This window comes from Pedobacter sp. R-06 (assembly GCF_049913135.1).
GTDB lineage: Bacteria > Bacteroidota > Bacteroidia > Sphingobacteriales > Sphingobacteriaceae > Pedobacter.
Genome location: NZ_CP183977.1, coordinates 5420917 through 5536259, shown reverse-complemented (window position 1 = coordinate 5536259; position 115343 = coordinate 5420917). Strand labels below are relative to the sequence as shown.

At 39.6% G+C, this 115343-nt stretch carries 94 protein-coding genes and 1 riboswitch (1 of these 95 running past the window's edge); of the genes, 51 read left to right on the top strand and 43 right to left on the bottom strand.

The features are described from left to right. Nucleotides 1-85 precede the first annotated feature (85 nt). From ACN9MR_RS22405 to thiS, 12 genes are all read right to left on the bottom strand, one after another. Nucleotides 86-2806 carry a hypothetical protein gene (locus ACN9MR_RS22405; protein ID WP_426326754.1) on the bottom strand — a complete coding sequence of 907 codons (2721 nt, stop codon included), beginning with the start codon at nucleotides 2804-2806 and terminating at the stop codon, nucleotides 86-88. A 1-nt stretch (nucleotide 2807) separates the two neighbouring features. Further along, nucleotides 2808-5180 carry a hypothetical protein gene (locus ACN9MR_RS22400; RefSeq protein WP_426326753.1) on the bottom strand — a complete coding sequence of 791 codons (2373 nt, stop codon included), beginning with the start codon at nucleotides 5178-5180 and terminating at the stop codon, nucleotides 2808-2810. 3 nt (nucleotides 5181-5183) lie between these two features. Further along, entirely contained in the window at nucleotides 5184-5888 is a 705-nt protein-coding gene (locus ACN9MR_RS22395) for a hypothetical protein (protein WP_426326752.1), read from the bottom strand. After that, on the bottom strand, nucleotides 5885-7036 hold the full coding sequence (locus ACN9MR_RS22390; RefSeq protein WP_426326751.1) for an AAA family ATPase: 1152 nt from the start codon (nucleotides 7034-7036) through the stop codon (nucleotides 5885-5887). The genes ACN9MR_RS22395 and ACN9MR_RS22390 overlap by 4 nt, the downstream gene beginning before the upstream one ends. Further along, complete coding sequence (locus tag ACN9MR_RS22385; RefSeq protein WP_426326750.1) at nucleotides 7033-7665, bottom strand: hypothetical protein; 633 nt, start codon at nucleotides 7663-7665, stop codon at nucleotides 7033-7035. The genes ACN9MR_RS22390 and ACN9MR_RS22385 overlap by 4 nt, the downstream gene beginning before the upstream one ends. Nucleotides 7666-8282: 617 nt before the next feature. Then, a complete protein-coding gene (moeB, locus tag ACN9MR_RS22380; RefSeq protein WP_426326749.1) occupies nucleotides 8283-9320 on the bottom strand; it encodes a molybdopterin-synthase adenylyltransferase MoeB in 1038 nt (345 codons plus the stop codon). After that, nucleotides 9314-10438, bottom strand: a complete 1125-nt coding sequence (gene thiH, locus ACN9MR_RS22375; protein ID WP_426326748.1) for a 2-iminoacetate synthase ThiH — start codon at nucleotides 10436-10438, stop codon at nucleotides 9314-9316. Before thiH ends, moeB begins: the two co-directional genes overlap by 7 nt. Continuing rightward, nucleotides 10425-11195, bottom strand: coding sequence for a thiazole synthase (locus ACN9MR_RS22370; RefSeq protein ID WP_426326747.1), 771 nt, complete (start codon nucleotides 11193-11195; stop codon nucleotides 10425-10427). Before ACN9MR_RS22370 ends, thiH begins: the two co-directional genes overlap by 14 nt. A gap of 11 nt (nucleotides 11196-11206) precedes the next feature. Beyond that, complete coding sequence (locus tag ACN9MR_RS22365; protein ID WP_426326746.1) at nucleotides 11207-11842, bottom strand: thiamine phosphate synthase; 636 nt, start codon at nucleotides 11840-11842, stop codon at nucleotides 11207-11209. Nucleotides 11843-11852: 10 nt separating this feature from the next. Beyond that, the gene (locus ACN9MR_RS22360; RefSeq protein WP_426326745.1) at nucleotides 11853-12455 is read right to left on the bottom strand and encodes a thiamine phosphate synthase; all 603 of its coding nucleotides are present in this window, start codon (nucleotides 12453-12455) and stop codon (nucleotides 11853-11855) included. A 6-nt stretch (nucleotides 12456-12461) separates the two neighbouring features. Next, the gene (gene thiC, locus ACN9MR_RS22355) at nucleotides 12462-14345 is read right to left on the bottom strand and encodes a phosphomethylpyrimidine synthase ThiC (RefSeq protein ID WP_426326744.1); all 1884 of its coding nucleotides are present in this window, start codon (nucleotides 14343-14345) and stop codon (nucleotides 12462-12464) included. Nucleotides 14346-14358: 13 nt separating this feature from the next. Next, nucleotides 14359-14562 carry a sulfur carrier protein ThiS gene (gene thiS / locus ACN9MR_RS22350; protein WP_426326743.1) on the bottom strand — a complete coding sequence of 68 codons (204 nt, stop codon included), beginning with the start codon at nucleotides 14560-14562 and terminating at the stop codon, nucleotides 14359-14361. A gap of 64 nt (nucleotides 14563-14626) precedes the next feature. Continuing rightward, a riboswitch (TPP riboswitch) is annotated at nucleotides 14627-14715 on the bottom strand. 716 nt (nucleotides 14716-15431) lie between these two features. On the opposite strand from thiS, the gene ACN9MR_RS22345 reads away from it, so the two are divergent. Further along, the gene (locus ACN9MR_RS22345; RefSeq protein ID WP_426326742.1) at nucleotides 15432-16739 is read left to right on the top strand and encodes a leucine-rich repeat-containing protein kinase family protein; all 1308 of its coding nucleotides are present in this window, start codon (nucleotides 15432-15434) and stop codon (nucleotides 16737-16739) included. Nucleotides 16740-16884: 145 nt separating this feature from the next. Here ACN9MR_RS22345 and ACN9MR_RS22340 read toward each other — a convergent pair whose 3' ends face one another. Further along, complete coding sequence (locus tag ACN9MR_RS22340) at nucleotides 16885-17547, bottom strand: DUF1349 domain-containing protein (protein ID WP_426326741.1); 663 nt, start codon at nucleotides 17545-17547, stop codon at nucleotides 16885-16887. 182 nt (nucleotides 17548-17729) lie between these two features. Here ACN9MR_RS22340 and ACN9MR_RS22335 point away from each other — a divergent pair, with 182 nt between their 5' ends. Then, nucleotides 17730-18296 carry a Crp/Fnr family transcriptional regulator gene (locus ACN9MR_RS22335; protein WP_426326740.1) on the top strand — a complete coding sequence of 189 codons (567 nt, stop codon included), beginning with the start codon at nucleotides 17730-17732 and terminating at the stop codon, nucleotides 18294-18296. 34 nt (nucleotides 18297-18330) lie between these two features. Here ACN9MR_RS22335 and ACN9MR_RS22330 read toward each other — a convergent pair whose 3' ends face one another. From ACN9MR_RS22330 to ACN9MR_RS22320, 3 genes are all read right to left on the bottom strand, one after another. After that, nucleotides 18331-18756, bottom strand: a complete 426-nt coding sequence (locus tag ACN9MR_RS22330; RefSeq protein WP_426326739.1) for a VOC family protein — start codon at nucleotides 18754-18756, stop codon at nucleotides 18331-18333. 560 nt (nucleotides 18757-19316) lie between these two features. After that, nucleotides 19317-19799 (bottom strand): DoxX family membrane protein, encoded by a 483-nt coding sequence (locus tag ACN9MR_RS22325; protein WP_426326738.1) that lies wholly within the window; start codon nucleotides 19797-19799, stop codon nucleotides 19317-19319. A 73-nt stretch (nucleotides 19800-19872) separates the two neighbouring features. Continuing rightward, nucleotides 19873-20739: an aldose 1-epimerase family protein gene (locus tag ACN9MR_RS22320; protein ID WP_426326737.1), complete on the bottom strand. Its 867-nt coding sequence runs from the start codon at nucleotides 20737-20739 to the stop codon at nucleotides 19873-19875. Between the two features lie 149 nt (nucleotides 20740-20888). On the opposite strand from ACN9MR_RS22320, the gene ACN9MR_RS22315 reads away from it, so the two are divergent. Beyond that, on the top strand, nucleotides 20889-21218 hold the full coding sequence (locus ACN9MR_RS22315; RefSeq protein ID WP_426326736.1) for a hypothetical protein: 330 nt from the start codon (nucleotides 20889-20891) through the stop codon (nucleotides 21216-21218). A gap of 86 nt (nucleotides 21219-21304) precedes the next feature. Here ACN9MR_RS22315 and pepT read toward each other — a convergent pair whose 3' ends face one another. Next, the gene (pepT, locus tag ACN9MR_RS22310; RefSeq protein WP_426326735.1) at nucleotides 21305-22558 is read right to left on the bottom strand and encodes a peptidase T; all 1254 of its coding nucleotides are present in this window, start codon (nucleotides 22556-22558) and stop codon (nucleotides 21305-21307) included. 59 nt (nucleotides 22559-22617) lie between these two features. On the opposite strand from pepT, the gene ACN9MR_RS22305 reads away from it, so the two are divergent. From ACN9MR_RS22305 to ACN9MR_RS22295, 3 genes are read left to right on the top strand one after another with little or no spacing between them, the layout of a single operon-like run. After that, nucleotides 22618-23349 carry a hypothetical protein gene (locus ACN9MR_RS22305; protein WP_426326734.1) on the top strand — a complete coding sequence of 244 codons (732 nt, stop codon included), beginning with the start codon at nucleotides 22618-22620 and terminating at the stop codon, nucleotides 23347-23349. 30 nt (nucleotides 23350-23379) lie between these two features. Continuing rightward, nucleotides 23380-25119, top strand: a complete 1740-nt coding sequence (locus ACN9MR_RS22300) for a M14 family metallopeptidase (protein WP_426326733.1) — start codon at nucleotides 23380-23382, stop codon at nucleotides 25117-25119. A gap of 5 nt (nucleotides 25120-25124) precedes the next feature. After that, nucleotides 25125-25739: a rhomboid family intramembrane serine protease gene (locus ACN9MR_RS22295; RefSeq protein WP_029277963.1), complete on the top strand. Its 615-nt coding sequence runs from the start codon at nucleotides 25125-25127 to the stop codon at nucleotides 25737-25739. Between the two features lie 316 nt (nucleotides 25740-26055). On the opposite strand, the gene ACN9MR_RS22290 is transcribed toward ACN9MR_RS22295, so the two are convergent. Continuing rightward, a complete protein-coding gene (locus ACN9MR_RS22290) occupies nucleotides 26056-27039 on the bottom strand; it encodes a hypothetical protein (RefSeq protein WP_426326732.1) in 984 nt (327 codons plus the stop codon). A gap of 158 nt (nucleotides 27040-27197) precedes the next feature. Next, nucleotides 27198-28334: a hypothetical protein gene (locus ACN9MR_RS22285; protein ID WP_426326731.1), complete on the bottom strand. Its 1137-nt coding sequence runs from the start codon at nucleotides 28332-28334 to the stop codon at nucleotides 27198-27200. 79 nt (nucleotides 28335-28413) lie between these two features. Between ACN9MR_RS22285 and ACN9MR_RS22280 the strand changes: the two genes are divergently transcribed. Beyond that, entirely contained in the window at nucleotides 28414-29445 is a 1032-nt protein-coding gene (locus ACN9MR_RS22280) for a dipeptide epimerase (protein ID WP_426326730.1), read from the top strand. On the opposite strand, the gene ACN9MR_RS22275 is transcribed toward ACN9MR_RS22280, so the two are convergent. Further along, nucleotides 29423-29620, bottom strand: a complete 198-nt coding sequence (locus ACN9MR_RS22275) for a DUF6358 family protein (RefSeq protein ID WP_029277955.1) — start codon at nucleotides 29618-29620, stop codon at nucleotides 29423-29425. The genes ACN9MR_RS22280 and ACN9MR_RS22275 overlap by 23 nt on opposite strands. A gap of 153 nt (nucleotides 29621-29773) precedes the next feature. Further along, the gene (locus ACN9MR_RS22270) at nucleotides 29774-30091 is read right to left on the bottom strand and encodes a rhodanese-like domain-containing protein (RefSeq protein ID WP_029277953.1); all 318 of its coding nucleotides are present in this window, start codon (nucleotides 30089-30091) and stop codon (nucleotides 29774-29776) included. Nucleotides 30092-30219: 128 nt separating this feature from the next. Here ACN9MR_RS22270 and ACN9MR_RS22265 point away from each other — a divergent pair, with 128 nt between their 5' ends. From ACN9MR_RS22265 to ACN9MR_RS22255, 3 genes are all read left to right on the top strand, one after another. Then, a complete protein-coding gene (locus ACN9MR_RS22265) occupies nucleotides 30220-31347 on the top strand; it encodes a DUF4407 domain-containing protein (RefSeq protein WP_426326729.1) in 1128 nt (375 codons plus the stop codon). 192 nt (nucleotides 31348-31539) lie between these two features. Then, the gene (locus ACN9MR_RS22260; protein WP_426326728.1) at nucleotides 31540-33372 is read left to right on the top strand and encodes a M61 family metallopeptidase; all 1833 of its coding nucleotides are present in this window, start codon (nucleotides 31540-31542) and stop codon (nucleotides 33370-33372) included. An 18-nt stretch (nucleotides 33373-33390) separates the two neighbouring features. Further along, nucleotides 33391-34698 carry a M20/M25/M40 family metallo-hydrolase gene (locus tag ACN9MR_RS22255; RefSeq protein ID WP_426326727.1) on the top strand — a complete coding sequence of 436 codons (1308 nt, stop codon included), beginning with the start codon at nucleotides 33391-33393 and terminating at the stop codon, nucleotides 34696-34698. 163 nt (nucleotides 34699-34861) lie between these two features. Here ACN9MR_RS22255 and carB read toward each other — a convergent pair whose 3' ends face one another. Together carB and ACN9MR_RS22245 are read right to left on the bottom strand one after the other, a co-directional pair. Next, entirely contained in the window at nucleotides 34862-37699 is a 2838-nt protein-coding gene (carB, locus tag ACN9MR_RS22250; protein ID WP_426326726.1) for a carbamoyl-phosphate synthase large subunit, read from the bottom strand. A 210-nt stretch (nucleotides 37700-37909) separates the two neighbouring features. After that, complete coding sequence (locus tag ACN9MR_RS22245) at nucleotides 37910-38227, bottom strand: carboxypeptidase regulatory-like domain-containing protein (RefSeq protein ID WP_057930814.1); 318 nt, start codon at nucleotides 38225-38227, stop codon at nucleotides 37910-37912. A gap of 434 nt (nucleotides 38228-38661) precedes the next feature. Between ACN9MR_RS22245 and ACN9MR_RS22240 the strand changes: the two genes are divergently transcribed. From ACN9MR_RS22240 to ACN9MR_RS22215, 6 genes are all read left to right on the top strand, one after another. Continuing rightward, entirely contained in the window at nucleotides 38662-39192 is a 531-nt protein-coding gene (locus tag ACN9MR_RS22240) for an AAA family ATPase (protein ID WP_426326725.1), read from the top strand. 678 nt (nucleotides 39193-39870) lie between these two features. Then, complete coding sequence (locus ACN9MR_RS22235) at nucleotides 39871-42318, top strand: TonB-dependent receptor (RefSeq protein ID WP_426326724.1); 2448 nt, start codon at nucleotides 39871-39873, stop codon at nucleotides 42316-42318. A 121-nt stretch (nucleotides 42319-42439) separates the two neighbouring features. After that, nucleotides 42440-43084 carry a thiamine phosphate synthase gene (locus ACN9MR_RS22230; RefSeq protein WP_426326723.1) on the top strand — a complete coding sequence of 215 codons (645 nt, stop codon included), beginning with the start codon at nucleotides 42440-42442 and terminating at the stop codon, nucleotides 43082-43084. 60 nt (nucleotides 43085-43144) lie between these two features. Then, on the top strand, nucleotides 43145-44431 hold the full coding sequence (locus tag ACN9MR_RS22225) for a hypothetical protein (protein ID WP_426326722.1): 1287 nt from the start codon (nucleotides 43145-43147) through the stop codon (nucleotides 44429-44431). 63 nt (nucleotides 44432-44494) lie between these two features. Further along, on the top strand, nucleotides 44495-45055 hold the full coding sequence (locus tag ACN9MR_RS22220; protein WP_426326721.1) for a thiamine pyrophosphokinase: 561 nt from the start codon (nucleotides 44495-44497) through the stop codon (nucleotides 45053-45055). Further along, nucleotides 45052-45546 (top strand): GNAT family N-acetyltransferase, encoded by a 495-nt coding sequence (locus ACN9MR_RS22215; protein ID WP_426326720.1) that lies wholly within the window; start codon nucleotides 45052-45054, stop codon nucleotides 45544-45546. Before ACN9MR_RS22220 ends, ACN9MR_RS22215 begins: the two co-directional genes overlap by 4 nt. Before the next feature lie 157 nt (nucleotides 45547-45703). On the opposite strand, the gene ACN9MR_RS22210 is transcribed toward ACN9MR_RS22215, so the two are convergent. Then, nucleotides 45704-48145 (bottom strand): outer membrane beta-barrel protein, encoded by a 2442-nt coding sequence (locus tag ACN9MR_RS22210; protein WP_426326718.1) that lies wholly within the window; start codon nucleotides 48143-48145, stop codon nucleotides 45704-45706. Between the two features lie 436 nt (nucleotides 48146-48581). After that, the gene (locus ACN9MR_RS22205; RefSeq protein ID WP_426326716.1) at nucleotides 48582-50261 is read right to left on the bottom strand and encodes a dipeptidyl-peptidase 3 family protein; all 1680 of its coding nucleotides are present in this window, start codon (nucleotides 50259-50261) and stop codon (nucleotides 48582-48584) included. A gap of 113 nt (nucleotides 50262-50374) precedes the next feature. On the opposite strand from ACN9MR_RS22205, the gene ACN9MR_RS22200 reads away from it, so the two are divergent. Then, the gene (locus ACN9MR_RS22200) at nucleotides 50375-51211 is read left to right on the top strand and encodes an N-acetylmuramoyl-L-alanine amidase (protein WP_426326714.1); all 837 of its coding nucleotides are present in this window, start codon (nucleotides 50375-50377) and stop codon (nucleotides 51209-51211) included. 213 nt (nucleotides 51212-51424) lie between these two features. Here ACN9MR_RS22200 and ACN9MR_RS22195 read toward each other — a convergent pair whose 3' ends face one another. After that, nucleotides 51425-53080 (bottom strand): glutamine--tRNA ligase/YqeY domain fusion protein, encoded by a 1656-nt coding sequence (locus tag ACN9MR_RS22195; RefSeq protein ID WP_426326712.1) that lies wholly within the window; start codon nucleotides 53078-53080, stop codon nucleotides 51425-51427. A gap of 304 nt (nucleotides 53081-53384) precedes the next feature. Here ACN9MR_RS22195 and ACN9MR_RS22190 point away from each other — a divergent pair, with 304 nt between their 5' ends. The 7 genes from ACN9MR_RS22190 to ACN9MR_RS22160 all read left to right on the top strand — a co-directional run bounded on the left by ACN9MR_RS22190 (nucleotide 53385) and on the right by ACN9MR_RS22160 (nucleotide 58472). After that, entirely contained in the window at nucleotides 53385-53807 is a 423-nt protein-coding gene (locus tag ACN9MR_RS22190; protein WP_426326710.1) for a cobalamin B12-binding domain-containing protein, read from the top strand. A 3-nt stretch (nucleotides 53808-53810) separates the two neighbouring features. Next, on the top strand, nucleotides 53811-54590 hold the full coding sequence (locus ACN9MR_RS22185) for an enoyl-CoA hydratase/isomerase family protein (RefSeq protein ID WP_426326708.1): 780 nt from the start codon (nucleotides 53811-53813) through the stop codon (nucleotides 54588-54590). A gap of 152 nt (nucleotides 54591-54742) precedes the next feature. After that, nucleotides 54743-56161 (top strand): sigma-54-dependent transcriptional regulator, encoded by a 1419-nt coding sequence (locus ACN9MR_RS22180; RefSeq protein ID WP_426326706.1) that lies wholly within the window; start codon nucleotides 54743-54745, stop codon nucleotides 56159-56161. A 65-nt stretch (nucleotides 56162-56226) separates the two neighbouring features. Then, nucleotides 56227-57276, top strand: coding sequence for an AI-2E family transporter (locus tag ACN9MR_RS22175; RefSeq protein WP_426326704.1), 1050 nt, complete (start codon nucleotides 56227-56229; stop codon nucleotides 57274-57276). Between the two features lie 73 nt (nucleotides 57277-57349). Continuing rightward, complete coding sequence (locus tag ACN9MR_RS22170; RefSeq protein ID WP_057930800.1) at nucleotides 57350-57616, top strand: YtxH domain-containing protein; 267 nt, start codon at nucleotides 57350-57352, stop codon at nucleotides 57614-57616. Between the two features lie 54 nt (nucleotides 57617-57670). Continuing rightward, nucleotides 57671-58048, top strand: a complete 378-nt coding sequence (locus tag ACN9MR_RS22165) for a phage holin family protein (protein WP_426326701.1) — start codon at nucleotides 57671-57673, stop codon at nucleotides 58046-58048. Then, the gene (locus ACN9MR_RS22160) at nucleotides 58035-58472 is read left to right on the top strand and encodes a hypothetical protein (protein ID WP_057930798.1); all 438 of its coding nucleotides are present in this window, start codon (nucleotides 58035-58037) and stop codon (nucleotides 58470-58472) included. The genes ACN9MR_RS22165 and ACN9MR_RS22160 overlap by 14 nt, the downstream gene beginning before the upstream one ends. A gap of 184 nt (nucleotides 58473-58656) precedes the next feature. On the opposite strand, the gene aspS is transcribed toward ACN9MR_RS22160, so the two are convergent. The 3 genes from aspS to ACN9MR_RS22145 form a co-directional block, all read right to left on the bottom strand. After that, nucleotides 58657-60402 carry an aspartate--tRNA ligase gene (gene aspS / locus ACN9MR_RS22155; protein ID WP_426326699.1) on the bottom strand — a complete coding sequence of 582 codons (1746 nt, stop codon included), beginning with the start codon at nucleotides 60400-60402 and terminating at the stop codon, nucleotides 58657-58659. Between the two features lie 101 nt (nucleotides 60403-60503). Next, nucleotides 60504-61079, bottom strand: coding sequence for a DUF6882 domain-containing protein (locus ACN9MR_RS22150; RefSeq protein WP_426326697.1), 576 nt, complete (start codon nucleotides 61077-61079; stop codon nucleotides 60504-60506). 12 nt (nucleotides 61080-61091) lie between these two features. Further along, the gene (locus ACN9MR_RS22145; RefSeq protein ID WP_426326695.1) at nucleotides 61092-61496 is read right to left on the bottom strand and encodes a hypothetical protein; all 405 of its coding nucleotides are present in this window, start codon (nucleotides 61494-61496) and stop codon (nucleotides 61092-61094) included. 1027 nt (nucleotides 61497-62523) lie between these two features. Here ACN9MR_RS22145 and ACN9MR_RS22140 point away from each other — a divergent pair. The 6 genes from ACN9MR_RS22140 (at nucleotide 62524) to ACN9MR_RS22115 (ending at nucleotide 68037) form a co-directional block, all read left to right on the top strand. Continuing rightward, entirely contained in the window at nucleotides 62524-63033 is a 510-nt protein-coding gene (locus ACN9MR_RS22140; RefSeq protein WP_426326693.1) for an RNA polymerase sigma factor, read from the top strand. Further along, entirely contained in the window at nucleotides 63026-63553 is a 528-nt protein-coding gene (locus ACN9MR_RS22135) for a hypothetical protein (protein WP_426326691.1), read from the top strand. The genes ACN9MR_RS22140 and ACN9MR_RS22135 overlap by 8 nt, the downstream gene beginning before the upstream one ends. A gap of 163 nt (nucleotides 63554-63716) precedes the next feature. Next, the gene (locus tag ACN9MR_RS22130; RefSeq protein WP_426326689.1) at nucleotides 63717-65006 is read left to right on the top strand and encodes a hypothetical protein; all 1290 of its coding nucleotides are present in this window, start codon (nucleotides 63717-63719) and stop codon (nucleotides 65004-65006) included. Nucleotides 65007-65202: 196 nt separating this feature from the next. After that, nucleotides 65203-66570 (top strand): S41 family peptidase, encoded by a 1368-nt coding sequence (locus ACN9MR_RS22125; protein ID WP_426326687.1) that lies wholly within the window; start codon nucleotides 65203-65205, stop codon nucleotides 66568-66570. 183 nt (nucleotides 66571-66753) lie between these two features. Next, on the top strand, nucleotides 66754-67299 hold the full coding sequence (locus ACN9MR_RS22120; RefSeq protein WP_426326685.1) for a TlpA family protein disulfide reductase: 546 nt from the start codon (nucleotides 66754-66756) through the stop codon (nucleotides 67297-67299). 108 nt (nucleotides 67300-67407) lie between these two features. Next, the gene (locus ACN9MR_RS22115; RefSeq protein WP_426326662.1) at nucleotides 67408-68037 is read left to right on the top strand and encodes a Pr6Pr family membrane protein; all 630 of its coding nucleotides are present in this window, start codon (nucleotides 67408-67410) and stop codon (nucleotides 68035-68037) included. On the opposite strand, the gene ACN9MR_RS22110 is transcribed toward ACN9MR_RS22115, so the two are convergent. Next, the gene (locus ACN9MR_RS22110; RefSeq protein ID WP_426326658.1) at nucleotides 68034-68924 is read right to left on the bottom strand and encodes a bestrophin family protein; all 891 of its coding nucleotides are present in this window, start codon (nucleotides 68922-68924) and stop codon (nucleotides 68034-68036) included. The two genes, ACN9MR_RS22115 and ACN9MR_RS22110, sit on opposite strands and share 4 nt — an antisense overlap. A 151-nt stretch (nucleotides 68925-69075) precedes the next feature. Between ACN9MR_RS22110 and ACN9MR_RS22105 the strand changes: the two genes are divergently transcribed. Both ACN9MR_RS22105 and ACN9MR_RS22100 read left to right on the top strand, forming a co-directional pair. Beyond that, the gene (locus tag ACN9MR_RS22105; RefSeq protein ID WP_426326657.1) at nucleotides 69076-70599 is read left to right on the top strand and encodes an MFS transporter; all 1524 of its coding nucleotides are present in this window, start codon (nucleotides 69076-69078) and stop codon (nucleotides 70597-70599) included. A gap of 11 nt (nucleotides 70600-70610) precedes the next feature. Continuing rightward, a complete protein-coding gene (locus ACN9MR_RS22100; protein ID WP_215165650.1) occupies nucleotides 70611-70862 on the top strand; it encodes a DUF6814 family protein in 252 nt (83 codons plus the stop codon). Nucleotides 70863-70892: 30 nt separating this feature from the next. On the opposite strand, the gene ACN9MR_RS22095 is transcribed toward ACN9MR_RS22100, so the two are convergent. After that, on the bottom strand, nucleotides 70893-71684 hold the full coding sequence (locus ACN9MR_RS22095; protein ID WP_426326656.1) for a rhamnogalacturonan acetylesterase: 792 nt from the start codon (nucleotides 71682-71684) through the stop codon (nucleotides 70893-70895). A gap of 4 nt (nucleotides 71685-71688) precedes the next feature. Continuing rightward, nucleotides 71689-73329 carry a glycoside hydrolase family 43 protein gene (locus ACN9MR_RS22090; RefSeq protein WP_426326655.1) on the bottom strand — a complete coding sequence of 547 codons (1641 nt, stop codon included), beginning with the start codon at nucleotides 73327-73329 and terminating at the stop codon, nucleotides 71689-71691. A 481-nt stretch (nucleotides 73330-73810) separates the two neighbouring features. On the opposite strand from ACN9MR_RS22090, the gene ACN9MR_RS22085 reads away from it, so the two are divergent. The 11 genes from ACN9MR_RS22085 (at nucleotide 73811) to ACN9MR_RS22035 (ending at nucleotide 89626) form a co-directional block, all read left to right on the top strand. Continuing rightward, a complete protein-coding gene (locus ACN9MR_RS22085; RefSeq protein ID WP_426326654.1) occupies nucleotides 73811-74767 on the top strand; it encodes a pectinesterase family protein in 957 nt (318 codons plus the stop codon). Between the two features lie 159 nt (nucleotides 74768-74926). Further along, on the top strand, nucleotides 74927-76600 hold the full coding sequence (locus ACN9MR_RS22080; protein WP_426326653.1) for a glycoside hydrolase family 28 protein: 1674 nt from the start codon (nucleotides 74927-74929) through the stop codon (nucleotides 76598-76600). A 5-nt stretch (nucleotides 76601-76605) separates the two neighbouring features. Then, on the top strand, nucleotides 76606-78537 hold the full coding sequence (locus tag ACN9MR_RS22075) for a glycoside hydrolase family 88 protein (RefSeq protein WP_426326652.1): 1932 nt from the start codon (nucleotides 76606-76608) through the stop codon (nucleotides 78535-78537). Between the two features lie 199 nt (nucleotides 78538-78736). Next, a complete protein-coding gene (gene pelA, locus ACN9MR_RS22070; RefSeq protein WP_426326651.1) occupies nucleotides 78737-79768 on the top strand; it encodes a pectate lyase in 1032 nt (343 codons plus the stop codon). Between the two features lie 111 nt (nucleotides 79769-79879). After that, nucleotides 79880-81391 (top strand): tagaturonate reductase, encoded by a 1512-nt coding sequence (locus ACN9MR_RS22065; protein WP_426326650.1) that lies wholly within the window; start codon nucleotides 79880-79882, stop codon nucleotides 81389-81391. A 1-nt stretch (nucleotide 81392) separates the two neighbouring features. Further along, a complete protein-coding gene (locus ACN9MR_RS22060; protein ID WP_426326649.1) occupies nucleotides 81393-83039 on the top strand; it encodes a UxaA family hydrolase in 1647 nt (548 codons plus the stop codon). 157 nt (nucleotides 83040-83196) lie between these two features. Continuing rightward, nucleotides 83197-84597, top strand: coding sequence for a glucuronate isomerase (gene uxaC / locus ACN9MR_RS22055; RefSeq protein WP_426326648.1), 1401 nt, complete (start codon nucleotides 83197-83199; stop codon nucleotides 84595-84597). Between the two features lie 114 nt (nucleotides 84598-84711). Then, a complete protein-coding gene (locus ACN9MR_RS22050) occupies nucleotides 84712-85767 on the top strand; it encodes a PfkB family carbohydrate kinase (RefSeq protein WP_426326647.1) in 1056 nt (351 codons plus the stop codon). Continuing rightward, complete coding sequence (locus ACN9MR_RS22045; RefSeq protein WP_193419254.1) at nucleotides 85760-86422, top strand: bifunctional 4-hydroxy-2-oxoglutarate aldolase/2-dehydro-3-deoxy-phosphogluconate aldolase; 663 nt, start codon at nucleotides 85760-85762, stop codon at nucleotides 86420-86422. The genes ACN9MR_RS22050 and ACN9MR_RS22045 overlap by 8 nt, the downstream gene beginning before the upstream one ends. Before the next feature lie 21 nt (nucleotides 86423-86443). After that, nucleotides 86444-87883 carry an MFS transporter gene (locus ACN9MR_RS22040; protein WP_426326646.1) on the top strand — a complete coding sequence of 480 codons (1440 nt, stop codon included), beginning with the start codon at nucleotides 86444-86446 and terminating at the stop codon, nucleotides 87881-87883. A gap of 117 nt (nucleotides 87884-88000) precedes the next feature. Then, nucleotides 88001-89626: an NADP-dependent glyceraldehyde-3-phosphate dehydrogenase gene (locus tag ACN9MR_RS22035; protein ID WP_426326645.1), complete on the top strand. Its 1626-nt coding sequence runs from the start codon at nucleotides 88001-88003 to the stop codon at nucleotides 89624-89626. Nucleotides 89627-89825: 199 nt separating this feature from the next. Here the strand turns inward: ACN9MR_RS22035 and ACN9MR_RS22030 are convergent, their stop codons facing one another. From ACN9MR_RS22030 to ACN9MR_RS22010, 5 genes are all read right to left on the bottom strand, one after another. Continuing rightward, nucleotides 89826-90566: a rhamnogalacturonan acetylesterase gene (locus ACN9MR_RS22030; RefSeq protein ID WP_426326644.1), complete on the bottom strand. Its 741-nt coding sequence runs from the start codon at nucleotides 90564-90566 to the stop codon at nucleotides 89826-89828. Nucleotides 90567-90582: 16 nt separating this feature from the next. Continuing rightward, nucleotides 90583-91602 carry a pectinesterase family protein gene (locus ACN9MR_RS22025; protein WP_426326643.1) on the bottom strand — a complete coding sequence of 340 codons (1020 nt, stop codon included), beginning with the start codon at nucleotides 91600-91602 and terminating at the stop codon, nucleotides 90583-90585. Between the two features lie 80 nt (nucleotides 91603-91682). Then, complete coding sequence (locus ACN9MR_RS22020) at nucleotides 91683-93248, bottom strand: DUF4957 domain-containing protein (protein ID WP_426326642.1); 1566 nt, start codon at nucleotides 93246-93248, stop codon at nucleotides 91683-91685. A gap of 10 nt (nucleotides 93249-93258) precedes the next feature. Further along, the gene (locus tag ACN9MR_RS22015; protein WP_426326641.1) at nucleotides 93259-95055 is read right to left on the bottom strand and encodes a RagB/SusD family nutrient uptake outer membrane protein; all 1797 of its coding nucleotides are present in this window, start codon (nucleotides 95053-95055) and stop codon (nucleotides 93259-93261) included. Between the two features lie 21 nt (nucleotides 95056-95076). Beyond that, complete coding sequence (locus tag ACN9MR_RS22010; protein WP_426326640.1) at nucleotides 95077-98259, bottom strand: SusC/RagA family TonB-linked outer membrane protein; 3183 nt, start codon at nucleotides 98257-98259, stop codon at nucleotides 95077-95079. A 265-nt stretch (nucleotides 98260-98524) separates the two neighbouring features. On the opposite strand from ACN9MR_RS22010, the gene ACN9MR_RS22005 reads away from it, so the two are divergent. Both ACN9MR_RS22005 and ACN9MR_RS22000 read left to right on the top strand, forming a co-directional pair. Beyond that, a complete protein-coding gene (locus ACN9MR_RS22005; protein WP_426326639.1) occupies nucleotides 98525-99535 on the top strand; it encodes a LacI family DNA-binding transcriptional regulator in 1011 nt (336 codons plus the stop codon). A gap of 154 nt (nucleotides 99536-99689) precedes the next feature. Further along, nucleotides 99690-100874: a class I SAM-dependent rRNA methyltransferase gene (locus tag ACN9MR_RS22000; protein WP_426326638.1), complete on the top strand. Its 1185-nt coding sequence runs from the start codon at nucleotides 99690-99692 to the stop codon at nucleotides 100872-100874. Nucleotides 100875-100985: 111 nt separating this feature from the next. Here ACN9MR_RS22000 and ACN9MR_RS21995 read toward each other — a convergent pair whose 3' ends face one another. The 4 genes from ACN9MR_RS21995 to ACN9MR_RS21980 form a co-directional block, all read right to left on the bottom strand. Beyond that, nucleotides 100986-101420 carry a carboxymuconolactone decarboxylase family protein gene (locus ACN9MR_RS21995; RefSeq protein WP_426326637.1) on the bottom strand — a complete coding sequence of 145 codons (435 nt, stop codon included), beginning with the start codon at nucleotides 101418-101420 and terminating at the stop codon, nucleotides 100986-100988. Between the two features lie 350 nt (nucleotides 101421-101770). Next, nucleotides 101771-102340 carry a Crp/Fnr family transcriptional regulator gene (locus tag ACN9MR_RS21990; RefSeq protein WP_426326636.1) on the bottom strand — a complete coding sequence of 190 codons (570 nt, stop codon included), beginning with the start codon at nucleotides 102338-102340 and terminating at the stop codon, nucleotides 101771-101773. 55 nt (nucleotides 102341-102395) lie between these two features. Continuing rightward, on the bottom strand, nucleotides 102396-103178 hold the full coding sequence (locus ACN9MR_RS21985) for a GLPGLI family protein (protein ID WP_426326635.1): 783 nt from the start codon (nucleotides 103176-103178) through the stop codon (nucleotides 102396-102398). A 5-nt stretch (nucleotides 103179-103183) separates the two neighbouring features. Next, entirely contained in the window at nucleotides 103184-105982 is a 2799-nt protein-coding gene (locus tag ACN9MR_RS21980) for an outer membrane beta-barrel protein (protein WP_426326634.1), read from the bottom strand. A gap of 296 nt (nucleotides 105983-106278) precedes the next feature. On the opposite strand from ACN9MR_RS21980, the gene ACN9MR_RS21975 reads away from it, so the two are divergent. Beyond that, nucleotides 106279-106920, top strand: coding sequence for a GIN domain-containing protein (locus tag ACN9MR_RS21975; protein ID WP_426326633.1), 642 nt, complete (start codon nucleotides 106279-106281; stop codon nucleotides 106918-106920). Between the two features lie 178 nt (nucleotides 106921-107098). Here ACN9MR_RS21975 and ACN9MR_RS21970 read toward each other — a convergent pair whose 3' ends face one another. Next, nucleotides 107099-108640 carry an aldehyde dehydrogenase family protein gene (locus tag ACN9MR_RS21970; protein WP_426326632.1) on the bottom strand — a complete coding sequence of 514 codons (1542 nt, stop codon included), beginning with the start codon at nucleotides 108638-108640 and terminating at the stop codon, nucleotides 107099-107101. Between the two features lie 214 nt (nucleotides 108641-108854). Here ACN9MR_RS21970 and ACN9MR_RS21965 point away from each other — a divergent pair, with 214 nt between their 5' ends. The 3 genes from ACN9MR_RS21965 to ACN9MR_RS21955 all read left to right on the top strand — a co-directional run bounded on the left by ACN9MR_RS21965 (nucleotide 108855) and on the right by ACN9MR_RS21955 (nucleotide 113102). Continuing rightward, nucleotides 108855-109733 (top strand): TraB/GumN family protein, encoded by an 879-nt coding sequence (locus ACN9MR_RS21965; protein WP_426326631.1) that lies wholly within the window; start codon nucleotides 108855-108857, stop codon nucleotides 109731-109733. A 107-nt stretch (nucleotides 109734-109840) separates the two neighbouring features. After that, the gene (locus ACN9MR_RS21960; protein WP_426326630.1) at nucleotides 109841-112351 is read left to right on the top strand and encodes a M1 family aminopeptidase; all 2511 of its coding nucleotides are present in this window, start codon (nucleotides 109841-109843) and stop codon (nucleotides 112349-112351) included. A 262-nt stretch (nucleotides 112352-112613) separates the two neighbouring features. Then, nucleotides 112614-113102: a hypothetical protein gene (locus tag ACN9MR_RS21955; protein WP_426326629.1), complete on the top strand. Its 489-nt coding sequence runs from the start codon at nucleotides 112614-112616 to the stop codon at nucleotides 113100-113102. A gap of 10 nt (nucleotides 113103-113112) precedes the next feature. Here ACN9MR_RS21955 and ACN9MR_RS21950 read toward each other — a convergent pair whose 3' ends face one another. After that, nucleotides 113113-113568 (bottom strand): nuclear transport factor 2 family protein, encoded by a 456-nt coding sequence (locus ACN9MR_RS21950; protein ID WP_426326628.1) that lies wholly within the window; start codon nucleotides 113566-113568, stop codon nucleotides 113113-113115. A 250-nt stretch (nucleotides 113569-113818) separates the two neighbouring features. On the opposite strand from ACN9MR_RS21950, the gene ACN9MR_RS21945 reads away from it, so the two are divergent. Together ACN9MR_RS21945 and ACN9MR_RS21940 are read left to right on the top strand one after the other, a co-directional pair. After that, nucleotides 113819-115222 carry a tetratricopeptide repeat protein gene (locus ACN9MR_RS21945; RefSeq protein WP_057930756.1) on the top strand — a complete coding sequence of 468 codons (1404 nt, stop codon included), beginning with the start codon at nucleotides 113819-113821 and terminating at the stop codon, nucleotides 115220-115222. Nucleotides 115223-115282: 60 nt separating this feature from the next. Further along, nucleotides 115283-115343, top strand: partial view of a phosphosulfolactate synthase gene (locus tag ACN9MR_RS21940; RefSeq protein WP_057930755.1) — the start only. 707 nt of this gene lie beyond the right edge of the window; 61 of the gene's 768 nt are visible here — the first part of the coding sequence; the start codon lies at nucleotides 115283-115285; the stop codon falls past the right edge of the window.

Genomic DNA, 115343 nt, shown 5'->3' with positions numbered 1-115343 from the left:
TTCTCTCTGTGTATTTTGTGGTTAAAAAGATGGGAAGTGATGATGGGGCCAGACAGGCGTTTGGCCTACAATTAACCTCATTCAATTATTCTTCTATATCGATAATGTGTACCGAAATCCGGTTATCGGCCTCGAGTAAACCGAAATGATGCCGTTTAGGAACATTAAAAATGCGTATAATATCATGATCGGTTATGACCTCAAAAAGTAGCTGTGCTTTTTTTCCGCTGATATCGTATACCCGTGCTTTTTCGCTGTTGGCTACAACAAGGTGATTGTCTGGAAGTATCTGTATACCATGCGCACTTAAGTCTGCCGCGAAAAGCGGGATACTGATGGGCATTTCTTTTAGCGTAGGGCTAACAACCAGGCAGCCATCGGTTGTTAATACGGCTATTTTTAGTGCAGTATGCACACTGCTTACCGAAAAGTTGATAATGGGCGATTCGAAAAATAACATTTCGAGTATTCCGGTATCAGCTGTACGCACCAACATATCGCTCCCGATAAAATACAGGTGGTCTTTTCGCCAGTACATTTTGTTCTTGTTCGAAAAAATCTGATAGGCATCAATCGACGATTTATCCCAGGTACAAACAACAGAAGTTAATGGCTGCCCTGTTACCGTGTACCTGTTTAACCGAATGTCTTCACCATGCGTTAGAAGAACAGAAAGCGTTTTTTGGTCGGTAGATTCGATTGCGGCAGCCATATTTTGGCCTAACCAACAGATTTGAGAAAGAACGATTTCCCTTTCGAAATTGTGGGTTTCAGGTAATTTGCGGTGTTCACTTGGAACGGCATCCCCACTGATTAAAATGCGGTTCGATATGCCTGCATCGGCTATTAAAGCATAATAATCGTCAACATTGGCTTTAAACAGGTATAAATAATCCATACAGTCTTCCCACTTCATGCGGAGCAGCTGCAGGGTTTCATTTTTGATGCCAATGCCGATCAGCTGATCGTGGAAACTACAGAAATCAACCCACTTTATTTCACGGTCCAGTTGAATATAACGATCAGCCTGCTGCTGTTTAATCTCTTTATAATGGTTAATGGCATAACGGTTTACATCCTGAACGATCATTGGATCTTGGCGCATGAACCGATCCATCATTTTTAACGCACTAAAATCGCCCGCCGTAGTTTGTTGGCTTACAATTTCGTAACAGATGTTTAAAGCTGTTTCGCGAAAGCTTTCATCTTCACTGTTTTCGGCAACATTGGCAAGTACCCTTAAAAAAACGGTGTTTTTGCCCTTGCTTAGCTGTTCTGTATAAAAGGCCTTAACTGTTTTATTTAAAGGTATTCCGTTTTGCACCCTAATTTCGAAATAATGTTTTAAACATTGTTCTGCCTGGTTGTTGTTGTGCCAGCCGCTAAGTAACACTGCTTCACTTCTTTTAGGGTCTCCAATTTTGAGTTCGATAATGCTTGCAGCCTTTAAATGATCTCTGGCGCCCAGCGATTGCAGCACTACATCTTCATAATATTTTAGTGCCTGCTGCTGTTGTCCCATTTGCACATACAGATCGCCAACTTTCTCGTAATTGGCCAGGTCTACATATAAATTTATGGCTTCGTTTAAAAGCCCGCCTTTTTCTAAACACTCGGCTGCCAGATTTTTATTGTTAAGGTGGTCTTTATAAATTGCCGCAGCTTCGCGATAATGTTTGCCTTCACGTAAGGTTCTTGCTGCTCTGTCAAGATCGCCCAGGAGGTGGGCATAAACATAGGCTGCCTTTTTAAAATCGCGATCTATTACGGCCTGTGTGGCCGTTTTTTCGTAACGTTGCTGAAGTTCCCATCTATAACTGCCCAGATCCCATACATCGGCAGCTAGTCCATTGCCAAAATTCTTAAAATTCAGGTTTAAACTTTGCCTGCTTAATTTGCCAGATGGTGCTGCGGTGCCACGATTCAGGTATGCACTATTTAATGGGATGGCATACTGTAAAGCAGCATCTTTATCTTTATCAAATAGCTCCACCAATCTATTGAGTTCACTGTCCCGCTGTTTTTCGATGGAGGCCATTTTTTGATTGATCCAGGCATCTAATTGTTGCAGAAAACTAGGGGTTTGTATATTGGCCATGGAAGCGGCCTGTTTAGGAGCCAGAAAGGCAATGATTTGGAGCAGAAATTTACCGATAAAAGCAAAGCCTAACAAAACCCAAAGCCCCAGGTTGCTTAGCGGTTTTAAAATGTTGCTCCATTTATTGCTATGCTTTTGATCTTCTTCTGTTTTTGGGATATCGGATAGTGGCTGTGTATTAATCAATGCCTTTAAATCATCAATGGCATCGGTGGTTTGTAGTGGTTCGATCATTACCGAGCGGAGCTGCGGAAGAACGGGTGCTAAAGGCAAATTGTGGAGCCAGGGCTTTGCCACTGTTTCTGGTATTTCAATCAGATCTGCCAACTGGTAACTATCCTGTTGTTCAAATCCAACGAGGCCTATATTGGGATGAAAAAACTGTACATCCCATAGTTTTGCTGCACTTAGTTCGCTATTGCGCAGTTCGGGGAAAAGTTTGGCATTTACAGGAATGAAAAAGCCCTCGGTTACCTGGGTATAGGGATATCGGATCTGATCGCTTTTTGGAATAGCGGCTCCAAAAACCACAAACAACCCGATACAATTGTTCTGTGCCACACTTTCGGGCACAAGATAGGCCTTGATGGATAAAAAATCTACAGACCAGTTGGCCATTTCTGCAAACCAATCGGCGGGGCTGCCTGGTAAATAAGCCCCCCAGGTGGCATGAGTAGATTTTGCCTGATAGCGGAGTTGAAGTTTCATATTATTTTAGTCCATCTATAAAAGCCTGAATATATTTTTTATAAAATACATGCGGTTCCAGGTACTGGCTGCCCCGAACTTTTGTGAAATAGAATGCACCACTTAAGTACCCGTCGGCACTCCAGCAAGCCGTTGGCTTGCCAACCACCATAATGATGCAAATCTCCGGAATATTAGGCTTACTGCTTTTAAGGTGTAATTTTCCCCTCGAATCCATAATGGCCGAACTTCCGTTTGACCAGCTAAATTTGGTAAACCTAATGTTTGATAAATGTTCTACTTTTAAAATTTGCTGTGATTTGGCGTTTAGCCACTCCACATCCGCCGCTTTATCTTTCCAATGGAACTCATTGTTGATGAGCAAAAATTCTTTCTTATCAGCAATAATCCTCCCTAAGGTATGGATGTAAATCTTTTTTACAGTATTAATGGTGCTATATCCATTATTCAGGTGCTTTTTTATCCGGAGCTGAAAAATCCGGGAGTCACTACCACGGCTTTTTACCCTTTCACTATCGCCCTCGTTGGAAGGGATAATGTTTCCGTTTCGGGGGTCTATCATGATGAGTTTATATTTGTGCTTAAGATAAAAATAGGGAGCGATAAACTGAATATCACTTATGCCTTTATGCGAAATGGATATTTCAGTTAAGCTATAATCATATGCCGCTGTATCGATCTTGTATAGCTGTAGTTCTTTGCTGTTATCAGGCAAAAGGAGCATAAAAAGGGTATCTTCCATCTCGCCAAAACAATATTTTCCACGGGTTAACTGCCCGGCCAGTTCTTTAGCACCAAAAGCTTTTTTTGGCCAATAAAGCAAACGTAAATCAATTGTAACAGCAATTATGCCATCGTTTTTTAACACATAAAGATCATTTTCGCTCATCCTGATCTTTGAAGTAGGGTAATAAAGTGGAAATTCAGGTTCGTTCAGTGCAGCAGGCAGATCAGCCTGGTTAATACGTTTAACCTTTTTCTGATAGCCGTGGCTTACAAGATCGGACAAATCGATATGTGCCTCTCTGATCAGTTTAGATTGATTTTTACTGATTTGGAACATCTGCAGGTGTCCGCTGGCAGATATGGTGATCAGGTAATTTAACTGATTTCTGATTTTTAAAAAATAAGGTGCAACAGTTGCATCTTTTAAAAAATGGGAAGAGGTGATGAATATATACCTGCCATTTTTTTCGGCATGTGTTGCGAAAGCCTTAACCAGCGGTTCGCCGCAGTGCAGTGCCGGATCCATTTTTTCGAGTAAGGCCTCCGTATCTTTTTTGGTTTCGAGCGCTGTTATACTGAGGTCTTTTCCGCCCAACAGCCATACTTTTAACTGTTGGTTTTTTTCTTTACTTTCCCTAAACGCCAAAGCGGCTGCAACAGCGAATACCCGTGCAGATCCCCACATTTTTAAGGTAGAATCGATAATTATGCCCAACTGCTGCACCTGATGGTTAGGTGCTGTTTCGCGTTTTAGAAAAAGGGCTTCATTACTGGCCAGCCGGGCGGTGAGCAGAAGATCGTCTTGAGCGAGTTCGCTCAGCAACAGTTTATCGTAAGTGCCTTTGTTGGCGATATCAGAAATCCCGCCCAAACTTTGTTCGTTATTGCTGTTCAGGTACATCGGGATACTTAAGGCAGCCATAATCCTTCTGGCCAGCTGGCTAACCGTATTCGTTTTTTTATCGTTTTCCAGTTCGGCCAAAAGGTCTTTGCCTACAGGTTCAGGCTGAGGAATATCAATGGGCTTAGGCAACGCTATAAGGCTGGTACGCTGTTTAAGTACTAAGCTTTCTACATCTTCGAAAATAGCGAGGGCGTCCGCCAATGGCGCGAGATCCTGAACCAAGTTTGTTTGTTTAAGCACTGCCTGTTCGCCAAAAATATCCTCGTCCATTTCGCCGCTGTTAAATTCCTTTAATATGGGCAAGAGTCCCATATGGTATCCCTTAACGTTTAATGCATCAAAAATAGACTGGAGCAGTAATACCCTGTTCATTTCTGAACGGTATTGATGCGGCAATTGGTTAACGATGCATAAAAACTGGTAGGCCTGTGTTTTTAGCCCCTGGTCTGGATCCTCAATAACGCTACTGGCATCCGTACTGCTGTAGCGGATATCGAACAACGTTTGTTTGGCCTTATAAAGGGTTTCCCAATCATCTTTACAAGCGCACAAAATCAAAAGAATAGTGCCTAAAGAAAGCGAGGTAGTTTTAGGAAGGTCTTTTAAAATATTGGATAAGTCTTCACGGTAGCAGATGGTTTTTTGGTTGGCAAATTCGATTACCTGTCCGCGCGCTGCCCACCTCCAAAAATAATTTTGATAGGCCCTAAAATAGTCGACGGTATTTTGTGAGGAGTAAGCCATATGTTAAAATGAAACCTGTCTTATCACTGCTCGGTCAGCGGGTTTAAAAAGATCAATTGCGATGGTATTTTGCCTGCCGCTTTCGTTAAAAAGAATATATGAGGGTATAATTGGTTTAAGTTTTTGGTTAAGCAGATTGCCTAAAAATGGTGGGTCAAAATTGTATCCGGCCGGGACAAGCAGATTTCCATTTAGCCAAAAAGTTTTGCCAGGTATTGGCGGAAGCGGATCGCCAATAATAAGTACTTCTTGCGCTGTTGATACCACAAATTTTAGCTTCTGCAAACGGATCTGTGGAGCGCCATCCACATACTTTTTCCATGCCGCAAAATTGGTTTGCAGGGCATATGCAGGGTAAGGGTTTTGGCTGCGCAGCAGGTTTACAGGCATTAGCGGTGCCTGTTGTGCCGGAATTGCCGATACAGGCATTTCTAAAGGCATAAATTCAGGCAATGTTTTCCATTCCACAACCTCGAGCAGGGCAACGGGGGTTAACTTTCCATCCGGGAAAAGACGGTTTTGCCCATCGAGTTTATAGCTGGCCAAAATAGGGAGAGAATCGATCAATACCTGGTTGTGTTTATTATCCAAAGGTCCCTTCAGCCAGATCAGCTCATCCTGCCTGCAGGCACTCCAGCCCTCAACCGCCCTGATATTACCAATCTGATCTTGGTATTTGCGTTCTAAAACCAGTACCTTCATGTTCATGCAGACTGCATAATCTGTTTCCAAAGCAGATCTATCGGCTCCTGTACATATTTGCGCTGCGCTTCGTTTCCAATCCACTCGCAGCGGTTGTTCAGGTGTACCAATCGGTCTTTAATTGATGATCTTTCTGCCATTGCAATTTCGGGCAATGCCCATTGCTCGGTTAAATGCTGTACCTCTTTATAAATTTCTTCTGCATCAGGTTTGGTGTTTTCTTTTACCCTGGGGTGCTGGTTTTCAGAAATATCGGTAGCGATGATAACATTAACAATATTGGCGATAATTTCGCGCTGTTCTTCTGTATCCCAAATGTGCTTTAATATCCAAAGATCAGAAGGGATGGCTTTATTTCGTTTGCAGATCAATGCGCTTGCGGCAATCATCCGCTGCAATTTTACAGCCCGGCGATCGGAAACCTGTAGTCCGGCATTACGCATTTTATGGATCAGTTCGATATAGGCAGGTCTGACTTCCTGAAGGTCTACTTTTGCAGTAAGCTCCTGTAAACTGGCAATTTCGGCTACCGAGATAGCAGGTTTATCACTTCCATTATGCTGTTCGAGCACCCAGCCTGCGTTTAATACTGCATCTAGTTCTTGTGGATCAACATTATCTGATTTTACACGGATGAGAAAGCGGTCGAAAAGCGCTTGCAGGGCTTCGTCTTCGGGCAGGTGATTACTGGCGCCTATTACCATTAGTGCAGGTAGCTTACGGGTTTCTCTTCCACGCCTGAAAATCCGCTCGTTCAACACCATTAACAAACTATTTAATATGGCGCTGTTTGCATTTAAAAGTTCGTCTAAAAAGATGAGCGATGCTTCCGGAAGCATACCCGCTGTGTTGGTTACCAGGTCTCCTTCTCTGAGCTTGCGGATATCAAAAGGGCCGAAAAGTTCGTTTGGCTCTGTAAAACGGGTAAGCAGGTACTCAAACGTCTGTCCATCTATCAATTTGGAAAGTTCGCGTACGGTTGCACTTTTTGCGGTTCCCGGAGGGCCTAAAATGAAAAGGTTCTCCCTGCCCACCAGGCAAATGCCCATAAGGTCGATAATTTCATCTTTGCCAACAAAAACCTTTTTTAAATGCTGTAGTACCTGCTTCAGCTTATCGATGGTTAAATGCGTGGCTAACTGGGTTTCGTTCATATTGTTTCTTCGTTAAGGATCAGGTTTAAACCAGGCCATAGTTTTGCCTGGTATGCACCCAAGGCTTCTTTCACTAATTTTAATTCATGTTTGCTATTGATCCTGCCCATATCCTTTTTCAATATGAGCCGATCAATATAGGCTACCCTAAGCGAAGGGTGATCGGGTATTTTGTCTCCTATAGTTACGTTTATATCAGCTATCCCTATGCTCGAAAAGGGCCAAAGCCGGGCTATTGCTTTTAATTTGTAAATTAATGGATCTTCTGGCGACAGGCCGCTTGCGAACCTGAAAATATCGGGCAGGAAACGCAGCATCAAATCTGCTGAATACACCGCTTCGGGTGTATATTGGCCATTGTAATCGACTAGTAATTGATTTAATTTTTCTTCGCCGATATCTCTGAGCAGAACCAATTGTATGGTGCTGAAAATATATTTCGCTGCCCATAACGCTGCTTCAGGGTCAAAACGTGGGGCAGTATATGGCATAGTTAAGGCATCTGCCCAGTAATACTCCTCTAATAATATAATTGCCCGATCTGAGGTATAAGCATCAAAATCTACAATCTGGTTAGGCACGGTTACCTGTCCGGTTTGGATAAGATCTGTTAAAAAAAGGTCAAGCATCACCCTCGAGTATTGGTTAATTTAGAAAAGCAAGATACAAATTACCGAGACAATTTTTGGCTTTGCAAAGGAAACGTAGAATTTTTAGTCTGGAGTGGGCAGTCTGGAGTAAGTCAATGCATTATTCCTGGCACAGCGCCATCCTGAGGTTCGGAGTGTCGTCATTTCGAGCGGAGTGCAACGCAGTCGAGAAATCTAACCCGCATAGATTTATCTCCTGGAAGGTTTTTTTGATTCGAACCATGTAAGAAATATAAGATCCATATAAGCTCAAGTGTCTTATATTTGCTTATATTCCTTAAATAGTATACTTTAAGATTAGCTTCGCTGAGCACTGCATGGTTCTGCCGGCGCGGGAATGACGGCTGCTTTTTCCATCCAACTCTGCAGTCTTTGTGCCTGCTCTCTGGGCCCTCTGTGGTTAAATGACGAGTGATGCTTTTCGGAATTTTTGCAGGTAACATGATAACTACTGACCACGTAGTAGCTACAAGACAATTGAAAATAATATTTCTACTTGTAAAACAAGTTCAGTATGACGGAATGCGCTCAATCAACTCACAGTTAACCGATTTAAACAATTAACCAGTTAACAAAATGAACCAATAACTAATGAACTAAATTCCTTCCTTCAAACTATATACCTCTCCTTCGTAAAGCCCTGCCAACAACTGCATCGCCATTTTGCTTCTTTGCCCGGTTTGGCAATAACATACTACTTTTTTGTGCTTTGGGATAAGGGTAAGTGACTCCGTTAGTTCGTACAGCGGAAGGTTGATTCCTCCAATATTGCCATCTTCATGTTCGTAACTTTCGCGTACATCAATTAAAAAAACTTCATCAGCATGGGTTTCCAGCCAGCTATCCAATGTGGTTTTATCAATTTCCGGTATGGCTTTACCAGTTTTGGCTGGCGCTGGTTTTGTGGTATCAGCTGGTTTTTTTGCGGCAATTTTAAATACCAATACGGTATTGTTCAATGCATCGATAGTCATTAGTTTTCCGGCTAAAGTTTCGCCAATGCCACAGATTAATTTTAAGGCTTCATTGGCCATGTACAGGCCTATTATGCCGGGTAAAATGCCAATTACCCCACCTTCTGCACAGTTTACATTTTCAGTTGGTGGAGCTGGATAAAGGTCTCTGTAGTTTGCTCCACCCTGGTGGTTAAATACGGCAACCTGGCCTTCGAACTGTAAAATTGAGCCAAAAATGAGTATTTTTCCTAAAGCCACACAGGTATCGTTCACTAAGTAACGGGTTGTAAAATTATCCGAGCAATCGATCACCAGGTCGTAATCCTGGCAAATGTTTGCCGCATTATCAGCCCTAAAACGTTCGTGATAGGTACTGAAAACCACATGTGGATTAAGTAATTGGAGTTTTGCAGCGGCAATTTTTGCCTTAGGTTGCCCAATATCAGTATGGTTATATAAAATCTGCCGGTGCAGGTTACTCAATTCTACCACATCATCATCTACAATCCCGATTGTTCCTACACCTGCTGCGGCCAGATACTGCAATACCGGGCAGCCCAAACCGCCTGCGCCGATAACCAATATTTTGGAGGCTTTTAGCTTTTCCTGCCCGGCGAGGCCCAGTTCGGGCAGGATCATTTGCCTGTTGTAACGGTTCAGTTCTTCTTTTACTAACATGATTTTTGGATCAAACTCATATCCCAATCTTTCCAAATAGGATCGTAACCCTGTTTTCTGATCATGGCCGCAATTTCCTGTGCTGAACGTTCGTCTGATATTTCGAACTGTTCCAGTGATTGAGGTTCTACCTGGTAACCACCGGGATTGGTTTTAGAACCTGCACTAATCGCGGTAATGCCCAACTTAATCACCTGGTTGCGGAAAGCCATGGTTTCGCGGGTAGAGATAGACAGTTCTACTTCACTGTTGAATAAGCGGTAAGCGCAGATCAGCTGTACCAATTCCTTATCGTTCATGACCACTTTAGGTTCTAAACCACCGCTAAAAGGCCGCAGCCTGGGGAAAGAAATACTGAATTTACTTTGCCAGTATTGTTTTTCGAGGTAAGAGAGGTGCAGGGCCGTAAAAAATGAATCTGTACGCCAGTCTTCCAGTCCGATTAATACGCCAAGCCCCATTTTATGGATCCCTGCCTGCCCCAGGCGGTCGGGCGTTTCTAAGCGGTACAGAAAGTTTGATTTTTTGCCTTTTGGATGGTGTTTGCGGTAATCATCCTGGTGGTAGGTTTCCTGGTAAACCAAAACCGTATTTAGCCCGTGTGGAATGAGGGTTTCATAGTCGGCTACATCCAAAGGCTGCACCTCCATGGATATATGGGCAAAATGTGGACTGATGAGGTCTAATACTTTTTTAAAATAATCGGTGTGTACACTTTGGTTGGCTTCGCCTGTTACCAGCAGCACATGATCGTAGCCCATACCCTTAATTACGGCCACTTCCTGCATAATTTCCATTGGGTTGAGTGTTCTCCGCCTTACCTTGTTATCATAACTGAAACCACAATAGGTACAGATGTTATTGCATTCGTTAGAGAGGTAAAGCGGTATATACATTTGTATTACCCGGCCGAAACGGTCTAAAGTTAATCGCTGACTGATCTGCGCCATATCTTCGAGGTAAGGTAACGCTGCGGGAGAAATAAGCGCTTTAAAATCTTCCAGTTCACGCTGTGTATTATTCAATGCCCGCTCTACATCTGCAGCCGTTTTATCGTAAATGCTGGCCTTGGTATCGTCCCAGTTGTAGGATTCGAATACCTCGTTAAAACTCTTCATCTAAAAATGCGGTTAGTGGGCTGCTTGCTGCAGCATAGTGTGTTTGCGCGGCTAATTTAGATTCGAAAGCCATTCTGCCGGCTTCTACAGCCATTTTAAAGGCAATGGCCATGTTGGTTGGATCTTTAGCTATGGCAATGGCGGTGTTCACTAAAACGGCATCAGCACCAATTTCCATGGCTTTTGCCGCATCAGATGGTGCACCTATCCCGGCATCGATAATGACCGGAACCCTGCTCTGACTGATGATAATCTCCAAAAAGTCGATGGTGCGTAACCCTTTGTTGCTACCAATGGGGGAGCCCAAAGGCATTACGGCCGCTGTGCCCACATCTTCCAAACGTTTACATAAAACCGGGTCGGCATGGATATAAGGCAAAACCACAAAACCAAGTTTAACCAGTTCTTCAGTGGCTTTTAAGGTTTCGATCGGATCTGGCATGAGGTATTTTGGATCCGGGTGGATCTCCAGTTTGATCCAGTTGGTTTCTAAGGCCTCGCGTGCCAGCTGAGCGGCAAAAACGGCTTCTTTTGCATTGCGCACACCAGAAGTATTAGGCAATAAATTAATGTGCGGATATTTAAGGTGATGGAGGATATCGTCGTCCTTGCCTTTTAAGTCTACACGTTTAAGCGCTACGGTAACCAGTTCGGAGGCCGAGGCAATTAAGGCACTTTCCATCTCTTTAGCGGAACTGAATTTTCCGGTACCGGTAAAGAGGCGGGAGCTAAAGGTTTGATCTGCTATGGTTAACATATCTGTAATTTTTAAATCGAATGAATACTGAACTTGCTGTTGATTTCTTCAAGAACCGCAGCTGTTTGTGTTTGGTTGGTGAGCGCTGCCGAGATGGCAATTCCGTAAATTCCGGTTTCGAGTATAGCCGGAATATCAGCTGCTTCAATGCCACCTATGGCAATAATCGGGATATTGATTCCGGCTGTTCTTACTTTTTCCATTAATTGGTAGTAACCTGCTAAACCCACAACCGGGCTCAGGTTTTCTTTGGTGCGGGTAAACCTGAATGGACCCAAACCGATATAATCAGCACCTTCGGATACCCTTTGCTGTATATGTTCGAAAGTATTCGCTGTACCTCCGATGATCTGGTGTTTGCCGATAATTCTCCTGGCTTCGAGAATGGGCATATCCTGCAGGCCCAGGTGTACACCATAACTGCCCACTGCTTTAGCCAGATGCGGAAAATCGTTTACGATGAGCTTGGCGCCATATTTTTCGCATAAGGCTTGTGCGGCTTTTGCAAAAGGCAGGATTTCGGCTTCGGCCTGGTTTTTAATGCGGAGCTGGATCCACTTTCCGCCAGCTTGGAGCACCTGCTCAATGGCATCGATATGGGTACCTGTTTTAGGTGCTTGCGAGATATATTGTAGGGACTGAATCATATTGATGTTTTTAAAGTGCTTGATGGTGCGCCAGGCAATGTTGCTGTGCTTTTTTAAAATTGATTAAAGCCTGAGCGGGATCGTTCCAGATACTGCCCAATAGTGCAACGCCATCGAAATTCATTTCTTTTACCTGATCGATCTGGTTGAGGCCAATGCCGCCCAAAGCGATTAATTTTGTATTGCTGTTATACTTGTTTAGCCGAAAACCCGGCGGGATAATCCCTAAATAACCAGGCTTGGAAAGGCTGTTGAACACTGGTCCGTAAAAACTGTAGTGATAGGTTGCAATAGCATCAATAGCCGATAATTGGTGGATGGATGTGCTTAATATCTGGTTTTTAGGCATTATGTTCGTCGATAAGTTTTTTCTGAAACTTTCGGTATGGTGGATTCTATTCATGTTATAATCGTTGGCCAGCGCATGGAAATGGTGTAAAGCAATGCGGGGATGATATTCAGGCAAAATCCCTTCCACAATTTTGCGGTACCCGGCCTCATCGGCATTTTCCTTACGCAAATGGAAAACCTGTAAACCGGCTTCGAAAAGCTGATTTACAAGATGACATTCTTCTTTAAAAATTGTCGGTTTGGCGATTACAATCAGTTCCATAGCGGTTTAAGAATAAATTTCGCTTCCTTTTTGGGTAAACTCTTTCGATTTTTCCTGCATGCCCTGCGCTAAAGCCTCTTCTGCTTCTACGCCCTGTTTTGCAGCATACTCCCGCACATCCTGCGTAATTTTCATTGAACAGAAATTTGGTCCGCACATGGAACAGAAATGTGCAATCTTGGCACCCTCTGCAGGTAAGGTTTCATCATGAAACTCTTTTGCCGTATCGGGATCGAGCGAGAGGTTAAACTGATCTTCCCATCTAAATTCGAACCTAGCCTTACTTAAAGCATTATCACGATATTGTGCACCTGGGTGGCCTTTGGCCAAATCGGCTGCATGGGCGGCAATTTTATAGGTAATTACACCGTCTTTAACATCTTTTTTATTTGGCAGGCCTAAATGTTCTTTCGGGGTTACATAACAGAGCATCGCTGTGCCAAACCAGCCGATCATGGCTGCACCAATGGCCGAGGTAATGTGGTCGTAACCTGGTGCAATATCGATCGTTAAAGGGCCTAAAGTATAAAATGGCGCCTCGCCGCAATGTTCGAGCTGTTTTTCCATATTGGCCTTGATCAGGTGCATGGGTACATGGCCAGGGCCTTCTATAATCGTTTGTACATCGTGTTTCCAGGCTATTTTGGTGAGTTCGCCAAGGGTTTCGAGCTCTGAAAACTGTGCGGCATCATTTGCATCGGCAATACAGCCAGGCCTTAAGCCATCGCCTAACGAAAAAGCCACATCATATGCCTTCATAATTTCGCAGATCTCCTCAAAATGGGTATACAGAAAGTTTTCTTTGTGGTGGGCCAGGCACCATTTGGCCATAATGGATCCGCCACGCGAAACAATGCCTGTAATCCTTTTAGCAGTTAAAGGCACATAACGGAGCAGTACACCAGCATGGATGGTAAAATAATCTACGCCCTGTTCGGCCTGCTCAATCAACGTATCGCGGAAGATTTCCCAGGTGAGGTCTTCGGCTTTTCCATTTACTTTTTCCAGAGCCTGATAAATAGGAACGGTACCAATGGGCACAGGCGAATTGCGGATAATCCATTCGCGGGTTTCGTGGATATTTTTCCCTGTTGATAAATCCATAATGGTATCGGCCCCCCAACGGCAGGCCCAAACGGCTTTTTCTACTTCTTCTTCGATGGTAGAGGTTACGGCCGAGTTACCGATATTGGCGTTAATTTTCACCAGAAAGTTTCGGCCAATAATCATGGGCTCTAGTTCGGGGTGATTGATATTGCAGGGGATTACCGCCCTGCCGGCTGCTACCTCTGCCCTTACAAATTCGGGTGTAATGTAGCCTTTTGGTGTATTTGCGCCAAAGCTATTGCCCTGGTGCTGGTGGTTCATTACATCGTACTGATCGCCCAATTGCGCATTTAACAGTTCGATCTGCTGGTTTTCCCTAATGGCGATATATTCCATTTCGGCCGTAATGATGCCTTTTTTTGCATAATGCATTTGAGATACATTGGCGCCGGCTTTTGCTTTGTAAGGTTTGTTGGTGAAGTTAAAGCGTAAGGCATCAAGCTTTTCATCAGCCAGGCGCTGTTGCCCGTAAGCAGAAGATAGTTGAGGGAGTTCTACCACATCCAGCCTGTCTTTAATCCACTGTTCCCTTAGCCGTGGCAAGCCTTTTTTTACATCAATAACAGCATTAGGATCGGTATATGGTCCGCTGGTATCGTAAACCGTTACAGGCGGATTAGGTTCGGTTAATCCAAAGCCGTTATGGATTTTGGTTTCCGATAAACTGATTTCGCGCATGGCCACCTGGATATCGTGGATTTTTCCAGGTACAAAGATCTTGCGTGAGGCCGGGAATGGACTGCGGCTGATCACCTCTTGATTCGGAGTTTTTTCTTGTTTCATATTGGTAGCTGTTTTATCCGCCTTGAGTGGCTTTGATGAGTATAATCTGATCGGCTGGATTTAATACATGGGTTGCCCAGTCTGATTTGGGAATAATGGTTTGGTTTACGGCAATGGCAAGGCCATTTGTTTCTGTTGAAATAACAGCAGCAAGCATCTGTTCGATGGAACAGGCCTCGTTGAGCAGATAGTTTTGATTGTTTATAGTTACTTCCATATGCTAAAAAATTGGAAAAACTATAGAGATTGCCCCAAAATGGAGATCGAAAAGACAGCAATGTAAGATTGCCTTCACTTTTCCCTTCGGCAGTACTAACTGCATCAGGTTCAAAGGGTATTTCTCAGCACGTAGGCACCCCTAAAGTTTTTTGTAAATATATGCGATTAAATTTCTAATGCAAATAAAAATTGATATAGATAAAATCTATAAAGCGCTATCGCTAATATAGAGGCAGGGGTAGAAGATCACAAAATTGCCATCCTGAGTGTAACGAAGGATCTTTACTAATTAGGTGTAACATCGGAAAAAGATCCTTCAATGCTTTCAGGATGACAATTGGGGAGATTAAAACACTAATTTTCACCACTCAATCTTTGATCCCCAGACTTCGGACTAAACTCCCTCATCTATCTTTTCTGTTTTTTAACCGCAAAGTGCACAAAGGTAAGGCGCAAAGGTCGCAGAGTTGGGTGTAAAAAGCAGTCGTCATTCCCGTGCAGGCGAGAGTTTTAAAGTATATTGCATTATCACCATATAAGAAATGTAAGAAAATATAAGACTCTTGAGCTTATATGAGCCACCTATGTCTTACATGGTTCAAATTAAAAAGATCCTTCACTACCGGCTTCGGACTAAAGGCTAATTAACCAATCCACGCCACCCACCTTTTGCAAAAAGTAAAAATTTCTTACCTTTGCAGCATCACCAAATCAACCCATACATGTAAGATTCATTTCTTTTCGGAAAATAGATAACAAGCAGCGCGGTTCCGCTCCTGCAATTATTTACAATAAAAAAAGAAATTTATGCTTATTCTACTAGGGGCCAGCTATATCTTCGTTCCAGATTATTAAACCAGTATACCTATGCAAAACCTGTTAGCACTACAAAGCGGCGAGCTTAAAGGAGCAGTATCGTTAAAACTTTCTGAAAACCTAACCGAGTTTCCAAATGAAATATTCGGGTTGGCCGATACTTTGGAAGTGCTGGATTTATCTTTTAATAAATTAAGTGCATTGCCGGCAGATTTTGGACGTTTAAAGAAACTGAAGATTTTCTTCTGTTCAGAAAACCTTTTCACGGTTATGCCCGAGCAGCTGGCCGACTGCCCTTTGTTGGATATTGCAGGTTTTAAATCTAACCAGATTAAAACGGTACCTGCAAAATCGCTGAATCCTAATCTCCGCTGGTTGATTTTAACAAACAATAACATTGCCGAATTACCAAAAGAGATTGGGCAGTGTGCGCGGATGCAAAAGCTGATGTTATCGGGTAACCGCTTGGTGCAATTACCCGAGGAATTAAGTCATTGCCAAAATTTATCGTTACTGCGGATTGCGGCTAATAAACTGCATGAGCTGCCACAATGGATGGCTAAGATGCCTAAACTTTCGTGGATTGCATTTTCGGGCAACAACTTTAGTAAAACACCTGCTGTAGAAACACTTTCGTTAATTAATTGGCATGATTTAGAGATTAACCATTTATTGGGTGAAGGCGCATCGGGTATTATTTCAAAAGCAAACCGGACTATTGGTGATGAAACCCAGGAGGTAGCCGTTAAAATATTTAAGGGTAATGTAACCAGCGATGGCTTGCCGGAAGATGAAATGACAGCCTACATTGCTGCGGGTTACCATCCCGGACTGGTTAATTTGATCGGGCAGATTGCCCTGCACCCAGAGGATAAAAAAGGACTGGTGATGGACCTCATTCCTCATCATTTTTATAACCTGGGCAATCCGCCGAGTTTAGAAAGCTGCACGAGGGATGTTTTCCCTGAAGGCATGCAACTGTCAGAAAAACAGCTGTTGAGTATTGCCAAAACCATTGCCTCTTTAGCGGCACAATTGCATGAGGCCGGGATTATGCATGGCGATTTATATGCACACAATATCCTGATTGATGATGAGGGCAGTACTTTGTTCGGCGATTTTGGTGCTGCAAGTTTTTATGATCAGGCTGATAACGCGCTTGCCTTTGCACTGGAGCGGATAGAAGTTAGTGCTTATGGTTACCTGCTCGATGATTTACTTTCTTTAAAAAACGGAAGGGTAAGCAGTGCATGCTCGAATACTTTGACTGCCCTAAGAGATGCTTGTTTGGTCGAATCGCCACTAAACAGGCCTGGTTTTCAGGATTTGGTTGAAGCTTTAGCGAAGATTTCATTATAACAAGTTATTAATCTGAGTCCCTAGAAAAATCGTCATCCCGATCCGATAGCTATCGAATGGAGCAAAGCGAAATGGAGATCTGTGCGCTACACTTAATCATAGATTTCTCCGCTACGGTCGAAATGACGACCACTTTAAAAAAATATTAATTCTGCTGTTTTTTTGCCCAATCTAACCTGCGCTGATCTGGCGTGGGTGTAACCTTGAAATTTTCAAATGTGGCGTTAAAGCCCTTGCCATCAGGACAGGCAGCCACAAGGCCCACCATTACAGGAGCATTATCCTTAAAATAACACGTACGGATCATGGTGTATTTTTTATCATCCAGCGAGTAAAAAATCTCTACCGCATCAAGTTTTCTAACGGCTTTCATCCAGATAGATGCTGGTGCCTGTGCCAATTCTACTACGCTCCAGTCACTTGTTTTATGCGTAACCACTGCACTTACATTTTGTTTGCCATTTACAAATTCTACTCCCGCCTTAATCCATTCGTTTTCATTAATCCGGAGCATAATACCCATCTGATCGAAGGTGGTTACATAGTTGCCGGTAATTTTTACTTTTACCTCAAATTCACCACCATAAGTGGCATAATAAAATGGGGCATCATCCACGGTAAAGCCATAATGCGAGATCCGCCAGTAATCTGTTTTGGCAGGAACAAAAAAGCTAAATGTGTTTTTATCCTTGATTTCCCACTTTTCAGGTTCGTTAAACCAGTTCATTTTGGCAAGGCTCTGGGCAGCTGATTTTTGTGTGTTTAATATCGCCAGTATGGCCATGGCGGTTAGTAATTTAAGTTTCATTTGTGTGTTGGCGGTTGGTTTTGTGTGTTTGTGTATTGCAAACTTAAAGCAAGCATCAACTTTTGGAAAGGACATAGATCACTATTTTAATGTGATTATTATCACGTTCATCGGATAAGGGCAATTGTCTTAGGTTTATAAATCTTCAATAAACAGTACATTTGTGCTGTTGTATCAGAAACATGGAAACAAATTTTTTAAGGGCACATATTGATCAGATTGTTTGTTTAACAGATGAAGAATTTCAATATGCCGAATCTTTTTTTACCAGGCGGAAATATAAAAAACATCAATATATTATTCAGGCAGGTGACGCAGCCAGTTGCGAACATTTTGTACTGAAAGGAATTGTAAAATCTTCTTATACCGACCATGAAGGCAAAGAATACATTTTACAGCTTGCTATGGAAGAGTGGTGGTTCTCAGACCCGAACGCTTTTAACACCGGAATGCCGGCAACCTTAAATGTAGATTGTATTGAAGATACCGAAACCCTTTCTATCTCTTTTGAGAACAAGGAAAAACTTTGTGCTTCTTCCCGGAAAATGGAATACTTTTTTAGGAAAAAGTACACCACAGGAAACATGGCTTTGCAAAAACGGGTATTGGCGCTATTGAGTAATAATGCGGGCGAGCGTTACAAACAATGGCGCAATCAATACCCATCGTTACAAAAGAGGATTTCGAAAACCCTTATTGCTTCCTATTTGGGTGTTACCAGGGAAACTTTAAGCCGTTTATCGCTCTAGGTATGGTAAGGGGAAAAACAATAAGGGCTTTGTTTTATTTGTGGCTGCTATAATTAACCATCCATTGAATACCGAACCTGTCTTTAAAGCTACCGAAGTAATCGCCCCAGAACATATCGTCCATTGGCATTTCGATGGTACCGCCTGCTGAAAGGCCGTTAAATAAGCGATCTGCATCTTCGCGGCTGTCGGCATTAAGGTTGATGTACATGTTGTTGCCTTCTTTAAGTACATGCCCTGCTGAAGGTACACAGTCGGATGCCATTAAAACCGTATGCTCATTAATGGGTAGGGCTACGTGCATTACGCGGTTTTTTTCGTCCTCGGTTAATTTATCCGATTCGGGTGCATCGCCCATTTTTGCAAAGAAGGTAAATTCTCCTCCGAAAACCGATTTATAAAAATTAAAAGCTTCTTCGGCCTTGCCGTCGAAGTTTAAGTAAGGGTGCATGGTTGCCATAATCTTAATTTCTTTTGTTGACAACTAAGTTACTGCACCTTTTAATGATAAAATGGGTGTACTTGAGACAAATGTAAGGGCGTTTTTGACATTTGAAATTAATGGCGTTTCTATCTTTCAGACTTTATTGTTATGACTATAACGCAGATAGTCCATTCAAAAAGAATTGTTTTTAGGTAAAAAATGTTTTATTCATTCTTAGCAGCCTTTTGGATAAGTTGTTATTTTACAGATGAATAAAACTGAACGGAAATAAATCCTTTATCTTTTTCATATTTGTATCAGGGTATTAAACATTTATTGAAACAATTCTCGATCGTCCCAAAATAATTTTAGATTTGAGTAAAACGCGTCCTCATTTGAGGGCGTGTTTTTTTTGCAAAAAAAAACCTTTCATTGCTGAAAGGTTTCACGTTTTAATCTAAATCGTCCCGTTGATTTAATTTTAACATTATAAATATAGTTATCAACATGTTAACATCAAATTAAAAGGTAAAAATACCCCTTTATAGGTAGTGGTTTTCACTACACCGCGATAACAGAAATTTTAATGTGGATAATTATTTCCTTGCTTCGATACTCCATTTATAAGCGGGCAACGTTGCCAACAACAAACTGGCGGCACTTACTACGAAAACCGAATAATTAAAAGGGGCCCTGTAGTTTGCAAAGAAGAACATAGAGAGTGCAAAGGCAAGTGTCAGCAAAAAACTACCGATAGCCGCCCACTTAATTTTGTATCCAGCGATAAGCAATATTGCAAAAACCAGTTCGCTGGCGGTGGCAACAATAGCCATTATATTGGCTACAGGCCTTGCTAAAAAGGGCATTAAAGTGTTGGTATAATCTAAAAATACCGACCAATTGCCCCAGCTAACTGTTGGTGAGCCTGGTGTACCCAGCCAGCCAAAGCGGTCCATAACGGGTAGAATAAAACCAATGCCCAAGGCGAGCCTAAGAAATAATTGTGCAGAATGCGGCGTATTTTTCATCTTGTTTAACAGCTTATTGTTGTATTCAATGTGCTGCAATTTAGTACCCATGCATTACAACTTTCTTAATGTAGATTAAGAAATGAAAGCTGTTAGACTATTTTCTTTAAACACGGCAAGCCATCTAGAAACACTCTACTTCCCAAAACCGCGACCAGTTTTCGCCTACACCGATTTTTACTATCCCCTCTTTGCGTGTTAATTCCTGATCGTGGTTAACACCATCGGCCACTCCGCACCAGGGCTCTAAACAAATAAAAGGGGCATCGGTAGCGGCCCAAATGCCAAAGAAAGGGAAATCTTCAAAATGGAAATGCAGGCCATAATCGTTTTTGTTGTTGAGCAAGCTGATGCAGTTGCTCTGCAGGGTTTTAAAAACCAGCGCATCGTTATAAAACAGATCATGTTTAAGGTTTAACCTGTGGCCACCCAGTTCAATGATTGCGGTATCATCGGCTACTAAGCCATCTTCGAGTTTCCAGAAAATTAATTTCTCATCGGCATTAAAAGCAAGGTAATAATCTTCGTAAACCGTATTGGGCGTATTGGGCACCGCAAAAGCCGGATGTGCGCCAATGGAGAATAAAAGCTCGGCAGTACCTGTGTTTTTTACCTCGTAAGTTAAGTTCAGCTTTCTATCTATTAATTGGTACCTCAGTTTCAGCTCAAAATAAAAAGGATATACTTTTAAGGTATCTTCGTTCTGGGTTAAGGTAAAAACGGCTTCTGTTTCACTTATTTTTTCTAAATTAAAAACATGATCGCGGGCGAAACCATGGCGTGGTAATTCGTAGCTTTTACCTTGGTAAGTAAAACTGTTGTTCTTTAATGAGCCAACAATAGGAAATAAAACCGGACTGTGTTTTGCCCAATATTTAGGATTGGCATTCCATAAATATTCCAGCTTGGTTTCTTTACTAAATAAGCCTTGAAGTTCTGCGCCTTTAGCCGCCAGGCTAACTTTTATATAGTCGTTCTCGAGAGTTATCATTACAATCTAAAAGTAATAAAAAGATGTACTTTAAAAATATCTTTTTTATTAATTTTGATTACGACTTAAAGCTTAAGCAAATGAAAAGCTTAAAGCGCTATTTTTATTACCCGCGCATTTACTTTCGCTTAAAATAAAATCAGAAACCCATGGCGATAGATTTAACAAAATTATCCAATGCAAAAGTAAAGGCTGCTATTGCCGCATTGCAAAAAGGCGATGAAAAAACATGGTTTCCTTTATTTGCTATCGATGTTGCCTTTTACGACGACGGAAACCAGATGAAATTTAATAACTTCTTTAAGAAAGCGCTGGGACATGAGCGCTTTACCAGTATAGATAAAGTGGAAAACAACGGATTGGAGGTGTATGGCCATTTCCACTCCGACCAATGGGGCGATTTTAAAACCTGCTTTAAATTTAAGGTAAACAAAGAAGGAAAAATAGCGAGGTTGGATATTGGGCAGGCTTCTTATTAGTCTTTAGTCCTGAGTCCAAAGTCTTGAGTCTAATCATCGATTGATAAGGACTCAGGACTTTGGACTACTGACTCAAGACTTTGGACTTACCCCTTCTCTTCCCAAATACAGGCGATGTTAATAATGGTTTGTACGGCTTTTTCCATATCCTGTACACTTACCCATTCTTGCTTGCTATGAAAAGCGTGTTCTCCGGCAAAAATATTGGGGCAAGGTAAGCCCATGTAAGAAAGCCGCGAGCCATCGGTTCCACCACGGATACTTTGTTGTTTTGCCACCACGCCCGCCCGTTCAATGGCTTCTATTCCATATTGCACAATTTTAGGGTGCTGATCCAAAACCTGTTTCATGTTACGGTACTGCGCTTTTATGTTAATTTTGTAGGTAGATTTTGGGTATTTAGCCATCACTTTTTTTACGGTTTCTTCTAAAAACTGGCCATGTTCGGCTAGTTTTTCATCGGTAAAATCTCTGATGATAAACTGCGCTTCTGCCTCTTCTACCTGTCCGTTCATACTCACGGGGTGGATAAAACCTTCTTTTTGATGTGTAGCTTCTGGTGTGAGGGTATCTTTTGGCAGCGAATCTATAATTTCGGCAAGGATCTTAATGGCACTTTCCATTTTTCCTTTGGCAAAGCCCGGGTGGGTGCTTACGCCATAAATTTTAAGGGTGGCGCCGTCAGCAGAAAAGGTTTCATCTTCGATTGAGCCCAGTGTTTCCCCATCTATGGTATAACCAAAATCGGCACCTAATTTCTTTAAATCGGCTTTGTCTACGCCACGGCCTATTTCTTCATCAGGGGTAAAAAGTAGCTTTATGGTTCCGTGTTTTACATCGGGATTGCTCATTAAAAAGGCAGCTGCTTCCATAATTTCTGCTAACCCTGCTTTATTATCGGCACCTAATAAAGTTGTACCGCTTGCTGTGATAATATCGTTACCAATCTGGTGTTTTAGGTCTTTGTGTTCAGACAATTTTATCACAATATTGTTATCGTCGGGCAGAATTAAGTCCTGTCCTTGATAATTGTCATGAATAATCGGTTTAACATTTTCACCACTGCAATCTGGCGAGGTATCCATGTGCGAACAGAAGAAAATTACGGGTAGCTGCTTGTTTGTGTTTGATGGGATCGTACCATACACATAGCCATTATCGTCCATTTCGGCATCGTTAACGCCAATTTCTAACAGTTCCTGAACCAATTCTTTCCCTAAATTTTTTTGTTTTAGGGTTGATGGGCAAGTTGGAGAATTTGGATCGGATTGGGTATCAATCTTCGCATATTTTATAAACCGCTGCTCCAGAGATTTGTTAAAGTTGGTGTATGTGCTCATAATTCAAAGGTAAAAGTTATAGATATTCGATAAACATATTATTTTTGTAAAAAAACGATATGATTTTTAATCTGCTGAGAGCTACTTACATAACCCTTCTGCTTGTTTTTATAGGAAGTTTTTCTTTTGCCCAGTCTAATTACTTTAAAATGTCGTATGGTTTTGGTGGAGGAATAAACAAATCTTACACTGATGTGTACAAAGGGAGTTTTGGTTACACAGCCTATGGCGTATTCGATTATCATATCACGCCGTTTGTAACTTTGGGTTTAGAAGGGCAGTATGGCATGGTTCAGGGTGGAGATATTAAAACCGATCCGCACAACCGTCAGTTTGTAAACCAATATACCGCCATTACGGCTAATGTAAAACTAATGCTTGGTGAAGTGGTAAACTACGATAAAAGCGAGTTTTTATACAATCTAAGGGGTTTGTATGTTGGTTTGGGTATAGGGGTAATTAACAATAAGATTACCGATATTGTGCGGATTAAACCAAGCTGGGCTGCAGTAGATCCCGGATATGGTCCTTTCCCTGGAAAAGATAAGAGCCTTAATATGGCGGTACCGTTAAACTTCGGTTTCAACTATTACATCAACGATGGATACGGTTATATGCGGTATATCATCAATATCAATGCACAATCGAACTTTACTTTCGGCGAAGGTTTGGATGGCTATAACGATCCAAGTACCAAATTTAAAAACTACTCACCTGATGTTTATAACTCCTACACCATAGGCTTTAAATATATGTTAGGAAGGATTAAATCTTATCGTAAAACACTTTAATAACATCATTTCATTTCTTAGATTTAAGGCATGAAAAAATTCTTTGTGTTTTGTTTGCTTTCGATGAGATTAAAAGCTGCCGCACAAAAAACACCTTTCGAGCTGAGCGGAAAAATTGAAACCTCTACTTACACTGCTGCAATAACCTATTACGAAAACCTGACTAAGGCTTATCCAGAGGCCAAATTGTTCACCTATGGAAGTACAGATTTTGGTAAGCCTTTACATGTATTGGTGTTGTCGCGCGATCGGATTTTTGATCCTTCGGAGATTAGAAAGCAGAATAAAAGGATTTTATTGATCAACAACGGCATTCACCCTGGCGAGCCAGAGGGTGTAGATGCATCGATGATGCTTGCCCACGACCTGCTTAAAGCAGGTAAACTGCCAAAAGATGTGGTGATCTGCATTATTCCCCTGTACAATATAGATGGCAGTTTTAACCGTAGCGGAACATCAAGGGCTAACCAGAATGGACCAGTTGCTTATGGCTTTAGGGGCAATAGCAAGAACCTCGATCTGAACCGTGATTTCATTAAAACAGATTCGAAAAATTCGGCGGCGTTTCAACTCATTTTTAACACCTGGCAGCCCGAAATATTTGTAGATACGCACACCAGTAATGGTGCCGATTATCAATATGTAATGACACTTATCCCTACACAAAAAGATAAGTTGAACCCTATCCTTTCTGATTATTTAACTAAAACATTGGTGCCCGATCTATATGCTGGAATGGAGAAGATGGGTTACCCGATGATTCCTTATGTAAATTCGATAGGCGAAACACCAGAAAGCGGAATAACCGGATTTATAGATCCGCCACGTTATTCTACCGGATATACCACGCTGCACAATACCATCGGTTTTATGCCCGAAACGCATATGCTAAAGTCGTACGATTTGCGTGTGGATGCCACTTATAAGCTTTTGCAAACCTATATCCAGCTTGTAGCGCGTGATGCCAAGGTTATTGGAGAAAATAAGCGAAAGGCCGATGAATTTGTGGCTGCACAAAAGGAATTTCCTTTAGAATGGAAACTGAATAAAACCGAAGTAAACGATCTGATCTTTAAAGGCTTCGAGGCTGGCCAAAAACCCAGTACGGTAAGCGGTGCTGACCGTTTATATTACGACCGCAGTAAACCTTACACCAAAACCATTAAAGAATGGAATAAGTTCGAACCTGCAGTGTCTATTCAAAAACCGGTTGCCTACATTATTCCGAAAGCCTGGGACCGTGTAATCGCCCTGCTTAAACTGAATAATGTTAAAGTGCAGGAACTTAAGACCGATCAGAAAATTGAAGTAGAAAGTTATTATATCGGTGATTTTAAAACCGGAACAAGGCCCTATGAAGGGCACTATCCGCACGCTGGGGTAAAGGTAAATCCGGTTAAGCAAAGCTTACAGTATTATGCAGGCGATTTTGTGGTGTATGTTAATCAGCCGAGTAACCGGTATATTGTAGAAACACTGGAACCACAGGCTACTGATTCTTATTTCAACTGGAACTTTTTTGATTCCGTTCTGGATATGAAGGAACATTATTCGGCATATGTTTTTGAAGATACCGCAACAGCACTCCTTAACAGTAATCCAGAACTAAAGCGTAAACTGGAGGCGAAAAAAGCCTCAGACGCCGAGTTTGCAAAGGATGCAGCCGCACAACTTGATTTTGTTTATAAAAATTCTGATTATTACGAAAAAACACACAATAGATATCCGGTAGCCCGATTGGTTACAGACGTAAAACTTGATTTAAAATAACCCCCATGGAATACTTCAATATTGCACCAGTTGCCTCCGTAATTTTCGTTTTTACCATTATTACCAGTTTATACGCCTTTTACGATCATTCGCTTTATGGAAAGTTTATGCTGCATCCTTATAGTGTATCGAAAGGACAGAATGTTTACACCTTAATAACCAGCGGGCTTGTGCATGCAGATTGGATGCATTTGTTCTTTAATATGTTTACCTTTTACGCTTTTGCCTTTACACTGGAAAGATTAATGGGAAGCTGGCAGTTTGGATTACTGTATTTTTTGGGCTTGGTGCTGAGTGATTTACCTACCGTTATTAAACATAAAGATCATTTTAACTATAATAGTCTTGGTGCATCTGGAGCGATTAGTGCGGTGCTTTTTAGCTATATTTTGTTTAATCCAATGTCTAAAATTTACATCATGTTTATTCCCATCGGCATTCCTGCTGTAGTTTTTGGGATTTTGTATTTAATTTATTGTGCTTACGCTTCCCGCAATTCAAGAGATCACATCAATCATGATGCACACTTTTTTGGTGCCTTAACCGGATTGATTTTTACGATCATTTTTGTTCCTGGGATCTTGCAGAACTTTATTACGATGTTAACGGGAGGGAGATAGTTTAACTTCGTCATCTCGATCCGATAGCTATCGGATGTAGCATAGCGAAATATTCCAAGGGAACTCCTTCGGAGGAGAGATCTATAATAGATTTAGCTTCGCTGAGCACTTCGTGGTTCTCGACTTCGTTGCACCCGATAGCTATCGGGTCCGCTCGAAATGACGATCGCGTTTAGGTTATCGAAAACTTTAATCTGCATTCAACATTTAGATAGTCTCTTGACATTCAGATGTTTTTAGGCATAACATTAAGGCGTTAAGACGATTAAGGCAATACTCTTTCTTAATGCTCTTAATTTCTTAACGATAAAAAAGCCTAGCCCGCAGTAGGCAAACAAGGTTTCTCGAAGAAACTCATCGGCTCATCAGGATTTTTAATAATCTCGAATACTACATAACCCCAGGGTTTCCAAAAGTTTTCCAATACCTGTGCATATACTTTATTTTGCCAAACATCAAAAAGGGGTTTGGTCATGTTGCCCCGTAGAGGCATAGCTTCTATATACGTGGTGCCCTCAACAGGCATAAAAGTATATTCGGGCAAGCGGTTAAACAGATAGGCCGAATAATAAAAGCGCGCACTCAACTCTTCAAACTGTTCGGCTGTTAGTGCTTTTCCTTTTATTTCGTTGATGATATCCTGGTGATAGCGTTTGTTAGTGCCATTATCCTGTAAACAGGCGATGATGCCAAAATCTTTCATTTTTAAAGAGAAGGTTAAAGTGTTTATCTCATCGCGGAAACTGAACGGCGTTTCTCCGTTTTCTAGTTTTACCACCGTGATAGACCATGGCGAAAAATCTTCAAACTCCAGGCTGGTATACAGGTTCTGCATCATGAAATTCAGATTGGCAAATTTCATCATTAACGATTGCGACATATTTAAACCGTCGGCAGTCATTTCCTTGCGTAAGGCAGAATGCATTTCGATATATACAAAGCCATATAAAAACTTGCCGATCCAGTTAAAAAGATCCAGTTCGGGCAATGCGGAAACGGCATCGTACCCTGTTGCAAAGGCTGTTTCGATCTTGTGTTCAAGCGGGCTTAAAAACTGCTCGTTTACCTCACTGTTTACCGGGATAACCAAGGTGTTGTACGAACGGATACTTTCATCCAAAAACTGGATCTGCTCTTCGCCGCTTAAACCAGCCTGTTCTAACAGCCATTTTGGAATCAACGGCACCTGAACAACAGGTGAATTAAAGGTTTTGCCGCTTAGGAAGCAGATTTTGTATAAAAAATCGAAGTTTTGGAATGGATTGTATAAGCCGGTATTCATTACTGCAATATTAGCCATTATATTTTTAGGGCTTTGCACCGATATTTTATTTTAACGCAGGGATTACAACCTTAGCCTATTAGCGTCTGCGGTTTAGCAATGTCCACCGTTTCCCTCTCCTGCAGGAGAGGGATGTTACTGCAGCAGGTGAAACCATTTCTATAACAGGGCAAGGTTTAGTAATTGTTATAATAATAACTGATATCATCAACCAGCTGGTTGTAAATGGGTTTGGTAAATTCTAAAAACAAAGCGCTTGGTGGCGGAGGCAATTGTTCTTTCCTTCTGGTAATGGCCAATTGTTGTTTACTCAGCGCCCTGTCATCGCCTTTATAAGTCGCCCAACTGTCTCTCCACACATAAGTTCCGGGGAATTTCTGCTGGCGTACCAGTTTTTTTGTGCTCCAATCGGTAATGCTCATATCCAATAATCCCGATGAGGAGATGTTCTTTTCGAAAATACTTAAGGTGGCTTTAACTGTACCGTAAATTGGCTTTTTCTCACGGGTTTCGCCAATTATCACACTGTCGCGTTTCAACTTTTCTACCCTTTCTTTTACATAGGTTTGGCCCACCACGAAATCGTCAAAGTTTAAACTCAATACCTGATCGGGAACAATTTTTTGATCTGTTGCCTGTGTTTCGCCATAAAAAATCACAAACTTATTTCTCGAGTAATTTCCGATAAACTGATCGATCTGTTGTTGAAAATAATCGGCGCTTAATTTGTACATGCCACTGTTTACAATAATCGGTTGTACCACAACCCTGGTTACTGCAGCCCAATAAGCATCCTCCATTTTGGCTTTGGCATCTTTATAATTTGGCTGAAGATTTTGTGTTTTCTCAAATTCGTAGTATGCCTTTTTTGCCGATTGACGGTTGTTTTCTCTCAAATAACCTAATCCTGAGTTATATCTTGCGGCAGCTGCATTGTATTTACTATCAGCAAGTTCATTGATGTATTTTGAAGGTCTTGGAACAATGGTTAAGCAAGCTGGGCAACTGTTAATATCATCGGCCAATTGATTGATTTTTTGGTAATCGTACATCACTGATTCCCATCTGAATAAATCGTTAGACATTTTAGCTTCTTCAATTTTTCGCAAATGGTCCTGCAGCGCTAAACCGTATGCTGTTTTTAGCACTTCCATAGCCTCACTATTTTTTGGCGAGTTTTGCAATCTGCTTACTGCTTTGGCAACCGAAGCATCATAATCACCTTTTTGTAAGGCTTTTTTCCCTGTGGTACATCCCCCAATAATTATTAAGGATAAATAAATAAAATACCGTAATCTTGAGTTGTTTTTCATGGCAGTGGTAGTTGCGTTAATAAAACAAAGATAATTTGTAAAGCAATAATTACCTTATTTATTTAGAAGACGATTGATAATGAAGATTAGTTGCAGACAATTTGAATTAGAATTAAAACATCCTTTTTCGATTTCGAAATTTACACGCACCAGTACACCTTTAATGTTATTAAAGGTTGAACATGAAGGGGTGATAGGTTATGGTGAGGCCTCTATGGTGCCTTATATGGGCGAGAGCTACGAAAGCGCAGCGGCTTTTCTTAGCCTTGTAGATTGGGATAAAATCCAGTATCCATTCGATTTCAAAGAAATTATCAGCTATTTGGATAGCCTTGCTCCAGGTCAGCCGGCCATTAAAGCGGCGATAGATATTGCGCTTAACGATATCAATGGAAAGCTGTTAAATAAGCCCTGTTATGAAATTTACGGTGCGGATCCTGCTAACATGCCGGTAACTTCTTATACCATTGGGATTGATACACCTGAGGTAATCCGCGAGAAACTGAAAGATGCTGAGGCTTTTAAAGTGATCAAAGTTAAACTGGGGAGGGATAACGATCAGGAGATTATCGAAACGATCAGGAGCATGACCAGTGTACCGTTATATGTGGATGCTAACCAGGGTTGGGCAGATAAGATTAAAGCAATCGATTTAATTTATTGGCTGCATAACCAGGGTGTGGTGTTAATCGAGCAGCCTATGGATAAAAATAACCTCGATGGGAATGCATGGTTAACCGAGCGTAGTCCCATCCCGCTGTTAGCTGATGAAGCCGTGCAGCGCTTAGCCGACATGGACAAACTGAAAGGTGCTTATCATGGCATTAACGTAAAACTGATGAAAAGCTGTGGCATGTACGAAGGGCATCAGATGATTTTGAAAGCCCGTTCTTTTGGGATGAAAGTGCTTATTGGCTGTATGAGCGAAACCAGTTGCGCCACTTTGGCTGCAGCTGCTTTGGCTCCTTTATGTAACTGGGCCGATTTGGATGGGCCATGGCTTACCAAGAATAACCCCTTTACTGATCCAGCTTTCGAAAACGGTAAGTATATCTTAAAAGATCTGCCTGGTTTAGGCTTAGCAGGTGTTACTTCTGATCTTTTTCTTTAAAGCTTTTTCTGATGTCTTTGGTAAGTTGATACTTAAAGTAGAACAAACAAGCCGTTGTGCCTACTAAAAAGCCGGCTGGAAGATATTTAGCATTGTTATAACACCAAACCAATCCGAAAATAGAAAGGATAATGGCTAGGTTATAGAAGATATTTAAAGCAAATTTTTTACCCACTGTTTGAGGATTGTAGTGTAAGAGAATTTATTTTTAATGACCAATTTACAATAACCAATTATCAAACAGTATGCTGAGCAAAAAAATCAAAAGCTTAATTCGCGATCTGCAAAGTTTGATAATTGGGATTTAGTTATTGGTTATTTATGAACCTTAGTAAACCGGCATGCTTGGATCAAAAGCTTCTTGCCAAGCTAAAATACCGCCTTTTAAGTTATAAAGATTGTCAAATCCGTATTGTTGCTCCAACTGCATTACTGCTGCTGCGCTTCTTTTCCCGCTGCGGCACTGAATAATTACCGGTTTATCTTTCGCAACCTTATCAGCCTCAATTAAAATTCCACCTAAAGGGATATTCTCGCCTTCAAGATTGGAAACCTCGTATTCGAATGTTTCACGAACATCAATCAATTGAAAATCTTCTTTGTTATCGATTTTCTCTTTTAGTTCTTGTACCGATATTTCTTTCATTTTATTAAATGTATTTATGCAAATATAGGAAAATCAATTTTACGCTCCCCATCAAAAAAATGCCATAAAATTTTGTGTGCAACTGTAACAACTGTAACCCTTAGGCGTTTAATTATAAATAGTTACAAATGGACAAACTGAACCGTTTCTTTTGGTTTTGCTCTGGCGCTCATATCCCGACACTGGAAAAGTATCCTTCAGAACAAAATAAATATACTGGCATTGGCGCCACCATCTTTTTTACAGGCTTATTTGCTGCCCTTTCGGGTGGCTATGCTATGTATTTTGTGTTTAAGGGGGACGATCTGGCCGTAATTTTCGCCATTGTTTTCGGCTTTTTATGGGGGGCAGCCATCTTCAATATGGACCGCTATATCGTGTCGAGCATTAACAAAAGCGCCAGTACCAATAAACAATTGTTGCAGGCTACACCGCGTATCCTGTTGGCTATTATGATCGGTATGGTAATTTCTAGACCCATAGAGCTTAAAATTTTTGATAAAGAAATTAAAGAGCGCCTAAAGGTGAGTTACCTAAATGGTCAGCGTTCTAAAATCGATACCTTGAACAAAGCCTTCGAGAAAAAATATCAGGTAGAATTTGGCAGATTAAATCAACAGAAAGCCACTCGGGATTCGCTTGAAAAAGGAATTAAAGCAGACAGGCAGAAGCTTAATTTCGAGATTTTCGGAAATAAAACCACCGAAACATCAGGGGTAATGGGCTATGGACCGTATGCCAAACGTAAGGAAGCCGAAATTGCACAACGCACGGCAGAATTAGATTCGCTAAAAGCGGCCATCAATAAATCGGAAGGCTTTGTAGATAAACGCAAAGAATTCGATGGCCTGTTTACCGAAAAGCTGTACACTAAAAAACAGTTAGACAGTTTATCTGACATTGCCGGTTTTGCCGATCGTAACTGGGCATTGGGGCAGCTTAAATTTAATGTAGACGGCACACGGGATAACAATACCGCAATTGCCGTTACTTTTATCGGGTTGCTGTTTATCTTTTTTGAATGTTTGCCAGTGTTTGTAAAACTGATGAGTGCACGAGGCCCTTACGATTATGCTATAGCGGATGGAGATGAGGTATCGATTTATCACTCTAAAAAAGACAAGGATTTCCATTTTGAAGTGGCCGATAATATTCATGAAACAAGGGTCGATTCCGAATCGTCAAAGAAGAAGGAAATTATAAAAGGAAAAGCTTACCGCGATCTCGAAAAATACGATTGGGATAGCGAGGGTTAAGGGAAAAGAGGAATGATAGCGCAAGTGGTTCATGGTCAGGTAGTTCATAGCTAAAACGACAAACATATTATCGTGCCAATAAGCCATCAACCATGGACTATCAGACCCTCAACTAAAAACCATTAGGCTATCAACCATTTTACATCATTACATCTTCCATTTTTACTAAATTGCCCTCATAATCCAGATCTTATGAAGAAACTTTTAGGTGCTGCAGTATTTGGTCTATTATCGTTTCAGGCTTTTGCCCAAAATGAGATCAGTTATACGGTTTCCTTTCCAAACGCCATCCATCATGAAGCTGAAATCAGCATGTTTGTCCCGAATGTTCCTGCGGGCACACTAAAGGTTAGAATGAGCAGATCGTCCCCAGGTCGTTATGCTACACATGAGTTTGGAAAAAATGTATATCACCTGAAAGCTTTCGATGCATCAGGAAAACAGCTGGCCATTAAACAAACAGCGGGCGATGTTTACGAAATCCCCAATCATGGCGCCAGTGTAAAAGTAACCTATACACTTTTTGGGAACTGGATTGACGGAACTTATGCTGGTTTCGATGAAACCCATGCACACATGAATATACCGGCAACTTTTGCTTTTCCGGTGGGTATGGATAACAGACCGCGACTGGTTAAATTCAATTATGCCGAAAAACAGGACTGGAAAGTAGCTACGCAGCTTAAACCAATGCCCAATGGGACTTATTTTGCCCCAAACCTTCAATATTTTATGGACAGTCCTACCGAAATTGCCAATTATAAAACGGCAAGCTGGCAGGTTAAAAATACCGATGGTAAAGTACAGACCATCCATTTGATTACACATTCTAACGACGATCAGAAAACCATTGATAACTATGCTGGAATGCTTAAAAAAATGGTCGATGAACATTTTGCTGTTTGGGGCGAATTTCCCACATACGATTATGGTAATTATTATTTCCTGGATGATGTGTATCCGGAGAATGCAGGTGATGGAATGGAGCATAGAAATTCCACTTCGATTGTGCAGCGTACTCCAAAAATTGCAGGTTATGAATCGAACCTACTGGGCACTTTTTCGCATGAATATTTCCACAGCTGGAATGTAGAGCGTTTAAGGCCGAAAACCTTAGAACCCTTCAATTTTGAGCATGCCAATATGAGTGATGAGCTTTGGCTGGCTGAAGGCTTCACCCAATATTATGGCAATCTGCTGTTAACAAGGGCAGGTTTAAAAACTGCCGACAATGCCATACAAACTTTTAATGGCCTGGTAAATACTGTTTTACTCTCGCCAGGCGCAAAAAACTTTTCGCCTATTGAAGCCAGTAGATACGCCGTATTTGCCGACGCAGGTGTAGCTATCGATCAGACCAATAAAGGCAATATTTTTACTTCGTATTATACTTATGGTGCCGCTACTGCCCTGGCTTTAGATCTGCGCTTAAGAACCGAATTTAAGCTTAGTCTTGATGATTATATGCGTGCGCTTTGGAAAACCTATGGTAAACCTGAAATTGCCTATACTGTTCCTGATTTAGAGAAAACCTTAGCAACGCTGACCAAGGATCCTGCATTCGCTGCCGATTTCTTTAAACGATATATTTACGGTACCGAAAAGAACAATTATGCCGAGCTGCTTTTAAATGCAGGCCTTGTTTTGCGCAAAGCAAATCCCGGTAAAGCTTTTGCTGGCTTTGGTAAGATTAATACGCTGGATGGAAAATTGATTTTAGGTCAAACGCTGATGGGCACACCAGCTTATGAGGCAGGTTTAGATGTTGATAATGTATTGCTATCCATCGATGGTGAGGTATTAAAAGATCTTGCTGCAGTTACGGCCATTACAGATGCCCACAAACCCGGTGATGTACTGAAGGTTACTTATCTTTACCGTGGAGAAGAGAAAACAGCTCAATTAACCTTGACAGAAGATCCGGCTTTAGAAATTGTTGCCATTGAAAAAACAGGCGGGAATTTAATACCGGCCATGCAGACTTTTAGAGATAAATGGTTAACATCGCAGGTTAAATCTAAATAGCAAAAAAATACTTATTATATGAAGAAAATATTCTTTTTTACCCTTATCGGGATGGCAAGTTTGCAGCTTAAAGCGCAAAACATCGATAAAATTATCACCCGCGAATACACCGATCACCTGATTAAGACCTTAAGTGCCGATGATATGCAGGGGCGTGCAACTTTTACGCCAGGCATTGATAAAGCGGCTACTTTTATCGAATCTGAATTTAAAAAGATCGGTTTACAACCTTTACCTGGTGAGAAAACTTTCCGTCAAACTTTTAACAAATACCAGGTTACCAACCAAAGTACGATTGTTAAAATAGATGGACAGGAAATTGCACCTGCAAACATAATGGTTACGGGCGTTACCACAGAAAGTGTTACACTAGATAAGTCGAACACCACTGTTGTTAAGTTAGACCCTGAAAAGCCTTTTGTAGCGCAGTTCAGAACCATGCTGAACACTGATAAAAACCAGATCGTTTTAGTCGACAGTAAGTTTGCTGATCTTTTTAACCGTTATAAAGATCATTTCAGCAAACCTGCAACCGTTGATGAGAAAAATGTTAAAGCGACGACAAGTGCTGTGCAGGTTTTTGTTTTAGGTAAAGATGCTGCAGCAGATTTTTCGGCAACATTTAAAAGTAAGGTAGATAAAATGCCTTTATTTAATGTAGCTGGGGTAATTCCTGGTAAATCGAAAGCGAAAGAAATCGTGGTTTTCTCAGGTCATTATGATCATTTAGGCTTTTTAAAAAGTGTTGATGGCGATAGTATTGCCAATGGTGCAGATGATGATGCTTCAGGCACAACCGCTATGATTGCGCTTGCCAAGTATTACAAAGCACAGAAAAACAATGAGCGTACTTTAATTTTTGTTGCCTTTACTGCTGAAGAAATCGGTGGTTTCGGTGCAAAATATTTCTCTGAAAAACTAAACCCTGATGATGTAGTGGCCATGTTCAATATTGAGATGATTGGTAAGGACTCGAAATTTGGTAAAAATACCGCATTTATTACCGGTTATGAAAGATCTGATTTTGGGAAGATTTTGCAGAAAAATTTAGCTGGGACTGAATTTACTTTCCATCCAGACCCCTATCCAGATCAGAACTTATTCTATAGAAGTGATAATGCAACTTTAGCTGCTTTAGGCGTTCCGGCGCACACCATCAGTACCGATAAAATTGATATCGATAAATTGTACCATAGTGTGAAAGACGAATACAGTTCTTTAGACGTAGAAAATATCCTTTCTACCATCAAAGCGATCGCAAAGAGCGCAACTACCATTGTAAACGGAACGGATACACCAACGCGGATTCCGAAGTTGAAGCAATAAAATATAATGCGATCGTCACCCTGAATTTATTTCAGGGTCTTAATAACAGAAAAGATGCTGAAATAAATTCAGCATGACGAACAACATAATAAAACATCACAAAAACAAAGGCCAGTGAAAATCATCACTGGCCTTTGTTATTTTATAAGTCTTAATGAGCAGATTACTTACTCAAGTACATCGATTTGTCTTTGTAAAGCTTACGGAAGTAAGGATCTTCCAAATCTTTGATGAAACGGATCGCCTCACCTGTAGATTTCATTTCAGGACCTAATTCTTTCGCTACTTCTGGGAATTTCTCGTAAGAGAAAACCGGTTCTTTAATGGCATAACCTTTAAGTTTACGAACGATCGTAAAATCTTTCAGTTTCGCTACACCCAGCATAATTTTAGCTGCGATATTGATGTATGGAACATCGTAAGCTTTTGCGATGAAAGGAACCGTACGCGATGCCCGGGGGTTTGCCTCGATTACATAAACTTTCTCATCCTTAATGGCGAACTGAATGTTTAATAAACCACGTACATCTAATGCTTTTGCAATTTTGACTGAGTATTCTTCCATTGCTTTAGTTACCGTTTCTGATAAGCTGAATGTAGGTAATACTGCAAATGAATCTCCTGAGTGGATACCTGCAGGCTCGATGTGCTCCATCATACCCACAATGTGTACATCCTCACCATCAGAAATCGAATCAGATTCTGCTTCTTCTGCCCTGTCTAAAAAGTGATCGATCAATACACGGTTGCCCGGTAAATCCCCTAATAATTTTACTACTGCTTTTTCCAGGTCTTCATCGTTGATTACGATGCTCATGCCCTGTCCACCCAATACATAACTCGGACGGACCAATACAGGGTAACCTACTTCGTTTGCTACAACGATTGCTTCTTCAGCATTCTCTGCAACACCATATTTTGGATAAGGGATATCTAATTCTTTCAACAGGTCTGAGAAACGGCCACGGTCTTCGGCAATATCCATATTCTCGAAAGATGTTCCGATAATCTTGATGCCTCTTTCTGTTAATTTCTCAGCCATTTTCAAAGCTGTTTGTCCACCCAATTGAACGATAACGCCCACTGGTTTTTCCAGCTCGATAATTTCGCGAACATGTTCCCAGAATACTGGCTCGAAATATAATTTATCGGCCATGTTAAAGTCTGTTGAAACCGTTTCAGGGTTACAGTTAATCATGATAGCCTCGAAACCTGTTTCTTTTGCAGCCAATAAACCATGTACACAAGAGTAATCGAATTCGATACCCTGACCTATACGGTTAGGGCCTGAACCCAATACAATTACCTTTTTCTTATCAGATGGAACAGATTCGTTTTCCTCTTCGAAAGTAGAATAGTAGTATGGTGTTTTGGCCGGGAACTCCGCAGCACAAGTATCAACCATTTTATATACCCTGTTTATGCCTAAAGCTTTACGGCGATCATAAACTTCATCTTCAGTAACATTGCCTAATAACCAGGCGATCTGGATATCAGAGAAACCTTTTTGTTTAAGTGTTACGAAGAAATCCTGCGGGATATTGTTTAGTGAATATCTTTTTAGTTCAGTTTCGAGCAATACAAGCTCCTGGATCTGATTTAAGAACCATTTATCAATTTTGGTTACCTTACGGATAGACTCCAAAGGTACACCCATTGCCATGGCATCTTTTATTAAGAACAAACGGTTCCATGAAGCATGCTCCAGACCGTCCATAATCTCTTCGATATTGCGTACTTGTCTGCCATCTGCACCTAAACCAGCGCGGTTGATCTCTAAACTCTGACAAGCTTTTTGCAGTGCTTCGATAAAAGTACGGCCAATTGCCATTACCTCACCAACCGATTTCATCTGCAGGCCAAGCTCTTTGTTCGCGCCTTTAAATTTATCGAAGTTCCAGCGAGGTATTTTAACGATTACATAATCTAAAGTAGGCTCGAAATATGCTGAGGTAGTTTTGGTAATCTGATTTTCAATTTCATCCAGGTTGTAACCGATTGCCAGTTTTGCTGCAATTTTTGCAATTGGATAACCGGTTGCCTTACTTGCCAAAGCTGATGAACGTGATACACGTGGGTTAATTTCGATGGCGATAATTTCATCGTTTGCAGGGTTAACCGAAAACTGAACGTTACAGCCGCCGGCGAAGTTACCGATTGCACGCATCATTTTGATCGCCTGGTTACGCATTTCCTGGTAACAACGATCAGATAGGGTCATTGCCGGGGCAACAGTGATCGAATCTCCTGTGTGGATACCCATCGGATCGAAGTTTTCGATCGAACAGATAATGATTACGTTATCGTTGCTGTCTCTTAATAACTCTAACTCATATTCTTTCCAGCCTAAAACGGCTTTCTCTACTAATACTTCATGCGTTGGCGAAGCCTCTAAACCACGTTTTAAAGCGGCATCGAACTCTTCTTTTTTGTGTACGAAACCACCACCAGAACCACCTAAGGTGTATGATGGACGGATTACCAATGGGTAACCGATTTCTTGTGCTGCTTCTTTACCTTCTAAAAATGAGTTGGCAATTTTCGATTCTGCAACACCTACGCCGATATCAACCATTAACTGGCGGAAAGATTCACGGTTTTCGGTTTTTTCAATTGCAGCAACATCTACACCAACTACTTTTACACCATATTTTTCCCAAACACCACGTTCTTCAGCTTCTTTACAAAGGTTTAATGCAGTTTGGCCTCCCATGGTAGGAAGTACCGCATCAATTCTAGGTAAATCTGCAGAGTCGATATGCTCTTGTAAAATAACCTCTATTGAATCAACAGTTAACGGGCGCAGGTAAACATGGTCGCCGATAACCTTGTCCGTCATAATTGTAGCCGGATTGGAGTTGATAATGGAAACGGTAATCCCTTCTTCTTTTAAAGAAAGAGCCGCTTGCGAACCCGAGTAATCAAATTCACAGGCTTGGCCAATAATAATTGGTCCAGATCCGATAATCAGTACTGAGCGTATGGAAGTGTCTTTAGGCATGATAAAGCTTAAACAATAATTAAAATTCTAAAGTGTTGGTTCTTTTGAAACCCTGAAAGCAACGAGATTTTGTGCTTGTAAGAAGAAAAATCCCAACTGTTCTGTCGGGATGCAAAGATACATCTTTAGCGTGATTTTAAGGCGTTTTTTTTAAAATAAAAAAGAGCACTATTTAAGTGCTCTTTTTAGATTTTTCTTTTGCGAAATAGGCTATTGCTGTAATTTAATTTCGCCTAAATCTGTAGTGGCGCTATCTTTTACGGCAACCTTTTCTATTACAGCATCTTTGTATGGTGCATTGGCTTTTACAACAACGGTATAAACGCCTTCTTTGAGGTTAGTAAAAGTAAAAACACCTTGGCTAATCTGCGCTTTTAGCGTGTCTGTCGCCGCTACAAGCGAAACAGCAGAAGCCGCATCACCCGGCGTAATTTTTCCTATTATTCCACCCAATTTAATATTTGTAAAGGCAATTGAACCTAAAGCAAATACAATTAGAAGGGATAATACAACACATAACTTTTTCATGGTATAACGTTTTAGTTGTTGATGTCTTAAATAAATAACACCATTTAGTACAAATAGTTTTAAATAATGAACACTAATTTTAAGATTGTACTATTAAATATACACGACTGTCAAAATCGAATGTACGGTTTTATTGTAAATGTTAATTAGTGTTAAAAGAATTTCTTAAAAATAGGGCTACACGTCAGAATTAAGTCACGAAGTTGTGATGTTAGAAATATTGGCAATAATGTTGTAATAAGCAGAACATATATACGTTTTGTATATACTTTAGACAATGATCTAAAGCTTCCTCCGCGGATTAGTTACCCGCCATGAGGATTTCTTCATAAATAGTTTGTTTGGTTTATTATCCGGTTAGAGGAGCCCTCCTCAACCGGATTTTTTCTTTTAAGCCTTTTTCTTTTACATTTGACCATATTCAGAAACATATCGTGAATAAAAACATTAAAAAGATCGCTGTTGTTGGCCCGGAAAGTACGGGAAAATCTACTATATCTCAATTGCTGGCAAAATATTACAAAGTTTCGTGGGTGCCGGAGTATGCCCGCTATTACTGCGAAAACCTGGTTGCCGATTATACCCTGCAGGATGAAGTGAACATGTATTACGGGCAGGTAGCTTTAGAAGATGCTATTTTAGTAACGACCGAAAGCGATTTTATTATTTGTGATACGACTTTTATTACGGTGAAGATCTGGAGCGATGAAGTATTAGGTGAAACACCACAGCTAGTGCTGGATGCACTGCATAAGAGACCATACGACCTGTATCTGTTAATGGACATCGATTTGCCCTGGCAAGACGATCCGCTGCGCGATTTTCCGGATAAGCGCGAATATTTTATGCAGGTTTGGCATAAGGAACTGAAAGCACTAAATGCGAATTATAAAGTAATTGGTGGATTGGGTGATGATAGGATAACAAATGCCATTAAGGCCATTGATGTTTTTTTGGGTGTATAAGAAAATAGATGTTTCTTGATTAAATTCATGGCATTTGGTTTCAAAATGCCAGGCTCAGCGTCGCTCATTTCCCATTAATAATAAAATGTTGTTCTTTTTAGGAAATGAAGGGGCATTGTTTCATGGATGCTGGGACGATTCGTGGGTAGCCAATATTTAATTGGCGTTTTCGTTCCGTAGGAACGTTTGGTGATCATCCGTTAATATTTATACCAGCCTGGCCACCTAAACCCGATTGGAACGGATGCCGATTTTTCTTCAAAATTGGCAGGAGGGAAAGCGGGGCTGAAAAAGCCATGCACACTGAACCGTTCATTTTCTAATCCTAAGCACCAGCAAATTCATTAAACTACGCTATAAAGCTGTCAATTTTATCCAATTACCCTATAAAGCTTCAAAAACCGTTCGAATTGCTAAATATTTTCTACATTTGCACCATCATTAGGGGTGCCTTGTTTAAATAAACACAAAAACAGGCTGAGATCATACCCATTTTATAGGTAAAAGGTAGAAGGTAAAAAGGTGGAGGGTAAAACCCTAAGCCCTAAACCTCCAAAACCTTAAACCTTATAAATGCACCTGATCCGGGTAATGCCGGCGTAGGGATTGGAGTTATGGAAGTTTAACTGAAAATCGGCAATGCCCCTTTTCCGATGGGTTTAACTAAAAACAATAAAATTGAAAAATTTACTTTTTGCAGCACTTGTTGCAATGTTGCCTTTCTTTGCATCGGCACAAATTACTGTTACCGGTAAGGTAACAGATCAAAACCAACAGCCACTTCCCGGCGCTACGGTTAAATTAAGAAATCAAAAAACGGCAGTAGTTAGCGATGCCTCGGGAAACTACACCATCACAAACCTTAGTGATGGAAAATACACGATTGTAGTAAGTTATGTAGGTTATAAAACAATCGAAAAAGCTGTAGAACTTAAACAGCATACTCCAATCGATTTTAGCCTCTTGCCTCAAAATTTCCTGGCAGATGAGGTGATTGTCCGTGCAACACGGGCTACAGAAAAATCTGCAACTACCTACAAAAATATTGGCAAGGAAGAAATTCAGCAGAATAACTTCGGACAAGATCTGCCTTTCATCCTTCAAAATACACCGGGCGTTGTGGTTAATTCTGATGCCGGTGCTGGCGTAGGGTATACAGGAATCCGTATCCGTGGTAGCGACAATAGCAGGATTAATGTAACCGTTAACGGCATTCCAATCAACGACAGCGAAAGTCAAGGTACGTTTTATGTAAACATGCCCGATTTTGCTTCATCTGTAGATAACATACAGATTCAGCGCGGTGTAGGTACTTCAACCAACGGTGCAGGTGCATTCGGTGCGAGTTTAAATATCCAGACAACGGCCAGCGAAATGGAGCCTTATGCTGAAATAAACAGCACCTATGGCAGTTTTGATACCTGGAAAAATACTGTAAAGGTAGGAACAGGTTTGATTAACAACCGCTTTAGTTTTGATGGTCGTTTATCTAGAATTAGTTCTGACGGCTATGTAGACCGTGGCTCATCGTTGCTTAAATCTTATTTTCTATCCGGAGCTTACCATGGAAATAAAGACCTGTTGCGTATAAATGTTTTTTCTGGAAACGAGAAAACTTATCAATCGTGGAACGGTATTCCGCAGTCGCGCTTAGAAAATGATGTGGTTGGAATGAATGCCTATATTGCCAGAAACGGATTAGGTGCAGAAGATGCTGCAAATCTTCTAAACTCGGGCAGAACTTACAACAGTTTCTTGTACAATAACCAAACCGATAACTATACACAAAACCATTATCAGTTAATTTATGCCAGACAGTTTTCTGATCAGTTTTCTTTTAACGGCGCTTTACACTATACTAAAGGCGAAGGTTATTATGAAGAATACAAGGCGCAGGATGAACTGAAAAATTATGGATTAAATCCGGTTGTTATTCCGGGAGGAGCACCAGTTACCGAAACGGATTTAATCCGTCGACGTTGGTTGGATAACGATTTTTATGGTGTTACTTATGCCTTTAATTACGTGCCTCAAAAGAATTTAAACTTTACTTTGGGCGGTGCATATAACGAATATAAAGGTGCACATTTCGGGCAGGTGATCTGGGCACAATATGCTTCAAATGGAAATATAGACAGGCACTATTATGATAACGATGGTTTTAAAACCGATTTTAACGTTTATGGTAAAGTAAACTATAGCCCGGTAGAATCGTTAAGCTTATTTGCCGACCTACAGTACCGCAGGGTGTATTTCGATGTTGCCGGAACGGAAAATAAACTAAACACTTTGGCTATTAATGAAACCTTGAATTTCTTTAACCCGAAATTTGGTGCAACATATTTTATCAATCCACAGAGTAATGTTTATGCCTCATTTAGTGTGGCCAACAAAGAGCCTAACAGAGATGATTATACAGATGCTGCGGTAGCAGGTATCTCTCCAAAACCTGAACGTTTGAATGATGTAGAGTTAGGTTACCGATTTAAAAATGATAAATTTAATTTAGGTGCCAATGCTTACGGAATGTTTTATAAAAACCAATTGGTGGTTACCGGGCAAATAAACGATGTTGGAGCCAACTATCGTCAGAACGTAGACAGAAGCTATCGTTTAGGGATTGAGGTAGATGGTTCTTATATCATTAGCCAGCAATTTGTACTAAACGCCAATGCCGCATTGAGTAGAAACAAAATCAAGAACTTTACCGAATATTATGAAGATTACGATAATGGCGGATTTGTTGTAAACAACTACAAATTGACTGATATTTCTTATTCTCCGAAAGCTGTTCTTTTTGGGGAGCTGGTTTACAAACCTGTTAGTGGTTTTGCTGTAGCCTTACAGAGCAAATATGTAAGCAAACAATACCTGGATAATACGCAGAACAATGATAGGACCATTAACGGTTACTGGGTAAGCAATGCACGTTTGGGCTACGACTTTAAATTTGCAGGTGTTAAAAACGTAAACCTGGGTTTATTGGTAAATAATATTTTCGATAAGAAATACGAAAGCAATGGTTATACTTATGGCTACCAGGCAGGTGGAAGCAGGGTAACCGAAAACTTCTTTTACCCACAAGCGGGAACTAACTTTTTGCTAAGCCTGAACGTTAAGTTTTAGAAAGGCTTAACGTTAAAAAAACAGGGATCGTCATTGCGGGATACACTTGCAATGGCGATTTTGTTTATATTGCCCTCCTGATCTTAAAATCAAATCATCTTAAAAATCCTGTTCACCCAGTATGAAATATATAGAGAAACTTCATTACATCACGCACGATATCCCGCATTTAAGCCATATCGAACAGGTGCAACAGGCCTGCGAGGCTGGTGCAAAATGGATCCAGTACCGTTGCCTGAGCAAAAGTGATGAAGAACTCTTACAGGATATTAATGCGATTGCCGAAATCTGTGATGATTGGGGTACCACCTTAATCGTTACCGATCATGTTCATTTAAATGGAAAGGCCGATATTCAGGGCTTTCATATTGAAGATATGGATGCCGATTTTATCACCCTGCGCAAACAGGTTGGGCATGATATTACCCTTGGAGGATCTGCAAATACAATGGAAAATTTAATCAGACTTGCCAAAGAAGGAGCCGATTATGCTGGTTATGGTCCATTTGCAGAAACTGAAACCAAGCCCAATAATTATGCGCCTTTGGGTACCGAGGGCTATCAACAGGTAATAAAAGAATTGAAGGCTCAGGCCATCAGTATTCCGGTATTGGCTGTGGGCGGGATAAAGACCTACGATGTAGAAGCTTTAATGCAAACCGGTATTTATGGTATCGCCGTTTCCGGAGCTATTAATTTTACAGATGATTTTATCGAAGCCTATCAAGATTTTTACACATTAGTTAAAGAAAGCGCTGTTAATTAACATTTTATAATTTGAAGCCCGTAGGATAATTTTTAGTTTTGGATAAAACCCAGCTAAAATATGTCTGAAAACGCTCTTCAAACCAACGTACCCTGGAATATTTATAAAAAAATCTCTTTCAGGTTCTTTTTCCTCCTCTTGTCTCTTTTCATTATACTGTATAACAATGGCGCTTTTCCATTTTTCTACTATGTAATGCAGTACCCAGCCATGATGCTAGAAAGTTTAATCCCATGGTTATCTGAGCATATTTTTCAAAGCGATTTAAAAATTCATACGAGCGGAAGTGGCGATACTTCCTATAAATGGGCGTTATTGCTCTTTATGTTTTTGGTATCGGTAGTGGGCTGCATCCTTTGGTCGGTTTTCGACCGTAAACGCAAGAGCTACAATGCTGCCTATTACTGGCTCATTGTTCTGGTACGCTTTTATCTGGCTTTTACGCTTGTAATGTATGGGGCTATTAAAGTGATCAAGCTCCAGTTTTACGATTCATCTTTAGACAGGTTGCTCACTCCTTTTGGTGATGCCTCGCCCATGGGGTTGGCCTGGAGATTCCTCGGATTTTCTAAAGGTTACAATATTTTTATGGGCATTATCGAAATTTCTGCAATTTTATTGTTATTCCGCAGAACGGTAATTGTTGGTGCATTTCTGGCGCTGGCTGCGACAGCACACGTAATGTCAATGAACTATTTTTTCGATGTTCCGGTAAAGCTGCTGTCTACAGCACTGGTGGTGATGTGTCTGTTTATTTTAGCCCCTCATTTTTTTAAGTTATATAAATTTTTTGTTAAATATGAAAGCCAGCAGCTCGAAAGAATGTATCGTCCAAAGTATAAAAAAAGATGGCACTTTATTTTGGTATATATATGTAAATATCTGTATATAGCTGTTTCAATGCTTTTCTTATTCCCGTCATTAATGACGCGATATAAAACTTATGGCGATGGTGCACCTAAACCATTTTTATATGGTATTTATAATGTTGAAAGCATGAAAGTTAAAGGTGAAACATTGGCACCTTTAACTACTGATAGTACGCGATGGAAACAGATGATTATTAATTATTCAGGGTACGTAAGGATAAAGAAGATGAATGATAGTTCCGCCAATTTCACTACTGTTTTTGATCAGAAGAAAAAAGAATTGCTGCTAAAATCAACCGATAAAGACTCCACTAAATATGTTTTCAACTATAATGTTATTGGAAAAGATAGGCTGATTCTTTCGGGCTTAAGAGAAAAAGATTCCATATCGGTAAGTTTTAAGCGAAAAGATCTTAAAGATTTTAAACTCATCAACAGGGGCTTCCATTGGGTGAGTGAATATCCATACAATCGTTAATCATTTTACCCCTAACTGATTCTTCCTCTACCGTACTTAAAGCGAAATTTCTATATTCGCAGTATGTCTTCACACCATATTGTAAAAGAAAAACAAGAGCCGGCTTTGTACATCGATGAGCTTGGGAATTTTAATGAAGAGCTTTTGGGGCAACTGCTCGAATGGAGCCCTACACTTTTGGTTAACGGAGAAAATTACGATAAGATTTTTTCTTTAGGCTTAAAGGTAGATGTGCTGGTAAATGGAAATGGACAGGAAACACAAGAGGATACAAAAGTTATTCAGGGCCCTGTTGATGCTTTAATGGTGGCTATTAATTATCTGTACGAAGAGAAATATCCTGCGGTAAATGTAATTGCGAAGAAATTTGATCTGGAGAAATTTGGGGGATTTGAAGACAAAATTAATCTGGTGGTGTTTACTGAAAGAGCGAAGCACTACTCCATAAAACCGGGATTCTCTGTTTGGAAACCTGCAGGAAGTGAATTCCTGATCCATGGCAACCGATACATCGAAGTAACTAACCTGGTGCAGAATGAGGAAGAAATTTTTACTGTAGTTAAAGATGGCTTTGTAGAATTCACCTTTTCAGGACAACCAATTTTTATCAGCGAACCAATATGATTACCCTCAGAAAAGCAAAAGAAGAAGATATAGAAATTATCAGGGATATTGCCGCGGCAACCTGGCCATCAACCTACCTCGATATTATCGGGCAGGAGCAGATTGATTACATGTTGGATAAAATGTACAATAAAGGAGAACTCCTAAAGCAATTTATGGAAGGGCATATTTTCCTGATTGCGGAGGAAGGCGAAAATCAGTTCGGTTTTGCAGGATATTCTATTATTGGACACGAAGCGCGTATTTACAAGCTACACAAGCTTTACGTGCTACCATCTGCGCACGGAAAAGGAGTCGGAAAAATCTTGATTAACGAAGTTTTTAACCAGGTGAAAGATGCAGGGGGAAGTGCTTTACAATTGAATGTAAATAAACATAATAAAGCCAAAGATTTTTACCTAAAGGGAGGTTTTACCATTAAAGAATCGGTAAAACTTGATATAGGTGAAGGTTACTTTATGGATGATTATGTAATGGAATATAAGTTTTAATTTTTGTAATGATTTGGTCTGTGGGGACACAGATCAAGGGCGAGGTATAGTCGGATCGTCATTTCGACTGAAGCGCAGTCCCGAAGCTTCGGGAGAGAAATCTTTTAACATAGTCCAAAGATTTCTCCACTACGGTCGAAATGACGATAAAATCACCCTAATTCTTCATACGGCCTTGTTCTGCTTCGGTACCCGTTGCACGGCGGCGGGCCGGTTTAATTTCATTTTTACCGAAGCGGTAGGTAAAACTGATTCTGCCAATTTGAGTTTCATTTTTTTGGTGTACTGTGTAGGTTAAACCCGGATAGGCGCTTGATAAATTGTTTTCAGATATATTGAATACATCTGATAAGGCGAGCTTCAAGCTTGCTTTTTTGTTGAACAGTGATTTGCTCAAACCGGCATCAACATAATAACGGGCTTTTAAACTTAGGGTTCCATAATCAAGCGGTGATTCGTAACTGCCATTTATTTCTGCCGTAAAACCATCCATAATGGTAAACGTTTGCTGAGATTTAAATTGGAAAGAGGTTTTTCCGGTTTTTAAAGCGCTCCCGGCCAAATCTGGTGATTTGAAACTGAGGTAAAAAACATTTAAGTTATTGTTGGTCTGCCACCATTTCGTAATCTGAACAGGCACATTTAAATTGGCGTTGTAGCTAATGTTGGTAGCAATATTTGCATTCGTTTGGTATAACGATTGGTTCGCTGCGTCGGGCAAAATTACCTCTGCAATTACATCATTAATTCTGCTATAGCCAATTGAGAGCATGTATTTTTGCAATAGGGTATAACTAAGCTCAAAATTGTGTGTATACTGTGGATTTAGAAATGGATTTCCTTTGCTATAGGTAAATTCATCTAAGTAATAAATAAAGGGATTTAAAGCATCGTAACTTGGGCGGTCTATCCTTCTACTATAAGAAAAACCTAACTGATTGTTTTTTGAAAGCGTTTGTTGAACAAATAATGTTGGAAAGAAATCCCAGTAATTTCTTTCTACAACGGTGTTTGTGGTAATCAGATTTCCTTTCGAATTGGTTTGCTCAACTCTTAAGCCAATCTGTACGCTGGTATTTTTAAACTGTTTGTTCACATTGGTATATGCCGCATTTACATTTTCATCGTATACAAACTGATTGCTTCGTTTAACATCGTTCTGCCAAGCATTGTTTACCAACATTTCCGCCTGCAAGTCATTATCGGTTTTAACCCAGCTGCTTTTAACCCCGGCTTCGAGTTTAACCGTTTTGTTAATTGATACATTATAGTCGACTTTAAATGCTTTAATATCAATTATCGATGGAGTGTTGTTCCGGGTATACCTGATCGGGCGGATTCTGTCTCCATTGGGAAACCGATAATCGTTTTCATAATTAGAACCATCGTTTCCTTTGTATTTAGAATAATCTACATCTGCCGAGATTTCTGAACCGGCGGTATCCAGAACCGATTTATAATTTAAGTTATAAGAAACATTATTGTATTTGTTTACCTGCAATGAATTGGTTATCAGGCTCGAATCTACCTGGTTAAAAGATGGGCCAATTAAAGTATTGTTTCCCGCAGCTTCATTTCCATGGTTGAAGTAGCCGTTTACCAATATACCAATGGTATTTTTCTTATCGATAAAGTAATCTAAACCTGCTTTAAGGTTATTGTTATATTGTTTTCTTTTGCTTTCACCTACCTGCATAAAGTAAATGTCGGGTGTACCATTCGAAATCCGGTCGATAGCGATCAGGTTATCACGCTCAAACTTACCATAGTTGTAGTTACCAAAAAGATTAAGTTTCTGTGTACGGTGGTTCAGGTTTAAACCCGCATTTGCCCTCAGGTTTTTACCATATCCTAAAGATCCGTTTATACTGCCGTTTGTTCCGCCATTTTTGTTTTTCTTCGTTTTGATGTTGATAATGCCCGAATTACCTGATGCATCATACTTTGACGAAGGATTGGTAATCAGTTCGATGCTTTCTATTTCTGAACTCTGCATATTGCGGAGCAGGTTGGCCACATCGGCACTGCTCATGTAGGTCTGTTTTCCATCCAGTTGAATTAACACGCCTTGTTTACCCATCATCGAAATCTTATCATTCTGATCTACAGTTACGCCTGGTGCTTTTTGCAAAACTTCTAATGCAGTAGAACCTGTCATAATCGAACTATTGGAAACGTTCATCACGATTTTATCCATTTTTCTTTCGATTAATGGTTTAGTTACAGCTACATTCACTTCTTTTAAATTTTGAGTGCTTGCGGTAAGCTGTGCGGTTCCGAAATCTACCTTTTGATTATCTTCTGTTAAAACGATGGTTTTGCTTTTAAGCGTTTTATAGCCCATGTTACTGGCCTTATAATAGTAGCTCCCCTTGCCCGAAACATTAAAATTAAATGCGCCGTTCGGATCCGTAAATACCGTTTTAACCACACTCGAATCGGATGCTTTAAAGAGCACAACCGTAACGTAATCTGCAGGTTTTTTGGTTTCATCTAAAATTACCCCGCTGATGTTCGGTTTAGGATTTGTTTGCGCAAACCCCGTTGTAACGGTAAAAAGGAAAGTAACAATAAGTGATATTTTGTATAATGTTTTCATTTTTAGGTGTTTATTCTTAAAAAAAATGGGCAAAAAGATTTCTATACCGCATGTGCATGCGCTTTCAATTTAATTGCTTGCTTATTTTAAAGTTTAGCCGGAAACGAAAGGTTTCCATTGTTTAGTTATAGGTAAGACGACCGTTTTTTAAAAAGGTTACATGGATTTTGAAAAAGTCCGAAGTCGGAGGTCCGATGACAGAAGTTTAAGCGTTTAATTCCCTCTTCAGCCCTAACCTTGAGGATTATTTACCGTATAAATATAAATGACGATTTTTCTTTTATAGCGGAGGGAAAGATTTTTTAAGGAGCTTAGGCAATTAACCCAGTCCCACAAATAAACTAATAAACGAGTGAACCAACAACGCAAAAAAGCCACAGATAAAACAAGCTTACACCTGCATATCTATGGCCTTAAATTCCTAAGTAAAAATCTCTTATTTTACCCCAAGTACGTCAACACCTTGTTCAAAAACAACATCAACAGGAATATTCTTTTTGGTCAACCGATCCAGATCTGTTTGAAGTTCTGTATGGATAACCGCTTTTTCTTTTTGTGCTTTTTCTACCGCAACTTTATCGCCGTTACCCTGAAGGGTAAGAATGAATGCGCTTAAATCGTTCATGGCAGTTGCAAATTTTTCGAAGTTTACTTTGTAAGTACCTTTAGCTGTGCGCTCAAAAGCACCTTTCTCCTGGAAATAATTAAAGCATTGCATATTGGCTTTTCCATGCGCCTCAGAAACACCGAAGCGAACAGAACGTAAAATACCAGCCATAAATGTGGTGTAATAATCTTTTATGTCACCTTTCAACTCACCCTTTTTAAGTAAGCCTGTTACCATATACAAGCCTAAAATATCGGCTTTGCCTTCTTCTAGCCAGCTATACTGTTCTTTTAATGCTGCACGTACAAAACCTTTTCCGGTAATGGTTTTTTTAATGCCTAAACCATGGGCTACCTCATGAAACATTACGTTTGCAAAAAAAGCATCAAACTTAATGTATTGCTGCTGATCGGCTTCAATTAATTCTTTTGAAATCGGCACCAAAATCTTATCAAACTTAGCTTGCATTGCGTTTTTCAGCTGCGAACGGCGTGTGCCTTTTTCCTGCTGGATTTTTTCGTCATTCGGGAGATTAACAGCGATGGTTTTCGATCCGGCATTACAGTCTCCTGCATAATAAACCACATCGTAAGCATTTAACTCAGAATCGGTTCCAGGTGTTTCTGTTTTGTATTTAGCGGCAACAGGCAGGTTTTTCTGCAATTCGGGAAGCATTTTTACATACTTGGCCAAACGCTTGCTCCACTCTTTATCTTTGATTAAAACATAAGCTTCGTAACTGGTACGGGCATTAAACAGTTTATCCTCATAATTTTCAATCGGGCCTATAATGAGGTCCAAACCATTGGTTTTCATATCTAACCAGGCATAATCACTTGCGGTAAAATTATCCGTTACCAAAGCATCGGCCCTTAAGTTTAAATATTTTTTTAAACCGGCATCTTCAGCAATTAAAGCAGCCTGTTTTAATAATGAACTTGCTTTTTGTAATTCTGAGGCAAATAATACATGATACGGTACAGTTGATAATTTGCCAGTACTGTCTTTTTGAATAACCGAATATGCACCAAACTTATCAGCAAGGTCCGATTTTTCTATGGCTTCTTTTGTAATTCCGTACGGATAAAAAGATGCACCCTCTGGTTTGGCGCCAACACCTTCAACAAAAGGTTTATCATTATTTAATCTATCCCATGGGCCATAATTGATATTAACAAAATCGCGTGTTTTTTCGTCTTTAATAGTTGCCAGCAAGCTATCTCTTTGTGGGTAGGCTTGTTTCCAATATAATTGATCCATAATTTCTGCTGCCTGAATTAATAAAGGCAAGATTTTACGGTCGTTAACACTTAACTCGTTTATATTGGTGGTTAATTTTACCCTTTCGTAAATAGGCAGGCGTTGAGCAACATAATTGATCAGACTATCTTTTTGTATTACTACAGCCTTTTCATCCTTAGATTTATTATTGCCGGTACAAGACGATAAAGCGCCTACAGAAATAGCTACTGCCGATAAAAATAGGGCTGATTTGTATAAATTCTTCATATTAAAGTATATGGCCGCTAAATTAGTAAATTTTGAAAGCTTTGTATAAAGTTTGATGCATTGGGCGAAGTTTAAGATAACTTTGTAACTTCAACTTACTAACAATTCATACCATGTTATTTTCCAAGTCATCAAAATCATTCTCTATTTCCGCTTTTTCTCTTGTACTTATTCTATCTGCCTGCGGAAGCAGCAAATACGCCGCAACAGAAAAAATCTATAAGGAAAAGGCAAAGGATTTTTCGAAAATAATCAACACCACGCCACCAGCTGGTCAACTTTACGATTCATTAGGAGCAACAAACCAGGAATGGATTGGTTCTGTAAATTTTGGGATACGTAAACCAAATTTTGTGGTGATCCATCATACTGCGCAAGATAGTTTGGCGCAGACCATAAAGACATTTTTTTCAACTAAGGCAGGCACAAGTGCCCATTATGTGATCAGCCGTGATGGTAAAGTAGTGCATATGGTGAATGATTATCTACGCGCAAACCATGCTGGAGTGAGTAAATGGGGGAAAGATACCGACCTGAATTCTTCATCGATTGGCATTGAGCTGGATAATAATGGTTTAACTGATCCATGGCCTGATGCGCAGATCAATAGTTTGCTCAAGCTGTTGGCCACTTTAAAGAAAACCTATGGCATCCCGACGGCGAATTTTATTGGCCATGCCGATATAGCACCTAAACGGAAAAATGATCCTAAAAATTTCCCCTGGAAAAAACTGGCGGATAAAGGTTTTGGCTATTGGTATGATGATGTGTTGAAAAACCCTCCGCTAGATTTTAATACCGAAATGGCCCTAAAATACATTGGTTACGATACCAGTAATCTCCCTGCGGCAATCACTGCTTTCAAAATCCATTTTATACAGAGTGATATTACGCCTACTTTAACACCAGTAGATATATTAGTACTGTATAATGTGTATATGAAGTATTAAGCGAGCAGCGTTTGGCGGTTAGCGTAAAGAAGTTCGAGGACAGAGGTCCGAAGTTCATGGGTGCAAACGGATATACCAACCCTTCCAAAAGTTGGACGGTTGAAGCCAGTTAACCGATTCAAACAATTAATCAGTTGACCACCTAATAAAAAATTCACAGATGAACACTAAAATCCGTGTTCATCCGTGTTGATCTGTGGTTTAAAAAGCTAATTAATTCGGCTTCTTAAATGTATCTTTTAATGTAACTGTGCGGTTAAAAACCAATTTATCTGCAGTAGAATCTTTATCTAAACAGAAATAACCTTTACGGATAAACTGATAGCGGCTTTCTAAATCTGCGTCTGCCAATGCCGGTTCGATGTAAGCGTTAGGTAAAACCGTCAAACTTTCAGGATTTAAATAATCTTTAAAATCGCCTTCCTCAGCATCTGGTGTTTCAGAAGTAAACAACCGGTCGTATAAACGGATCTCGGCAGTTTTGGCATGTGGAGCACTTACCCAGTGAATGGTTCCTTTAACATTTATGCCGCTGGTATCATTTCCACTTTTCGATTCTGGAATGTAGGTACAATGAATTTCGGTAACGTTTCCATTGTCATCTTTCACAAAATCTTCACACTTAACAATGTAGGCGAATTTTAAGCGTACCATTGCACCAGGTGCCAGGCGGAACCATTTTTTTGCCGGTACTTCCATAAAATCTTCGCGCTCTATCCAAAGTTCATTGCTGAAAGGGATCACACGCGTACCACCACCATCTTCTGCCTCTGGATTGTTCTCGCCGATTAAATCTTCTGTTCCTTTTTCGTAATTTGTAATCACCAGCTTAATCGGATCTAAAACTGCCATTACACGATTAGCCGTTTTATTTAAATCTTCGCGGATACAAAATTCCAATAAACTTAACTCAATTAAATTTTCGCGTTTGGCGATACCAATACGTTCGCAAAACTCACGTACGCTTTTTGGTGTAAAACCTCTCCTGCGCAAACCACTAATTGTGGGCATACGCGGATCGTCCCATCCATTTACTAAGTTTTCGTTAACCAGCTGAAGTAACTTACGTTTACTCATCACCGTGCTGGTAAGGTTTAAACGGGCAAATTCATATTGTTTCGAAGGAAAAATCTCTAATTTTTCGATAAACCAATCGTACAGTTCACGGTGCGAAACATATTCCAATGTACAGATCGAGTGTGTGATGTTTTCGATACTGTCGCTTTGTCCGTGAGCAAAATCGTACATCGGGTAAATGCACCATTTGTTGCCAGTACGGTGATGTTCAGCATGTTTAATACGATAGATAATCGGATCGCGCATTAACATATTCGGACTGGCCATGTCGATTTTTGCTCTCAAAATATAAGCACCATCGGCAAATTCGCCATTTTTCATTTTAGTGAAAATGTCTAAATTTTCTTCAATGCTGCGGTTACGGTATGGGCTGTCCTGTCCTGGTTCTGTTGGCGTGCCTTTTAAAGCTGCAATTTCATCTGCAGAACTCTCGTCAACATAAGCCAGACCTTTTTCGATCAGTTTAACGGCAAAACCATATAGCTCATCAAAATAATCTGAAGCATATAATTCATTTTTCCAGTTAAAACCCAACCATCTGATATCTTCTTGCTGACTGTTTACATATTCTGTTTTTTCTGTTACCGGATTGGTATCGTCAAAACGCAGATTGGTATAGCCGCCGTATTTTTGTGTTAGTCCGAAGTTTAAGCATATTGCTTTAGCGTGGCCAATGTGTAAATAACCATTAGGTTCAGGCGGGAAACGCGTAACCAAAGTTTCATACTTACCACTATTTAAGTCGTTCTCAACAATTTCTTCAATAAAGTTCAATGACTTCTCTTCACTCATAAAAACCTGTAAATTAGGAATGCAAATGTAAAAAGATTGAGCGGATTTATACAATGATTATAGGTTTATTAGCCTATGGTTGATAGCCTAAGCGTGCATTAATTGCGATTAAATACAGATAAACAATGATTGAATAGTAGAATAACTGAATTATTGGATGGAAGAATTGGCTCATTCAGTAAAAATAACCGTGGTTGATATCAATACTTTAGACTAATTAGCGAAGGCAGGCTCATTACATGTTCCATCAACTATTTCTACATTACTTTAATAAATTCTATACATTTACGTCAACTTAATATGAATGATGAGCAAAGTATTAAATCGGCCTATCCGCGTTTTAGTAGCTAAAGTTGGATTGGATGGCCATGACAGAGGGGCCAAAGTAATCGCAACTTCCTTACGGGACGCAGGTATGGAGGTAATTTATACCGGTCTGCGCCAAACACCGGAAATGGTGGTAAACACAGCGCTTCAGGAGGATGTTGATGCCATTGGGATTTCTATCCTATCGGGCGCACATATGACGGTTTTCCCAAAGATTATTCATTTTATGAAAGAAAAACAGTTAGATGATGTGTTATTAACCGGCGGAGGGATTATCCCTGAGGCAGATCGGTTAAAACTTGCAGATATGGGGGTTGGGGAGCTATTTCCGCCGGGTACAACAATGGCAAGTATTGTAGAATATATTAAGAATTGGGTTACAGAAAACAGAAATTTTTAAGCTATGGCATACCAGAATTTAATTTCAGAGATAAAAGAAAACATTTTATACGTTACCATAAACCGTGAAAAAGCGCTGAATGCTTTAAACAAAGATACTTTGGCTGAACTGGCGGATGTAATTGCTTTCGCAGGCAAAACCGACCAGGTAAGAGGTGTTATTTTAACCGGAGCAGGTGAAAAGGCCTTTGTTGCGGGAGCTGACATTAAAGAGTTTTCCGATTATAGTGGTAAACAGGGAGAAGATTTAGCAAAACGTGGTCATGATCTGGTTTTTAATGCCATTGAAAATTCTTCAAAGCCATTTATTGCAGCAATTAATGGATTTGCCTTGGGTGGAGGACTGGAGTTGGCTATGGCCTGCCACATGCGCATCGCATCAGATCATGCGAAATTAGGTTTACCTGAAGTTACTTTAGGTTTAATTCCGGGTTATGGCGGTACCCAGCGCCTTACACAATTGGTTGGAAAAGGTAAAGCAATAGAAATGATTACGACTGCAAACATGATTACCGCTTCGGATGCAGAAAAAATAGGCCTCGTAAATTATGTTGTTCCACAGCCCGATCTAATTAGCAAGGCTGAAGAGATGCTGAATGTTATTAAGCAGCGCGCACCGCTGGCTATTTCGGCTGCAATAAAATCTGTAATCGCATCTGTAAATAACAGCAATGGTTACGCTACCGAAATTGAAGAATTTGGCAAATGTTTCGAAACTGCCGATTTTAAGGAAGGGGTAATTGCGTTTATTGAAAAGAGAAAAGCAAATTTTTCTGGAAAATAGCATTTGTGTGTAGTATTAATTTGATGTACGGTGTAACGAAAGTGTTGCAAAAATTTTTCAATGCAATTTTTTTTGAGTAATTATGTTAAATAATTATTAACCCTAATGTGCTTACCACACCCTATGGGTTTTTATATTTAATAACGCTACTCATGAAAAAGAAGATACTCATTGTTGACGATGAAATTAGCATCGGTTTATTGCTCTGCAAATTTTTAACTAAAAATGGATTTGAAGTTTCGAATGTAACAAGCGGTAGAACGGTTTTACAAATTCTTGAAAAAGAGAGATTCGATTTGGTATTATGCGATTATCGTTTGGATGATACAGATGGGAAGGAGATTTTAATCCACATTAAGGAAAACTATCCGGCAACTGCTGTGATTATCATTACAGGCTATTCTGATATTAAGCTTGCCGTAGAATTGATAAAACTAGGAGCTTACGATTATATTGTGAAACCGCTCTACCCGGATGAAATTTTAAATATCATAAATAAAGCCCTTGAAGCGCAAGAGGATTCAAAATCGCCTAAAAATTTTGAACACGCTGATCGTAGTGTTATTTCCGATTTTCTAAACGGCCCGGAGTATATAAATGGGGAGAGCGATGCTTCAGCGCTTTTACTGAAACAAATCCAACTCATCGCACGAACAGGATACACGGTCATTTTAACGGGAGAAAGTGGGACAGGGAAAGAATGTGTTGCTAAAACCATTCACCAAAATAGTTCGCGTGCCAAAGAACCTTTCATCGCCATGGATTGTGGTTCTCTAACAAAAGATTTAGCTGCCAGTGAATTTTTTGGACATGAGAAAGGGGCATTTACTGGAGCGGCCTTCACTAAAATTGGTCACTTTGAGCAAGCTAATGGCGGTACATTATTTCTTGATGAGATCGGTAATTTATCATATGAGATCCAGGCAACTTTACTCAGGGCAGTTCAAGAGCGGAAAATAAAGCGGATTGGAAGTACAAAGGAGATTGATCTGGATGTGCGGCTTATTGTAGCTACAAATGAAAATTTAGTAGAAGGGATTCAAAGAGGTGTCTTCAGGGAAGATTTATATCACCGCTTTAATGAATTTTCTATACACGTTCCATCATTGAAACACCGCGATAATGATATCCTTATCTTTGCTGAGGGTTTTCTGGCCACGGTAAACAAAGAATTGAATAAAAAGATTAAAGGCTTTTCTGATGAAGCAAAGAAATGTTTATTAGCATACAATTGGCCAGGTAATGTACGTGAGCTGAAGAATGTTATCAGGCGGATTGCTTTATTAACCGATGATGATTGGATAGAAGCTCATGTTTTACCGCTAGAGTTTAGAATGACTGATCATCCTAAGGTACAGCATGAAAAAAATGCGCTTCTTTTGCCACTAAAATTAAATAATGATAAATCACTTAATTTGCGGAATACTGCCAAAGAAGCCGAATATACTGCTATTTTAGAAGTGCTAAAAGCGGTTAATTTCAACAAAACCAAGGCGGCAAAAATCTTAAATATCGACAGAAAAACACTTTACAATAAAATCAAATTTATTGAGGTTGATGATAGGATATAAATTTTAAATCTAGAAAAACAAAATCGGCCATTTTAGCATTTAAAGAATACCCTTATTATCTAAATATGTCAGTATTCTCTTATAAGCAACGCAATAACATTAACCTGGTCATAATTATTGCGCTTGGGGTGTTAATCGCATATTCTTTGCAAAGTATTTTTAGTGCTATTTTAAGCACTTTAGTGCTTTATACGATCATGCGGCCGGCATATATCCATTTAGCAGAGCATAAAGGCTGGAATAAAAGAGTAACGGCTATTTTCCTTATCACCATCTCTATCATACTCATTGTAATGCCTTTTTACGCATTGAGCAGTATGGTGATCAGTAAAATTTCGGAATTGAGGAACAATGAGGTTTTTTTCAGGAATCTGCTGGTTAAATTACAGCATCTTATTCCAGTCAAAATTAATCAGGATCTTATTCAGGAAGGATTAAACCGCTTAGGGAATTGGGCCACTCAGCTTTTCCCATCCTTAATATCGAGTGCAGTAAATATTATATTAAGTTTATTGGTGATGTACTTTTTACTCTACTTTATGTTAATAGAGCGGAGAAAATTCGAATTTTCATTGATTAAATATGCACCCTTCAGAGAACAGAATGCACTTCGATTTGGGGATGAAATGCGAAATACAACTTATGCGAATGTATTGGGGCAAGGGCTGATCTGCCTGGTTCAAGGTTCGCTTTTGAGTCTTTCTTTTTATGTTTTGGGCTATAAAGACCCTGTATTTTGGGGGGTTATTACAACATTTATTTCTTTTGTGCCCGTTTTGGGGCCACCGGTTGTATTTGTTCCAGCTGCGATTTTGCAGATTGCGAATGGGAATAATTTTGCTGGCTGGGCTATGCTTATTTTTGGTTTTGTAGTCATCATCAATATCGATAATGTGCTCAGGTTTATCATTGCAAAAAAAGTTGGCAATATTCACCCCATAATTACAGTAATTGGCGTAATTATTGGTATTCCTTTATTTGGAATATTAGGCCTTGTTTTTGGCCCGCTACTGTTATCTTATTTTATATTGCTCGTTAAGATTTACGAAACCAGTACGCTTGCATCAGAAAGATTGGAAAGAATTAAAACAAATAACGAGCATACGGAGTTATAAATATAGCTTAACAATAAATAATATAGTAGCTTTATATTGTACATAATTGTTAAACCCTTAAAATACATTAATTATGAATGATAACTCAAAAGTTGTAGTTGCGCTTTTAGCAGGATTAGCTGCTGGTGCGGCTCTAGGAATTTTGTTCGCACCAGATAAAGGTGATGAAACCCGCGATAAATTAAGCCAATCTCTAAAAGATTTGGGCGATTCTATCAAAGATAAAGCTGCTGATGAAATTAACCACCTTGCCAGCTTAAAGGATAAAGTGGTAAGCTCGATCAAAACGAAATTAAGAAGCGTAGAAGAAGAATACAGTGACGACGTAGAACACGCGTAATAAATAAAACATTGCATAGCCGGGCAACTGCCCGGTTAAATATCAATCTGAATTATGCAGGAAAATAAAGATAAAAGCATTGAAGATCTTGTAGACGATGCCAAGGGTTTTTTAGAGGCCAGGGTTGAGTATACGAGACTTTACCTGGTAGAAAAAATCTCTAAAGTTTTTGCCGATTTAGTAACCAGTACGGTAGTTATTGTTTGTTTTATATTAGCCTTTTTGTTTGGCTCAGTAACTTTGGCGCTTTATCTGTCTGATCTTTTAGGTAGCTATGCCGGAGGCTTTGGTTGCGTTTCCTTATTCTATATTATATTGGCATTAGGTGTTTATTTAACTAAAGATAAGTATATCGAAAAGGCAATTATTAATGTAGCGATTAGAAGATACTTTGATAAACTTGCAGATAAGGAGGAAGATGAGAAGGTATAAAGACATCCGTAACCTAGAAGACCTGCAGGCTAGAAAATTAGAACTTAAGGTTGAATACACCCTTAAGCAGAATATGCTTAAATCTGATTCAAAGACTTACTTTCACCAATTTACCTTGGGTGCATTGATAAAAAGATACGCTACACCAAGTAACCTGTTTAAAGCCGACGAAAAATTAAATATTAGTGGGACTGCTATGTCGTTGCTTTTACCAATGTTTATGAATAAAACCATATTTAGAGGCGCTGGTTTTTTAACCAAAGCGGCTGTAGGTCTGGTTTCGGGAAAAATTGGTAAATCGCTTGATGCGGAACATTTGTCGGCAATTTTTAATTCTGTGAAGAGTTGGTTGGGGAAAAAGAAAGAGAAAAAAGAAAAGAAATTTATAGATTACGGCATCCCGCCTGATAGTGAAACGTATTAGTTCAATGGTTCATTAGCCATTGGTTCATTCGTTAGCGTAGCGTAAAATGATATCACTAAAAAGCCTCAGAATTTAGAATCCTGAGGCTTTTTTGATTAAAAACTTAGCCTTTGTAAACCTTGTTTTATGACTGTGCTATTTCTGCTCCCAGCCCAATGAACCAATGACCAGTGAACTAATGAATCTATAAATCCGTTTTAATCTTCAATTCTTTCAATTGCTTCTCGTCAATAGTGCTTGGGCTATCGATCATTACATCTCTGCCTGAGTTGTTTTTAGGGAAAGCAATCACATCACGGATTGAATCTAAACCTGCAAAAATTGAAGTTAAACGATCGAAACCAAAAGCAATACCGCCATGTGGAGGTGCACCAAACTCAAAGGCATCCATTAAGAAACCAAATTGTTTTTGTGCTTCTTCTGCACTGAAACCTAAATGTTTAAACATTAAAGCCTGTAAAGCCCTGTCGTGGATACGGATTGATCCGCCACCAACTTCAGTACCGTTGATCACCATATCGTAAGCATTGGCACGTACGTTTTTAGGATCTGTATCCAATAAGGCGATATCTTCAGGTTTTGGTGAAGTGAAGGGGTGGTGCATGGCATGGTAACGTTCTGTTTCCTCATCCCACTCTAAAAGCGGGAAATCCAATACCCAAAGGGCAGAGAATGTGTTTTTATCGCGTAAACCTAAGCGGTTACCCATTTCTAAACGAAGCTCATTTAACTGTTTGCGTACTTTGTCGGTAGGGCCAGCTAAAATCAATAATAAATCGCCTTTTTCCGTGCCGAAAGCTTCGCTCCACTGTTTAAGATCTTCTTCATTAAAAAATTTATCTACTGATGATTTAATGGTTCCGTCTTCATTGTGGCGGGCATAAATTAATCCTGTAGCACCAATCTGTGGGCGCTTGATAAAATCGGTTAATTCATCTAACTGCTTACGTGTATAACTTGCCGCACCTTTTGCATTGATACCCACTACCAATTCTGCATTATCGAAAACCGGAAAACCTTTACCTTTTACCAAGTGGTTAAGCTCTACAAACTGCATCGCAAAACGGGTATCAGGTTTGTCAGAACCGTATAAACGCATCGCATCTGCATATTGCATACGCGGTACCTCCGGTAAGTCGTAATTGCGTACTTCTTTAAATAAAGTACGGATCAGGCCTTCGAAAGTGTTTAATATATCTTCTTGTTCGATGAAAGACATTTCACAATCGATCTGGGTAAACTCAGGCTGGCGGTCGGCTCTTAAATCTTCATCTCTAAAACATTTTACAATCTGGAAATAACGGTCGAAACCCGAAACCATCAACAATTGTTTGAAGGTTTGCGGCGATTGAGGCAAAGCATAAAACTCGCCTTCGTTCATGCGGCTAGGCACAACGAAATCTCTCGCACCTTCTGGTGTAGATTTAATTAAAACAGGTGTTTCTACTTCGATAAAATCTAAAGCATCAAGGTAACGGCGAACCGACTGTGCCATTTTATGGCGTAAAACCAGGTTATTACGAACCGGGTTACGGCGTAAATCCAAATAACGATATTTCATGCGCAACTCGTCACCACCATCCGTTTCATCATCGATCATAAACGGAGGTAATTTTGCTGCATTTAAAATCTCCAAAGCAGAAATTTTAATCTCCACATCACCGGTTGCCATTTTTGGGTTTTTATTGCTTCTTTCTACAACAGTACCAATCGCTTTGATTACAAACTCACGGCCTAAAGTACGTGCAGTTTCGCAAAGCTCACGATTATCGTCCATGTTAAAAACCAACTGAGTAATGCCATAACGATCGCGGATGTCTATAAAAGTCATACCGCCTAAATCTCTTGATTTTTGTACCCAACCACATAGCGTAACACTTTCGCCTAAGTTATTTAGGTTTAATGCACCACAAGTTACTGTTCTTAACATATATTGTAATCTAAATTGAGCGGCAAAAATACCGATTTTGTTTTAAAGTTTAGAGTAGAAGATTTTATGTTTTTTCTATCAAATGAAAACATCTAAAACTGCTATTTCTTTTTGGGTAAAGAATCTACGACAGTAATCTTTCTGAGAAGCATAAACGAAAACAGTTTATTATCATCGCTAGGAACGCGATAAACACCTTTAGCTTTTAAAATATACGCTGAAATTGCGGCCATATCCCAACCATCCACTATATCAGCAGACCATTTGGCCGTTAAAAGATTTTCAAAACCTCTTTTAATGCCATAAGCTCTAATCCTTGTTATTTCTTTTTTTACATTTTCTTCTATCGAGGAATTACCCCAAGCCCACAACCAGGTATTCGATCTTAATGATACAGATCCAACTTCCTCATAGTCAATAATAACTTTCTGTACCCCCTTATTGCTAAATATAAGTTTACCTGTTAATTGATCATAATCCCATCGTTCATACTCGCCAATTTTATACTTGTCTTGGCAGTAGGCTTGTTGGTTTTTAAGATATTCACATGAAATTTTAGAAAGTTCTTCGAATGAAACCGTATCCAAAAGTTCGATCTTTGTTGAAGAAGATTTATTATTGCAACTTGTCAAGAAGACTACAAGTACTAAACTATATAACTTTAATATTTTTATCATTCAAAATGAGTGTTAATACTTTTCCTCTAAGGTAATTTCTATAGCGATTACCTTCCATTCGCCTTTAACATTTTTCCAATGGTAAATTTCTTCTGTCTGGATGGTTTGTTTTTTAGAAAAAATAAGCAGCCTCGGCTTTAAAATAACCGATTTCCGGGCTATTTTTTCGGTAAAAACTTCGTTTTCAAAAGAAGATTTAATGCGATAATAGCTGGTATGGATTTTCTTAATATGACCAAAATACTTTTTTAAATCGATTGTATAATCGCGTTTATTAAGCGCGATACCTTCTGCGGGGGTATAAGTTAAGCTATCATCAAACATAGCCGTATAGGCCGTTACATCTTTATTTTCTAAAGCCTGATCTGCTTTTTTGTGTATCTCGTTTATTGCTGAAATGATTAAATCGGTTTCCATGGCATGAAGTTAATTGTTTGTTTCAGGGTTTTCAAATTTATGATGGTCCGGTAGCTGATTTTCCACAAATATTACAATATGAAACTGCTTGTTTTGTATTGAGTATAATTATTTTTAGGTTTTGGAAACGAAAGGACAGTGTTTCATAGGTACTGTAGCCCCGCCATCCGCTTTATCCCGATTGAAGAAATCGGGATGCTCGCTCCTGTCGGGTTTAGTTAACAGCGGTTTGCTTCAGGGTACCAAACTTTGTTAAATAAACCTGATTGTCAGGAAGAGCTTCCGATCCTTCATCGGAACTCGTACCAGAAAGCAGGGCTGAAATTGCCAAGAGCACGGAACCAGTCATTTCCTAATATTGTAAATTATTTTTAGGTTTTGGAAATGAAAGGTTAGTATTTCATAGGTACTGTAGCCCCGCCATTCGCTTTATCCCGATTGAAGAAATCGGGATGCTCGCTCCTGTCGGGTTCAGTTAACAGCGGTTTTGTTTCCGAGCACCGGCCTAAGTGAAATAAACCTGATTGTCGGGAAGAGCTTCCGATCCTTCATCGGAACTCGTACCAGAAAGCAGGGCTGAAATCGCCATGGGCACGGAACCAGTCATTTCCTAATATTGTAAATTATTTTTAGGTTTTGGAAACGAAAGGACAGTGTTTCATAGGTACTGTAGCCCCGACAGCAGCGGTTTGCTTCAGGGCACCAAACTTTGTTAAATAAACCTGATTGTCGGGAAGAGCTTCCGATCCTTCATCGGAACTCGTACCAGAAAGCAGGGCTGAAATCGCCAAGAGGTCAGAACCGCTCGTTTCCTATCAATATAAAAACACTTTTTTACGGAATGAAGCGATCATTCATGCTTCGTTTCTGAGCATTTGATTCTATCTTAATACTGTATTAACATATTTTTAAACTTTTTTTCTACCTTGATGCAACGTTTTAAAATCCCTTATGTCTTATAATCAGAATATTCGAAATTTTGGAAGCCGTATACATCGATAAGAACCTAGAGCTAGTAAAAAAATGCATGCAGGGCAGCCGTGCAGCACAGTTTGATTTGTACAAGCTGTATGCAAAGGCCATGTATAATGTGGCGCTGCGCATTTTAAATTACGAGGAAGAGGCAGAAGATGTTTTACAGGAAGCATTTTTGGATGCTTTTACCAGAATTGTTGATTTTAGGCAGGAAACCACTTTCGGACTTTGGTTAAAGCAGATTGTGATTAATAAATCCATCAATTATTTACGTAAACGTAAGATGGAGTTTGTAAGTACCGATGAGCTATCGGAAGTGCCTGATGAGGATAGCTTTGATGACAGTGAAGTACGGTTGCAAGCTGATGAAATTAGAGCAGCCATTACCGAATTGCCAGATGGCTATAGAGTAGTATTGAGTTTATACCTTTTAGAAGGTTACGACCATGAGGAAATTGCACACATTTTAAAAATAAGTGAAAATACAAGTCGCACACAGTACATGAGGGCGAAAAAGAAGTTAAAAAGTATTTTAGAACAGAAAGGGATGAGAGATGAATAATAGATTAGAAACCTTTGTAAAGGAAAACCGTAAAGCTTTCGATGTAATGGAGCCATCGGCAGGACTTTGGGCAAAGATTGAACAGGAATTAGACAACAAGAAGAAAAAAAAGCCGGTAAAGTTGTATTTATGGATGAGTGTAGCAGCGGCTATCGTGGTGGTTTTCGGTTTAGTCTGGTTATACGCAGGAAAATTACAAAACAAAGATTTAGAAATAGCCGACGTTAGCGCTTCATATGCCAAAAAAGAAGTCCACTTTGCAGGTTTAATTACCGAAAAAAGAGATAGTTTGGCCATTTTCGCTTCTGCGAATCCGGAGTTGTACAAAAAATTTACTGCCGATCTGAAAAAGCTTGATGAAGATTATGAAAGATTAAAAGCAGAGCTGCCAACCTCGCCCAACCAAACTTTTGTAGTAAAGGCCATGGTTAAAAACCGCGAAATACAACTGCAGTTATTAAAACAACAATTATTAATTATTAACCAGGTTGACGATTATAAAAGGGTTAACCAGATTTAAATAGAAAATTAGGGCCTGAAGTAGAAAGCACAATAAATAGTAGTCAATCAGTCTTGATACCTGATTCAACATACTTGATACGGATTAGGGAACGCTCACCACATTAAATTGCTTATTACCAGCCGGCAGGTTTTAAGCCATTAAATGTTTAACAAATAACAACATGAAAACAATAAAAATATTTTTAGCCTTTATGGCTTTAATCGCCGTAAAAATTAACGCGCAAGAAGTTGCGGTAGATACCCCTTCAGAGAAGGTAATTGTAGAAAGTGTGGCGAAATCTTCAACACTGGCGATGGTCGTAAATCACGTAAAATACAATCAAACAGGCAGTGATGCCGAACGGTCTAAATCTTTTAGCAAGAGTTTTAGTGTAGACAATAACGACAAGATTAATTTAAACAATCAATACGGATCGATCACCATTAAAACCTGGGATAAAAAAGAAGTGCGTGTTGATATAGATATTAAAGCTTACAGTAGTTCGGATAATGATGCGCAAAAATTGATTGATGGGATAAGTATTGATGCAACTAAAAACGGAGATGTAGTTACTTTCAGAACAAACATGGGTGATAGAAACGGACGTTATGGCCGTGGGGTGAAAAATGGAGTAACTACCTGGCGGAGGGAAGTGAAAGTAAACTACGTGGTGTATATGCCAGCAGTAAACCCGTTAACGGTTTCACAAGAATATGGCAATGTAGAACTGGGTAATTTTTCCGGTCCAACTTCTTTAAAGGTAGAATACGGCAATCTGGTTGCTGGCAATTTAAGTAATGTAAATAACTACATCAATGTTCAATATGGTAAATGCGATATCCAGGACCTGAATGCAGCAGTAGTAAAACATGAATATAATGGCCCCGTAACCATTGGCGCTGTGGGCACTTTACAACTTGATGCCGAGTATGTTGCTGTAAACATCAATACCATCAGGAAATCGGCTGACATTAAAGTGCAATATGGCAGGGGTTTAACCATTGGCACTATTGGTGGGAACCTGCTTTTAAATGCAGAATATGCCAAAGTAAACATCAATACGGTTAGAGGCAATACAGTTGCTAAACAGGCTTATGGCGATCTAAATATTGCATCAGCAGGTAAAATTGCGGTTAAAGCAGAATATTCGAATGTTACTTTAGGCTCACTTAATGGTGATGCAAACATCAACATGGATTATAACCGTTTAAATGTGAGCGAAATTACACCAGCCTGCAAAAACTTCACCTTCGGTGGCGAATATGTAAGTATCGGATTAGGTTTTGCTGACCGTTATAACGCTAACTTCAATGTTTCTACCTCGTATGCGGGCTTTAAATATGGCGCTAACGTAACCTCAAACCTGGTAAGCAAAGATGATGAAACCAAAAAATATACTGGTAAAATTGGTAGTGGCGGTGCTGCAAACGTATCTATTAAAACCGAATATGGTTCAGTTACCTTTAAATAAATTTTTCAAAACCAAACAAACTATAAAGTCCTGCCAACTTGGTAGGACTTTTTTATGTCTTTATTGTTCGATATCGGATATACGGTGTCCGTTTACGAACACCCTATTTGTTCAAATGGCCATAATTTTAATGTCGGGGAGGATTTTTCGAGTGGTATAAATATTGAAGCAAAATCTTTTAGATAAAACAAATGATATGAAGAAAATTCTTTTATTGATGCTCTTGCCTATGGCTGTTTTTGCCCAGTCGAATAAATTAACAAAAGCTGACAAAATTTACGGGTTATCAAAATTTTGGCAGGAAGTAAATTATAACTTCGTTTATTTAAACAAAGTAGATCGTGTTAAATGGGATAGCACCTATAAAGCATTGATTACTTCCATTCCCGAAACCAAAACTGATTACGAGTACTATCACGAAATGCAGCGGTTTTGCGCAATGCTTAAAGATGGACATACTAATATTTATATGCCAAATGGTAAAGATTTTGAGCCAATGAATACTATGTTTGGGGATTATCGCCTCTTTATCGAAAACGTGGAGAATAAAGCGATCATTACACATGTTAATTTAAGCAAAAAGGATGAAATTCCTGTTGGAAGTGAGGTTATAGAGGTGAATGGAAAACCAACCGCTAAATACATAGCTGAAGATGTTTCACCTTATATTTCTTCCTCTACCGATTATGTTTTACAGGACTGGAGTATAAGTAAACTGCTTCAGGGACTTGAAGGAAGTCAGTTCGAAATCAAAATCAAAAAACCAAAGGGACAAATTTTGGTCTTAAAATTGACTCATAAACGCACTGAGGAAAAGGAAGTTTTTCCTGCATTTCCTGCAGAATCATCGCTGTTAGATTTTAAATGGTATCCTAATAAGGTTGCTTATGTTGCACTAAACTCTTTTGGAGACGAGAAAATAGATTCTCTTTTTATCACTAAGCTCCCGGAATTGTATGAAGCCAAGGCAATAATAATTGATTTAAGGAATAATGGAGGGGGAAGTACTGGGATTGGAAGTTACATATTGAAATACCTTACCAATGATAGCCTGCTTTATGGCGCCCGTTATTCTACCCGACAATTAACCTCGGCTTTTAAGGCCTGGGGGAAATATACTTCTGCCAAGGACACGATAAACAGTGAATGGAACAAAAAAGCGCTCTTAACCTACCAGGATAATTATTTTTACAATTTAGATTACTATCCGCTGAAAAATAAGCTTTCGGCAAAGCGCATTGTAGTTCCAACGGTACTGTTAATTGGCCACAATACTGCTTCAGCAGCTGAAGACTTTTTGATTTATGCTGATAAACAAAAACACATGACGAAAATCGGCAGAAATTCTTTTGGCAGTACAGGACAGCCTTACTTGTTTGATCTTCCTGGAGGAGGAAGTGCAAGAGTATGTACCAAAAAGGATACTTATCCCGATGGGCGTGAATTTGTAGGCAACGGCATAAAACCTGATATCGAGGTAATTCCAACGGTAAAAGATTTTATAGCCAATAAGGATGCAACGCTGAATACTGCAATTAATTACCTAAATAAAAAGATTAAATAAGCAAATGCATTTACCTCTTTTAATAAAGATAGGTTTGTCATCCTGAGCCTGTCGAAGGAACCGTTTAAGTACGCTTTAAGGTGTTTCGACAGGGTCTCCGTAGGAGTTCCTTTGGACAACATGGTAGCATTTGAGGTGAAATTGCCCTTATGATACACCCTCTTTTTTTTATATTTAGCGCTGATGAAAATTTACTTTATTCTATTGTTCTCTGTTTTTTCTTTCACCGCATTGGCGCAAAATGCCCCTGTTAAATGGGCTACGCAGGAAACTTTTTTTGAAGATTTAATAGGTAAAGATTTACCTCCTTTTAACGGTTTAACCATCAATAAACAACAACTCTCCAATGCCGACTTAAAAAATCAGGTAGTGGTGATTAACTTTTGGTTCGAAAAATGCCCGCCTTGTATAGCCGAAATGCCCGAATTAAATAACCTGGTAGCTAAATATGGCAAAAAGGCTGTACGGTTTATCGGGATTACCCATGATAGTCCGGCGAGTGCCAGGCGTTTCCGAAAACGAAACGGTTATCAATATGAAATTGTATCGTTAAGCAAAGACAAGATCAGACAACTCAATATCAATCATGGTTTTCCGTCGAATGTTTTGGTAGGAAAAGATGGAAAAATCATTTACGCTACTGCTAATATTTCCTTTTCTGACCCTCAGTTTAGAACTAAATCGGTACTTTTTGAGGAGAAGTTAAAATTTGCATTAAAAAGTAATTAATAGTCCTGAAATCAAAGGTTGAAAAAATTAAGCCTTAGTAATAAAGGGCATTAAATTTTATTCATCCACATTAATTTCCTACTTTTCTATCACACTCAGTGTTAGCTTATGGATTTAAAAGAAAATTTCAGGCCTTTTGTTGTTTGTGCTGCGCTTGTTGTATGGTTTTCCCTGGCACTTCAATTCCATGTAAGTTTACAGCTTTTGAATAATGATTATCCTGCAACGCTTAAGGTATTTTTATCATATTTTACGGTAATAACCAATATTATCGTAGCCATTTGCTTTACCAGCTTATCTTTTGTTAAACGAGCTGAATCAGGGAGTTTATTTACTCAAGCATCCACTTTAACTGCTATAACAATCTACATTGTAGTGGTTGGTCTGATTTACAATATCATGCTACGTGGTTTGGCATCGCCTGTAGGTTGGGCCAGGTTGGCCGATGAACTTTTACATGTGGTAAACCCTTTGATCTTTTTGTTTTTCTGGATTTTCTTCGTTAAAAAATCAACATTGCAATACAGGCAGGCCATTACCTGGCTTGCTTATCCAATACTTTATGTCGTATTTATTGTAGTTAGGGGTTATCTGATTAATAAATACCCCTATCCGTTTATCGATGTCGTACAGCTGGGTTATCCAAAAGCTATTCTGAATGCGGTTGTGATCCTGTTTATCTTCTGGCTTTTATCTCTTTTGTTCATACTTATAGGTAAGAAAACAGTTAAAGTTTAAAGCACATATTCGTTATTAATCGGTTTAACAGGCTCTGGAATCTCGTCTTCTTCGAGCATCTGCAAAAGATTGATCTCTATCGTCCTGGTAATCTGGTTAAGCGGAACACCTGCCGAATTGTTTTCGAAAGGATTAACCAGGCTCATTCCATTAATCTGGGTAGATACAAATACGAAACCGATTAACCAGCCCAAAAATATGGCTGCAGGCCCTGCATCCTGACTGATTACCAGGGTAAATGTGACTACAAATAACCAGATAAATACTTTAGTAAGGTAGGAATAAGTAGTTGGGAATATGGTGTTTTTAATACGCTCGTTCATGCCCATAGAATCGGAGAACCTGGTTAGCATCTCGTTAATTTCGATAAAGCGAAAACCATCAATGGCATTAGATTTTGACAATCTCTGTAAATCTCTCGATTGTATGTTTAAAATCGCATTATGCGCATTGTTATGTTTTTTTATTTCTTTTAAATCTGCCTCAGATAAATATTTGGTGTAAATCTCATCTACCGTTCCCCTCAAATTGGCCTTTAAAGCATATAAAAAAGCAATGTGCCTATAAATCATCCGTTTTACGCTTTCCTCCTCTTCATCTACATAATTGATCAATGCCCTTGCAAAAGAGCGGGAATCGTTTACCAAAGCTCCCCATATTTTTCGGGCCTCCCACCACCTATCGTAAGCCTGGTTATTGTTAAAACCGATAAAAAAGGCAATAGCTGTACCTAAAACCGTTGGAATAATGGATGGGATGGAGAAATGATGTGCAATTAAATACTCGCGTACAAAGTAAGCCGCAGTACAAGAGGCAATCATGATCAGATCAACGTGCCACGTATTTCTTAAAATTCTACTTAACCTGATATTTTGTATTAAAAGCATATAATCTGAATGAGAAATAAATTCGTTACGGATGAAAATACAAAACTAAAGCCGAAATGTTTGATAATGTAACAAATTAAATGACAGACAGTACAGGTTGCCGATTGTCATGCAAATGTTTATCTTGGGAAACCAAATATTCTAATTTTTTATGAGCGACATTTTACCCAAGAACAATATCTTTAAAGTAATCGGTGCATCATCGTTAGGTACACTGATTGAATGGTATGATTTTTACATTTTTGGTAGCCTTGCGGTTATCATTGGTCATCAGTTATTTCCAGAAGATGCAGGGGCATCGGCTCTGATCAATACTTTGGCTATTTTTGCTGCAGGTTTTATTGTTCGTCCATTTGGCGCATTGGTTTTTGGCCGGCTTGGCGATTTAATCGGCAGGAAATATACTTTTTTGCTCACGTTGGTGCTGATGGGTGGATCGACATTTTTTATCGGCTTAATCCCATCCTACAAAAGCATTGGTTATGCTGCACCGATTTTGGTTTTAATATTAAGGCTGATTCAAGGATTAGCTCTTGGCGGGGAGTATGGTGGAGCTGCAACTTATGTAGCAGAGCACGCACCTAAAGATAAACGGGGCTTTTTTACCAGCTGGATTCAAACCACGGCAACCTTAGGGCTGTTTCTTTCATTAGGAATTATCGTAATCACAAAAAACATTTTAGGTGCCGAAACTTTTGGCGATTGGGGCTGGAGAATCCCATTTCTGTTATCGATTGTACTGGTAGTGGTCTCGATTTACATTCGCATGAAAATGCACGAATCGCCCATGTTTTCTAAATTAAAGGCAGAGGGAAATGTATCGAAAAATCCACTAAAAGAGAGTTTCAATAACAAAGCGAATTTTAAAATGGTCCTTCTGGCGTTATTTGGTGCTACCATGGGGCAAGGGGTAATCTGGTATACAGGTCAATTTTATGCGCAATCATTTTTAGAGAATACCTGTAAACTGGATTTTAACGACTCGAGGTATATTTTACTTTGGGGAATTGCTTTTGCCACGCCATTTTTTGTAGTTTTTGGCGCCTGGAGCGATAAAGTTGGCCGGAAATGGATTATGTTGAGCGGTATGCTTTTGGGCATCCTTTTTTATCGTCCAATCTATCAAACATTTTTAGATGATACCGATTATACAAAAATTGAACAGACTGATGTTTTATCGGCTAGCCCAGCTCCTGTAACTTCTGTTTTAATTGCGAACTCAACTGATAGCTTGCGAACAGTTTCTACCAAAGTAATGCTTAGAAATGGTGCATCTTTTAACAAGGTGCAAACCGATACGGTTTCTGCAACTAAAGGGATTCTCTTAGGTAAAGAAGTAATAAAAGATAAAGTTTTGCCTACGTCAGTATTCTGGAAATTTGTCGGTTTAATCTTCTTCCAGATTTTGCTGGTAACAATGGTTTACGGGCCAATTGCGGCTTTCCTTGTCGAGCTATTCCCGACTAAAATCAGGTACACCTCTATGTCTTTGCCTTATCATATCGGTAACGGTGTTTTTGGAGGGCTTGTACCATTTATTGCAACACTAATTGCAAGCTTTTCAGGTTCTACACCATTATCCGGTCTGTGGTATCCGATAGGTATAGCAGCGTTGAGCCTGGTTATTGGCGCAATTTATTTATCGAATAAAAGAGACGAAAATATTAACGACTAGATACGAAGAAGATGAATACGTTAAAGAAATTTTTAGGCTTGGTTTGGATGGTTTTAGGGCCATTAACGATGACATTTTTATTTATCCAGGCGATAGATAAAGTGGGCTTGACCCATTCGGATATCGAACGTACCAATACCATTCTGCAATGGGCAATTATCCTGTTTATTTTTCTACCGATCAGTTTAGGATTGATGATATTTGGCTTTTATGCCTGGAAAGGAGAGTATGATCGCCTTCCGGAAAGTTCGGAGGAGTTGTAATTTATACGTTGGTAGGGTAATATCTTTTCCTTAATTCGTATTGCGGTTGATGTTTTTTAATTCGTTATAAACCAACTGTGCAACGGCCTTGGCACCTTCTGGTTGGAAGTGGGTATTATCTTTTTGCCCTTTTGGATAAGCCTCGTATTTGGCTGAATCTAAGTTCATAAAGTAATGTTTGCTTACAAATTCATTGCCTTTTGTCGTGAAAAAACTCGCAGAAAGTGAGGTTAGATCAATAATGGGCGCATTTAATTCTTTGGCAACATCTTTCACAGCTTGTGGATATTCGCCATGTGCACTGCCCAATTTGCCATCTTTCCATGGGTAATTGCGGGTAACAGGCGTGATCAAGATCGGTACAGCACCTTTCGCCCTTGTTTCTTTCACGTACATCCTTAAAAAATCTTTATAGCCCGGGATATCAACATAACGTTCGGGTTTATCTTTAGCGGCATCGTTGTGCCCAAACTGGATCAACACCAGGTCGTTCTTTTGCAAGGTTGATAAAACTTCTTTCCACCTTCCCTCTTCAAAAAAAGTTCTGGTACTTCTTCCCCCTTTTGCTTTATCAATAACCAAAGCGCTGTCGCTTTTAATCAGCCTGTTTAATTTTTTTAAACTGTCTTTTTTTAAGAATTGTTGAAAAACCTGCCCCCAGCCCGTAATGGGATGCTTTTTCTGCAGATAACCTTCGTCTAAGGTATAATCTGCCACGGTGGAATCGCCGATTAAATAAACCTTAACAGGTTTAGGTTTTACAATGAAAGACATCAGTAAAACGGTGCCAAGGGCTGCGATAAGGTATTTATGTTTTTTCATCTTTTTATTTTAATGCTTGTACACGGAACCAATCGTATTCGGCCATTCCTGAATCATTGGTTTGGGTATCTCTGGTGGCAAATATTCCCATTTTTGCGCCGATCCATTGGCCCGCGGTGGCCTGGAACTCATCCCCTATATCCGTAAAACGAGTTCCATCTTCACTGTAACTAAACTGGCATTTTGCACCAGCAGTAACTTTAACCCTGAAATATACCGAGCCCGATTTTAGCTTGGCAATTTCCTTTTCATTTTCGGTTTTTCCCTTGTCGGTACTTTGGCAAACACCGTGCGTAAGATACAATCCGTCTTTTTTGCTTTTAATGCTAATCTGCGCATAACTTCTCCCCATTATCACCAAACCCGTTTTTTCGTTTTCCAATTTTGGGTTAGGTTTAAACAAGAGTTTTGTTGTTGCTATAAATTCATCAGCAGGAAATTTCTGCATCAACAGGTTCGGAACATCCCAAAGGTTTTTGGCATCATCAGGAATTTTTGAAGTGTATAATTTTAATAAACCTCTGCCTGCATCAGTAAATATCCAGGTAGGCTGTGGATTTGCCTGCCACTGCCATTGCAAGCCTAGTTTTGAAGTTTCAAACTCATCACTCTCTATCGGCGTTTCAATCGGATAAACCTTACCTACATTTGGCTTTTTATAGGTGATAACCGGTTCACCTTTTCCGTCGCCATCTGCATCAAGCCCAATAACAGGCCAGTTATTGATCCATTTCATAGGCTGCAGGTGAACCACGCGACCATAAGCATCTTTATCCTGAAAATGAAGAAACCAATCTTCGCCTGTTTGAGTATTTACCCAGGCGCCCTGATGAGGGCCATTTACCGAAGATTTTCCTTGATCCATCGCTACCCTCCTTTCATAAGGTCCGTAGATATTTTTACTTCTTAAAATTAATTGCCAGCCTGTAGAAACGCCTCCGGCCGGTGCGAACAAATAGTAATAGCCGTTGCGTTTATAAACTTTTGGTCCTTCAATGGTTGGGTCGAGTTCGTGGCCATCGTACACAATCCTGCCAGTTTCTGTAGTTTGTGATCCGTCGCTGCTTAAAGGCATAATGGCCAATACACTTTTTATCCCGGCACGGCTTCCTGCGTAGGCGTAAGCGAGGTAGGCCTTGCCGTCTTCATTCCAGAACGGACAAGGATCAATCAATCCTTTACCTGCGGCAACCAATTTTGGTGCAGACCACGTCCCTGTTATGGTTTTAGCCTTTGTCAAATAAATCCCAAAGTCAGGATCTGGATAATAGATGTAGAATTCGCCATTGCGGTAGCGGATAGAAGGTGCCCAAACACCATTGCCATGCTGTGTTTTTTCGAAATGATCGAATGGAGGCTGGCGTTTTAAGGCGTGGCCGATTATTTTCCAATTAACCAAATCTTTCGAATGCAGGATCGGCAAGCCCGGGATGGCATCGAAACTGGAGGCGATCATATAGAAATCATCTCCCACACGGATAGCGTCGGGATCAGAATAATCGGCATTGATAACCGGATTTTTATAGGTTCCGTTACCTAGGTCAGCAACCCAAACTTTAGATATATATCCACTTTTTGGAGCGGGTTGTGCAAACGTATTTATACCAAGGCTTAAAACAAGGATTGAACTAAATAGATATTTCATTTTACAATGATGTTTTTTAATATTTGGTCAGTTATTTATTTAGCGTTATGTCATTCCCGCGCAGGCGGGAACCACGAAGTGCTCAGCAAAGCTAATCTTAATGCGGCTTGTGATTGGAGGCTGTATGTATCATATTTGTAATTCATTTCGAATTTGTCACGTTGAGCCTGTTGAAACGCCTTTTAAGGCATTTAAGGCAAGTCCTTCGACAAGCTCAGGATGACAATGCTATATTTATGACGCAGACGCATGTATTTTATCAAATTAGCCTACTAACAAGATTAAGTCTTTTTTTATTTTTAGGCAAGTTGTTATTGTGCAATCGTTCCCGACATCGTTTGCAATGTTTAATCTCTAAAAAACTTCTTTCTGATGGATATTAATGTTTAAAATTGTTCATCATATATTTTAAAAACACGGCTGCGTTACAAAGTTTATACTTTTACGTGGCCGATTTTAATTTAAGCCTAACCAAATTGATATGAAAGCAATCATCCTATTTTTACTGATAACCACTTCATCAGTTGTTTATGCCCTAGATGTTAAACCCGATTTTGTGGTAGCTGCCGATGGAAGTGGAAATTTTAAAACCGTACAGGAAGCGATACATGCTGTGCCCGATTTCAGGAACAAAACAACCATAATTTTTATCAAAAAGGGTATTTATAAAGAAAAGTTAATCTTGGCGGCTTCTAAAAAGAATGTGAAATTTATTGGGGAGAGCCTAAACGAAACCATTTTAACTTATGATGATTATGCACAGAAGAAGAATGCTTTTGGCGAAGAAAAAGGCACTTCGGGTTCTTCCAGCTTTTATATTTATGGTGAAGGCTTTTCTGCAGAAAACATCACCTTCGAAAATTCATCGGGTCCGGTGGGCCAGGCCGTTGCAGTTTGGGCAGGGGGTGATAAATTAATTTTTACCAACTGCAGGTTTTTAGGTTTTCAGGATACACTCTATACCTATGGTGGCAATAACCGCCAATATTATAAAAACTGTTACATCGAAGGAACGGTCGATTTTATTTTCGGAGCTTCTACAGCCTGGTTCGAAAGCTGTACTATTTTCTGTAAAAAGGCGGGTTATATCACCGCGGCATCAACTGCTGATACTACAAAATTTGGTTATGTATTTAACAAATGCAAAATCAAAGGAGATGCACCAGCCAATAGTTTCTACCTGGGCAGACCATGGAGGGCTTATGCAAAAGTTGCCTACCTCAACTGCGAACTGCCGGATTTTATCCGCCCTGAAGGCTGGAACAACTGGGGTAAAGAGAGCAATGAGAAAACAGCCTATTATGCTGAATATAAAAACACCGGAAAAGGAGCCGATCCGAAAAAAAGGGCAAATTGGGCGCACCAATTAACCGCTGAAGAGTATAGGGACTACATTTTGGAAAACGTTTTCCGTGGGTGGAATCCGGAGGTGAAATAGGTTGGTTAAAGGATTGATATACAGTTATTAATTGCTTCCTTAAAAGCGCTTTTTTGCCTCGTTTTCCGGTAACGATTGCATAGATTTCTCTTCTATTTTAAGTGCAAACAACGTACACTTGTTATTACAATAACCAAGTATAATTTAACAGCGCAAATAATGAAACATATTTCTGGTAGTTTATGCCATATTAAGATAGCCCTCGCATGCTTAATCTTATCTTTTGCAAGTGCTGCCATTGCGCAACAAAAGCAAGCCTTACCCGTTATCCAGCAAGTTAAATTTAAAAAAGATACCACTAGTATTGCCAGTTTCGGGGCAAAAGGTGATGGGATTACCTTAAATACGCAAAGTATCAATAAAACCATAGCCAGCGTGAGTCAGAAAGGTGGTGGTGTGGTTTTGATTCCTTCTGGCTTGTGGTTAACCGGCCCTATTGAGTTAAAAAGTAATGTAAACCTACACCTTAAACGCGATGCCATCCTTCAATTTACCGACGATTTTAACCAATACAAATTGGTGCAGGGAAATTGGGAAGGCCAACCAGCTTGGAGAAACCAGAGCCCGATTTCGGGTGTTAACCTCGAAAATATAGCCATTACCGGAACCGGGATTATCGACGGGAACGGTGGTGCCTGGCGCATGGTTAAAAAAGATAAACTCACCGAAACACAATGGAAAACCTTAGTGGCATCTGGTGGCGTAGTGAGGGCAGACGGAAAAATGTGGTACCCATCTGAGAAAACCGTTAAAGGTTCGAATACCAAAAATGCAGGTTTAATTGAAGCTGGTAAAACAGCAGCCGATTATGAAGATATTAAAGATTTTCTCCGTCCGAATTTGTTGGTTTTAACGGGTTGTAAAAAAATTCTTTTAGAAGGTGTTACCTTTCAAAATTCACCGGCATGGAATTTACATCCCTTACTTTGCGAGGATTTGACCTTAAGAAACCTACAAGTAAAAAATCCCTGGTTTGCGCAGAATGGCGATGGAGTTGATGTAGAATCGTGCAAAAATGTATTAATTGAAGGTAGCACTTTCGATGTTGGTGATGATGGAATCTGTATTAAATCGGGAAGAGATGAAGCGGGCCGCAAACGTGGTGTACCTACAGAAAATGTAATTGTCCGAAATAATGTGGTTTACCATGCACATGGCGGTTTTGTAATTGGAAGCGAGATGAGCGGTGGTGCGAAAAATATTTGGGTGTACGACTGTTCTTTTATCGGCACCGACATTGGCCTGCGTTTTAAAACTACCCGTGGCCGTGGTGGTGTGGTAGAAAATATTTACATCAACAACATCAACATGATCGATATTCCTGGTGAAGCAATTTTGTTTGATATGTATTACGCTGCGGTTGATCCGGTTCCTTTGGCAGGTGAAAAACGCGAAGCCATTAAAACGGTAACCGTTCCGGTAACCGAAGCTACCCCTCAGTTCAGAAACTTTTACATTAAAGATGTGGTAGCCAATGGCGCTGAAAAAGCAATATTTTTCAGGGGATTGCCAGAAATGAATATCAAAGATGTCCACCTGGAAAACGTAACCATAAAAGCGAAGAAAGGCATTGAAATTATTGAGGCTGCAGGAATTTTCCTTAAAAACATAAACGTAATTACCGAAGATACCAGTCCGGTTGTAATGATCCAGAACGGATCCAATATCAATATCAGCAACTTAAAATATCCTGATAGCAGCAAGGTTTTGTTTGACGTATCGGGAGAAAAAACGAAAGGTGTAAAAGTTAGTGGAACAGATGTTTCTAAAGCAAAAATGGCTTCATTTTTAGGTGTAGAGGTAGATAAAAAAGCACTGGAAATTTCAAAATAACAAACATGAAGAGATCAATTCTATATACAGCAGCTGCGCTCATCGGTTTTTCTATTTTAACACAAAGTGGATTTGCCCAAAAGAAATTGTCAGAACAGTTAACCTTAACTGCAATGGAAAAACTGTTTCAGGATACTACATTGTTGAAAGGTGCCAAAGGCCCTAAATGGACCTACGATATGGGGGTGGTATTGGAAGGTGCTGCAGCGGTTTGGCGGAATACCGGTGATGGGAAATATTTCAAGTACATCCAAAGTTCAATGGATGCCTATTTGGATAAGGAAGGAAATATCAATACGTATAAACCTGATGATTTTAATATCGACAACATTAAAAATGGCCGTTCGTTATTATTGTTATACAAAGTTACCGGACAACAGAAATACCTGTTAGCGGCAACTAAATTATACGATCAGCTACAAAAACAGCCGCGTACCCAGGAAGGTGGCTTTTGGCACAAGAAAATCTATCCCAATCAAATGTGGTTGGATGGCTTATACATGGGCGAACCGTTTTACGCGGAGTACGCCAAGCTGATGAAAAAGGATGCCGCTTTCGACGACATTGCCAAGCAGTTTATCCTGATGGAGAAAAATGCCCGCGATGCTAAAACAGGATTACTTTATCACGGTTATGATGAAAGTAGGGCAGAACAATGGGCCGATAAAAAAACAGGCCGCTCGCCAAATTTCTGGGGCAGGGCAATGGGCTGGTACATTATGGCTTTGGTAGATGTGCTGGATAATTTTCCGGCCAATCATCCGCAGCGGAAAGAATTAATCGCCATTTTAAACCGCACAGCAACCGCTGCAGTAAAATACCAGGATCCAAAATCGGGTGTTTGGTTCGATATTTTAGATATGCCAACCAGAAAAGGAAATTACCTCGAAAGCTCTGCTTCGAGCATGTTTGTATATGGCTTGGCCAAAGGTGTGCGTAAAGGTTGGTTGGCACCATCATTTATGGCTGCTGCAAATAAAGGTTACGCAGGCTTAAAGAAAGAATTTGTTGAACAAGCAGGAGCAGAAAGAATTAACCTCACCAAAACCGTTTCGGTATCGGGATTAGGCGGAAAACCTAAATACCGCGATGGAAGTTTCGACTATTACATCAGCGAAAAAGTAATTACCAACGATCCGAAAGGTGTAGGTTCGTTTATCTGCGCCGCTTCAGAAATGGAAATTGCCGCACTACCTAAAACAGGAAAAGGTTTAACCGTTACCGTTGATAATTTTTTTAATAACGAGTATATGACTGGCCCAACCGGAGATAAAATCCCCTTTCATTACGTATGGGAAGAAGATGATAACAATGGCTTTTCGTTATTCGGTAAAGTATTTAATGATGCTGGTGTAAAAACCACGACCCTTAAAACGGCACCAACAGCAGCAAATTTAAAAGGCAGTAACATTTACATTATTGTAGACCCTGATACGGAGAAAGAAACGGCAAACCCAAATTTCATGAATGCTGCACATGCCAAACAGGTTAGTGAATGGGTTAAAGCTGGCGGTGTATTGGTACTCTTATTAAATGATGCTGGTAATTGTGAAATTTCAAAATTCAATGTGCTGCCAGAAACTTTTGGTATCCATTTTAACGAAGATAGCCGCAATAAAGTTCAAGGCTCGAACTTTGAACAAGGCGCTGTAAAAATCCCCGCCGGAAATTCAATTTTTAAAATGGCCAGGAAAGTTTACATCAAAGAGATTTCGACTATTGTGGCAAAAAAACCTGCCGTTTCGGCCTTAACAGATAATGGCGATGTGCTTATTGCAACAGCAAAATATGGCAAAGGAACTGTTTTCACAGTAGGCGATCCTTGGTTTTACAATGAATATATAGATGGCAGAAAATTGCCCGCAGATTTTGAAAACTTTAAAGCAACGAACGATCTGGTGAACTGGTTGATTAAACAGGTTCCGGGTAAAAAGTAGGATTTAACCACAGATAAATTAAATATTAGCCACGGAAAGGCGGAAGCACGGAAAAAGATTAAAGGGAATTGTCATCCTGAGCCTGTCGAAGGATTTATTTAATTGCGGAAAGCGTTTCGACGAGCTCAACGTGACAGATTGGATGAAAAAAAATACTCCGTGTAATCCGTGCTTCCGTGGCAAACAAAGAACAAACAAAATGATGAAAATAAAAATATTGTTCACCCTAATCTGTGTAAGCTTAATGCTATCGTGTTATGCGCAGCAGCCTACTGATTCTACCGCAGAAAAAATGCTTGTATATCAACTCAGCAATGGTGGCTGGCCGAAGCAGTTGGAAGATAAAAGTGTGGTTAACTATGGTGCAACATTAACGCCTGAGCTTTTAGCCAGGATAAAAGCAACTAAAGATTTACACGCCACATTCGATAACAAAGCAACAAGCAGAGAAGTGGTATACCTGGTTCAGGCTTATAAAAAGACACAGAATAAGGCTTATTTAGCTGCAGCTGAAAAAGGATTGGATTATATTTTAGCTGCTCAATATGCCAATGGTGGCTGGCCCCAGTACTATCCTGATAAAGCTTTGTACCGTTCAGAAATTACCTACAATGACGATGCAATGATTAATGTGCTTAATATCTTACAGGATATTGTTATGCAGAAAAACGATTTTGAAGTAGTAAATCCAGCTTATATCAAAAAAGCAGAGAAAGCCATCGCAAAAGGTATCGATTGTATTATCAAAACACAGGTAAAACAGAATGGAACTTTAACCATCTGGGCTGCGCAATACGATAAAGACTCGATGTTGCCAGCAAAAGCAAGAGCATTTGAGCCGGCTTCGTTAAGCACAAGTGAATCGGCAGGTATTGTCCGTTTCCTGATGAGGCTTAAAAACCCATCGCCAGAAGTAAAAAGCGCAATTGTAGCAGCAGTAAAATGGTTCGATACCTATAAAATTGCCGGCTACCGTTTCGATAGACCGAGCGATCCTAAAACCAATATTAAAACTGCAGCCTTGGTTGCTGATAATACAGCCAATACCTGGGCACGTTTTTACGATATGGATAAAAACACTCCGATTTTTGGAGATCGCGACAATACGATTAAAACAAAATTAGAAGAGTTAAGTCCAGAAAGGCGCAACGGGTATGCCTGGTATGGTAACTGGGGGCAAAAATTAATTGAAAAAGAATACCCGAAGTGGTTAAGTACGAATGGGAAATAAATAATTATAAAATCGTCATTGCGAGGCACGAAGCGATCTTACTACTATGGGTGGGAATTTCTACCGCTTTAAGATTGCTTCGTTCCCCGCAATGACGGAAATCGCAAGGATATGATTTTAAACAAAGAGAATTTAGCAAACATTAACGGCGACAAGGTTACCAAACCAAGTGCCGAAATTTTGGCTTTACCCGAAAAAGTAATCCAGTTTGGAACAGGTGTTTTATTACGTGGTTTACCAGATTATTTTATTGATAAGGCCAACCAGAAAGGGATTTTTAATGGTCGGGTTTTAGTGGTTAAATCTACTTCAAAAGGTGGTGCAGATGCATTTTCAAAACAGGATAATTTATATACGCTTTGTGTAAAAGGTATCGAAGATGGTGTTAATGTAGAAGAAAACTCAATCAACGCCTCAATCAGCCGTGTTTTATCGGCTTCGCAAGACTGGACCGAAATTTTAAAAGCTGCCCATCACCCAGAAATGCAGGTTGTAGTTTCGAATACAACTGAAGTTGGGATTGTTAAAAGCGAAGATAAAATAACCGATAATCCGCCACAGTCTTACCCGGGGAAATTACTGGCATTTTTGCACGAAAGATATACTGCTTTTAATGGTTCGGCCGAAAGCGGAATGGTGATTGTTCCAACGGAATTAATCAGTGACAATGCTGATAAATTGAAAGAAATTTTGTTAGATCTGGCCATCCAGAACAAATTAGGCTGGGATTTCGAAAACTGGCTAAAAACAGCCAATCATTTCTGCAAAACTCTGGTGGATAGAATCGTGCCGGGAAAACTTCCAGAGGCCGAACAAAAAGCGATTGAAAGTGAACTCGGCTACGAAGATGAACTCATGATTATGGCCGAACCCTTCAGACTTTGGGCTATCGAATCGTCAAGCGAAAAAGTGAAGGCGATTTTATCCTTTGAAAAGGCCGATAAAGGGATTTTTATTGTTCCATCGATCGATAAATTTAAAGAGCTAAAACTTCGTTTACTTAATGGTACGCACACCATCAGCTGTGGATTGGCCATTTTAGCGGGCTTTAATACTGTTAAAGAGGCTATGGCGAATGAAGATTTCTCAGCCAATGTGTTAAAACTGATGAGAGATGAAATTGCGCCTGTTGTGGTAAACGAAGATATTACCTATGATGAGGCGATTGCCTTTGCAGAAAGCGTAATCGACCGTTTTAGCAATCCATCCTTAGAGCACCAGTGGCAGGCCATCACGCTAAACTTTACCTCAAAAATGCAGATGCGTAACATGCCATTAATTAGAAGGTATTACGCTTTAAAAAACGAAGTTCCTCAGCTTACCGCTTTAGGTGTGGCAGCATATATCCTTTTTATGAATGTGAATAAAGATGGTGATACTTACACGGCCAGCGCAAACGGAAAAACCTATCCGATACAGGATGAATTTGCAGAAATCTTATATGAATACTGGAAAAATCCTGAGACGGTTGTAGATAATACCCTTGGCGACAGACGTCTTTGGGATAAAAACTTGAATAACTACCCAGGCTTTAACGCGGCCGTAAAATCTTACGTTGATTTATTACAGAACAAGGGTGCAAAAGAAACTTTAAGTAAATTGCATTCAGAAAGAACAATTTAAAATGGTTACTAGAATTTTAAAAATCCATCCTAACGATAATGTGCTTGTTGCCCTGCAAAACCTGGCAAAAGGCGAAACCGTTATTTACGATGGACAGGAATATATTTTACAGGATGATATCCAGGCTAAGCATAAGTTTTTTATGCAGGATATGAATGCAGGCGATCACATCATTATGTATGGCGTGCTGGTGGGGAAAGCACAGCATTTCATTCTAAAAGGCGGCTTAATGGATACTGAAAACACTAAACATGCATCAGATCCTTACGAGTTCCGCCCGTATCATTACGAATGGCATGCACCTGATGTTTCTAAATTTGAAGGTAGAACCTTTAACGGTTATATCCGTAGTGATGGCCGCGTGGGTACTGCAAATTATTGGTTGTTTATTCCGACAGTTTTCTGCGAAAACCGTAATCTGGACGTGATCCGTGAGGCTTTGCACAATGAATTGGGCTATGCGGTAACCGATAAATACAAATCTTATGCCCACCAACTGGTTGAGGCTTATAAAAATGGTGAAATTTTAGCTGAGGCCGATCCAAGTTCTATCGGAGAGGCAAACCCAACAGCCAACCGTGTTTTTAAAAATGTTGATGGCATTAAATTCTTAAATCATCAGGGTGGTTGCGGCGGTACCCGTCAGGATGCTGCTGTATTAAGTAAATTATTGGCCGCGTATGCCGATCATCCCAACGTTGCGGGTGTTACCGTATTGAGCCTTGGTTGCCAGAACTTACAGGTTAAAGATTTTATGGACGATTTAAAACACCGCAGTCCAAACTTTGATAAACCTTTATTCATTTTTGAGCAGCAACAATCGCAAAGCGAAGAACAATTGGTGAAAGAAGCCATCAGAAAAACCTTTATCGGCTTAACCGAAATCAATAAGATCGAACGCCAGCCTGCCCCATTAAGCAAACTGGTTTTAGGCGTTAAATGTGGCGGAAGTGATGGCTTTAGTGGAATTAGTGCTAATCCGGCAGTAGGTTATACATCTGATTTATTGGTGGCTTTGGGTGGCACTGTACTGCTTGCAGAGTTCCCTGAGCTTTGCGGTGCGGAACAACAGTTAATAGACCGTACCAAAGACGAAACCGCTGCGCGTAAATTCATTCAGCTGATGACTGCTTACAACCAGGCTGCAGAAAATGTGGGTTCTGGGTTTTTCATGAATCCATCTCCTGGAAATATAAAAGATGGTTTGATTACCGATGCGATTAAGAGTACCGGTGCAGCTAAAAAAGGTGGAACATCGCCAGTGGAAGATGTTTTAGATTATACCGAACCTGCTACAAAACCAGGATTAAACTTAGTTTGTACTCCCGGAAATGATGTGGAGGCCACTACAGGAAAGGCAGCATCCGGTGCAACATTAATCTTGTTTACCACAGGGTTAGGCACACCAACAGGAAATCCTGTTTGCCCGACCATCAAGGTTTCAACTAATAATGCATTAACCAAACGCATGGGCGATATCATCGATATCAACTGCGGGCCAGTAATCGAGGGCGAAAAAACCATCGAGCAAATGGGGGAAGATATTCTGGAATATTGTATTAAAGCAGCCAGTGGTGAGGTAATCCCTAAAGCGGTATTGCTTAACCAGGATGATTTTATTCCATGGAAACGGGGAGTTAGTCTTTAGTCGTGAGTCATAAGTCCCAAGTCGTGAGTCTTGGAACCAAATTCCGTGGTCTGTGGGGACACAGACCGGGGACAAATATTATTACATAAATAAAAATTAATAAAAAGACGTTTAGATCATCTCAAATCCATTATCTAAATGTCTCAAATCACATAGCATGAAACCTTTTTTAGACGAAAATTTTCTTTTGCAAAGCAAAACTGCTGAAAAGCTTTATCACCATTTTGCAAAATCATTGCCGATTATCGACTACCATAATCACCTTATTCCAGAGCAGATTGCTAATAACACTCAGTTTGCTAATATCAGCCAGGTTTGGCTCGCTGGCGATCATTACAAATGGAGAGCTATGCGTGCCAACGGTGTTGATGAAAAATACATTACGGGCATCGGATCAGATTATGAAAAATTTGAAAAATGGGCAGAAACTGTTCCTTATACACTGCGTAATCCTTTATACCACTGGACACATCTGGAACTTCAACGCTATTTTGGTATAACTGATTTACTTTCTGGCAAAACGGCACAGAAAATTTTCGATGAATGTTCTGCAAAACTGCAAACACCTGAGTACTCCGTACGCGGTTTGTTAGCTAAAATGAATGTAGAAGCTGTTTGTACTACAGATGACCCTTTGGATAGTTTAAACTTTCACCAGCAATTGGCAAGAGAGGGCGCAAACCTTAAAATGTTACCAGCTTTCCGTCCGGATAAAGCGATGAATAGTGACGATATTGAAGGTTTAAACGAGTATATTGATAAATTGGAAAGTGTTGTAGATAAAACAATCAGTAGTTTTCATGATTATATTGATGCTTTAAAAAGCCGCCACGATTACTTTGCGGCAAATGGCTGTTCAGTTTCTGATCATGGTTTAGAGCAGATTTATGCTGAAGATTATACCGAAGCAGAAATCGCATCAATTTTTGATAAGATCCGCAGCAAACAACATATTTCTTATGAGGAAAACCTGAAATTTAAATCGGCTATGTTGATTTATTTTGCAGAATGGGATCATGAAAAAGGATGGGTACAGCAATATCACCTGGGTGCATTGCGTAACAACAATGCCCGGATGTTAAGGCAATTAGGCCCTGATACCGGCTGGGATTCGATCGGCGATTTTAGTCAGGCCAGAATGCTTTCTAAATTCTTAAACCGTTTGGATAATCAGGATAAACTGGCAAAGACAATTATCTATAACCTTAATCCTGCAGATAACGAATTAATTGCAACCATGATCGGAAACTTTAACGACGGTTCTGTTGCAGGAAAGGTTCAGTTTGGTTCGGCATGGTGGTTTTTAGATCAAAAAGATGGCATGATCAAACAACTAAATGCATTATCAAACATGGGGCTGCTAAGCCGTTTGGTGGGTATGCTCACCGATTCGCGCAGTTTTCTTTCTTTTCCGCGCCACGAATATTTCAGACGAATTGTTTGCAACCTGTTTGGAGAAGACATCGAGAACGGCGAATTGCCAAACGACTTGGAGTGGGTTGGCAAAATTGTTCAGGATATTTCGTACTTTAACGCAAAAAATTACTTTAAATTTTAACTAAAATAGGGCTTTAAAGAGGTATTTCGTTGGAATCAAATCATTTCAATCGTTTTCCTTTCATTTTCATACCGTTGCAGAAAACAGCATGAAATACGCCGATTAGATACAAAAATGAGCACCCAAATATTCGCTTCATCAAAAAAAGGAAAAAAAGTTTTAAGCTTTGGTGAAATACTTTTACGCATCTGTCCCGATATGGATGGCCAGTGGTTAAAAGAAAATAAACTACCATTTTATGTAGGCGGTGCAGAGCTGAATGTAGCAACAGCACTGGCACTTTGGAATGTTCCTTCAACTTACTTGTCGGCTGTGCCTGATAATTCGGTAACCCGTGAAATTGTAGATTATCTGGATGCACGGAATATTGATACCACACCTATGGTTTATCATGGCGAACGCCTGGGTTTATACTATCTTCCGAAAGGAAAAGACCTTAAAAATGCTGGCGTAATTTACGATAGGGCTAATTCGGCCTATGCCGATTTAAAGGTTGGGCAGGTAAACTGGGATGAAGTTTTCGATGGCGTGAGCTGGTTTCATTTCAGTGCTATATGCCCGGCAATAAATCAATCTATTGCTGATGTTTGCTTAGAGGCTTTAAAAGCGGCAAGTGCAAAAAATATTACCATTTCGCTCGATTTAAACTATCGCGCCAAGCTTTGGAAATATGGTAAAGATCCGATTGATGTTTTACCTGAACTTGCTCAATATTGCACGCTGATTATGGGCAATGTATGGGCCGCAAATAAAATGTTGGGCACTGCACTTCACGAAGATTTAACACCAACTGAGGGTTATGCAAAGGAAACGTTACTGCAACAGGCAACCGATACTTCTAAAGAAATATTAAGTTTGTTTCCGTCTTGCAAAGCGGTTGCAAATACATTCAGATTCGATCACGGTAAAGGCATCAGGTATTATACTGCCATTTATACTGCTGATGAATTAACAGTTTCAGAAGAATATGTTTCTGAAGAAATTTTAGATAAAGTGGGTAGTGGCGATTGTTTTATGGCTGGGCTGATTTACGGTTTTTACAACCAATTATCGGCCAAAGAAACCTTAAATTTTGCCACCGCAGCAGCATACGATAAATTATACATTCCAAGCGATGCTACAACCAGTACGGTAGCCGATATAGAAAAAAGAATAATACGCAATGATTAGCAACAAGCACAAAATTTTAGATGCCATTTTAGAGCAGGGCATGTTACCCCTTTTTTACCAGGATAGCGAATCGGGTAGCGTAGAAATATTACGCACTTTGTATAAAGCTGGTGTTCGTGTTTTCGAATATACCAACCGGGGTAAATCGGCCTTGCCGAACTTTAAAAAGTTGAAAGAAATCCGCGATGCAGAGATGCCAGATCTTTATTTGGGTATAGGAACCATTAAAACGCCTGCAGATGCAAATGCATTTATCGAAGCCGGAACAGATTTTATTGTGGCGCCGATCGTAAATCCGGCAGTTGCCGAAATTGCAAACAAAATTGGTATGCTTTGGATTCCAGGGTGTATGACGCCGACCGAAATCAGCGTTGCACAAGAGCACAAAGCCATGCTGATCAAAATTTTCCCTGCCAATATTTTAGGCCCTGAATTTATTTCATCAATTAAAGATCTTTTTGCTGGTCAGTTGTTTATGCCAACTGGTGGTGTAGAAATTAATGCCGACAACCTAAAAACCTGGTTTAAATCAGGCGTTTGTGCCGTTGGTATGGGCAGTAAATTAATCAGTAAAGATGTGATGAGTAAAGGTCTTTACGAAGAGTTATTCGACAACACAAAATTAGCGCTTGACTTAATTCAGCAGAGCAAATAAAATTTAACACACCCTAACCAAATGAACCAACCCAAAACAAGCAAATACAGATGGACCATATGTTTGCTGTTATTTCTAGCCACGACCATAAATTATTTAGATAGACAGGTACTTTCATTAACCTGGACAGATTTTATTAAACCTGAATTTCACTGGGATAATAATGATTATGGAAATATTACTGCTTTGTTCTCTATTTTCTATGCGATATCGATGCTTTTTGCAGGTCGTTTAGTTGATAAACTAGATACCAAAAAGGGTTTTTTATGGGCAATAGGCGTTTGGTCTGTTGGAGCCTGTTTACATGCCTTTTGTGGTATCGCTACAGCCGGGATCATCGATGGAAATTGGTTTGTAGGATTTGAGGGGGCCAAAGAAGTTATTGCCCGTGTTAACGATACCGGATTAATTGTTTCGGTAAGTGTAACCCTGTTTATTTTTGCCCGTTTTGTATTGGCTGTTGGAGAGGCAGGAAATTTTCCCGCAGCAATAAAAGCTACAGCTGAGTATTTCCCTAAAAAAGATCGGGCATTTGCAACGAGTATTTTTAATGCAGGAGCTACTGTAGGTGCACTAGCTGCACCGATTACCATCCCTTTTATTGCAAAAGCTTATGGATGGGAAATGTCGTTCATCATTATCGGTGCACTGGGTTTTGTATGGATGGGGCTATGGGTGTTTGTGTATAACAAACCAGAGCTGCATAAAAGAGTTAGTGCTGAAGAGTTGGCTTATATTCAGCAGGATGTGATCAACGATCGTAAACTGGCTGATTATGTAGAAGAGACTAAAGAGAAAGTTTCTTTTATCGACTGTTTTAAATATAAACAGACCTGGGCTTTTGCTTTTGGCAAATTTATGACAGATGGGGTGTGGTGGTTCTTTTTATTCTGGACGCCTGCTTATTTAAAATCGGTTTATGGAATGGATTCTACACAAAGTGCCCTTCCTTTGTTTGTACTTTATATGATTACCTTGCTATCTATTATCGGGGGATGGTTACCAACTTATTTCGTTGATAAAAAAGGCATGAACCCGTATGAAGGTAGAATGAGAGCGATGCTGATTTTTGCATTTTTTCCGCTTTTAGCCTTAGCGGCACAACCTCTTGGGCACATTACCTATTGGATTCCGGTAATCATTATCGGTATTGCGGGTGCGGCTCACCAGGCATGGTCGGCAAATATATTTTCAACCGTAGGCGATATGTTTCCTAAAAAGGCAATTGCTACGATTACGGGCATTGGTGGCATGGCAGGCGGATTAGGCTCTTTCATTATCAATAAAGGCTCTGGTTTATTGTTTGATTACACAGGCAAAAATGAGATTGTTTTTATGGGTTTTAAAGGTGAAGAAGCAGGTTATTTTATTATCTTCTCTATCTGTGCGGTATGTTACCTCATTGGCTGGACTGTAATGAAAACCTTAGTGCCAAAATATAAAGTTATCGAACTAAAATAATTTAAAGGCCGAAGCTTAAGGAGCGTAAGCAATCCTGATACTTGGCCTTTTTACAACAATAAATCTATACTTAAACTATAGACTTAACATTAATTTAACCCTAACAACAACCCCAAATTGAGTACATCGCTAAACCTCGAAAGTATTTTCGTTGAAGAGAGCCAGATTCCAGATGAATTTAGGCTCAAGGAAGAAATCAATCAAAAAGAGTTTCTTTCAAATGGAGAGATGAAACCATGGAATGGACCATTTAATGAAGTGTTTTCTCCGGTATGTGTAAAAACCCCCGAAGGCTTAAAACGAAAGCGTATTGGTAGTTTTCCTGTTTGCACAGAAAAAGAGTCGACAGAAGCTTTAGATGCAGCTGTAGCCGCTTATGATAACGGTCGCGGACAATGGCCAACCATGAGCGTTGCCGATCGGATTAGCTGCGTAGAAAACTTTACCCATAAAATGATTGAGCAAAAAGAAATTGTTGCGAAATTGATTATGTGGGAAATCGGAAAATCTTACGCCGATTCGGTTAAGGAGTTCGACCGTACCGTTGAATACATCTATGCCACCATCGATGCACTGAAAGATATCGACAGGCAATCGTCGCGTTTTGAAATTGAGCAGGGTATTGTTGCCCAGGTGCGCCGTTCTCCGCTGGGTGTGGTGCTTTGCATGGGGCCATTTAATTATCCTTTAAACGAAACCTTTACTACCCTTATCCCGGCTTTGATTATGGGCAATACGCTTTTATTCAAACCACCTAAACATGGTACTTTATTGCACTATCCTTTATTGGAGGCTTTCCGTTCCAGTTTCCCTAAAGGTGTTGTAAATACCATTTATGGCCGCGGCAATACCATTGTTCCTGGATTGATGAAATCGGGAAAAATTAATGTACTTACTTTGATCGGATCGAGTAAAGTAGCCAACGAACTGAAGAAACTGCACCCTAAAGTAAACCGTTTAAGGGCAATTTTAGGTTTGGATGCTAAAAATGCTGCAATCATTACTAAAGATGCCAATCTGGATTTAGCGGTTTCTGAAACTGTTTTAGGTTCGCTTTCTTTTAACGGACAGCGTTGTACTGCGATTAAAATCGTTTATGTTCACCGCAGTTTAGCGCAGGAGTTTTTAAAACGTTTATCTGCCGAAGTAGAGAAACTGAAATTTGGCATGCCATGGGAGAAAGGTGTAAACCTTACACCGCTGCCCGAACTGAACAAACCTGAATACTTAAAAGAATGTATTGATGATGCGGTTTCGCACGGCGCTAAAGTGATCAATAAAAATGGTGGACAAACCTTAGAAACTTTCGTTTATCCAGCCATTATATATCCGGTAAACAGCAACATGAAACTATACCGCGAAGAGCAGTTTGGTCCGATTGTTCCTGTCGTTCCGTTTGATGATCTGGAGGAACCCATCGAATATTTAATTGGTTCGCCACATGGTCAGCAGGTAAGTATTTTTAGCAACAATGCTGCAGTAATTTCTTCATTGATCGATCCATTGGTTAACCAGGTAAGTCGCGTAAATATCAACTGCCAATGTCAGCGAGGACCAGATGCTTTCCCTTTTACTGGTCGTAAAGATAGTGCTGAAGGAACGCTTTCTGTAGTGGATGCATTACGTTCGTTCTCGATCCGTTCATTGGTAGCAACCAAATTTACAGATGACAATAAAAAGTTATTGAACGAAATTGTTAAAGGAGATGATTCGAACTTTTTAAGTACGAAATATATTTTTTAATTAGATTATAAAACTAAGCCGCAGATTCGCAGATTAAGATCTCTGAATTTGCGGCTTTTATCATGTGTTATAGTCCTCGTTTGTAACGAGGATTACTGAGTGCCGCATTTGTAATGTGAGGTATTGTAATTACATCTCGGCGATATAATTGCTATTCTCATACATCCTCGTTGCAAACGAGGACGATTCCTGCCGTATTTTACTTCAAACTCTTTACCAAACTCAACTTTAACTCTTTAATCCCTTTCACCACTAAGCCCGCAACTTGTTTAGCTCCTTCAGGGCTTAAGTGCGTATTGTCTTTTTTGCCATTTGGGTAGTTAACATTTCCTGAATCAACATAATTGAATAATTTAATGGATGGCTCCTCACCTAAGCGGTTTAATAAACTTTCGGTTTTAACCAGCATATCAATCAAAGGAACATTTAACGAATCAGCTACCTGGCGGGTAATTCGAGGGTAATCTCCATGAGAATCGAGCAACACCCCGTTCTTGAAACTCCTGCGTGAGATTGGCGTAAGTAAAACAGGAAATGCTTTTTTGCTTCTGGTTTCTTTTACATAATTAACCAGGTTGATCTTGAAATCTGCTAAGGATACACCAACGGCTGGTTTATCAACTTTCTCATCGTTATGCCCGAATTCGATGAAAACATAATCGCCTGGGTTTAGCTGAGCTAATATTGGGTCCCAGCGTTTCTCTGCCCTGAAAGATTTTGTACTCCTTCCGTTCAAAGCCCGGTTATCAACGGTTACATCAGCCTTGAAATAAGACTGTAATGCCATGCCCCAGCCTGTTTCCGGATACGCTTTTTCTTCTTTATTTGCTGCGGTAGAGTCGCCGATGATATAGAGTTTTGTTTTCTTTGGGATGAATGTAAAAGAAAATAAAACGGCTATCGTTCCTGCCGCCAAAATTTTAAAGAAATTTTTGTTCATGTTTTTATCAGTTATTTTATTTAGCTGGATTCCATTGATCTGTTCCACCTAGTATATTTTTCAAAGTATAGTTTTTTGCCTCTTTATCTGTTAATTGTTTTGTCCATGGCAATCTCGTTTTAGGTGATGCGCCATTGCCCTTACTTTTATATTCTGCATAAAAAACGGTCAATTCCTTATTTGGGAACATCAGATCGCCTTTCCATGGATTCCAACCTTCGGGTAAAATATGTTTCCCCAGATCGCAGTTAATGAATACCGTTTTTGCATAAGGTCTCCATGGTCTGCCGAGATAAGCTTTTGTTACAGTTTCATCTGCAATGAGCGTACAATTTATAAAAACAAATCCGAACTTTTGTTGGGCTGAGGTTGATGCTGCTGTAATATAGGAGTCACTTAAGTTTTTGATGGTGCAATGTTGAAAAACAACCGTAGCCTTGCCGAAAATAAAATCGGTTGTTCCTTCAATATAACAATCCTGATAGTATTGGCGGCTATTTTCGATCGCGGTATAAAGCGTATCCTGATTGCCCAGAAGCCTACAGTTTTTGGCTATAAAACGATCGCCTTCAACATGCAAGGCAACAGCTTGCCCAACACGGCCAGCCGAATTGATAATGCTTAAATTTTCGAAGTGGATATCATTGCCTTGAACCAGTACAGTGAATGAGGTATAAGTGCTGAATTTAGCATTGCCAAAGGCATCATTACCCATCGGGTTTGGCTTTCCTGAATAATCACCACAGGTAATAATGGTTTTATCGACATCTTCTCCAATAATAGAGATTTTGATCTTCCAAGAGGGAATAATCAGCTTCTCTTTATAGGTTCCGTTTTTAACATAAATTTTAACTTCTTTTTCGCCTAGATCCCTCACCGAATTTACAGCTTCCTGAATGGTTTTGTAATTTCCGCTGCGATCTTTCGAAACGGTTATTGTTGATGGATATTTAGGATCCTGGGCAAAAACTTTTGAGCAAATGCCTAGATATAAAAGCAAGGTAGTGGCTATACAGACTATGGTTGATTTCACCATTGGATTACAATAATTCTTTCGTATAAATTTCAACAAAAAAAGGCAGAAACGAGTTCTGCCTTAAAAATCAATTCATAAAATTACAATCTCCATCTAGGATCGCCGATCCCGTTAGTTCTTAAATCTGACTGGCTAATGGTAAAATTGCCAGTTGCAGGTGAGGTAAAACTTGGATTTAATGTCGTAGCGGTTCCTGTATCGTATTTAGCACCAGCAGTTACACTGCCTGAAATGAAGGTTGGTGCAGCAAAGTAGTTATTCGCCGTAAAATTGACAGGTACAATATTTGTTAAAGCCTGATTGGTTAAAATACCGCCAGAATTGGCCACGATGTTTTTTGAAAAGTAAATCTCATGTTTAGCCAGGCGAATATAAAACAATCTATTGCCCGCGCCATTGCTAATCCCATTGAGGGTATTGGTAGCAACAGTGATAACTGATGTTATGGCAGGGAAATTGGTAGAGCCTGTAGGGTCCATTCTAAAAAAGTCTCTAGCCAAGGCAGATGCATACACCGTATTGTTCGTAAAATTTAATGTTTTGGCCAAACCCGATCTAAAATCGATAAAATCTCCACCATTACATTCTATGTTGCTAATCACATTTCCTTTAAAGGTTACCGATTCGATAAGGGTTTTAAGGTTTACGTAGAAAAGCCCTTTGGTATAGTTTTTTACAACGGAGTTTTCGAGCACGAAATTACCATAAGCATTATCAGAAGCTTCATCGTAGATAATGGTCTGATTTCCGTTTAGCGATCCGGTACCATCTAATACCACATCTTTGATTGTTAAACCTGCATTAGCCTTTATTCTAAGAACCATGCCATTAATAATCGGTCTATCAGTTGGTTTTGTTCCCCTTATGGTAATAGATTTAGATGTGATAACATCAGCGTTAACGGTATAAGTGCCGGGAGCAAGCCCGAAAACAGTTCCAGCGGCGGCATTTGCAATCAGTGTTGCCAGATTATCGGATGGACTTACTAATGTTGCGCCCGTAAAATTATAAAGTGTGGTAAAAGTTGCGGTTCCCCTAACTTTTGTTCCGGCAAGCAATTTAGCTGTGTAATCCGTTTCTCCGGTTAAGCCTGTTATGGTTGCTTCTCCAGCAGCAATTTCTGCTGCAGTAACTGCATGCGTAATATTTCCAGGTGTTAGGGTAATTGATGTTGCTGTTTCGCCGGGGGGCCAGTTTAATACCACAGCAGTAGCTGTTATCTTGGTTTGGTTTACCGTTTGGAAAATCTGTTCGGTATCTGTTTTTGCAGAAGTGCTAACCCATTTAGAATCTGCGATTCCCTGTGCAACACCTTTTACCCTAATGGCATATTGTGTATCGCCTATTAATCCGGTTACCGTATAGGGTAATTGTGCCGCTGTAATGCTGGCAATCGATTTTACCGGGGTGCCGGTAAAATCGGCATTATCATATACCTCGATGGTATAAGAGGTGGCATTAGGTACAGCGTTCCAGGTTAATTTAACACCGGTTTTATTTACTATGGTTGCCGTTAAACCCGGGCTAGAAAAAACCCTGTCGACCTCTAACTTGGTAATTTCTTCTAAGTTGTTTTTTTTACATGCCGATAAACAAACTGTTGCCATCAGTAAGAAGGTGTATGCATATTTATTAATCTTTTTCATAACCTCGGGTTTATAAGTTTAAAGGCTTATTGTTTAACATTCCATTAGATGAATCTAAAAATACTTGCCATATTGGCCAATATTGCTGCAGGTTGGGGTCTTTGGTGTAAAGGGCGTTCCAGTAAGAAACAGTTTCTCCAGTGGTAACCATTGTCCAGGCTTTATTTGAGGTATATCCTAAAGCAAGGCCCTGTGCATCGGTATCACCAAATTTTAAACCATAAATTTCTACAGTTTCGCCATTGGCCGCGGTTCTGTAATAAATTTTAGCAGGTAAAGCCGCATACTTACCCTGCCTGTTTTCCAGTTGCTGTAATTTAGTTTTGGCTTCAGCCAGTTTTGTACCCAGTAAATTCCAGCGGATTAGGTCACCTTTCCTGAGCATTTCTCCTGTAAATTCCAATGCTCTTTCGTTTACAACAGCATCGAAAAATGCAGCTTTAGATGCAGTAGCTGTAGCCATAAAAGCCGTAACCTTTGCAGGAGCTGTAGGGTAGGCCCTATCTCGGATCATTTTTAAATATGGGGCTGCAGCGGCTGGACCGTCGATATCGTTAACAGCCTCAGCTGCCATTAAAACTACATCAGCGTAACGCATATACATCCAGTTTAATCCATCATCATTAGTAGCGGTTACCCTTCTTTTCATCCACTCATAACGATATTTGCCAAAGTATAAACGGCCTAAAGCCGATGGTACCTGCGCAGCACCTTTGGTGCCATCGCCACCATCCCATTCGTAAGGCACAACTGTTACATCTCTGCGCACATCCTCATTTTCGTATTCATACAACATAATCGGGTTTGGTCCATCTGTTCCACCCTTGTTCTGACCTGTGTACTGGTCTGTTTTGATATGTCGTACGCCAAGATCAAAAATTACACGGCCACGGCCATCGCTAAACGGAATTTCCCACATCGATTCTAAACCTGCTGTACCGGTTTCCTCGTTTAGTTTTCTAAAAACTTCTTCAAATCCCAGCAATCTTAATTTACCGCTTGCAATAATTTCCAGACATTCTTTTTTGGCAATGGCATACATTTTATCGTGTGATAATTCCGGATCGGAACTTAATTTGACAGTTCCATCCAGGCGCTGTGCATAACCACCTGCGGCTAATGCCAAACGCGCCCTTAAGCCTTTTGCAAAAGCTTTGTTTACACGCTCTACTTTGGCGGTTGTGGTATTATCGCCAGGCCATGGCAGGTAACCTGCTGCTTCATTTAAATCGGCTAACAGTTGTTTGTAAATTACATCTCTGTCGTTTCGTGGCAAATAAGATGTTGCGGTAGTAATTGGCTCAAAACGTGCTGGCACATCACCCCAGCCTTTTATCAGGTCGTTATATAAAACAGCTCTTAAGGTTAAAATTTCGCCAAGAATCTGCGCCATTGCCGGGTTGCTTTCTATATTACCATAAGTCCTAATTCCCCTTATGGCCAGGTTGGCTCTTTCAATGCCTTCGTAAAATTTAGCCCATGCATTATCTGTAGTGTTCATTTGGCCATTGTTGACATTACAGTTGTAGTTAGACAGTTTTGCTTTGTCATCATCAACCGATTTTAAGGTATTATATACTTCGGTATCGTTGTTAAGCCCATAAAACACCAAAAAACGGCCCCTGTACGAATTGGTTTCGCCAAATGATTGTAGTACACCTGCTACTGAACCCTCAGCTAAGCTAGGCGTAGAAAAAATAACAGACTCATCTAACGAGGATTTTGATGGTGCATCTAATGTTTTTTTACAGCTACTTACAAATGTTATTCCTGTAATGATGAATAGCGCATATATAATTCTTTTCATTGTCTTAAAATTAAATGGTCTCTAAAAATTAACGTTTAGCCCGAACACGAAAGATTTACTTCTTGGGTATGCAGAGTAGTCAACACCAGGCGTAAGCGGTGTATTCCGTCTCGTCGAAACCTCTGGGTCGAAACCACTGTAATTGGTCCATAACCATAGGTTGTAAGCAGAAGCATAAAACCTTAATTTTTTCATTTTCAGTTTATTTGATATTTGTGCGGGCAGGGTATATCCAAGCGTTAGTGTAGATAACCTTAAAAACGAACCATCTTCTACAGCCCAATCACTTAATACAAAAGTTTTGGTATATGGCGACCATAAAGTGGTGTTTGCATTCATGGCTGTTAATTCGGCCGGGTCGTTACTGATTGTTCCGTCAGCTCTTAAATTCGTCCAGCGCTGTCCGCTTTCCATAACCGAAATTAGATTTCTGGAAGCATATTTACTGGTAGAGGTATACTCGATCTTATTTGCATTGTAAACATCATTTCCATAGCTCCAGTTAAAATACGCACCAAGATCAAAATCGTAAATTCTCGAATTAAGCGAAAAACCACCGGTATTTAATGGGTTGGTATTACCGATAATCGACCGGTCGGATAAATCAATCTTTCCATCGCCAGAAATATCTTCTATTTTCATGGTACCCGGGCGTACTGTGCCTACAAATGAAGTCGCATCAACAATACCTGGCTTTAATGTCCATTTGCCGGTTGTGGCGTTGTAGCCAGTAAAATCGGATACTTCATATCTGCCAGCACTCTTATATCCATAAATACGGCCAATAGATGCACCTTCTTCTACAAGATAATCTACACCAATTTCTGTTGATGCCCATCCCGAAGTACCGTTAATATTTTTAACCGAACCTAATGAGATTACCTTGTTGCGGTTAAAACTGATGTTTGCATTTACCGACAGATCGAAATTCTTTTCTTTTACCGCGTTCCAGTTTAAAGAGAATTCTAAACCTTTGTTCTGGGTTTGGCCCAGGTTACGGTACTGCGAATCATAACCGGTGCCCCCAACCGGGAATAAGATCAGGAGGTCTTTAGTTTTATTTAAGTAGGCATCAATTGTACCAGTCACTTTCGAGTTAAATAAAGCAAAATCGAGCCCGATGTTCCTGGTCACCGTTGTTTCCCATTTTAAATCAGGGTTTGCCATGATTTTAGATGCTGCCCAATAGTTATTGAAGCCATTTATCCAGGTGGTGGTAGAATTCTGGAACGATTGTGTAATCTGCCCCGGAGGGATATTGTTGTTACCTGCAGCACCATAACTTCCCCTTAGTTTTAAATCTGTTAACCAGGATTTTGTGCTATTCATAAAATCTTCCTGAGAAATTCTCCAGCCTGCTGAAACTGATGGGAAATAACCCCAGTGGTTTTCGCTTGAAAATTTAGAAGAACCATCTGCCCTGAATGTAGCGCTTAACAGGTATTTGCCTTTATAATCATAATTGGCCCTGCCGAAAAACGAAAATAATTTATCATCCGGCGAGAAATTGTTGTCTATTATAGAAGCTTTACCTTGTGTGGTTAATACCCTGGTTTGATCGAATGTAAATGTTTTTGGAAAGCCATGGACCTCATTAGTCAAAATATTCTGTTCAGTTTTGATAAATTCCTGTCCCAATAAAACATTTAGGTTGTGGTTTTTACCAAGGATTTTATTGAAGCTATAATTAAGTGTATTCGTGTTCCTAAAACTATTCCTGGTGGTGTTCATAGAACTGAGTGTAGGCAGGTTAGGATAATCGGCAAGGTTTTTTACATAGTAAGTCGTAATGCCATAAAAGCGGTCCTGATCATTTCTAAGCCCATCGTAACCTACTTCGGAACGTAGTTTTAAGTTATCGATGATTTCGTAAGTTGCTGCTCCGTTGATGTTATAGGCTTTACGGTGCACGTACTGATCGTTATCCGAAATGGCCACCAGTGGGTTGTATAAGTTAAATTCATCATTGGTATCCGTTGATGCCGTTAGGCCTGGCACCGGAAAGGATGGGTACAGGATAGCATATTTTAAACGCGAATCGGCTGATGATTTTTCATTCTGTTCGTTCGCACCACCGCCGTTGGTTTTGGTATCGGAATAGCGGAAACCAAAATCTAAAGCCAGCGAATTGTATAGTTTATGGGTTAACTTAAAGTTGATGTTTTGTCTTTTAAAATCAGACATCTGCATGATGGCCTTGTCGTTTACCAAACTGTGGCTCAGGCTGTATTTGGTCTTGTCGCTTCCGCCGGTAATGCTTAAATTCTGGTTAAAGGTTGTTCCGGTCCGGCCAAAAACCAGGTCCTGCCAGTTGTTTTCTGCCACATTATTGTACAAATCTATATCCTGATAATTTCCAAAATATTGAGTGTAATCTGTTAGGGAGCCATCTAAAAGCGCACGCTCATATTGCCAGTGCACATAATCAGAAGCCGACAACACACCCAGTTTCTTCGCTATTTTTCTGGTGCCACCAAAAACGTTATAAGTGATATTCGTTTTTCCATCTTTACTGTTTTTTGTGGTAACCAGTATTACGCCGTTAGCGCCCCTTGCCCCGTAAATGGCCGTTGATGATGCGTCTTTTAAGAGATCTATTGATTCGATATCCTGTGGAGCAATATCGGAAATGGAGGCTACCGGGAAACCATCAACAATATACAATGGCGAGTTATCTCCGGTAATGGAACCACCTCCCCTAACGCGCACATTAATCTGTGCATCTGGCGAACCTTCTGATGATGAAATGTTAATTCCAGCTACGCGACCTTGAATGGCCTCCAATGCAGAAGAAACCGGAGCTGCAGCAATTACATCAGCACTTACCGAACCCACTGCACCAGTTAAATCTTTCTTGCGTACAATACCGTAGCCAACGTTTACGGTTACCTCTTCAAGATTGTTAGCATCCTCATCCAGGTTAACTGAAAGTTTCGTTTCGTTTGTTACCGTAACATTTTTGGTTTTATAACCAATATAGGTAAAAGTTAAAACCGAACCATTTGTAGGAATGCTGATCTTGAAAACTCCATTAGCATCGGTACTGGTTCCACTTTTTGTGCCGGCAAGGGAAACACTCACGCCAACCAGGACCTGTCCGTCTTTTTTATCTTTCACGGTTCCAGTAAGCTGCCTGTTTTGTGCTTGAGCCACTGATAATCCAATAAAAGAGAGAAATGTAAATAAGAGTAAAACTCTGCTCATAATGATTAATTTAGTTGATACGATTTGGTTTTTTACGATGCTGCAATCGCTTGCATATAGAATATAATTCTATTTCGGGATGTTATATTTGGTTTATATTTGGTTACGTTGGTGTAACAATTTTACAAACTAAAAAGCAATTGAAACCAGATTTAACTAAAAAAGTGTGCAAACGTTCCCAAAAACGTTAGTTTGACGTTTATTAATATTGGTGATTGAATCCCCTTAAAGAGATATTTTTTGTAACTTGTACGCAATACGAAACATGAGATTTGAAACATCTACCATAAAAGATATTGCTAAAGCATTGGGACTGTCGACCTCTACAGTTTCCAGGGCTTTAAGAGACCGTTACGAAATTAGTGAGGAAACCAAAAAACTGGTTTTGGCTTATGCCGAAAAGGTTAATTACCGCGCTAATCCAATCGCCAGAAGTTTAAAGGAGCGCCGTAGCTATTCTATTGGCATTATTGTAAGTGAAATTGCCAATAACTTTTTTTCTCAGGTGATAAATGGCATTGAATCAATTGCTTATGACAGAGATTATCACGTCATCATCTCTCAAAGTCACGAATCGTACAAGCAAGAGAAGCTAAACGTAGAACACTTAGCATCACGTTCTATTGATGGTTTATTAATTGCGCTATCGTCTGAAACACAGGATATTGATTATTTAAGAGATTTATACGCTAAGGGCTTACCGATTGTTTTTTTCGACCGTGTGCCTAAAGATTTTGAAACCCATAAGGTCATTGCAAATAACTTTAAGGGTTCTTTTGATGCCACAGAACATCTTATTTTATCCGGAAAGAGAACCATTGCCCATTTAACAAATTCCGAAAACCTTTCGATAACGAAAGAAAGACTCGAAGGTTACAAGGCAGCCCTGGTTAAGTACCATATCGAATTTAGGCCTGAGCTGGTTAAGTATTGCCAGCATGGCGGCATGCACAGCGCAGAGCTGGAACAGGCGGTTAAAGAACTTTTGCCATTACAACCAGATGGGATTTTTATTTCGAGCGACCGCTTAACCACAGGCTGTATTATGGCCCTAAAGAAAACCAATCCTGAGGTGGCACATAAAATCGCAATTGCAGGTTTTACAAATTCTAACCTGGTCGAATTATTTTCACCATCTCTAACCTCTGTTAAGCAACCCGCTTTCGAAATGGGACAGGTGGCTACCGAACTGTTAATCTCTATGATAGAAGCCAAAAGACCCGTAACTGAGTTTGAAACAAAGGTTTTGGATACGGAGTTGGTGAAGAAGCGGTGAGCGCCAAGCGGTTGGCGTTTTGTGCAAAGCGTTTAGCGGTATGCGGCTGATGTACGGCAGGCTAAACGTCCAACCCTCCACGCCAAACTTATCATTCATCGCTTAGCGCCAACCCCTCTACGCCAAACTCCTCACAAATTATTACCTTTGCGCTATGGTAGAAATCACATTAAAAAAGGGTAAGGAAAAAGCGGCATTACAAAGACATCCATGGGTATTTTCTGGCGCATTGGAAAAAGTTAAGGGAAAACCTGAAGATGGTGATGTAGTAAAGGTTTTTGCTTTCGACAATGAATTTCTGGCCTATGGTTATTACAACAGCAATTCGCGTGTTGCCGTTCGTCTTTTGGAATGGGATGAAACGCAAACCATTGATAACAGCTGGTACCAGAACCGCTTAAAACAAGCAATAGCTTCACGTCAGTTTATTTTAAGTGAACAGACCAATACCTGCCGACTGGTTTTTAGCGAAGCCGATTTCCTGCCAGGCTTAATTGTTGATCAATATGCGGATTTCCTATCGCTACAGATTTTAAGTTCAGGAATCGAAAAAGTGAAAGCGGAAATCGTAGAGATTTTAAAAACTGAATTAAATCCAAAAGGGATCTTCGATAAAAGTGATGCAACGGCACGCACCCATGAAGGTTTACCTATTGAGAACGGATTACTTTGGGGCGAAAATCCACCAGAATTTTTAGCCGTAAAAGAGAATGGAATTACCTACAACATCAATATTGCCGAAGGACAAAAATCAGGATTTTATTGTGATCAGCGCGATAATAGGCACATTTTAGCCAGTTATACAAAAGGTAAAAAAGTTTTGGACTGTTTCAGTTACAGCGGTGGTTTTAGTTTAAATAGTTTGGCCAATGGGGCGGCGGGCGTTACCAGTGTTGATAGTTCTGGGTTAGCTGTAGAAACACTAAAACAAAACGTAGCCTTAAACAAATTCGATGAGGTTAAAGTAACAGCCATACAGTCAGATGTAAACAAACAACTCCGGGCATTCAAAGAATCAGGAGAATTATTTGATGTGATTGTGCTCGATCCACCTAAATATGCGCCATCGCGTTCGGCATTAGACCGCGCAGCAAGAGCTTATAAAGACTTAAACCGTTTAGGTATGTTATTGCTTGAAAAAGGGGGCTTATTGGCCACTTTCTCTTGCTCAGGAGCAGTTGATATCGAAACCTTTAAACAGATTATCGCCTGGGCAGCACTTGATGCTGGAAAAGAGGTTCAGATTATTAAACAATTCTGCCAACCAGAAGACCATCCGGTTCGGATTTCTTTTCCGGAAGGAGAGTACTTAAAGGGATTGTTGTTAAGGGTGCTATAAATTTACCACTTTACCAGATATACTTTAAACCACAAAGACACAAAAGCACCAAGATTTTGAACATTAACAGGTGTTATCGTGTCTTTGTGATATGCTAAAAGCGGAATCTAATTATCCAACCATTACTTTAGCGGTAATGGCCAGTCTGTTCCAGGCATTAATGGTAACTATCGCCATAATAATCTGCGCTAATTCCTGCTCGTTAAAAAAGCTTGCCGCTTTTTGATAAGTTGCATCAGAAACATGGTGGCTAATTAAAGTTACTTCTTCTGTTAAGGCTAAAACAGCTTCTTCCTGTGGGGTAAATAAGGTTGTTTCTCTCCAGGCATTTAATAAATACAAACGTTGTTCAGTTTCTCCTATTTTGCGGGCATCGGTTGAGTGCATATTTAAGCAAAATGCACAGCCGTTAATTTGCGATGCACGCATTTTAATCAGTTCTAAAAGAATTGGATCTAGTTTGCTGGTTGATAAGTATTTCTCTAAACCGTACATGGCCTGGTAAGCTGCGGGTTCTACTTTTGGGATATCAATTCTACTTTCCATTTTATTTGTTTTTTGATTACGATGTAAAGGTCTGCAACTTAACGATCAAAAAACTTAATGTAGTTTAAGAAATGAATTTTCTAACCGCAAAGGGCGCAAAGGCTTTCGCAAAGTGCGCTAAGTAGGGTTAAAAGTCCTGTTCGTTCGCCATTTAAATGTTACTCGATAAATTTAGGCGATCCGTCATTCCTACCGCAAGGGAAAAACCGATACACAATTTATAAAGGGACTTATAGATTTCTCTCCCGGAAGTTCGGGACTGCGCTACAGTCGAAATGACGTAAAAAACTGTAAACCCACGCTGCATACTTTGTGTTTCTTTCCCCGCGTCCTTTGCGGTTAACAAAGCCCTATTTTTTAGCCCTGATTTTACTCAAAAATTCTGGGGTAAAGCCAAGATAAGAAGCCAGCATATACTGTGGCACACGTTGTACAAATTCTGGAAATAAACTATTAAAATGGCGGTATCTTTCTTCAGCGGTTTGGCTGTAGAGGAATTTGATCCTTCTTTGCGACGCCTGATGGTTTTTTTGCAAGATTAGTCTGAAGTACCTTTCCAGCTTAGGGAGTTTATGGAACATTTCATCATAATGATGATGTTCGATGGCAATCACCTCGGTGGTTTCTGCAGCCTGGATATAAAATTCAGATTGCTCATGAAATAGAAAGCTGGTTAGATCGGTAATCCACCAGTTTTCGATGGCAAACTGTGTGGTCTGCTCAGCACCCTTTATGTCAATGAAATAAAGCCTCAAGCAACCTTTAACAACAAAATAATTTGCCTTGCAGGTTTGTCCTTCTTCTAATAAAAAAGCTTTCTTTTTAACGGAAAAAGATTTGAGTAGCGATGCAAGGGTTTCTTGTTCATCGCTATTCAAATCTATAAATCTATTGATGTGGTTATAAAGTGCACTATACATAGCTATACGAATGATGAGCTAAAATAGGTATTATTATAAAAACAGAATCAATAGCTTAAAGAGAAAAAGCCTTTAACTCCGCTAACGCTTCAGGACCATAATTTTTTAATGCTGAAGTTATTTTATCGGTTAAACCCTTATTATCGGTTGGTTTTCCTTTTGTTGGTGGGCTTAAGTCTTTTTCAGGCACGGCAACTTCTGTTACTTTAGTAGCAAACCATGTTATGTTCTGGTGAGGCAATGCCAAGCCTAAAATCATCCCTGGTAATCCTGTAAAAGATTCAGGGCCACCAGAAACTGCAATCTGGTTTGAATAATAAGCCACTACATAAATAGAATCCATAATAATGGCATTGGCTCTGCGGCATTCGTAACCTGCAATTTCTCTTGTTTCATCGGTAATTTTCCAATTAATCTTACGCAAACTGTCTTTAACCAGATAAGTGTCTTCATAAACCGCCTTTTGAGAAATACTGGTACGGGTATTATAATCGGTAGCGATGGTGTTTTTTAAATCAACAAGCGCATCCCTTGCAGCCCAGTTTGGATTTGCAGTTTCCTCTACCGTAGGCCATTTATATAAGCTTTTATCCTTATTAAAGCTTAGCGTGCTTTTAGCCACCTTAAATTGAGGGTTGTTCTTTTTGTACTGATCTAAAGCGGGTACCATATAGCTTTCATTGTCTTTATTAATTTTCTTTTTAATTAAAGCATACATGTTAGACCTTTTCTCAAATTCGATTACACCATTTTGAACGAAGTGTATATTTTGAGCCATTAAGCTCTTGCTGATGAAAATAACAGCAAATAAAATGGTATATTTTAGTGTAGTTTTCATGGTTGTTATTTTTGTGTTTTAAGTCCGCCACCCATTTTGTTAAAATCCCACGATACAGAGAACATTAAATATCTCCTGATGGTAGTATAACTGCTTTGGCTAATCGAGGTATTAGATGCATAACGATTAAAACCAATATTCTGGTTAAGAATATCATTTACAGTTGCCGAGAATCTTAAGTTTTCTGATTTGAAGAATTTTTTGCTTACTGATGCATTCCAGATAAGACGCTCAAAGCTTTCGGTTAACACTTGTGTTTTTCCGTTGTACTGGTATTCCGCATCTGTTGATATTTCAAACTTTCCTGGTAATTGCACATTGCCTGAAGCGTAGCCCCGCCAACCCCAACCATCACTATTCCTGCCAATACTTGCCCTTGCCATATTATACGAGGGGCCAAAGTTGGTATAAAAACTATAACTTTTATCTTTGTATTTCGAGATATTGACACCCCCGCCGTAACTATAGTTTTTAGTGTTATTTAAGGTTCTTCCTAAATCAGTGGTAATAAAGTTATAAGAGGAATTTCCATTTGCGTTAACATTTAAACCGACGTTTATTTCGCCAAGCGCGTTTATTTTCCGACTTATCTGTGCATACAAATAAAAATTTGTCTGCATTTTATCATTGTAATTAATGTAACGGTAGGTACTTTTACCAACACCATCAGTGGTTACATCGCTAATAATGGGATTGGTTGTAAAGCTATAAGAGCCGTTTAACCAAATCGATTGGTTGGTTAAAACTTTGTAAGCGTTATAATTCGCATTAACATTGCTTCTGAATGACGGCCTTAAGTCTTGATTTCCCTCCACAACATTAAACGGGTCATTATTTACCCTAACCGGTTGAAGTTGATCAAGCGAAGGCTGGTTGGTATTCCCGTTATAACTAATCCGTAATGATTTTTGCTGTGAAAAACGATATTGATAGGTTGCCTGCGGCATATAATTAATAAAGTTTCTTACATAGGTTTTATTGTGGTAAATATCATCCTGCTTAAAATTTACACCACTAAATTTCGATCCAAAATTAATAACGGTTTTGCCTTTTTTATAGTTGAAAATGGCACCAGCCTGATTAATGGTCTGGTTCAGTTCAAAGTTGTTACTGTAAAGGGTATCTAAAATATCGTATCGGCCACTGCCAGATTGATTAAAGGATATCCGGTCTGATTTTCCATTCATTAAAGTCAGGCCATAGTTTATAATTACGGTTAAAGTCTTTGAAAGTGGTTCAGTATATACCGCATTTAACTTAAAGGCACTATTGGTAATATCGTTGGTTTTTAGCTGATTGGTAAGACTGTCTATATTTCCTGTTTGAGTTGCCCGTGTGTTTAGGGAATTTAAATAGCCTTCACTATTACTTTTGTTGATCGATTGATTTAAGTTTAATGATAAGGTGCGTCCTTTTTTCTTTAATTTTTTGGTGAACAACACGTTCATGTTAAAACTCTGATCGTCTACCTCATTGCTTAGTGTCCTGTTTGATGAATTTAGAAATTTGTCATTTTCACCGGTAGTTAAAGTTTTAAAAATGTTTGAGGTATTGCTTTTTTTCAATGCCCCGTCAACATTAACTTTCATGGTTAAGGTAGTATCTATTTTTAGCTCATACATGGCATCCAGTTTTTGTCTGAACATGTCATTATCGAAAGCTTCATCTGAGGTGTTGTTTTGCACCCCAGATGCTAAATTGTTCTGACTGATTGAGTTTCGGTCACCCTGAACCCTGATTGACCCAATTTTATAATTCGTATTTAACGATTCTTTATCCTTATTCCATTTGTTGTCGAAATGCAAGCCTCCCGTTCGGGCTACCGGTAAACCCTGGCCATTATACTGCCCGTCATAACTGTCAAAATCATCACCTCCGCTGCTAAAATACATTCCACCATCATCAGTCATGGTCATCCCGCCAGAGGCTCCATATTTATCCCGGTCGTCCCAGCCTAAACCTACGGTTCCATTGTTGCCTAAGATGCCATAGGCCGAAAATTTCTTTTTGCCCCAAAATTTATTAAACATGGCCTGTCCCTGATAAAAATCTTTTGTTCCATAACTGCCTTGTAGTTTACCGAAATAACCATTCTTTTTATCTTCTTTAAGTTTGATGTTAAGTGTTTTGGTTTTTTCGCCATCATCAATGCCTGTAAAACTAGCCTGATCACTGGCTTTATCGTAAAGCTGAACAGATTCTACCATATCTGCCCGAAGATTTTTAGTTACCAGCGTTGGGTCGTCGCCAAAAAACTCTTCCCCATCTACCAATACCTTCGGAACAGTTTTACCTTGAGCCGTAATTTTCCCGTCCTTATCTATCTGAAAGCCCGGGAACTGTTTAAGTAGATCTTCAACTTTAGAGTTGGGTTCGATATTAAAGGCCTTGGGGTCAAACTCGGTGGTATCGCCTTTAATTTTAATAGCGGTTCTGTTTCCTTTAATAATTACATCGGCAAGGATTTTAGCCATCCCGGTAAGATTAATCTTTCCATAATCTTTAACCTGGGTGGTAGAATCGAGCGTAAAATGATCTACAAAATCTGCATACTTAGGATAAGAAACCAATAAGATAAATTTCCCGTTTTTAATTCCGCTAAGCTCGAATGAGCCATTTTCTGCTGCCCGTGTAAATTTTACCAATGTAGAATCTTTTGCATTTAAAACAGCAATAGAGGTTCCTGATAAAAGCGTTGTTGAGGCCGTATCAATCGTTCGGCCTTTAATGGTATGAAAGCTTTGTGCTTTTGAGTAGGTAGTAATAAAAACAAAAAGGCATAACGAGAGTAATAGGCGTTTCATAGATCAGATTTGGTTTTGTTTGCCGAATATAAAACTAATAGGTTAGTTGTGTATAATGGTTTAACCTTTTTTAACATTATTGCTTCATAATTAATACATTTTAACCTTTCAGGGTTTACAATCAATCGTTTTTCGTATAGCTTAATTCGGCGTTCGTCTATAAATACAAGCGCATGGTATAATAGCCAGAAACTCGCTGAAACGTTTTTGATAAACCGCAGTCTTAATTACAAAACCACCTAATAATTAGGGATTTAAAACAAAAATATTTATCACAACATAAAAATATTAAAGTCATGAGAACTTCTATTAAAAATTTATTCGCAGCTGCATTAGTAATGGTTACTTTAGGTAGCACAACAGTAGTAGCAAACGCTACAGAAAACAACGCAAATTATACTGCGATAACCCAGGTTAAAAATATCGGTAAAATTGTAGTAACCGGAAACGTTAAATTGATCCTTGTTCAGGATGCCAAAGAAAGTGTTGAAGTTTACGATCAATATTATGCCAAAAATGCCTTGGTACAACAGCAGGGAGGAGAGCTTAGAATCAGCTCTTTTGATAAAAATACCTTAACTGTAATTGCACACGTAAATAATTTAACTGCTATCGAGGCTTCAAATACTGCAAGTGTAAGCACTACCGGAAATTTCAACCTGTTAAACCTAAGTATTGTTTTAAATGATGATGCATCGGCAGATATTAAATCCAATACCGTTAATTTATCAACAAATGTAAATGATGATGCATCCTTAAAATTAGAAGGTACTACCGATTTACATCAGGCCGTAATGGGTGTAGCATCTAAAATAAATATGGCCGGTTTTACCGCTCAGGAAAGTAGTATCAGACTAACAAGAAAATCACTTTTCGCAAACAACAGCAAATCTCGTTACGACGACATACAGGTATCTTTATTAGAAAAATTATTCTAACTCCATCATATATTTTACCACAAAAGCGCTGAATTTAAGTTCAGCGCTTTTTTTATTTTAAAAGATGATCCTCGTTTGTAACGAGGATCCACAAGGTCTGCATTTGTAATGCAGGTAAGAAATCTGATTGCGATAAAATCGCTTTTCTCCTGCATCCTCGTTACAAGCGAGGACGATTTTACAAATCAAATTTTATCCCCTGAGCTAAAGGCAGCGTGTTCGAATAATTGATGGTATTGGTTTGTCTGCGCATATAAGCTCTCCAGGCATCAGATCCGCTTTCCCTGCCACCACCTGTTTCTTTTTCTCCGCCAAAAGCACCACCAATTTCAGCGCCTGAAGTACCGATATTTACATTGGCGATACCACAGTCAGAGCCATTAGCCGATAAGAACTGCTCTGCCTCTCGTAAATTCAAAGTCATAATGGCTGATGATAATCCTTGCGGAACGGCATTTTGCAAGGCAATGGCCTCATCTAATGTTTTGTATTTAATCAGATATAAAATCGGCGCAAATGTTTCGTGCTGAACAATCTTAAAATCATTCCTAACCTCCGCAATGCATGGCTTTACATAACATCCGCTTGTATAGGCATCGCCGGCTAAAACGCCGCCCTCTACCACAAAATTGCCGCCCTCTTCCTTACATTTTGCAATCGAATCTAAGTATGCAGCAACTGCATCAGTATCAATCAGTGGACCTACATGGTTATTTTGATCTAAGGGATCGCCAATACGCAACTGTCCGTAAGCTTTAACCAGTTTAGCGGTAAAAGCATCATATACACTTTCGTGGATAATTAGCCTTCTGGTAGAAGTGCAACGCTGGCCCGCGGTACCCACAGCACCAAATACAGCACCAATTAAACTCATGTCTAAATCAGCATGTTCTGAAATGATAATGGCATTATTGCCGCCAAGTTCGAGCAAGCTTTTTCCTAACCTCGCGCCAACTGCAGCGCCAACCGCCTTACCCATACGCGTCGATCCTGTGGCAGAAATTAAAGGGATACGTCCATCATTTGTCATGAATTCGCCAACTTCCCTATCGCCTAAAACCAGGTTACAAACCCCTTCGGCTATATCATTATCTTTAAAAACCTTTGCAATAATATGTTGACAGGCAATGGCCGTTAAAGGTGTTTTTTCTGATGGTTTCCAGATGCAAACATTACCACAAACCAATGCTAGGGCGGTATTCCAGCTCCAAACTGCCACAGGGAAATTAAATGCAGAAATAATTCCTACAATGCCCAACGGATGCCATTGTTCGTACATGCGGTGGCTTGGGCGTTCGCTGTGCATGGTTAAACCATAAAGCTGCCTGGATAAACCTACTGCAAAATCGCAGATATCGATCATTTCCTGCACTTCACCAAAACCTTCCTGCAAACTTTTTCCCATTTCGTAAGAAACCAAAGTACCCAAGGCATCCTTGTGCTCACGTAAAGCATCGCCAAACTGGCGCACAATTTCCCCTCTTTTTGGAGCCGGAACCGTACGCCAAACTGTAAATGCTTCCTGCGCTTTAAGCACAACCTCATCATAATCAGCAACACTTGCAACCTTGGCCGAGGCAATCAGTTTGCCATCAACAGGAGAAAAACTTTCTAACGTATTTGCATTAAGTTCACCACCCCAATTGCTGCCCGTACTATAGGCAGCATTGCTTGTATTGATGCCCAGTTTATTTAAAATGGATTGAATATCTGTACTCATATATCTAACGATTTACACAAAAAAACAAAAAATTAACAGAACGGAGGTCAAATTCTGGTCTTTAAATTATTTCCATAATCAATATCTTCTTTAAAGCATAACCAGGTATAAAATAAGGCTATAAATTTGTGTTTTTGCTTTGCAATATAAATAGCGTAGTTTTCCAAAAGAATAGTGATATCAAATTAGACTTCGGTTGTTATAAAATAGAAAGATGAAAATAAAATTATTGCTCGTTGCTTTTTTAGGGTTCAGTATTACCATTTCGGCACAAACAAAAAAGGCTGGTAACTCGCTCTTATGGGAAATTTCTGGCAACGGATTAAAAAAACCGTCTTATTTATTTGGAACACACCATCTAGTACCTGCAAAATTTGCGGATACCATGAAGGTTTTGCAAGAGAAATTGAAATCGGCCGATGCGGTAGTAGGCGAAATTGTAATGGATAGTACCATACAAAAGAAGATGGCGCCATTTTTAATGATGAAGGACAACACACTCGACAGCTTATTAACCAAGGCAGAATTTAAAGAGGTGGAAGATTACTTCAAAACCAGGCAACCTGGGTTTGAATTAAAGGAACTCAATAACTTTAAACCTGCAATGGTATCGCTAATGATCATGCTTTTTGACAATCCGGATATGTTAAAAGATGTAGGCGAAGGAATAGATAATAGTTTCCAGGCGTACGCCAAAAAAAATGCTAAATCTTTATATGGATTAGAAACTGCTGAATATCAAGGGGCACTTTTATTTGATGGCGATTTGCAGAAGCAAAAAAAAGCGCTCTTAAAATCGATCAGGGAAATGGCTAAAAGCAAGCAAAAAATGCAGGAATTGAAAACTTATTATCTTACACAGGACATAGATAAATTAACCGATTTCTTTAAAATACAAGATGAAGAGACTAAAGAGTTTATGACAGAGCTCTTAAAAAACCGGAATAAAAGATGGTTAGATCAGCTGCCGGCCCTAATGCAAAAGCAATCGTTATTTATCGCTGTTGGGGCGGGTCATTTAGTGGGTGCTGAAGGTTTAATAAAAAGATTACAACTTAAAGGTTACATTTTAAAGCCAATAGCGACTAATTAATATTTCAGTGCGTTTGTAAAAAACAAAAGAAAGGGAGCTACATTTGCGTTTTTACTTTAGCACAAACATTAGTGTTTAAAGTAAAACTAATTTGTAAAAACATAAAAATGAATAAGAAAATTATTGCCTGTGGTGTGATGCTGGCTTCTGCTTTTATGGCTAATCCACTTTTTTCACAGGAACAGCCCGTCGAAAAATCGAACAACTTAAATGTTTACCGTGTAACTGCAACCAAAGTTAACGATCTGGTGCATACCAAACTCGATGTATCTTTTGATTATGCAAAGCGATACCTATACGGTAAAGAATGGGTTACTTTAAAACCTCATTTTTATCCTACCGATTCTTTAACCCTCGATGCGCAGGGAATGGATATTAAAACCATTGCATTGGTTGGCGCAAAAGGGAATAACCCGCTTAAATATGTTTATAAAGATAATAAGCTTTACATCACCCTAAATAAAAAGTACACCAATACCGAAAAGTACACGGTGTATATTGCTTACACCGCTAAACCCGATGAATTGAAAGTAAAGGGAAGTGCAGCCATAACCGATGCCAAAGGTTTATATTTTATCAACCCGGATGGTACCGATAAAAATAAACCAACACAGATCTGGACCCAGGGCGAAACGGAATCATCTTCGGCATGGTTTCCAACTATCGATAAACCTGATCAGAAAACTACCGAAGAGATTTCGATGACGGTAAAATCGAAATATACTACACTTTCTAACGGAAAACTGGTGAGCCAGAAAGCCAACGCAGATGGAACAAGAACCGATACCTGGAAGATGGATCTGCCACATTCGCCATATTTATTTATGATGGCAGTGGGCGAATTCAAAATCACAAAAGATACCTATAAAGGTAAAGAAGTAAGTTATTACCTCGAACCAAAATTTGCACCTTATGCCAGGCAGATTTTTGGTAAAACCCCTGATATGATCCAGTTTTACAGCAACCTGTTGGGAGTAGATTATCCATGGAATAAATATGCACAAGTGGTAGCCAGAGATTACGTTTCGGGCGCAATGGAAAATACTACAGCTACTTTACATGGCGAGCAGGTACAAAAAACAGATCGTGAGTTATTGGATGAAAATGAAGAAGGAACCATTGCACATGAACTTTTTCACCAATGGTTTGGCGATTATGTAACCGCAGAGTCGTGGTCTAACTTAACCATGAACGAATCTTTTGCCACCTTTGGCGAAGTGATCTGGCATGGACATGATGAAGGGCAGGATGCGGAAGATAAATCGCGTTACGAAAAACTGCAGTCCTATTTAGGATCCACCAAAAAAGGCGAAAGTCCGGTATTGGCACGTTTTTATTACAACGATAAGGAAGACATGTTCGATAATGTAAGTTATGCCAAAGGATCGATCATTTTGTATGCGCTTAAAAACCAGATGGGTGATGCGGCCTTCTACAAATCGCTTAACCGCTACCTCACTACCAATGCCTTTAAAAATGGCGAAACACATCAATTACGTTTGGCTATGGAAGAGGTAACCGGAAAAGACTGGAGCCCTTATTTTAATCAGTGGTATTACAATGGTGGCCATCCGGTTTTAAGTATCGATTATGGTTACGAAAACGGTAAGGCAACAATTAAGGTTAAACAAACACAGGATTCGAGCGTACAGATCTTTACGCTGCCGATCAAAATTGACATTTATGCTGGAGGTAAAAAAATCAGAAAAGAAATCCTGATCAATAGCCGGGAGCAGAACTTTAGTTTCGATGTGAGTGCTAAACCCGATTTAATCGATTTTGATGTAGATAAAATTTTAGTTGGCGAAACCAACGATAATAAAACCGCAGAAAACTATTATTTCCAATACAAAAATGCGCCTAGTTATGCCAATAGAATTGAAGCGCTGCAATTTATTATGCAGAGCAAAGCCAAAAGCGGGCAGCTGGTGCTGCTAGAGGGTTTAAAGGATAAATCTGCAGATTTACGCGCTTTAAGCATTGATGGCATTAACCTGGATGATGCTCAGATTAAAGCTGCAGCTTTGCCGGTTTTACTTCAGATTGCTAAAACAGATAAAAATACCGAAGCAAGGTCAGCTGCAATTGTGAAATTAGCTGAAACTGGCGATCAGGCGTATAAAAATTTAATGTTAGAAAGCTTAAAAGATAGGTCGTATAGGGTAATTGCGGCCGGTGTTGATGGTTTGGCCAAACTTGCTCCACAAGAAAGTGTCGCAGTTTTAGCATCACTAGATGAAGATACGAAATCACATATAGCACCTTCTATTGCAACGTTATATATCAGCGAACCAAAAGACGAATATCAGGCATTTTATGATAATATTATGCTTACAGGTGACAAAAATGAGGTTTTTGCAGTAGTTGGCCAATATTTTCAGTACCTGAGAGGCAACAATAATCCTGTAGTTACCGAAAAAGGTATTATGAACATTGCTGGCGCCATTGAAAGATTAAAATTACAATCTTATTTAAATAAGCAGCTTTCAGGAGCCTACACAGCAGCTGCCCAGGCTAAAACACAACAAGCTGCCGCAGTAAGCGGAGAGGCTAAAATAAAGCTGAACAAACAGGCAGAATTATTTAAAAAAGGCGCAGGTGATTTAGAAAAAGAATAATAACCAAATCTCATTTTTAAAAGGGTTGATTATGTTTACATGTCAACCCTTTTTTATATCATCGCTACAAATTGCGAATGATAACGGCAGCTAATGGTTCAAAATCGAGACTTTAATATAAGATCAACTAACAATAACCCAACTACAGAGACTGGCTTTCCAGAAAACATTTCTAATCCTATAACGCACGGGTTGATTATGCGTATATTTCAAGCTTTAATTTTATATGCAATATTCCGTTGTACCCTTTTTAATCGATTTATTGGAAAAAGACCAGAAACGCATGGCTCGGGTCGCTATTTTTGGTTTGATAGTTTTTATAGCGTGCTCCATCCTTATTTATTTTCGAGGAAATAAGGGATTTGGGTTTGAATATTTCCTCAGCGAAATAGTATTTGCCTTGTTCACTATTTACATTCAGAAATGGCATATTTTGCCCCGCGCTAAAACGATAAGCTCAACCTCCACTTTGGTGACGGTTAGTAAAACGCAGATTGTAATTACAACTCCTCCCTGCAAAGTTTTATTCTGGGTTAATAAAGAAGCCAAAGAAATAATATTTGATATTGATAAAATGGTAATGACAAGAATATCATATCCTATGCCGAATATTTTCGATATTGACAAGGGCGTTATCAAGCTTAAGCAAGGTAAAAAAGAAGCATTTATAATTGCCAATTATTTTGATACTAAACTTATTGAAACCTTGAGAGACTTAAAACCGAATCCCTTGGCTCAATATCTAAACTAAATAAATACCATTAATTACATCCTTCCTTTCTCCGGGTATCAATAATATAAACAATCTGCCAGCCTTTATCTCCTTTTATCAACTGAAAGGAATTAACCCCACAATGGCTAAATTTTTCGCCCAGATAAAATTTATAGTCTGTCCAAACAGAAGCCAAAGGACCGTCGATTAATATTTTGGTAAACACAATACGCTCATCGTATTTTTCCTGGTGTGGAGTACCGATAAATTTGATAAAGTCGTTAACAGATTCTGTACGTATACCCGTTTTACCTTCCTTGTTCATAATGGTTTGCATAATCGCTGCTGGTGCAAAGGCGGTTCTGGTTAAAGTGCTGTCGCCACCTTTCATGCCAGTAAAAAGGTTGTTTATGGTTTTTTTGATGGCACTTTCTTCATCGCTTTGCGCGAAGCCACTTGTAGTAAAACACAATAAAAACAGGGCAAAAATGACTAATCCTTTCATGACTTCTTAATTACGTATATACCATAAATTTATAGTATTTTTGTCAAAGAAGGGAAAAGGAACCGCGATGTTGCAAAAAATCTATAGATTATCCACACATCTTAATCACAGTTAATACGCTTTATAGTCAGCTGTTTACGCTGTTTTAGCCGATTGATGTTAATAATTATTTTAAAAACGGATAATTAAAACTTGTAAACTTATAATGTGTTTTTCTGCTAATTGGCACGGTTCTTTAATAGTATAATATATGGAAGAAGAATTCTTTTTTGAATCCAACGAAGATGCACAACGCTCGGTAGAACGTTACGAAGAAATGCTCCGCAACCAGGATCAGTATTTCTTCGATGCAGGCGCATTCGAATACATTGTAGATTTCTACATTGAGAAAAATGATCCGGTCAAAGCTTTGCAGGTTGTTGATTTTGCAATCAGTCAACACCCTTATGCAACAGTGTTTTTAATCAAACAAGCTCATCTTTACATTTTAACCAACAACCACGAAAAGGCTTTTATTGCTTTGCAAAAAGCTGAGCTTTTAGAACCGTCAGAACCAGATATTTATTTGCTTCGCGGTAATATTTTTCAAAATACCGAACGTTTTGATGAGGCTTTGGAAAATTATGAAAAAGCTTTAGGACTGGCTGAAAGTACCGATGAGATTTTATTACAGATGGCTTATGTTTACCAGAGCATGAGCGATTATGAAAGCGCCATTACCTATATTAAGCTCAGTTTAGAGCAGAATATGGAGAACCAGGATGGTTTATATGAGCTGGCTTTCTGTTACGATGTGTTGGATAAACAAGAAGAAAGTATCAAGTTTTATCAGCAATACATCGATACAGATCCGTATTCTTATGCGGCTTGGTACAATTTGGGCAATAGTTTCCATAAGCTGAATCTTTTTGAAAAAGCAATCGATGCTTATGATTATGCGATCCTGATCAAAGAAGATTTTAGTTCTGCGTATTTCAATAAAGGTAATGCGCTGGTTCAGCTCGATAAATACGATGAGGCGATTGATGTTTATAAACAGACTTTCGAATACGAACAGCCTAATGCCGATACCTATTGTGCCATTGGCGAATGTTACGAGAAACTGGAGAAAATGGACGAAGCTCGTTCTTACTACAAAAAATCGGTAAAAATGGATCCCAAAATGGCAGATGCCTGGTTTGGGATCGGTGTTACACTGAATTTTGAAGAACGTTATTTCGAATCGTTGCATTTTTATAAAAAAGCAATCGATTTAGAGGCCGAAAACCCTGATTTCTGGTTTGCTATGGCCGATGCTTATTATAAATTAGGCCAGATTGATGAATCGATCGAAGCTTACGAAAAGGTATTGGAGTTTAATCCTTTGGATATTGAAGCATGGTTAGATTTTAGTACCGTGCTTTACGAGCAGGGAAAATTGCTGGAAGCATCGGAAACAATGGCAGAGGCGATCAAGAATAATCCGGAAGCAGCAGAATTGTATTATAGAATGGTAGCCTATCTTTTTGCCCAGGGGAATTATAGCGATGCACTGGGATATTTGGAAACGGCTTTAACAACAGACCCCGATAAACACTATATTTTATTTGAATATTTACCACAATTGCAGGATAATAGTGCCATTTTGAACGTTATAAACAGATATATTAGGTAACGACCTTGTGAGAAAAATTTAACAAATAAATCTCAAAATTTTTTTCACTTTTGTACGCATATGAATTATCCATTATTAAACGTTCCCGAACGTCCAGCTAAACCACGCCAAAAAGGCTTAA

Bases quoted from the DNA above. Each gene is read 5' to 3' on its own strand.
- ACN9MR_RS22400 (WP_426326753.1), bottom strand. From the start codon at position 5,180: ATGGCTTACTCCTCACAAAATACCGTCGACTATTTTAGGGCCTATCAA.
- ACN9MR_RS22370 (WP_426326747.1), bottom strand. From the start codon at position 11,195: ATGTTAACCATAGCAGATCAAACCTTTAGCTCCCGCCTCTTTACCGGT.
- ACN9MR_RS22280 (WP_426326730.1), top strand. From the start codon at position 28,414: ATGAAGATTAGTTGCAGACAATTTGAATTAGAATTAAAACATCCTTTT.
- ACN9MR_RS22080 (WP_426326653.1), top strand. From the start codon at position 74,927: ATGAAACATATTTCTGGTAGTTTATGCCATATTAAGATAGCCCTCGCA.
- ACN9MR_RS22360 (WP_426326745.1), bottom strand. From the start codon at position 12,455: ATGGAACTGATTGTAATCGCCAAACCGACAATTTTTAAAGAAGAATGT.
- ACN9MR_RS22220 (WP_426326721.1), top strand. From the start codon at position 44,495: ATGTCTTCACACCATATTGTAAAAGAAAAACAAGAGCCGGCTTTGTAC.
- ACN9MR_RS22215 (WP_426326720.1), top strand. From the start codon at position 45,052: ATGATTACCCTCAGAAAAGCAAAAGAAGAAGATATAGAAATTATCAGG.
- ACN9MR_RS22210 (WP_426326718.1), bottom strand. From the start codon at position 48,145: ATGAAAACATTATACAAAATATCACTTATTGTTACTTTCCTTTTTACC.
- ACN9MR_RS22140 (WP_426326693.1), top strand. From the start codon at position 62,524: ATGCAGGGCAGCCGTGCAGCACAGTTTGATTTGTACAAGCTGTATGCA.
- ACN9MR_RS22245 (WP_057930814.1), bottom strand. From the start codon at position 38,227: ATGAAAAAGTTATGTGTTGTATTATCCCTTCTAATTGTATTTGCTTTA.
- ACN9MR_RS22045 (WP_193419254.1), top strand. From the start codon at position 85,760: ATGATTAGCAACAAGCACAAAATTTTAGATGCCATTTTAGAGCAGGGC.
- ACN9MR_RS22340 (WP_426326741.1), bottom strand. From the start codon at position 17,547: ATGAAACTTAAATTACTAACCGCCATGGCCATACTGGCGATATTAAAC.
- ACN9MR_RS22110 (WP_426326658.1), bottom strand. From the start codon at position 68,924: ATGCTTTTAATACAAAATATCAGGTTAAGTAGAATTTTAAGAAATACG.
- ACN9MR_RS22345 (WP_426326742.1), top strand. From the start codon at position 15,432: ATGCAAAACCTGTTAGCACTACAAAGCGGCGAGCTTAAAGGAGCAGTA.
- ACN9MR_RS22365 (WP_426326746.1), bottom strand. From the start codon at position 11,842: ATGATTCAGTCCCTACAATATATCTCGCAAGCACCTAAAACAGGTACC.
- carB (WP_426326726.1), bottom strand. From the start codon at position 37,699: ATGCCTAAAGACACTTCCATACGCTCAGTACTGATTATCGGATCTGGA.
- ACN9MR_RS22020 (WP_426326642.1), bottom strand. From the start codon at position 93,248: ATGAAAAAGATTAATAAATATGCATACACCTTCTTACTGATGGCAACA.
- ACN9MR_RS22405 (WP_426326754.1), bottom strand. From the start codon at position 2,806: ATGAAACTTCAACTCCGCTATCAGGCAAAATCTACTCATGCCACCTGG.
- ACN9MR_RS21975 (WP_426326633.1), top strand. From the start codon at position 106,279: ATGAGAACTTCTATTAAAAATTTATTCGCAGCTGCATTAGTAATGGTT.
- ACN9MR_RS21950 (WP_426326628.1), bottom strand. From the start codon at position 113,568: ATGAAAGGATTAGTCATTTTTGCCCTGTTTTTATTGTGTTTTACTACA.
- ACN9MR_RS22125 (WP_426326687.1), top strand. From the start codon at position 65,203: ATGAAGAAAATTCTTTTATTGATGCTCTTGCCTATGGCTGTTTTTGCC.
- ACN9MR_RS22120 (WP_426326685.1), top strand. From the start codon at position 66,754: ATGAAAATTTACTTTATTCTATTGTTCTCTGTTTTTTCTTTCACCGCA.
- ACN9MR_RS22330 (WP_426326739.1), bottom strand. From the start codon at position 18,756: ATGGCAACCATGCACCCTTACTTAAACTTCGACGGCAAGGCCGAAGAA.
- ACN9MR_RS21995 (WP_426326637.1), bottom strand. From the start codon at position 101,420: ATGGAAAGTAGAATTGATATCCCAAAAGTAGAACCCGCAGCTTACCAG.
- pelA (WP_426326651.1), top strand. From the start codon at position 78,737: ATGATGAAAATAAAAATATTGTTCACCCTAATCTGTGTAAGCTTAATG.
- ACN9MR_RS22270 (WP_029277953.1), bottom strand. From the start codon at position 30,091: ATGAAAGAAATATCGGTACAAGAACTAAAAGAGAAAATCGATAACAAA.
- ACN9MR_RS22285 (WP_426326731.1), bottom strand. From the start codon at position 28,334: ATGAAAAACAACTCAAGATTACGGTATTTTATTTATTTATCCTTAATA.
- thiS (WP_426326743.1), bottom strand. From the start codon at position 14,562: ATGGAAGTAACTATAAACAATCAAAACTATCTGCTCAACGAGGCCTGT.
- ACN9MR_RS21980 (WP_426326634.1), bottom strand. From the start codon at position 105,982: ATGAAACGCCTATTACTCTCGTTATGCCTTTTTGTTTTTATTACTACC.
- ACN9MR_RS22050 (WP_426326647.1), top strand. From the start codon at position 84,712: ATGAGCACCCAAATATTCGCTTCATCAAAAAAAGGAAAAAAAGTTTTA.
- moeB (WP_426326749.1), bottom strand. From the start codon at position 9,320: ATGTTAGTAAAAGAAGAACTGAACCGTTACAACAGGCAAATGATCCTG.
- ACN9MR_RS22315 (WP_426326736.1), top strand. From the start codon at position 20,889: ATGGCGATAGATTTAACAAAATTATCCAATGCAAAAGTAAAGGCTGCT.
- ACN9MR_RS22170 (WP_057930800.1), top strand. From the start codon at position 57,350: ATGAATGATAACTCAAAAGTTGTAGTTGCGCTTTTAGCAGGATTAGCT.
- ACN9MR_RS22290 (WP_426326732.1), bottom strand. From the start codon at position 27,039: ATGGCTAATATTGCAGTAATGAATACCGGCTTATACAATCCATTCCAA.
- ACN9MR_RS22100 (WP_215165650.1), top strand. From the start codon at position 70,611: ATGAATACGTTAAAGAAATTTTTAGGCTTGGTTTGGATGGTTTTAGGG.
- ACN9MR_RS22255 (WP_426326727.1), top strand. From the start codon at position 33,391: ATGAAGAAAATATTCTTTTTTACCCTTATCGGGATGGCAAGTTTGCAG.
- ACN9MR_RS21990 (WP_426326636.1), bottom strand. From the start codon at position 102,340: ATGTATAGTGCACTTTATAACCACATCAATAGATTTATAGATTTGAAT.
- ACN9MR_RS22225 (WP_426326722.1), top strand. From the start codon at position 43,145: ATGTCTGAAAACGCTCTTCAAACCAACGTACCCTGGAATATTTATAAA.
- ACN9MR_RS22205 (WP_426326716.1), bottom strand. From the start codon at position 50,261: ATGAAGAATTTATACAAATCAGCCCTATTTTTATCGGCAGTAGCTATT.
- ACN9MR_RS22130 (WP_426326689.1), top strand. From the start codon at position 63,717: ATGAAAACAATAAAAATATTTTTAGCCTTTATGGCTTTAATCGCCGTA.
- ACN9MR_RS22305 (WP_426326734.1), top strand. From the start codon at position 22,618: ATGATTTTTAATCTGCTGAGAGCTACTTACATAACCCTTCTGCTTGTT.
- ACN9MR_RS22025 (WP_426326643.1), bottom strand. From the start codon at position 91,602: ATGGTGAAATCAACCATAGTCTGTATAGCCACTACCTTGCTTTTATAT.
- ACN9MR_RS22060 (WP_426326649.1), top strand. From the start codon at position 81,393: ATGGTTACTAGAATTTTAAAAATCCATCCTAACGATAATGTGCTTGTT.
- ACN9MR_RS22195 (WP_426326712.1), bottom strand. From the start codon at position 53,080: ATGAGTGAAGAGAAGTCATTGAACTTTATTGAAGAAATTGTTGAGAAC.
- ACN9MR_RS22175 (WP_426326704.1), top strand. From the start codon at position 56,227: ATGTCAGTATTCTCTTATAAGCAACGCAATAACATTAACCTGGTCATA.
- ACN9MR_RS21985 (WP_426326635.1), bottom strand. From the start codon at position 103,178: ATGAAAACTACACTAAAATATACCATTTTATTTGCTGTTATTTTCATC.
- uxaC (WP_426326648.1), top strand. From the start codon at position 83,197: ATGAAACCTTTTTTAGACGAAAATTTTCTTTTGCAAAGCAAAACTGCT.
- ACN9MR_RS22300 (WP_426326733.1), top strand. From the start codon at position 23,380: ATGAAAAAATTCTTTGTGTTTTGTTTGCTTTCGATGAGATTAAAAGCT.
- ACN9MR_RS22295 (WP_029277963.1), top strand. From the start codon at position 25,125: ATGGAATACTTCAATATTGCACCAGTTGCCTCCGTAATTTTCGTTTTT.
- ACN9MR_RS22000 (WP_426326638.1), top strand. From the start codon at position 99,690: ATGGTAGAAATCACATTAAAAAAGGGTAAGGAAAAAGCGGCATTACAA.
- ACN9MR_RS22145 (WP_426326695.1), bottom strand. From the start codon at position 61,496: ATGGAAACCGATTTAATCATTTCAGCAATAAACGAGATACACAAAAAA.
- ACN9MR_RS22015 (WP_426326641.1), bottom strand. From the start codon at position 95,055: ATGAAAAGAATTATATATGCGCTATTCATCATTACAGGAATAACATTT.
- ACN9MR_RS22010 (WP_426326640.1), bottom strand. From the start codon at position 98,259: ATGAGCAGAGTTTTACTCTTATTTACATTTCTCTCTTTTATTGGATTA.
- ACN9MR_RS22185 (WP_426326708.1), top strand. From the start codon at position 53,811: ATGGCATACCAGAATTTAATTTCAGAGATAAAAGAAAACATTTTATAC.
- ACN9MR_RS22085 (WP_426326654.1), top strand. From the start codon at position 73,811: ATGAAAGCAATCATCCTATTTTTACTGATAACCACTTCATCAGTTGTT.
- ACN9MR_RS22135 (WP_426326691.1), top strand. From the start codon at position 63,026: ATGAATAATAGATTAGAAACCTTTGTAAAGGAAAACCGTAAAGCTTTC.
- ACN9MR_RS22325 (WP_426326738.1), bottom strand. From the start codon at position 19,799: ATGGGTACTAAATTGCAGCACATTGAATACAACAATAAGCTGTTAAAC.
- ACN9MR_RS22160 (WP_057930798.1), top strand. From the start codon at position 58,035: ATGAGAAGGTATAAAGACATCCGTAACCTAGAAGACCTGCAGGCTAGA.
- ACN9MR_RS22165 (WP_426326701.1), top strand. From the start codon at position 57,671: ATGCAGGAAAATAAAGATAAAAGCATTGAAGATCTTGTAGACGATGCC.
- ACN9MR_RS22320 (WP_426326737.1), bottom strand. From the start codon at position 20,739: ATGATAACTCTCGAGAACGACTATATAAAAGTTAGCCTGGCGGCTAAA.
- ACN9MR_RS22150 (WP_426326697.1), bottom strand. From the start codon at position 61,079: ATGATAAAAATATTAAAGTTATATAGTTTAGTACTTGTAGTCTTCTTG.
- ACN9MR_RS22190 (WP_426326710.1), top strand. From the start codon at position 53,385: ATGATGAGCAAAGTATTAAATCGGCCTATCCGCGTTTTAGTAGCTAAA.
- ACN9MR_RS22385 (WP_426326750.1), bottom strand. From the start codon at position 7,665: ATGCTTGACCTTTTTTTAACAGATCTTATCCAAACCGGACAGGTAACC.
- thiC (WP_426326744.1), bottom strand. From the start codon at position 14,345: ATGAAACAAGAAAAAACTCCGAATCAAGAGGTGATCAGCCGCAGTCCA.
- ACN9MR_RS22115 (WP_426326662.1), top strand. From the start codon at position 67,408: ATGGATTTAAAAGAAAATTTCAGGCCTTTTGTTGTTTGTGCTGCGCTT.
- ACN9MR_RS22180 (WP_426326706.1), top strand. From the start codon at position 54,743: ATGAAAAAGAAGATACTCATTGTTGACGATGAAATTAGCATCGGTTTA.
- ACN9MR_RS22395 (WP_426326752.1), bottom strand. From the start codon at position 5,888: ATGAACATGAAGGTACTGGTTTTAGAACGCAAATACCAAGATCAGATT.
- ACN9MR_RS22030 (WP_426326644.1), bottom strand. From the start codon at position 90,566: ATGAACAAAAATTTCTTTAAAATTTTGGCGGCAGGAACGATAGCCGTT.
- ACN9MR_RS21960 (WP_426326630.1), top strand. From the start codon at position 109,841: ATGAATAAGAAAATTATTGCCTGTGGTGTGATGCTGGCTTCTGCTTTT.
- ACN9MR_RS22005 (WP_426326639.1), top strand. From the start codon at position 98,525: ATGAGATTTGAAACATCTACCATAAAAGATATTGCTAAAGCATTGGGA.
- aspS (WP_426326699.1), bottom strand. From the start codon at position 60,402: ATGTTAAGAACAGTAACTTGTGGTGCATTAAACCTAAATAACTTAGGC.
- ACN9MR_RS21970 (WP_426326632.1), bottom strand. From the start codon at position 108,640: ATGAGTACAGATATTCAATCCATTTTAAATAAACTGGGCATCAATACA.
- pepT (WP_426326735.1), bottom strand. From the start codon at position 22,558: ATGAGCACATACACCAACTTTAACAAATCTCTGGAGCAGCGGTTTATA.
- ACN9MR_RS22065 (WP_426326650.1), top strand. From the start codon at position 79,880: ATGATTTTAAACAAAGAGAATTTAGCAAACATTAACGGCGACAAGGTT.
- ACN9MR_RS22105 (WP_426326657.1), top strand. From the start codon at position 69,076: ATGAGCGACATTTTACCCAAGAACAATATCTTTAAAGTAATCGGTGCA.
- ACN9MR_RS22075 (WP_426326652.1), top strand. From the start codon at position 76,606: ATGAAGAGATCAATTCTATATACAGCAGCTGCGCTCATCGGTTTTTCT.
- ACN9MR_RS22390 (WP_426326751.1), bottom strand. From the start codon at position 7,036: ATGAACGAAACCCAGTTAGCCACGCATTTAACCATCGATAAGCTGAAG.
- ACN9MR_RS22335 (WP_426326740.1), top strand. From the start codon at position 17,730: ATGGAAACAAATTTTTTAAGGGCACATATTGATCAGATTGTTTGTTTA.
- ACN9MR_RS22265 (WP_426326729.1), top strand. From the start codon at position 30,220: ATGGACAAACTGAACCGTTTCTTTTGGTTTTGCTCTGGCGCTCATATC.
- ACN9MR_RS22230 (WP_426326723.1), top strand. From the start codon at position 42,440: ATGAAATATATAGAGAAACTTCATTACATCACGCACGATATCCCGCAT.
- ACN9MR_RS22260 (WP_426326728.1), top strand. From the start codon at position 31,540: ATGAAGAAACTTTTAGGTGCTGCAGTATTTGGTCTATTATCGTTTCAG.
- ACN9MR_RS21965 (WP_426326631.1), top strand. From the start codon at position 108,855: ATGAAAATAAAATTATTGCTCGTTGCTTTTTTAGGGTTCAGTATTACC.
- thiH (WP_426326748.1), bottom strand. From the start codon at position 10,438: ATGAAGAGTTTTAACGAGGTATTCGAATCCTACAACTGGGACGATACC.
- ACN9MR_RS21945 (WP_057930756.1), top strand. From the start codon at position 113,819: ATGGAAGAAGAATTCTTTTTTGAATCCAACGAAGATGCACAACGCTCG.
- ACN9MR_RS22090 (WP_426326655.1), bottom strand. From the start codon at position 73,329: ATGAAATATCTATTTAGTTCAATCCTTGTTTTAAGCCTTGGTATAAAT.
- ACN9MR_RS22040 (WP_426326646.1), top strand. From the start codon at position 86,444: ATGAACCAACCCAAAACAAGCAAATACAGATGGACCATATGTTTGCTG.
- ACN9MR_RS22200 (WP_426326714.1), top strand. From the start codon at position 50,375: ATGTTATTTTCCAAGTCATCAAAATCATTCTCTATTTCCGCTTTTTCT.
- ACN9MR_RS22095 (WP_426326656.1), bottom strand. From the start codon at position 71,684: ATGAAAAAACATAAATACCTTATCGCAGCCCTTGGCACCGTTTTACTG.